General features: G+C 62.6%; 105 protein-coding genes, 1 tRNA gene and 1 pseudogene. 89 read left to right on the top strand and 18 right to left on the bottom strand.

Features of this window, described 5'->3' with window-relative positions; genetic code table 11:
• The first annotated feature begins 107 nt into the window (after nucleotides 1-107).
• From rpsJ to dsbD, 32 genes are all read left to right on the top strand, one after another.
• Entirely contained in the window at nucleotides 108-419 is a 312-nt protein-coding gene (gene rpsJ / locus C404_RS56855; protein WP_004634473.1) for a 30S ribosomal protein S10, read from the top strand.
• 286 nt (nucleotides 420-705) lie between these two features.
• Nucleotides 706-1,359 carry a 50S ribosomal protein L3 gene (gene rplC, locus C404_RS56850; RefSeq protein ID WP_021197585.1) on the top strand — a complete coding sequence of 218 codons (654 nt, stop codon included), beginning with the start codon at nucleotides 706-708 and terminating at the stop codon, nucleotides 1,357-1,359.
• A gap of 11 nt (nucleotides 1,360-1,370) precedes the next feature.
• A complete protein-coding gene (gene rplD, locus C404_RS56845) occupies nucleotides 1,371-1,991 on the top strand; it encodes a 50S ribosomal protein L4 (RefSeq protein WP_021197584.1) in 621 nt (206 codons plus the stop codon).
• Nucleotides 1,988-2,302 carry a 50S ribosomal protein L23 gene (gene rplW, locus C404_RS56840; RefSeq protein ID WP_021197583.1) on the top strand — a complete coding sequence of 105 codons (315 nt, stop codon included), beginning with the start codon at nucleotides 1,988-1,990 and terminating at the stop codon, nucleotides 2,300-2,302. The genes rplD and rplW overlap by 4 nt, the downstream gene beginning before the upstream one ends.
• Nucleotides 2,303-2,304: 2 nt before the next feature.
• The gene (gene rplB, locus C404_RS56835; protein ID WP_021197582.1) at nucleotides 2,305-3,135 is read left to right on the top strand and encodes a 50S ribosomal protein L2; all 831 of its coding nucleotides are present in this window, start codon (nucleotides 2,305-2,307) and stop codon (nucleotides 3,133-3,135) included.
• Between the two features lie 21 nt (nucleotides 3,136-3,156).
• Nucleotides 3,157-3,432 (top strand): 30S ribosomal protein S19, encoded by a 276-nt coding sequence (gene rpsS / locus C404_RS56830; RefSeq protein WP_021197581.1) that lies wholly within the window; start codon nucleotides 3,157-3,159, stop codon nucleotides 3,430-3,432.
• Between the two features lie 9 nt (nucleotides 3,433-3,441).
• Nucleotides 3,442-3,771, top strand: a complete 330-nt coding sequence (rplV, locus tag C404_RS56825; RefSeq protein WP_004634479.1) for a 50S ribosomal protein L22 — start codon at nucleotides 3,442-3,444, stop codon at nucleotides 3,769-3,771.
• Between the two features lie 9 nt (nucleotides 3,772-3,780).
• Entirely contained in the window at nucleotides 3,781-4,578 is a 798-nt protein-coding gene (gene rpsC, locus C404_RS56820) for a 30S ribosomal protein S3 (protein ID WP_021197580.1), read from the top strand.
• 2 nt (nucleotides 4,579-4,580) lie between these two features.
• A complete protein-coding gene (gene rplP / locus C404_RS56815) occupies nucleotides 4,581-4,997 on the top strand; it encodes a 50S ribosomal protein L16 (RefSeq protein ID WP_003264123.1) in 417 nt (138 codons plus the stop codon).
• Nucleotides 4,998-5,009: 12 nt separating this feature from the next.
• On the top strand, nucleotides 5,010-5,204 hold the full coding sequence (rpmC, locus tag C404_RS56810; protein WP_004634481.1) for a 50S ribosomal protein L29: 195 nt from the start codon (nucleotides 5,010-5,012) through the stop codon (nucleotides 5,202-5,204).
• Complete coding sequence (gene rpsQ / locus C404_RS56805) at nucleotides 5,201-5,470, top strand: 30S ribosomal protein S17 (protein ID WP_021197579.1); 270 nt, start codon at nucleotides 5,201-5,203, stop codon at nucleotides 5,468-5,470. The genes rpmC and rpsQ overlap by 4 nt, the downstream gene beginning before the upstream one ends.
• Before the next feature lie 268 nt (nucleotides 5,471-5,738).
• On the top strand, nucleotides 5,739-6,107 hold the full coding sequence (gene rplN / locus C404_RS56800) for a 50S ribosomal protein L14 (RefSeq protein WP_003264129.1): 369 nt from the start codon (nucleotides 5,739-5,741) through the stop codon (nucleotides 6,105-6,107).
• A gap of 11 nt (nucleotides 6,108-6,118) precedes the next feature.
• Nucleotides 6,119-6,427 carry a 50S ribosomal protein L24 gene (gene rplX, locus C404_RS56795; RefSeq protein WP_021197578.1) on the top strand — a complete coding sequence of 103 codons (309 nt, stop codon included), beginning with the start codon at nucleotides 6,119-6,121 and terminating at the stop codon, nucleotides 6,425-6,427.
• A gap of 26 nt (nucleotides 6,428-6,453) precedes the next feature.
• Nucleotides 6,454-6,996, top strand: coding sequence for a 50S ribosomal protein L5 (gene rplE / locus C404_RS56790; protein WP_009241894.1), 543 nt, complete (start codon nucleotides 6,454-6,456; stop codon nucleotides 6,994-6,996).
• A gap of 9 nt (nucleotides 6,997-7,005) precedes the next feature.
• Nucleotides 7,006-7,311, top strand: a complete 306-nt coding sequence (rpsN, locus tag C404_RS56785) for a 30S ribosomal protein S14 (protein ID WP_004634486.1) — start codon at nucleotides 7,006-7,008, stop codon at nucleotides 7,309-7,311.
• Between the two features lie 27 nt (nucleotides 7,312-7,338).
• Nucleotides 7,339-7,734 (top strand): 30S ribosomal protein S8, encoded by a 396-nt coding sequence (gene rpsH, locus C404_RS56780; RefSeq protein ID WP_004634489.1) that lies wholly within the window; start codon nucleotides 7,339-7,341, stop codon nucleotides 7,732-7,734.
• A gap of 12 nt (nucleotides 7,735-7,746) precedes the next feature.
• Complete coding sequence (gene rplF, locus C404_RS56775; protein WP_021197576.1) at nucleotides 7,747-8,280, top strand: 50S ribosomal protein L6; 534 nt, start codon at nucleotides 7,747-7,749, stop codon at nucleotides 8,278-8,280.
• 11 nt (nucleotides 8,281-8,291) lie between these two features.
• Nucleotides 8,292-8,648: a 50S ribosomal protein L18 gene (gene rplR, locus C404_RS56770; RefSeq protein WP_021197575.1), complete on the top strand. Its 357-nt coding sequence runs from the start codon at nucleotides 8,292-8,294 to the stop codon at nucleotides 8,646-8,648.
• A 21-nt stretch (nucleotides 8,649-8,669) separates the two neighbouring features.
• Nucleotides 8,670-9,188 (top strand): 30S ribosomal protein S5, encoded by a 519-nt coding sequence (gene rpsE / locus C404_RS56765; RefSeq protein ID WP_013211230.1) that lies wholly within the window; start codon nucleotides 8,670-8,672, stop codon nucleotides 9,186-9,188.
• A 22-nt stretch (nucleotides 9,189-9,210) separates the two neighbouring features.
• The gene (gene rpmD / locus C404_RS56760; protein WP_003264137.1) at nucleotides 9,211-9,393 is read left to right on the top strand and encodes a 50S ribosomal protein L30; all 183 of its coding nucleotides are present in this window, start codon (nucleotides 9,211-9,213) and stop codon (nucleotides 9,391-9,393) included.
• A gap of 18 nt (nucleotides 9,394-9,411) precedes the next feature.
• Nucleotides 9,412-9,843 carry a 50S ribosomal protein L15 gene (rplO, locus tag C404_RS56755; RefSeq protein WP_021197574.1) on the top strand — a complete coding sequence of 144 codons (432 nt, stop codon included), beginning with the start codon at nucleotides 9,412-9,414 and terminating at the stop codon, nucleotides 9,841-9,843.
• Nucleotides 9,844-9,899: 56 nt separating this feature from the next.
• Nucleotides 9,900-11,222 (top strand): preprotein translocase subunit SecY, encoded by a 1,323-nt coding sequence (secY, locus tag C404_RS56750; RefSeq protein ID WP_021197573.1) that lies wholly within the window; start codon nucleotides 9,900-9,902, stop codon nucleotides 11,220-11,222.
• Nucleotides 11,223-11,250: 28 nt separating this feature from the next.
• Nucleotides 11,251-11,469, top strand: a complete 219-nt coding sequence (infA, locus tag C404_RS56745; protein WP_003264140.1) for a translation initiation factor IF-1 — start codon at nucleotides 11,251-11,253, stop codon at nucleotides 11,467-11,469.
• A 30-nt stretch (nucleotides 11,470-11,499) separates the two neighbouring features.
• Complete coding sequence (gene rpmJ, locus C404_RS56740) at nucleotides 11,500-11,616, top strand: 50S ribosomal protein L36 (protein WP_003264141.1); 117 nt, start codon at nucleotides 11,500-11,502, stop codon at nucleotides 11,614-11,616.
• Nucleotides 11,617-11,637: 21 nt separating this feature from the next.
• Nucleotides 11,638-12,003, top strand: coding sequence for a 30S ribosomal protein S13 (rpsM, locus tag C404_RS56735; protein ID WP_021197572.1), 366 nt, complete (start codon nucleotides 11,638-11,640; stop codon nucleotides 12,001-12,003).
• A 24-nt stretch (nucleotides 12,004-12,027) separates the two neighbouring features.
• The gene (rpsK, locus tag C404_RS56730; protein WP_021197571.1) at nucleotides 12,028-12,429 is read left to right on the top strand and encodes a 30S ribosomal protein S11; all 402 of its coding nucleotides are present in this window, start codon (nucleotides 12,028-12,030) and stop codon (nucleotides 12,427-12,429) included.
• A gap of 202 nt (nucleotides 12,430-12,631) precedes the next feature.
• Entirely contained in the window at nucleotides 12,632-13,255 is a 624-nt protein-coding gene (gene rpsD, locus C404_RS56725) for a 30S ribosomal protein S4 (RefSeq protein WP_021197570.1), read from the top strand.
• Complete coding sequence (locus tag C404_RS56720; protein WP_021197569.1) at nucleotides 13,255-13,464, top strand: hypothetical protein; 210 nt, start codon at nucleotides 13,255-13,257, stop codon at nucleotides 13,462-13,464. The genes rpsD and C404_RS56720 overlap by 1 nt, the downstream gene beginning before the upstream one ends.
• Before the next feature lie 32 nt (nucleotides 13,465-13,496).
• Entirely contained in the window at nucleotides 13,497-14,477 is a 981-nt protein-coding gene (locus C404_RS56715) for a DNA-directed RNA polymerase subunit alpha (protein ID WP_004634508.1), read from the top strand.
• 141 nt (nucleotides 14,478-14,618) lie between these two features.
• Nucleotides 14,619-15,014, top strand: coding sequence for a 50S ribosomal protein L17 (rplQ, locus tag C404_RS56710; RefSeq protein WP_031330213.1), 396 nt, complete (start codon nucleotides 14,619-14,621; stop codon nucleotides 15,012-15,014).
• A 166-nt stretch (nucleotides 15,015-15,180) separates the two neighbouring features.
• Nucleotides 15,181-15,519: a divalent-cation tolerance protein CutA gene (cutA, locus tag C404_RS56705; RefSeq protein ID WP_021197567.1), complete on the top strand. Its 339-nt coding sequence runs from the start codon at nucleotides 15,181-15,183 to the stop codon at nucleotides 15,517-15,519.
• Nucleotides 15,520-15,537: 18 nt separating this feature from the next.
• Nucleotides 15,538-17,394, top strand: a complete 1,857-nt coding sequence (gene dsbD, locus C404_RS56700) for a protein-disulfide reductase DsbD (protein WP_031330211.1) — start codon at nucleotides 15,538-15,540, stop codon at nucleotides 17,392-17,394.
• On the opposite strand, the gene hemB is transcribed toward dsbD, so the two are convergent.
• Nucleotides 17,395-18,390 carry a porphobilinogen synthase gene (gene hemB, locus C404_RS56695; protein ID WP_021197565.1) on the bottom strand — a complete coding sequence of 332 codons (996 nt, stop codon included), beginning with the start codon at nucleotides 18,388-18,390 and terminating at the stop codon, nucleotides 17,395-17,397. It abuts the gene before it with no gap.
• Between the two features lie 150 nt (nucleotides 18,391-18,540).
• Nucleotides 18,541-19,254 (bottom strand): ribosome biogenesis GTP-binding protein YihA/YsxC, encoded by a 714-nt coding sequence (gene yihA, locus C404_RS56690; RefSeq protein ID WP_021197564.1) that lies wholly within the window; start codon nucleotides 19,252-19,254, stop codon nucleotides 18,541-18,543.
• A 256-nt stretch (nucleotides 19,255-19,510) separates the two neighbouring features.
• Here yihA and C404_RS56685 point away from each other — a divergent pair, with 256 nt between their 5' ends.
• The 8 genes from C404_RS56685 (at nucleotide 19,511) to msrQ (ending at nucleotide 27,483) form a co-directional block, all read left to right on the top strand.
• Nucleotides 19,511-20,170, top strand: coding sequence for a c-type cytochrome (locus C404_RS56685; protein WP_021197563.1), 660 nt, complete (start codon nucleotides 19,511-19,513; stop codon nucleotides 20,168-20,170).
• 111 nt (nucleotides 20,171-20,281) lie between these two features.
• Complete coding sequence (locus tag C404_RS56680; RefSeq protein ID WP_021197562.1) at nucleotides 20,282-22,501, top strand: cytochrome c biogenesis protein ResB; 2,220 nt, start codon at nucleotides 20,282-20,284, stop codon at nucleotides 22,499-22,501.
• 7 nt (nucleotides 22,502-22,508) lie between these two features.
• A complete protein-coding gene (gene ccsB / locus C404_RS56675; RefSeq protein WP_031330209.1) occupies nucleotides 22,509-23,717 on the top strand; it encodes a c-type cytochrome biogenesis protein CcsB in 1,209 nt (402 codons plus the stop codon).
• Between the two features lie 113 nt (nucleotides 23,718-23,830).
• Nucleotides 23,831-24,256 (top strand): COG4315 family predicted lipoprotein, encoded by a 426-nt coding sequence (locus tag C404_RS56670; RefSeq protein ID WP_021197560.1) that lies wholly within the window; start codon nucleotides 23,831-23,833, stop codon nucleotides 24,254-24,256.
• A gap of 27 nt (nucleotides 24,257-24,283) precedes the next feature.
• Complete coding sequence (locus C404_RS56665) at nucleotides 24,284-24,829, top strand: RNA polymerase sigma factor (protein WP_021197559.1); 546 nt, start codon at nucleotides 24,284-24,286, stop codon at nucleotides 24,827-24,829.
• Nucleotides 24,830-24,837: 8 nt separating this feature from the next.
• Nucleotides 24,838-25,713, top strand: coding sequence for an anti-sigma factor family protein (locus C404_RS56660; protein WP_021197558.1), 876 nt, complete (start codon nucleotides 24,838-24,840; stop codon nucleotides 25,711-25,713).
• 98 nt (nucleotides 25,714-25,811) lie between these two features.
• Nucleotides 25,812-26,816, top strand: coding sequence for a protein-methionine-sulfoxide reductase catalytic subunit MsrP (gene msrP, locus C404_RS56655; RefSeq protein WP_021197557.1), 1,005 nt, complete (start codon nucleotides 25,812-25,814; stop codon nucleotides 26,814-26,816).
• Between the two features lie 7 nt (nucleotides 26,817-26,823).
• Nucleotides 26,824-27,483 (top strand): protein-methionine-sulfoxide reductase heme-binding subunit MsrQ, encoded by a 660-nt coding sequence (gene msrQ / locus C404_RS56650; RefSeq protein ID WP_021197556.1) that lies wholly within the window; start codon nucleotides 26,824-26,826, stop codon nucleotides 27,481-27,483.
• Nucleotides 27,484-27,548: 65 nt separating this feature from the next.
• Here msrQ and lysA read toward each other — a convergent pair whose 3' ends face one another.
• Both lysA and lptM read right to left on the bottom strand, forming a co-directional pair.
• The gene (gene lysA / locus C404_RS56645; protein ID WP_021197555.1) at nucleotides 27,549-28,808 is read right to left on the bottom strand and encodes a diaminopimelate decarboxylase; all 1,260 of its coding nucleotides are present in this window, start codon (nucleotides 28,806-28,808) and stop codon (nucleotides 27,549-27,551) included.
• A gap of 67 nt (nucleotides 28,809-28,875) precedes the next feature.
• Nucleotides 28,876-29,106, bottom strand: a complete 231-nt coding sequence (gene lptM / locus C404_RS56640) for an LPS translocon maturation chaperone LptM (RefSeq protein ID WP_021197554.1) — start codon at nucleotides 29,104-29,106, stop codon at nucleotides 28,876-28,878.
• 127 nt (nucleotides 29,107-29,233) lie between these two features.
• Between lptM and cyaY the strand changes: the two genes are divergently transcribed.
• Complete coding sequence (gene cyaY, locus C404_RS56635) at nucleotides 29,234-29,575, top strand: iron donor protein CyaY (protein WP_031330207.1); 342 nt, start codon at nucleotides 29,234-29,236, stop codon at nucleotides 29,573-29,575.
• Nucleotides 29,576-29,644: 69 nt separating this feature from the next.
• On the opposite strand, the gene C404_RS56630 is transcribed toward cyaY, so the two are convergent.
• Nucleotides 29,645-32,068 carry a penicillin-binding protein 1A gene (locus C404_RS56630; RefSeq protein WP_031330206.1) on the bottom strand — a complete coding sequence of 808 codons (2,424 nt, stop codon included), beginning with the start codon at nucleotides 32,066-32,068 and terminating at the stop codon, nucleotides 29,645-29,647.
• Nucleotides 32,069-32,520: 452 nt separating this feature from the next.
• On the opposite strand from C404_RS56630, the gene pilM reads away from it, so the two are divergent.
• From pilM to C404_RS56585, 9 genes are all read left to right on the top strand, one after another.
• The gene (gene pilM / locus C404_RS56625; RefSeq protein ID WP_031330205.1) at nucleotides 32,521-33,591 is read left to right on the top strand and encodes a type IV pilus biogenesis protein PilM; all 1,071 of its coding nucleotides are present in this window, start codon (nucleotides 32,521-32,523) and stop codon (nucleotides 33,589-33,591) included.
• Between the two features lie 10 nt (nucleotides 33,592-33,601).
• Nucleotides 33,602-34,240, top strand: a complete 639-nt coding sequence (locus C404_RS56620; RefSeq protein ID WP_021197550.1) for a PilN domain-containing protein — start codon at nucleotides 33,602-33,604, stop codon at nucleotides 34,238-34,240.
• A 2-nt stretch (nucleotides 34,241-34,242) separates the two neighbouring features.
• Nucleotides 34,243-34,902 (top strand): type 4a pilus biogenesis protein PilO, encoded by a 660-nt coding sequence (locus C404_RS56615; protein WP_021197549.1) that lies wholly within the window; start codon nucleotides 34,243-34,245, stop codon nucleotides 34,900-34,902.
• Complete coding sequence (locus C404_RS56610) at nucleotides 34,899-35,444, top strand: pilus assembly protein PilP (RefSeq protein ID WP_031330204.1); 546 nt, start codon at nucleotides 34,899-34,901, stop codon at nucleotides 35,442-35,444. Before C404_RS56615 ends, C404_RS56610 begins: the two co-directional genes overlap by 4 nt.
• 2 nt (nucleotides 35,445-35,446) lie before the next feature.
• Nucleotides 35,447-37,588 (top strand): temperature dependent type IV pilus secretin PilQ, encoded by a 2,142-nt coding sequence (gene pilQ, locus C404_RS56605; RefSeq protein WP_275044732.1) that lies wholly within the window; start codon nucleotides 35,447-35,449, stop codon nucleotides 37,586-37,588.
• A gap of 140 nt (nucleotides 37,589-37,728) precedes the next feature.
• Complete coding sequence (locus C404_RS56600; protein ID WP_192840354.1) at nucleotides 37,729-38,301, top strand: shikimate kinase; 573 nt, start codon at nucleotides 37,729-37,731, stop codon at nucleotides 38,299-38,301.
• Complete coding sequence (aroB, locus tag C404_RS56595) at nucleotides 38,298-39,404, top strand: 3-dehydroquinate synthase (RefSeq protein WP_021197545.1); 1,107 nt, start codon at nucleotides 38,298-38,300, stop codon at nucleotides 39,402-39,404. The genes C404_RS56600 and aroB overlap by 4 nt, the downstream gene beginning before the upstream one ends.
• Nucleotides 39,405-39,423: 19 nt before the next feature.
• Nucleotides 39,424-40,590, top strand: coding sequence for a deoxyguanosinetriphosphate triphosphohydrolase (locus C404_RS56590; protein ID WP_021197544.1), 1,167 nt, complete (start codon nucleotides 39,424-39,426; stop codon nucleotides 40,588-40,590).
• A gap of 80 nt (nucleotides 40,591-40,670) precedes the next feature.
• Nucleotides 40,671-41,396 (top strand): carbonic anhydrase, encoded by a 726-nt coding sequence (locus C404_RS56585; protein WP_052027488.1) that lies wholly within the window; start codon nucleotides 40,671-40,673, stop codon nucleotides 41,394-41,396.
• A 150-nt stretch (nucleotides 41,397-41,546) separates the two neighbouring features.
• Here the strand turns inward: C404_RS56585 and C404_RS56580 are convergent, their stop codons facing one another.
• Nucleotides 41,547-42,221 (bottom strand): OmpW/AlkL family protein, encoded by a 675-nt coding sequence (locus tag C404_RS56580; protein WP_021197542.1) that lies wholly within the window; start codon nucleotides 42,219-42,221, stop codon nucleotides 41,547-41,549.
• 273 nt (nucleotides 42,222-42,494) lie between these two features.
• On the opposite strand from C404_RS56580, the gene C404_RS56575 reads away from it, so the two are divergent.
• The 28 genes from C404_RS56575 to tatC all read left to right on the top strand — a co-directional run bounded on the left by C404_RS56575 (nucleotide 42,495) and on the right by tatC (nucleotide 68,682).
• Entirely contained in the window at nucleotides 42,495-43,220 is a 726-nt protein-coding gene (locus C404_RS56575; protein WP_021197541.1) for a transposase, read from the top strand.
• Nucleotides 43,221-43,489: 269 nt separating this feature from the next.
• Nucleotides 43,490-48,202: a glutamate synthase-related protein gene (locus C404_RS56570; RefSeq protein ID WP_021197540.1), complete on the top strand. Its 4,713-nt coding sequence runs from the start codon at nucleotides 43,490-43,492 to the stop codon at nucleotides 48,200-48,202.
• Between the two features lie 136 nt (nucleotides 48,203-48,338).
• A complete protein-coding gene (locus C404_RS56565) occupies nucleotides 48,339-49,802 on the top strand; it encodes a glutamate synthase subunit beta (RefSeq protein ID WP_021197539.1) in 1,464 nt (487 codons plus the stop codon).
• A gap of 177 nt (nucleotides 49,803-49,979) precedes the next feature.
• On the top strand, nucleotides 49,980-51,011 hold the full coding sequence (locus C404_RS56560) for a tripartite tricarboxylate transporter substrate-binding protein (RefSeq protein ID WP_021197538.1): 1,032 nt from the start codon (nucleotides 49,980-49,982) through the stop codon (nucleotides 51,009-51,011).
• Nucleotides 51,012-51,267: 256 nt separating this feature from the next.
• On the top strand, nucleotides 51,268-52,101 hold the full coding sequence (locus C404_RS56555) for an ABC transporter ATP-binding protein (RefSeq protein WP_021197537.1): 834 nt from the start codon (nucleotides 51,268-51,270) through the stop codon (nucleotides 52,099-52,101).
• A complete protein-coding gene (gene mlaE / locus C404_RS56550) occupies nucleotides 52,098-52,865 on the top strand; it encodes a lipid asymmetry maintenance ABC transporter permease subunit MlaE (protein ID WP_021197536.1) in 768 nt (255 codons plus the stop codon). The genes C404_RS56555 and mlaE overlap by 4 nt, the downstream gene beginning before the upstream one ends.
• A 28-nt stretch (nucleotides 52,866-52,893) precedes the next feature.
• Nucleotides 52,894-53,415, top strand: a complete 522-nt coding sequence (gene mlaD / locus C404_RS56545) for an outer membrane lipid asymmetry maintenance protein MlaD (protein WP_021197535.1) — start codon at nucleotides 52,894-52,896, stop codon at nucleotides 53,413-53,415.
• A 3-nt stretch (nucleotides 53,416-53,418) separates the two neighbouring features.
• The gene (locus C404_RS56540; RefSeq protein WP_031330201.1) at nucleotides 53,419-54,234 is read left to right on the top strand and encodes an MlaA family lipoprotein; all 816 of its coding nucleotides are present in this window, start codon (nucleotides 53,419-53,421) and stop codon (nucleotides 54,232-54,234) included.
• A 153-nt stretch (nucleotides 54,235-54,387) separates the two neighbouring features.
• Nucleotides 54,388-55,023, top strand: a complete 636-nt coding sequence (locus C404_RS56535) for an MlaC/ttg2D family ABC transporter substrate-binding protein (protein ID WP_021197533.1) — start codon at nucleotides 54,388-54,390, stop codon at nucleotides 55,021-55,023.
• 64 nt (nucleotides 55,024-55,087) lie between these two features.
• Nucleotides 55,088-55,399: an STAS domain-containing protein gene (locus tag C404_RS56530; protein ID WP_021197532.1), complete on the top strand. Its 312-nt coding sequence runs from the start codon at nucleotides 55,088-55,090 to the stop codon at nucleotides 55,397-55,399.
• Nucleotides 55,400-55,652: 253 nt separating this feature from the next.
• Entirely contained in the window at nucleotides 55,653-56,609 is a 957-nt protein-coding gene (locus C404_RS56525) for an ABC transporter ATP-binding protein (RefSeq protein ID WP_021197531.1), read from the top strand.
• Nucleotides 56,606-57,394: an ABC transporter permease gene (locus tag C404_RS56520; protein WP_021197530.1), complete on the top strand. Its 789-nt coding sequence runs from the start codon at nucleotides 56,606-56,608 to the stop codon at nucleotides 57,392-57,394. Before C404_RS56525 ends, C404_RS56520 begins: the two co-directional genes overlap by 4 nt.
• Nucleotides 57,395-57,452: 58 nt before the next feature.
• A complete protein-coding gene (locus C404_RS56515; RefSeq protein WP_021197529.1) occupies nucleotides 57,453-57,689 on the top strand; it encodes a BolA family protein in 237 nt (78 codons plus the stop codon).
• Between the two features lie 110 nt (nucleotides 57,690-57,799).
• Entirely contained in the window at nucleotides 57,800-59,065 is a 1,266-nt protein-coding gene (gene murA, locus C404_RS56510; RefSeq protein ID WP_021197528.1) for a UDP-N-acetylglucosamine 1-carboxyvinyltransferase, read from the top strand.
• A gap of 7 nt (nucleotides 59,066-59,072) precedes the next feature.
• Nucleotides 59,073-59,762: an ATP phosphoribosyltransferase gene (hisG, locus tag C404_RS56505; protein WP_021197527.1), complete on the top strand. Its 690-nt coding sequence runs from the start codon at nucleotides 59,073-59,075 to the stop codon at nucleotides 59,760-59,762.
• Entirely contained in the window at nucleotides 59,759-61,087 is a 1,329-nt protein-coding gene (gene hisD, locus C404_RS56500) for a histidinol dehydrogenase (RefSeq protein WP_021197526.1), read from the top strand. The genes hisG and hisD overlap by 4 nt, the downstream gene beginning before the upstream one ends.
• Before the next feature lie 23 nt (nucleotides 61,088-61,110).
• Nucleotides 61,111-62,235 (top strand): histidinol-phosphate transaminase, encoded by a 1,125-nt coding sequence (gene hisC, locus C404_RS56495; protein WP_021197525.1) that lies wholly within the window; start codon nucleotides 61,111-61,113, stop codon nucleotides 62,233-62,235.
• Nucleotides 62,232-62,822, top strand: coding sequence for an imidazoleglycerol-phosphate dehydratase HisB (hisB, locus tag C404_RS56490; protein ID WP_021197524.1), 591 nt, complete (start codon nucleotides 62,232-62,234; stop codon nucleotides 62,820-62,822). Before hisC ends, hisB begins: the two co-directional genes overlap by 4 nt.
• 55 nt (nucleotides 62,823-62,877) lie before the next feature.
• Nucleotides 62,878-63,501 carry a MarC family protein gene (locus tag C404_RS56485; RefSeq protein ID WP_021197523.1) on the top strand — a complete coding sequence of 208 codons (624 nt, stop codon included), beginning with the start codon at nucleotides 62,878-62,880 and terminating at the stop codon, nucleotides 63,499-63,501.
• Complete coding sequence (hisH, locus tag C404_RS56480; protein WP_021197522.1) at nucleotides 63,498-64,151, top strand: imidazole glycerol phosphate synthase subunit HisH; 654 nt, start codon at nucleotides 63,498-63,500, stop codon at nucleotides 64,149-64,151. Before C404_RS56485 ends, hisH begins: the two co-directional genes overlap by 4 nt.
• A gap of 66 nt (nucleotides 64,152-64,217) precedes the next feature.
• A complete protein-coding gene (hisA, locus tag C404_RS56475; RefSeq protein WP_004634607.1) occupies nucleotides 64,218-64,961 on the top strand; it encodes a 1-(5-phosphoribosyl)-5-[(5-phosphoribosylamino)methylideneamino]imidazole-4-carboxamide isomerase in 744 nt (247 codons plus the stop codon).
• Between the two features lie 36 nt (nucleotides 64,962-64,997).
• Nucleotides 64,998-65,774: an imidazole glycerol phosphate synthase subunit HisF gene (gene hisF, locus C404_RS56470; protein ID WP_021197521.1), complete on the top strand. Its 777-nt coding sequence runs from the start codon at nucleotides 64,998-65,000 to the stop codon at nucleotides 65,772-65,774.
• The gene (hisI, locus tag C404_RS56465) at nucleotides 65,771-66,193 is read left to right on the top strand and encodes a phosphoribosyl-AMP cyclohydrolase (protein ID WP_021197520.1); all 423 of its coding nucleotides are present in this window, start codon (nucleotides 65,771-65,773) and stop codon (nucleotides 66,191-66,193) included. The genes hisF and hisI overlap by 4 nt, the downstream gene beginning before the upstream one ends.
• A complete protein-coding gene (locus C404_RS56460) occupies nucleotides 66,186-66,560 on the top strand; it encodes a phosphoribosyl-ATP diphosphatase (RefSeq protein WP_021197519.1) in 375 nt (124 codons plus the stop codon). The genes hisI and C404_RS56460 overlap by 8 nt, the downstream gene beginning before the upstream one ends.
• Before the next feature lie 29 nt (nucleotides 66,561-66,589).
• Nucleotides 66,590-66,964 carry a DUF4870 family protein gene (locus C404_RS56455; RefSeq protein WP_031330198.1) on the top strand — a complete coding sequence of 125 codons (375 nt, stop codon included), beginning with the start codon at nucleotides 66,590-66,592 and terminating at the stop codon, nucleotides 66,962-66,964.
• Nucleotides 66,965-67,038: 74 nt separating this feature from the next.
• On the top strand, nucleotides 67,039-67,290 hold the full coding sequence (gene tatA, locus C404_RS56450; RefSeq protein WP_021197517.1) for a Sec-independent protein translocase subunit TatA: 252 nt from the start codon (nucleotides 67,039-67,041) through the stop codon (nucleotides 67,288-67,290).
• Nucleotides 67,291-67,310: 20 nt separating this feature from the next.
• The gene (gene tatB, locus C404_RS56445) at nucleotides 67,311-67,829 is read left to right on the top strand and encodes a Sec-independent protein translocase protein TatB (protein WP_021197516.1); all 519 of its coding nucleotides are present in this window, start codon (nucleotides 67,311-67,313) and stop codon (nucleotides 67,827-67,829) included.
• A 52-nt stretch (nucleotides 67,830-67,881) separates the two neighbouring features.
• Entirely contained in the window at nucleotides 67,882-68,682 is an 801-nt protein-coding gene (gene tatC / locus C404_RS56440) for a twin-arginine translocase subunit TatC (RefSeq protein WP_021197515.1), read from the top strand.
• A gap of 70 nt (nucleotides 68,683-68,752) precedes the next feature.
• Here the strand turns inward: tatC and C404_RS56435 are convergent, their stop codons facing one another.
• The 5 genes from C404_RS56435 to C404_RS56415 all read right to left on the bottom strand — a co-directional run bounded on the left by C404_RS56435 (nucleotide 68,753) and on the right by C404_RS56415 (nucleotide 75,186).
• Nucleotides 68,753-69,829 (bottom strand): ABC transporter ATP-binding protein, encoded by a 1,077-nt coding sequence (locus tag C404_RS56435; RefSeq protein ID WP_021197514.1) that lies wholly within the window; start codon nucleotides 69,827-69,829, stop codon nucleotides 68,753-68,755.
• Complete coding sequence (locus tag C404_RS56430; protein ID WP_021197513.1) at nucleotides 69,822-71,633, bottom strand: ABC transporter permease; 1,812 nt, start codon at nucleotides 71,631-71,633, stop codon at nucleotides 69,822-69,824. Before C404_RS56430 ends, C404_RS56435 begins: the two co-directional genes overlap by 8 nt.
• Nucleotides 71,634-71,721: 88 nt before the next feature.
• Nucleotides 71,722-72,828, bottom strand: coding sequence for an ABC transporter substrate-binding protein (locus tag C404_RS56425; RefSeq protein WP_021197512.1), 1,107 nt, complete (start codon nucleotides 72,826-72,828; stop codon nucleotides 71,722-71,724).
• 124 nt (nucleotides 72,829-72,952) lie between these two features.
• The gene (locus tag C404_RS56420) at nucleotides 72,953-74,485 is read right to left on the bottom strand and encodes a sensor histidine kinase (protein ID WP_021197511.1); all 1,533 of its coding nucleotides are present in this window, start codon (nucleotides 74,483-74,485) and stop codon (nucleotides 72,953-72,955) included.
• Complete coding sequence (locus C404_RS56415; protein ID WP_021197510.1) at nucleotides 74,482-75,186, bottom strand: response regulator; 705 nt, start codon at nucleotides 75,184-75,186, stop codon at nucleotides 74,482-74,484. The genes C404_RS56420 and C404_RS56415 overlap by 4 nt, the downstream gene beginning before the upstream one ends.
• Nucleotides 75,187-75,293: 107 nt before the next feature.
• Between C404_RS56415 and C404_RS56410 the strand changes: the two genes are divergently transcribed.
• The gene (locus tag C404_RS56410) at nucleotides 75,294-76,436 is read left to right on the top strand and encodes an ABC transporter substrate-binding protein (protein WP_021197509.1); all 1,143 of its coding nucleotides are present in this window, start codon (nucleotides 75,294-75,296) and stop codon (nucleotides 76,434-76,436) included.
• Nucleotides 76,437-76,772: 336 nt separating this feature from the next.
• Nucleotides 76,773-77,879, top strand: a complete 1,107-nt coding sequence (locus C404_RS56405) for a porin (protein ID WP_021197508.1) — start codon at nucleotides 76,773-76,775, stop codon at nucleotides 77,877-77,879.
• A 467-nt stretch (nucleotides 77,880-78,346) separates the two neighbouring features.
• On the opposite strand, the gene C404_RS56400 is transcribed toward C404_RS56405, so the two are convergent.
• Nucleotides 78,347-79,558, bottom strand: a complete 1,212-nt coding sequence (locus tag C404_RS56400) for a Do family serine endopeptidase (protein ID WP_021197507.1) — start codon at nucleotides 79,556-79,558, stop codon at nucleotides 78,347-78,349.
• 19 nt (nucleotides 79,559-79,577) lie between these two features.
• On the opposite strand from C404_RS56400, the gene C404_RS56395 reads away from it, so the two are divergent.
• Nucleotides 79,578-80,324 (top strand): Nif3-like dinuclear metal center hexameric protein, encoded by a 747-nt coding sequence (locus tag C404_RS56395; RefSeq protein ID WP_021197506.1) that lies wholly within the window; start codon nucleotides 79,578-79,580, stop codon nucleotides 80,322-80,324.
• A 15-nt stretch (nucleotides 80,325-80,339) separates the two neighbouring features.
• On the opposite strand, the gene mscL is transcribed toward C404_RS56395, so the two are convergent.
• The gene (mscL, locus tag C404_RS56390) at nucleotides 80,340-80,771 is read right to left on the bottom strand and encodes a large conductance mechanosensitive channel protein MscL (RefSeq protein ID WP_021197505.1); all 432 of its coding nucleotides are present in this window, start codon (nucleotides 80,769-80,771) and stop codon (nucleotides 80,340-80,342) included.
• Nucleotides 80,752-80,880 (bottom strand): annotated as a pseudogene (locus C404_RS61050) (hypothetical protein); the annotation flags it as partial. The gene mscL and the pseudogene C404_RS61050, both read right to left, overlap by 20 nt.
• Nucleotides 80,881-81,016: 136 nt before the next feature.
• Between C404_RS61050 and petA the strand changes: the two are divergent.
• The 7 genes from petA to C404_RS56360 all read left to right on the top strand — a co-directional run bounded on the left by petA (nucleotide 81,017) and on the right by C404_RS56360 (nucleotide 87,398).
• Nucleotides 81,017-81,625 (top strand): ubiquinol-cytochrome c reductase iron-sulfur subunit, encoded by a 609-nt coding sequence (gene petA / locus C404_RS0130545; protein WP_031330196.1) that lies wholly within the window; start codon nucleotides 81,017-81,019, stop codon nucleotides 81,623-81,625.
• Nucleotides 81,625-83,028: a cytochrome b gene (locus C404_RS56385; RefSeq protein WP_031330195.1), complete on the top strand. Its 1,404-nt coding sequence runs from the start codon at nucleotides 81,625-81,627 to the stop codon at nucleotides 83,026-83,028. Before petA ends, C404_RS56385 begins: the two co-directional genes overlap by 1 nt.
• A 37-nt stretch (nucleotides 83,029-83,065) precedes the next feature.
• Nucleotides 83,066-83,809 (top strand): cytochrome c1, encoded by a 744-nt coding sequence (locus tag C404_RS56380; RefSeq protein ID WP_021197502.1) that lies wholly within the window; start codon nucleotides 83,066-83,068, stop codon nucleotides 83,807-83,809.
• 149 nt (nucleotides 83,810-83,958) lie between these two features.
• A complete protein-coding gene (locus tag C404_RS56375) occupies nucleotides 83,959-84,570 on the top strand; it encodes a glutathione S-transferase N-terminal domain-containing protein (protein WP_004634649.1) in 612 nt (203 codons plus the stop codon).
• 60 nt (nucleotides 84,571-84,630) lie between these two features.
• The gene (locus C404_RS56370) at nucleotides 84,631-85,125 is read left to right on the top strand and encodes a ClpXP protease specificity-enhancing factor (RefSeq protein WP_031330192.1); all 495 of its coding nucleotides are present in this window, start codon (nucleotides 84,631-84,633) and stop codon (nucleotides 85,123-85,125) included.
• Between the two features lie 29 nt (nucleotides 85,126-85,154).
• A tRNA-Thr gene (locus C404_RS56365) sits at nucleotides 85,155-85,230 on the top strand.
• A 1,124-nt stretch (nucleotides 85,231-86,354) separates the two neighbouring features.
• Nucleotides 86,355-87,398 carry a tyrosine-type recombinase/integrase gene (locus tag C404_RS56360; RefSeq protein WP_021197499.1) on the top strand — a complete coding sequence of 348 codons (1,044 nt, stop codon included), beginning with the start codon at nucleotides 86,355-86,357 and terminating at the stop codon, nucleotides 87,396-87,398.
• Here the strand turns inward: C404_RS56360 and C404_RS56355 are convergent.
• The gene (locus C404_RS56355; RefSeq protein ID WP_021197498.1) at nucleotides 87,386-88,117 is read right to left on the bottom strand and encodes a nucleotide-binding protein; all 732 of its coding nucleotides are present in this window, start codon (nucleotides 88,115-88,117) and stop codon (nucleotides 87,386-87,388) included. The genes C404_RS56360 and C404_RS56355 overlap by 13 nt on opposite strands.
• Nucleotides 88,118-88,967: 850 nt before the next feature.
• On the opposite strand from C404_RS56355, the gene C404_RS0130535 reads away from it, so the two are divergent.
• Entirely contained in the window at nucleotides 88,968-89,321 is a 354-nt protein-coding gene (locus C404_RS0130535) for a plasmid mobilization protein (protein WP_021197497.1), read from the top strand.
• Between the two features lie 1,067 nt (nucleotides 89,322-90,388).
• On the opposite strand, the gene C404_RS56340 is transcribed toward C404_RS0130535, so the two are convergent.
• From C404_RS56340 to C404_RS56330, 3 genes are read right to left on the bottom strand one after another with little or no spacing between them, the layout of a single operon-like run.
• Entirely contained in the window at nucleotides 90,389-91,111 is a 723-nt protein-coding gene (locus tag C404_RS56340; RefSeq protein ID WP_037012755.1) for a 3'-5' exoribonuclease, read from the bottom strand.
• Between the two features lie 59 nt (nucleotides 91,112-91,170).
• Nucleotides 91,171-91,410 (bottom strand): hypothetical protein, encoded by a 240-nt coding sequence (locus tag C404_RS56335; RefSeq protein WP_021197493.1) that lies wholly within the window; start codon nucleotides 91,408-91,410, stop codon nucleotides 91,171-91,173.
• Nucleotides 91,407-91,637: a hypothetical protein gene (locus C404_RS56330; protein WP_021197492.1), complete on the bottom strand. Its 231-nt coding sequence runs from the start codon at nucleotides 91,635-91,637 to the stop codon at nucleotides 91,407-91,409. The genes C404_RS56335 and C404_RS56330 overlap by 4 nt, the downstream gene beginning before the upstream one ends.
• Nucleotides 91,638-92,255: the final 618 nt, after the last annotated feature.

Below are 92,255 nucleotides of genomic sequence, written 5' to 3'. Positions count from 1 at the left end.
AAGGCGGATCGATGCGCTGTTCCTCGTAAGGGGCGCGGCGCATCGCCTGTTGCATCGCTCTTTCAATCTCCCGGCGGCTTGGCCGCCATGCTCTTTAAGGAAACATCATGCAGAACCAGAAGATCCGTATCCGCCTGAAGGCCTTCGACTATCGCCTGATCGACCAGTCGGCCGCTGAAATCGTCGAAACCGCCAAGCGCACTGGCGCGATCGTCAAGGGCCCGGTGCCCCTGCCGACCCGCATCCAGCGTTTCGACGTTCTGCGTTCGCCGCACGTCAACAAGACCAGCCGCGACCAGTTCGAAATCCGCACGCACCAGCGCCTGATGGACATCGTCGATCCGACGGACAAGACCGTCGACGCGCTGATGAAGCTGGACCTGCCGGCTGGCGTGGACGTTGAGATCAAGCTGCAGTAAGCAAGACAACGCTGCCGGATCACTTCGGCAACGGGCAAACGGCGAGCCAAGTGCTCGCCGTTTTGCTTTTTGGTGACGGATGTTGTGCCTCACGCCACGCCTGGGCATGTATTCGGCAATCGTGCTTGCGGATTGTCCGCAACCGGGATATAGTGTAGGGCTACCCCTTTAGTCAAGGGGAGTGGGCTGGCCATTTGGCCGCGCGCTGTCTCTTTAGGCGCAGTCCAGTTCAAGATTCGTAGTATCAATCAGCCCCGGCCAATCGCAGCTGGGAATGGAGCAAACCATGAGCCTTGGCCTTGTAGGTCGCAAGGTTGGCATGACCCGTATTTTCACGGACGACGGCGATTCGATTCCCGTTACCGTGCTCGAGGTCGGCGACAACCGCGTGACGCAAATCAAGACGGACGAGACCGACGGTTATACCGCCGTTCAAGTCACCTTCGGCACCCGACGCGCCAGCCGCGTCACCAAGCCGCTGGCGGGTCATCTCGCCAAAGCCGGCGTGGAAGCGGGTGAAGTTATCAAAGAATTCCGAGTGGATGCCGCTCGTGCCGCTGAATTCCAGCCTGGCGCGAACATCAGCGTCGACCTGTTCGAAGTCGGTCAGAAGATCGACGTTCAAGGTGTGACGATTGGTAAGGGCTACGCCGGTACCATCAAGCGTTACAACTTCTCGTCGGGCCGCGCCACGCACGGTAACTCGCGCTCGCACAACGTGCCGGGCTCGATCGGTATGGCGCAGGATCCGGGCCGCGTGTTCCCGGGTAAGCGCATGACCGGTCACATGGGTGACGTCACCCGTACCGTTCAGAACCTGGAAATCGCCAAGATCGATGCAGAGCGCAAGCTGCTGCTGGTCAAGGGCGCGATCCCGGGCGCCAAGGGCGGTCAAGTCATCGTCACGCCGGCCGTGAAGGCCCGCGCTAAGAAGGCATAAGGAGCAAACGCATGGAACTGAAGCTGCTCCAGGACAACGGTCAACTCGGCGCTGGCGTTGCTGCCTCGCCGGAAGTGTTCGGCCGTGACTATAACGAAGCCCTCGTTCACCAGATCGTCGTCGCTTACCAGGCCAACGCTCGCAGCGGTAACCGTAAGCAGAAGGATCGTGAAGAGGTCAAGCACACGACCAAGAAGCCGTGGCGCCAAAAGGGTACGGGCCGCGCCCGTGCAGGTATGAGCTCCTCCCCGCTGTGGCGCGGGGGTGGTCGTATCTTCCCGAACAGCCCGGAAGAAAACTTCTCGCAGAAGGTCAACAAGAAGATGTACCGCGCCGGCATGCGCTCGATTTATTCGCAGCTTGCCCGTGAAGGTCGCATCAACGTCGTTGACAGTCTGTCCGTCGAAGCTCCGAAGACCAAGCTGCTGGCCGACAAGCTCGGCGCCATGGGCCTGGACTCGGTGCTCGTGATTACCGATAACCTGGACGAAAACCTCTTCCTGGCATCGCGCAACCTGGCGCACGTGCTCGTGGTTGAGCCGCGTCACGCTGACCCCCTGTCGCTCGTGCACTACAAGAAGGTGCTCGTGACGAAGGGTGCCGTCGCGCAGATCGAGGAGTTGCTGAAATGACGCAAGTTGCCAAGAACGACCATCGCCTGATGCAGGTGCTGCTGGCGCCTGTGGTGTCTGAAAAGGCAACCCTGGTGGCCGAGAAGAACGAACAGGTTGTGTTCGAAGTGGCTCCCGACGCCAACAAGATCGAGGTGAAGGCTGCCGTCGAACTGCTGTTCAAGGTGGAAGTCGCTGCCGTCCAGATCCTGAACCGCAAGGGCAAGCAAAAGCGCTTCGGTCGCTTCATGGGTCGTCGTAACCACGTGAAGATGGCCTATGTCTCGCTGAAGCCGGGCCAGGAAATCAATTTTGAAGCGGAGGCCAAGTAATCATGGCACTCGTCAAGACCAAGCCGACATCGCCGGGCCGCCGCTCGATGGTGAAGGTCGTCAACCCCGACCTTCATAAGGGTGCGCCGCACGCTCCGCTGCTGGAAAAGCAATTCCAGAAGTCGGGTCGTAACAACAACGGCCACATCACCACCCGTCACAAGGGCGGTGGTCACAAGCATCACTATCGCATCGTCGACTTCAAGCGTAACGACAAGGACGGTATCCCGGCCAAGATCGAACGCCTGGAATACGATCCGAACCGTAGCGCCAACATCGCGCTCGTGCTGTTCGCCGACGGTGAGCGCCGCTACATCATCGCCCCGAAGGGCGCTGTGGTTGGCCAAGCCATCGCCAACGGCTCGGAAGCGCCGATCAAGGCCGGTAACAACCTGCCGATCCGCAACATCCCGGTCGGTACGACGATTCACTGCGTGGAAATCCTGCCGGGCAAGGGCGCTCAAGTTGCCCGTTCGGCCGGTACGTCCGCCGTGCTGCTGGCTCGCGAGGGCATCTACGCTCAAGTGCGTCTGCGCTCGGGTGAAGTCCGCCGCGTGCACATCGAGTGCCGCGCGACCATCGGTGAAGTCGGCAACGAAGAACACAGCCTGCGCCAGATCGGCAAGGCCGGTGCAACCCGTTGGCGCGGTATTCGCCCGACCGTTCGCGGTGTGGTGATGAACCCGGTCGATCACCCGCACGGTGGTGGTGAAGGTAAGACTGCTGCTGGCCGTGATCCGGTGTCCCCGTGGGGTACGCCGACCAAGGGCTACCGCACCCGTCGTAACAAGCGCACGGACAGCATGATCGTCCAACGCCGTCACAAGCGTTAATCGGTAGGTAGGAGCTAAGAAATGACTCGTTCCGTAAAGAAAGGTCCGTTCATCGACGCCCACCTGCTGAAGAAGGTGGAAGTGGCGGTGCAGACGAAGGACAAGAAGCCCATCAAGACGTGGTCGCGTCGTTCGACCATTCTGCCGGACTTCATCGGCCTGACGATCGCCGTTCACAACGGCCGTCAGCACGTGCCCGTGTATGTCACGGAAAACATGGTTGGCCACAAGCTCGGCGAATTTGCGCTCACGCGTACGTTCAAGGGCCACGCTGCCGACAAGAAAGCGAAGCGATAAGGGGCAATCATGGAAGTTAAAGCGATTCATCGCGGCGCCCGTATCTCCGCACAGAAGACGCGCCTGGTTGCTGACCAGATCCGCGGCCTGTCGATCGAGCGCGCGCTCAACGTGCTGACGTTCAGCCCGAAGAAGGCGGCTGGCATCGTGAAGAAGGTGGTTGAGTCCGCCATCGCGAACGCCGAGCACAACGAAGGCGCCGATATCGATGAGCTGAAGGTCAAGTCGATCTACATCGACAAGGCAACGTCGCTCAAGCGCTTCACCGCGCGCGCGAAGGGCCGTGGCAACCGCATCGAGAAACAAACCTGTCACATCACTGTGACATTGGGCAACTAAGGGGTCACGATGGGACAGAAGATTCATCCGACTGGCTTCCGTCTGGCTGTCAGCCGTAACTGGGCTTCGCGTTGGTACGCCAACAACACCCAGTTTGCGGGCATGCTCAAGGAAGACATCGAAGTTCGCGAGTTTCTGAAGAAGAAACTGAAGAACGCTTCGGTGGGCCGCGTGGTCATCGAGCGTCCGGCCAAGAATGCACGTATCACCATTTACAGCTCGCGTCCGGGCGTGGTGATTGGCAAGAAGGGCGAGGACATCGAGCTGCTGAAGGCAGAACTGCAGCGTCGCATGGGCGTGCCCGTGCACGTGAACATCGAAGAAATCCGCAAGCCGGAAGTCGATGCGCAGCTGATCGCCGATTCGATCACGCAGCAGCTCGAGCGCCGCATCATGTTCCGTCGCGCCATGAAGCGCGCGATGCAGAACGCAATGCGTCTGGGTGCCCAAGGCATCAAGATCATGAGCTCGGGCCGTCTGAACGGCATCGAAATCGCCCGTACCGAGTGGTACCGCGAAGGCCGTGTGCCCCTGCACACGCTGCGCGCCGATATCGACTACGGCTTCTCGGAAGCAGAAACCACCTACGGCATCATCGGTGTCAAGGTGTGGGTGTACAAGGGTGACCACCTCGGTCGCAACGACGCACCCGTCGTGGAAGAGCCGAAAGAAGACGAGCGTCGCCGCCGCCCGGGTCGCCCGGAAGGTCGTCGCCGTGAGGGCGATCGCCCGGCCGGTCAGCGCCGCGGTGCTGGTGCAGGTGCTCCCCGCCGTAGCGGTGGCGCCGACGCCAAGACTGGAGAATAAATATGCTGCAACCTAAGCGCAGGAAGTACCGCAAGGAGCAGAAGGGCCGTAACACCGGTATCGCCACGCGCGGTAACGCCGTGTCGTTCGGCGAATTCGGCCTGAAGGCGATGGGCCGTGGCCGTCTGACCGCACGTCAGATTGAGTCGGCCCGTCGTGCGATGACCCGTCACATCAAGCGTGGCGGCCGCATTTGGATCCGGATTTTCCCGGACAAGCCGATCTCGAAGAAGCCTGCTGAAGTCCGTATGGGTAACGGTAAGGGCAACCCGGAATACTACGTGGCTGAAATTCAGCCGGGCAAGATGCTGTACGAAATGGACGGCGTCGGCGAAGAACTGGCACGCGAGGCGTTCCGCCTGGCCGCTGCCAAGCTGCCGATCGCGACCAGCTTCGTGGTGCGTCAGGTCGGAACGTAAGGAGCACACACCATGAAAGCATCCGAACTGCGCGACAAAGATGTCGCAGGGCTGAACCAGGAGCTCTCCGAGCTGCTGAAGGCTCAATTTGGCCTGCGCATGCAAAAGGCGACGCAACAGCTGCAGAACACCAGCCAGCTGAAGAAGGTGCGTCGTGACATCGCGCGTGTCCGCACCGTGCTGGGCCAGAAGGGGAACCAGAAATGACTGAAGCAGCAACGTCCCTGAAGCGCACGCTCGTCGGTCGCGTTGTCAGCAACAAGATGGACAAGACCGTGACGGTCCTGGTCGAAAACCGCGTCAAGCATCCGCTGTACGGCAAGTACGTGGTGCGCTCGAAGAAGTACCATGCGCACGACGAAGCCAACCAGTACAACGAAGGCGACAAGGTTGAGATCACGGAATCGCGTCCGATCTCGCGCACCAAGTCGTGGGTGGTGTCGCGCCTGCTTGAAGCCGCACGCGTGATCTAAAACAACAGCTAAGCAGTTTGCTGTTGCAAGACCGAGATTATGTGATATAGTCTCGGTCTTTCCCTTTGAGAGGGTTGCTGGCGATTCGGCTGGTGGCTCTGGCAAAGAGAAGAATGAATGGGTCTGGTGGCACTCGCTGCCAGGCAGCTACCGACTTCAAGTTGATCAACCCAATCGCGGTTGGCGCAATGCCAGCAGCCGGCGGGACCAAGACTGATCGCTTCTACGTATTGTGCGTAAAGGCGAATTAAGTTGGGACGAGAACACCATGATTCAGACAGAAAGCCGGCTCGAAGTGGCCGATAACACGGGTGCGCGTGAAGTCATGTGCATCAAGGTGCTGGGCGGTTCGAAGCGCCGCTACGCCAGCGTCGGCGACATCATCAAGGTCAGCGTCAAGGATGCTGCCCCGCGTGGTCGCGTGAAGAAGGGCGATATCTACAACGCCGTGGTGGTGCGTACCGCCAAGGGCGTGCGCCGTCCTGACGGCTCGCTCATCAAGTTCGACGGCAATGCCGCCGTGCTGCTGAACACCAAGCTTGAGCCGATCGGCACCCGCATTTTCGGGCCGGTCACTCGCGAACTCCGTACCGAGCGCTTCATGAAGATCGTGTCGCTCGCGCCGGAAGTGCTGTAATCGGAGGCCGCATGAACAAGATTCGCAAGGGCGATCGCGTCATCGTCCGCACCGGTAAAGACAAGGGTAAGCAAGGTACCGTGCTGTCGGTGCTGGCTGAGCACGTGACGGTGGAAGGCGTGAACGTTGCCAAGAAGCACGTGCGCCCGAACCCGATGCTGGGTACCACGGGTGGTGTGGTCGACAAGGTCATGCCCATCCATATTTCGAACGTTGCGCTCGTGGATGCCAATGGCAAGCCGTCGCGCGTCGGCATCAAGGTTGAAGGCGGCGTGAAGACGCGTGTCCTGAAGACCACCGGTGCTGGCGTCGGCGCTTGATTCTGGGCAATAGAGAGGAGTTGAGCATGACTGCACGTCTGCAAGAGTTTTACAAAGAGAAGGTTGTGCCCGAGCTGATCAAGCAGTTCGGCTACAAGTCCGTGATGGAAGTGCCGCGCATCACCAAGATCACCCTAAACATGGGTCTTGGCGAAGCCATCAATGACAAGAAGGTCATTGAGCACGCCACCGGCGACCTGATCAAGATTGCTGGCCAGAAGCCCATCGTGACGAAGGCCCGCAAGGCTATCGCCGGCTTCAAGATTCGCCAGGGTTACCCGATCGGCACGATGGTCACGCTGCGTGGCCAACGCATGTACGAATTCCTCGACCGCTTCATCACCGTGTCGCTGCCGCGTGTGCGCGACTTCCGCGGTGTGTCGGGCAAGGCATTCGACGGTCGTGGCAACTACAACATCGGTGTGAAAGAGCAGATCATTTTCCCCGAAATCGAGTACGACAAGATCGACGCACTCCGTGGTCTGAACATCAGCATCACGACGACTGCGAAGAACGACGAGGAAGCAAAGGCGCTCCTCAATGCGTTCAAGTTCCCGTTCCGTAATTAAGGGGTTACCGTGGCTAAATTGTCTCTGATCGAACGCGAGAAGAAGCGTGCCAAGCTCGTGGCCAAGTACGCTGAGAAGCGCGCCGCTCTCGAAGCCATCGTGGCAGACCAAAGCAAGTCGGAAGAAGAGCGTTACGAAGCACGCCTGAAGCTGCAAGCACTGCCGCGCAACGCGAATCCGACTCGTCAGCGCAACCGCTGCTCGATCACCGGTCGTCCCCGCGGTACGTTCCGCAAGTTTGGCCTGGCGCGTAACAAGCTCCGTGAGATCGCCTTCAAGGGCGAAATCCCGGGTCTGACGAAAGCCAGCTGGTAATCACGCACAGGCTACAGGAGAAACACTATGAGCATGAGCGATCCGATCGCCGATATGCTGACGCGTATCCGCAACGCGCAAGCGGTGGAAAAAGCGTCGGTGGTCATGCCGTCGTCGAAGCTGAAGGTGGCAATCGCCAAAGTCCTGAAGGACGAAGGCTACATCGACGAATTCGCCGTGACCGAGCAGGGTGGCAAGTCCACGCTGACGATTGGTCTGAAGTACTACGCCGGCCGTCCGGTCATCGAGCGCCTGGAGCGCGTCTCGAAGCCTGGTCTGCGTGTGTACAAGGGCCGTAATGAAATCCCGCAAGTGATGAACGGCCTGGGCGTCGCCATCATCTCGACCCCGCAGGGTCTGATGACGGACCGCCGTGCGCGCGCAACCGGTGTCGGTGGCGAAGTCATTTGCTACGTCGCCTAAGGGAGGGGAACCATGTCTCGCGTAGGTAAGGCTCCCATCGCGCTGCCCAAGGGCGCCGAAGTTAATTTCGCTGGTGGTCTGCTGACCGTCAAGGGCCCGCTGGGCACGCTGACGCAGCCGATTCACTCGCTGGTCAAGGTCAACACCGACAACGGCACGATCACGTTCGAGCCGGCAGATGAGTCGCGTGAAGCCAATGCGTTGCAAGGCACGATGCGCGCCCTGACGGCCAACATGGTCAAGGGCGTGACGACGGGCTTCGAGCGCAAGCTGAACCTGGTCGGCGTGGGTTACCGTGCTTCGCTTCAAGGCACTGCCCTGAAGCTGCAACTCGGTTTCTCGCACGACGTGATCCATGAGATGCCGGAAGGCGTGAAGGCGGAAACGCCGACGCAGACCGAAATCATCATCAAGGGTTCGGACAAGCAGAAAGTTGGTCAGGTCGCCGCTGAAGTGCGTGGCTATCGTCCGCCTGAGCCCTACAAGGGCAAGGGTGTGCGCTACGCAGACGAGCGTGTGATCCTGAAGGAAACCAAGAAGAAGTAAGGGTGCACATCATGAACAAAAATGACTCGCGTTTGCGCCGTGCACGTCAGACCCGCCTGAAAATTGCGGAGCTGAACGTCGCTCGCCTGGCTGTGCACCGTACTAACCTGCACATCTACGCGCAGGTCTTCTCGGAAGACGGCACGAAGGTTCTGGCTGCGGCCTCGACGGCAGAAGCCGAAGTTCGCAAGGAGCTGAACGGCAACGGTGGTAACACCGCGGCCGCCACTCTGGTGGGTAAGCGTATTGCTGAGAAGGCGAAGGCTGCTGGCATCGAAGCCGTGGCGTTCGATCGCTCGGGTTTCCGTTATCACGGTCGCGTGAAGGCACTGGCTGACGCGGCACGCGAAGCTGGCCTGAAGTTCTAAGCCGGCATAGAGGATATCGTCATGGCAAAAATTCAACCTAAGGTCCAAGGGGACGAACGCGACGACGGTCTTCGCGAGAAGATGATCGCGGTCAACCGCGTGACCAAGGTGGTCAAGGGCGGCCGGATTCTCGGTTTCGCTGCTCTGACCGTGGTCGGCGACGGCGACGGCCGTATCGGCATGGGCAAGGGCAAGGCGAAGGAAGTGCCCGTGGCCGTGCAGAAGGCAATGGACGAAGCCCGTCGCAAGATGGTCAAGGTCCCGCTGAAAAACGGTACGCTGCAGCACGAAGTGGTTGGCAAGCATGGCGCCGCTAAGGTGCAAATGATGCCCGCGAAGGACGGTACCGGCGTGATCGCCGGCGGCCCGATGCGCGCCATCTTCGAAGTGATGGGCGTGACGAACATCGTGACCAAGTCGCACGGTTCGACCAATCCTTACAACATGGTGCGCGCAACGCTGGACGGCCTGCGCAAGATGAGCACCCCGGCTGAAATTGCTGCCAAGCGTGGCAAGTCGGTCGAAGAAATCCTCGGCTAAGCCGAAGGGATAGGTGAACGATATGTCGCAGAAAACCGTGAAAGTCCAACTCGTGCGTAGCCTGATCGGTACGCGCGAAGACCACCGCGCCACGGTGCGTGGTCTGGGCCTGCGCCGCATGAACTCGGTGTCCGAATTGCAGGACACGCCGGCAGTGCGCGGCATGATCAACAAGGTGTCCTACCTGGTCAAGGTCATCGGCTAAGGCAAGACGGAGAAGAACATGCAACTGAATAACCTGAAGCCGGCAGCCGGCTCCAAGCATGCCAAGCGCCGCGTTGGTCGCGGTATTGGCTCGGGCCTGGGCAAGACGGCTGGTCGTGGTCACAAGGGTCAGAAGTCGCGTTCGGGTGGTTTCCACAAGGTCGGCTTCGAAGGCGGCCAGATGCCCCTGTATCGTCGTCTGCCCAAGCGTGGTTTCACCTCGCTGACCAAGGAATTCACCGCTGAAGTGCGTCTGGGCGACCTGGCGGGCCTGCCGATCGAAGAAATCGATCTGCTGTCCCTCAAGCAAGCCGGCCTCGTTGGCGAGATGGTCAAGAGCGCCAAGGTGATCCTGTCGGGCGAGATCGACAAGAAAGTGGTTCTGAAGGGCCTGGGTGCAACGGCTGGGGCGAAAGCCGCAATCGAAGCGGCTGGTGGCTCGCTGGCCTAATGCCTGCTGTTTCACACTGACGGAGCATCCGTTTGGCCACGGCGAAACCTAATGTGATGGCCCAAGCTAAGAACACGGCCAAGTACGGCGACCTTCGCCGTCGGCTGGTGTTCTTGGTCCTGGCACTGCTGGTGTATCGGATCGGCGCGCACATTCCTGTGCCTGGCATCGATCCGGATCAACTGGCGCAGCTTTTCCAACGGCAGTCGGGCGGCATCCTCGGGATGTTCAACCTGTTCTCCGGTGGCGCGCTGTCGCGGTTCACGGTGTTTGCGCTGGGGATCATGCCGTACATTTCGGCGTCGATCATCATGCAGCTGCTAACGATCGTGCTGCCGCAGCTGGAATCGCTCAAGAAGGAAGGCCAAGCCGGCCAGCGCAAGATTACGCAGTACACGCGCTACGGTACGGTCCTCCTGGCGACGTTCCAGGCGCTTGGGATTGCGGTGGCACTCGAAGCACAGCCGGGTCTGGTTCTGGATCCGGGTCTGATGTTCCGAGCGACCGCAGTGATCACGCTGGTGACGGGCACGATGTTCCTGATGTGGCTGGGTGAGCAGATTACCGAGCGCGGTCTGGGCAACGGGATCTCGATCATCATCTTTGGCGGGATTGCAGCGGGTCTGCCCAATGCCATCGGCGGGCTGTTTGAGCTGGTGCGCACGGGATCAATGGGGATTTTCTCCGCGATTCTGGTGGTGGCGATCATTGGCGCGGTGACTTTCGTGGTGGTGTTCATTGAACGCGGCCAACGCAAGATCCTCGTCAACTACGCCAAGCGGCAGGTCGGTAACAAGATTTATGGCGGTCAGTCGTCGCATTTGCCGCTGAAGTTGAATATGGCTGGGGTGATTCCGCCGATCTTTGCATCGTCGATCATTCTGTTCCCGGCCACGATCGCGGGCTGGTTTACAGCCGGCAACTCGACGAATCCGGTCACCCGATTCGTCAAGGACCTGGCAGCAACGCTGTCCCCAGGTCAGCCGGTGTACATCCTGCTGTATGCGGCTGCGATCATCTTCTTCTGTTTCTTCTACACGGCGCTGGTCTATAACAGCCGCGAAGTGGCAGATAACCTGAAGAAGAGTGGGGCGTTCATTCCGGGCATCCGCCCGGGCGAGCAAACCACGCGATATATCGACAAGATTCTGGTGCGTCTGACCCTGGCGGGTGCGATCTACATCACGCTGGTGTGTCTGTTGCCGGAGTTCTTGGTGCTGCGCTGGAATGTGCCGTTCTACTTTGGTGGCACGTCACTGTTGATCATCGTGGTGGTCACGATGGACTTCATGGCGCAAGTGCAGTCCTACGTGATGTCTCAGCAGTACGAGTCTTTGATGAAGAAGGCGAATTTCAAGGGCAACCTGACGCTCCGATAAAAGAGCGGTCGCACGAAGCTAAAGAGACATGGCTAAAGACGACGTGATTCAGATGCAGGGTGAGGTGCTGGAAAACCTTCCCAACGCAACGTTTCGCGTCAAGCTAGAGAACGGCCACGTAGTGTTAGGCCATATTTCCGGCAAGATGCGGATGCATTACATCCGTATCCTGCCCGGGGACAAGGTGACGGTCGAATTGACCCCGTATGATCTGTCCCGCGCGCGCATCGTATTCCGGGCGAAGTGAGCGGACTGGAATTGAAGGAAGAGGAAAATCATGAAAGTGCTGGCTTCTGTTAAGCGCATTTGCCGCAACTGCAAAATCATCAAGCGCAAGGGCGTGGTGCGTGTGATCTGCTCGTCGGACCCGCGTCATAAGCAGCGCCAAGGCTAATTTCGCAAAGAGGATTGACGAATGGCACGTATCGCAGGGGTCAACATCCCCAACCACAAACATACCGTGATTGGCCTGACGGCGATCTACGGTATCGGCCGCTCGCGCGCTCAGAACATTTGCGAGGCTACTGGCATCCCGACCGACAAGAAGGTCAAGGACCTGACGGATTCGGACCAGGAAGCGCTGCGTAAGGAAATCGAGAAGTTCCTCGTCGAAGGCGATCTGCGCCGTGAAACGACGATGAACATCAAGCGCCTGATGGATCTGGGCTGCTACCGTGGCGTGCGCCATCGCAAGGGCCTGCCGATGCGTGGTCAACGTACCCGCACCAACGCCCGTACCCGTAAGGGTCCGCGCAAGGCCGGCGTCGCGCTCAAGAAGTAATCCGTCGGGTAAAGGATAGGAACTATGGCAAAAGCAGCGAATACCGCCGCCCAGCGCGCGCGTAAGAAGGTTCGCAAGAACGTCGCCGACGGCATCGCGCACGTTCACGCGTCGTTCAACAACACGATCATCACGATCACCGACCGTCAGGGCAACGCTCTGTCGTGGGCGACGTCGGGTGGCCAGGGCTTCAAGGGCTCCCGTAAGTCGACGCCGTTCGCGGCTCAGGTCGCTGCTGAAAGTGCTGGCCGCGTGGCGCAGGACCAAGGCATCAAGAACCTGGAAGTGCGCATCAAGGGCCCGGGCCCGGGCCGTGAGTCGGCTGTGCGTGCACTGAACAACCTGGGTATCAAGATCGCCGTGATCGAAGACGTGACGCCGGTGCCGCACAACGGCTGCCGTCCGCCGAAGCGTCGTCGTATCTAAGTGATTCGATCGGCCGCGCCAGTTGCTGGCGAGGTCGGTCTGCGGGTGCTATACTTGCCCGCTTGCCTGTCTTCCGGATTTTTCTGGAAGGCGGGTTTCGTCTTTTCATAAGCCCACCGTTCGCCTCGTTCCGATTGTGGAAGCGCTGGCGGACCATTCGCAGAGTTCAAGCTGCGGATGACTGATAACAAAGGAACGCAACGTGGCACGCTATACCGGCCCCAAGGCGAAACTGTCTCGCCGCGAAGGTACTGACCTTTTCCTGAAGAGCGCACGCCGCTCGCTCGCCGACAAGTGCAAGCTGGACAGCAAGCCTGGCCAGCACGGTCGCACTTCCGGTGCTCGCACCTCCGACTACGGCAACCAACTGCGCGAAAAGCAGAAGGTCAAGCGCATCTACGGCGTGCTGGAGCGTCAATTCCGCCGCTACTTCGCTGAAGCCGATCGCCGCAAGGGCAACACGGGTGAAACCCTGCTGCAACTGCTGGAATCGCGCCTGGACAACGTCGTCTACCGCATGGGCTTCGGCTCGACCCGCGCTGAAGCGCGTCAGCTGGTGTCGCACAAGGCGATCCTGGTGAACGGCGTGGCACTGAACGTGCCGTCGGCCCAGATCAAGTCGGGCGACGTGGTTGCCATCCGCGAAAAGTCGAAGAAGCAAGTGCGTATCGCTGAATCGCTGACGTTGGCTGAGCAAAGCGGTTTCCCGACCTGGGTTGCCGTGGATGCCAAGAAGATGGAAGGCACCTTCAAGCAAGTCCCGGATCGTGCAGATATCGCCGGTGACATCAACGAAAGCCTGATCGTCGAATTGTATTCGCGTTAATGACGACGCCCGTGCCGAAAGGTGCGGGCTTCTTGCGCTTTTTGGGGACGCTCATCGTCAACAAAATTGTGTTCGTGCGCCTGCCGTATCTTGGCGCCGTCCCAATCTGGTTCGTTACGTGCCGCAACGCGATTGCGGCACGCGCGTCTTCCGTCGCGGTGGACGCGACGGAATCTTTCCAGTCCAATCCGTCAGCCTTATCGGTGTAACGAGCCGAGGGTATTGAAACAGGACAACCTACATGCAAACAGCACTCCTCAAGCCCAAAATTATTGCGGTTGAGCCGCTTGGCGATCATCACGCGAAGGTCGTCATGGAACCGTTCGAGCGCGGCTACGGCCACACGCTCGGTAACGCGCTGCGCCGCGTGCTGCTGTCGTCGATGGTCGGCTACGCTCCGACCGAAGTCACGATCGCTGGGGTCGTCCACGAGTATTCCACCATCGACGGCGTGCAGGAAGACGTCGTCAACCTGCTGCTGAACCTGAAGGGCGTGGTGTTCAAGCTGCACAACCGTGATGAAGTTACGGTGTCGCTGCGCAAGGAAGGCGAAGGTGTGGTGACCGCTGCCGATATCGAGCTGCCGCACGATGTCGAGATCATCAACCCGGGTCACGTCATCGCCAACCTGTCGGCTGGTGGCAAGCTGGATCTGCAATTGAAGGTCGAGCAAGGCCGCGGCTATGTGCCGGGTAACGTGCGTAAGTTTGGCGATGAGTCGAGCAAGGTCATCGGCCGTATCGTGCTGGACGCCTCGTTCGCACCGGTGCGCCGCGTGTCGTACGCCGTTGAGTCCGCTCGTGTGGAGCAGCGTACCGATCTCGACAAGCTGGTGATGAACATCGAAACCAACGGTGTGATCTCGCCGGAAGAAGCGATCCGCCAGTCGGCTCGCATCCTGGTGGACCAACTGTCGGTGTTCGCTGCCCTGGAAGGCACGGAAAGCGCCGCTGAGGCCGCCGCCGCCCGCGCACCGCAGATCGATCCGATCCTGCTGCGCCCGGTCGACGACCTGGAGCTGACGGTGCGTTCGGCCAACTGCCTGAAGGCCGAAAACATCTACTACATCGGCGACCTGATCCAGCGTACCGAGAACGAGTTGCTGAAGACCCCGAACCTGGGTCGCAAGTCGCTCAACGAGATCAAGGAAGTCCTCGCTTCGCGTGGCCTGACGCTCGGCATGAAGCTCGAGAACTGGCCGCCCGCAGGTCTCGAAAAGTAATTGCAAGTTGTCGGCCGGTGCGTGTGCATCGGCCGGTTTTCCCGCCGTTGCTGTCTGAGCGGCCCATTGTTAAAGCTACCGGCCCGCGCCTCGCAAGGGGTGATAGAAGAGCTGGTCAAACACTCTTAAGAAGGAATCATCATGCGTCACCGTCATGGTTTGCGGAAACTGAACCGCACCTCGTCGCACCGTCTCGCGATGCTGCGCAACATGTCCAACTCGCTGCTGCAGCACGAGCTGATCAAGACCACCCTGCCGAAGGCCAAGGAACTGCGCAAGGTTGTCGAGCCGCTGATCACGCTGGCCAAGAAGGACACCGTTGCTAACCGCCGTCTGGCTTTCGCCCGCCTGCGCGACCGTGACATGGTCACCAAGCTGTTCACGGAACTGGGCCCGCGTTTCGCGACCCGTCCGGGCGGCTACACCCGTATCCTGAAGTTCGGCTTCCGTCAGGGCGACAATGCGCCGATGGCATTGGTCGAGCTGCTGGACCGTCCGGAAGTTGCTGAGGCTGTGGACGCCGAAGCCGCTGAGTAAGATCAGCTGAGGTTTGCCGGTGCGGCACGTCGTCGCGCCGGATGCGCCGAAAGTGCGCCAAATGTCCCTTTCAAGCGCGCATTACAATGAAGCCAGGATCGCATCCTGGCTTTTTTGTTGTCTGCGCTCGGCTATTTGGCCATGGGAGCGCATCTGTGGAGTTTCCATGTCTGCCGGAACCGATGTGCTGCTGGTGCTGACCAATCTGCCGGATGCCGACAGCGCCGACCGTGTGACCAAAGTCGTGCTCGAATCTCGGCTGGCCGCGTGCGTCAATCGCTTGCCTGCCTGCGCGTCGGCATACTGGTGGAATGGCGCGATCGAACAGGCGACCGAGATTCCGCTGTTGATCAAGACCACACGTGCGACGTATCCCGCGCTCGAGGCGGTGCTGCGCAAGGCACATCCTTACGAGGTGCCCGAGATCATCGCCGTGCCCGTAACTGTGGGCCTGCCGGCGTATCTTGCCTGGGTGGCCGGCGAGACGCGACCACCTTCTGTTTGAAGTTAGATTGCCGTTGATATGACCTTCTCTTCGTCCCCGCCAATGCGCCGTGTGCTGCAGTTGCTGATGCTGCTGGTCGCCGTGCTGATGCTGCGCGTACCGGTGCACGCTGCTGACGATTTCCTGCCGCCCGAGCAGGCGTTCCGCTTCTCAGCCAAGCAACTCGATGGGCAGACGGTCGAGGTCAAGTTCGCCATTGCCGACGGTTATTACATGTACCGCGAGCGCTTGGCCGTGGCGGCGGACTCCGCAACAGTCACATTCGCGCCGCTTGAACTGCCTGCGGGCAAGATCAAGCACGACGAGAACTTCAACAAGGAGGTCGAGACCTACCGCCATGAGCTCGTCTTCCACGTCAAGGCGCAAGACGCATCGGCGCCGTTCACGTTGGTCGTCACCTCACAAGGCTGTGCGGACCAGGGCCTGTGCTATCCACCGATGAAGAGCCGATTCCAGGTGGAGCCGGCTTCTGTGTCGAGTGCGCCGACGGCCCCAGGCGCCGCAGTAGTCAGCGGGGCCGAGTCCTCTTCCGACGACAAGCTCGGCCGCATCGCCAGCACGCTGGGCAGTGGCAACCTCGGGGCAATTGCCTTGCTGTTCTTCGGCTTTGGTCTGCTGCTGACATTCACACCGTGCGTGCTGCCCATGTTGCCGATCATCTCGGCCATCGTGGTGGGCGAGCATGCCACGCGCATGCGTGCTGCGGTGGTGTCCGTGGCATATGTGCTAGGGATGGCGACGGTCTACACGGCGCTTGGCGTGGCGGCGGGCTTGGCGGGGCAGGGTCTTCAGGCTGCGCTGCAGAACCCTTGGGTGCTGGGGGCGTTTGCGTTGTTGATTGCGTTGCTGTCGCTGTCGATGTTTGGCCTGTACGAGTTGCAGTTGCCGGCGTCGTGGCATCACCGGTTGACGCAGGCGTCCAACAAGCTGAGCGGCGGTCAGATTGCGGGCGCCGCCGTCATGGGGGCACTGTCGGCGCTGATCGTTTCACCGTGCGTGACGGCACCCTTGGCGGGGGCGCTCGCTTACATTGCACAAACCGGCAATGCGGCAACAGGTGGTACAGCGCTGTTTGCCCTGTCCATGGGGATGGGTGTGCCGCTGATTCTGGTGGGCGTGGGCGCCGGCAATCTGCTGCCGCGCTCGGGGCATTGGCTGACCGTCACCAAGGCGATTTTCGGTTTCATTCTGCTGGCTGTGGCCCTGTACATCGTGCAGCCGGTGCTGCCAGCGTGGGCCGCGATGGTGGCCTGGGGCGCGCTGCTGATCGGTGCGGCCGTGTTTCTGCGGACGTTCGATTCGCTGCCAGACAGTGCGAATAACGTGCAGCGTCTGGGCAAGGTGGTGGGTGTCGTACTGGCGCTGGCGGGCGCGGCGCAACTGGTGGGCGTGGCCGCAGGTGGGCGTGATCCGCTGCAACCGTTGGCCGGCGTGCTGCGCGCGTCGACCGGTGCATCCACGCAAGCCGAGGCGCATGGCCTGACCTTCAAGCGCGTGAAGAGCACGGACGAACTCGACGCCGAGGTACGCAACGCCAGTGCGTCGGGTCGCGCGGTGATGCTCGACTTCTACGCCGACTGGTGCGTGAGCTGCAAGGAAATGGAGCGCCTGACCTTCACTGATGCGCGGGTGCGTACGGCGCTCGCCGATGTGGTGCTGCTGCAGGCCGATGTGACGGCCAACAGCGCGGATGATCAGGCGCTGCTCAAGCGTTTCGGCCTGTTCGGCCCACCCGGTACGATCTTCTTTGATACACAGGGCCGTGAGGTGCAGGCCCGCGTGGTCGGCTTTGAACGTGCCGACACCTTCCTCGCCAGTCTGCGCCGCGCTCTCGGTGCAAGCGGCGCAGCACAGACGGCGAAAACTTCTACCTGATCAACCGCGCAGCAAGCGGGCGGCGTCCAGTGCGAAGTACGTCAGGATGCCGTTCGCGCCGGCGCGCTTGAACGCCAGCAGCGATTCCAGCACGACCTTGTCGTGATCCAGCCAGCCGTTCTGTGCGGCGGCCTTCAGCATCGCGTATTCCCCGCTGACTTGGTACACGTAGGTCGGGAAGCGGAATTCATCCTTCACGCGGCGCACGATGTCGAGGTACGGCATGCCGGGCTTGACCATCACCATGTCGGCGCCCTCGGCGATGTCGAGCGCCACTTCGCGCAGCGCCTCGTCCGAATTGGCCGGATCCATCTGGTAGGTCATCTTGTTGCCCTTGCCCAGGTTGGCCGCCGAACCCACCGCATCGCGGAACGGGCCGTAGAACGCTGAAGCGTACTTGGCCGCGTAGGCCATGATGCGCGTGTAGATGTGGTCGTCGTGCTCCAGTGCCAGGCGGATGGCGCCGATGCGGCCGTCCATCATGTCGGACGGCGCGACGATGTCCACGCCAGCCGCAGCTTGTACCAAGGCCTGCGCGGTGAGGATCTCCACCGTCTCTTCGTTCAGCACATAGCCGTTGGCATCGAGCACGCCGTCCTGGCCGTGGCTCGTATATGGGTCGAGCGCCACGTCGGTCAGGATACCCAGCTCGGGGAAGCGCGCCTTGAGCGCCTTCACCGCACGTGGGATCAAGCCTTCGGGGTTGGTCGCCTCGATGCCGTCCGGCGTCTTGATCGACGGCTCGATCACGGGGAACAGTGCGAGCACCGGAATGCCCAGTTGCACGCACTGTTCGGCCACGCCCAGCAGCACATCAACCGACACACGTTCGACGCCCGGCATCGACGGCACGGCCTGCCGTACGTTGGTGCCTTCGAGGATGAAGACAGGGTAGATCAGATCGTCGGGGGTGAGGCGCGATTCGCGCATCATGCGGCGGGAGAAATCGTCGCGGCGCATGCGGCGCGGGCGATGGTCGGGGAAGCTTGCAGTCATGTCAGCGGACTCTAAGAACACACTGTGAAGTTTGAAAACTTTCGTGGCGATTATCCATCCTATGCACGGACAATGCGCCCGCGACGCTGGTGCAGCGTCCCCCGCGGCTCCTCCCTGACGCGGGTTCCCATCGATGGCTCGATGGGGTCGTTACCCCCGTTGCGCTTTTGGCGACGGGGTTTTTTTTGCCTGTTCGGCGGAGGGTGCAGATTGGGGGGCGGGCTCCAGGGCTTCGGGCAGACACAGCCAGCCTGCGACAATTCGCTGCGCCTCTTCGATGCCACGGCGCTTCAGGCTGGAGAACAGTTGCACCGTGAGTGACACGTCACCTTCGATCTGCGCGCGGTAATCGGCCAGCACCTTGCGTGCCGCCATCAGCGCGCGCGACGCATCGTTGTTGGTCAGCTTGTCGGCCTTCGTGAGCAGCACGTGGATCGGCTTGCCCGTCGGCAGGAACCACTCGACCATCTGGCAATCGAGGTCGGTAAAGGGGCGGCGCGCGTCCATCATGATGACCAGGCCGGCCAGTTGCTGGCGCGCCTTGACGTAGTCGCCCAGCAGATGGACCCAGTGCGATTTGGTTTCGCCCGGCGCTTCGGCATAGCCGTAGCCGGGCAAGTCGACCAGGAAGCCGAGCGGGTCTTCCGCCTTGGCCGGCATCACGGAGAAATAGTTGATGTGCTGTGTGCGACCGGGCGTCTTACTGGAGAACGCCAACCGCTTCTGGTTGCACAGGATGTTGATTGCGGTGGATTTGCCTGCGTTGGAGCGGCCCGCAAACGCGACTTCCGGCACGGCGGTTGCCGGTAAATCACGCAAATGATTGACGGTGATGAAGAAACGGGCTTGATGCAGGAGCGACATGCGCGGCAGTACCTGTAGACTGCAGTTCAGAACTGCGTGGTTGCTGCGCCGCGAGGTCGCATTGCAGAGGCGTTATTGTACAATACGCCGGTTTACGGACGTCCCCACCAGATCCGTCGCAGGACCGCCCCGAGGCCCGGGCCGGTCCGTTTTCATGCACGGTTCCGGTACGAGGAGAAGGGGATGCCCGGCGCCGCAGGGTCCGGCATTGGGCGGCGCACGCAGCATTCGAAAACAATCTAAACAAGGTGTGCGAATGAACCGCATCGCGAACGTTCTTGCTGTCGCAGCGCTGTCCCTGGCATCGGCCCTTTCCGTGGCCCACGCTGAAGAACAAAAGATTGCCAAAGCCGATGCTGCGCGCGGCGAAACGCTCTTCAACGCCGGCGTCCCCGCCAATGGCGTGCCGGCCTGTACGAGCTGCCACGGTGCCGGTGGCAACAGCGCCATGAACGTCAACCCGAAGCTGGCGGGTCAGCACGCCGAGTACATCGAGAAGCAACTCAAGGATTTCAAGGCCAAGACCGATCGTAACCACGCGGTCATGTCGCTGTATGCGGGCGCGCTGTCCGATCAGGACATGAAGGACATCGGCGCGTACCTGGGCAAGCAGGCGGCCTGGAAGCCGGGCTCGGCCAAGAGCAAGGACACCATCGAGCTGGGCCAGAAGCTGTATCGCGGCGGTGACGCCAAGCGTGGCATCGCGGCCTGTGCAGGCTGCCACGGCCCGACCGGTGCCGGTATTCCGGCGCAGTATCCGCGTATCGCAGGTCAGTTCTCTGAATACACCGAGGCGCAACTGGTGGCGTTCCAGAACGGCACGCGCAAGAACAGCGTGCAGATGCATGACCTGGCCAACCGCATGACGACTGAGCAGATCAAGGCGGTGGCCGACTACATCGCCGGCCTGCGCTAATCTGCCGCACCTGACCGTCTGGCAGGCGGTCGCACAATCAACAAGAAGAACAGGGTGGCAATGCGCCTGGCATCGCCGCCCTGTTTTCGTTTCTGAACAGGCTTTCTTCGCATGTCTTCGGTCTCCACTTCCGGCGTCCAGATCCGCTCCCGCCGCCGTGCACTGCGCGAGACGGTCGAGCTGCTGTCGTCGATGCGCTTTGCGATCAGCCTGCTGACGGTCATCGCCATCGCCAGCGTGATCGGCACGGTGCTCAAGCAGAACGAGCCGTACCCGAACTACGTCAACCAGTTCGGGCCGTTCTGGGCGGAGGTGTTCCGCTCGCTGACGCTGCCCACGGTGTACAGCGCGTGGTGGTTCCTGCTGATCCTGGCGTTTCTGGTGGTGTCGACCTCGCTGTGCATCGTGCGCAATGCGCCCAAGATGCTGGCCGACATGCGTACTTGGCGCGAGAACGTGCGCGAGGGCAGTTTGCGCGCGTTCCATCACAAGGACGAATTCGACACGCCGGCCGATACGGCCACCGTTACAGCGCGCCTGGCGGCACTGGCGCAGAACCGGGGCTTTCGCATCAAGGCATTCTCGCGCGACGGCGGGGCCACGCTCATCACGGCCAAGGCCGGCGCGGGTAACAAGATCGGCTACATCCTGGCGCATTCGGCCATCGTCATCATCTGCATTGGCGGGCTGCTCGACGGCGACATGATGATCCGCGCGCAGATGTGGTTTGGCGGCAAGTCGCCCATCAAGGGCAACGCGGTCATCAGCGAGATCGGGCCGGAGCACCGGCTCTCGGTGTCCAACCCGGGCTTCCGGGGCAATGCGTTTGTGCCGGAGGGCTCGACCGTTAGCACGGCGATCCTGAACATCGCCGATGGCGCGTTGATCCAGGACCTGCCGTTCATGATCACGCTCAAGAAGTTCACCGTTGAGCATTATTCGACCGGCATGCCCAAGCTGTTTGCCAGCGATATCGTCGTGACTGACCGCCGCACCGGCAAGCAGGTCGATGCGCGTGTCGAGGTGAACAAGCCGTTCGTGTATGACGGCGTGGCGATCTACCAGTCGAGCTTTGAAGACGGCGGCTCCAAGCTCAAGCTGACCGGCTTCCCGATGGCGGGGGGCGACGCCAAGACGTTCACGCTGTCCGGCGTGGTTGGTCAAGACACCAAGCTGACCGGCCACGGTGCTGACTACACAGTCGAGTTCACCGATTTCCGCCTGATGAACATCGAGACGGTGACGGACGCCTCCGGCAAGCCCGACGCACGGGGCGTGGGCAAGAAGGGCGGCAGTAAGGGGGACGATGCGAGCGGCCTGCGCGCCGAGCTGGGCAACGTCACCAAGATGACGCACGACCGTGACCTGCGCAACGTCGGCCCCTCGGTGCAGTACAAGCTGCGCGATGCAAACGGCCAGGCGCGCGAGTTCAGCAACTACATGCTGCCGGTCACGCTGGACGGGCAATCGGTGTTCCTGGCCGGCATGCGCACGCAGCCGGACGAGCCGTTCCGCTATCTGCGCATTCCGGCGGATGCGCAAGGCACGGTGAACGACTGGATGCGCCTGCGCGCCGCGCTGCAAAACCCGACGATGCGTGCAGAGGCGGCGCGTCGCTTTGCGCTGCTCTCCATGCCCGGCGAGGATCGCGCCGCACTGCGCAGCCAGTTGACCGACAGCGCCCGTCGCGCGCTCGACCTGTTTGCCGGTGCCGCTGCTGACCTGAAAGATGCCCCTGCCGAAGCGCAAGGTGGTTTTACAGCGATCGCCACCTTCCTGCAAAAGTCAGTGCCCGAAGGCGAGCGCGAGAAGGCGGCCGACGTGCTGATGAAGATCATCAACAGCGCGATGTGGGAGCTGTGGCAACTGGCCCGTGCGCAGGATGGCCTGCCCGCGCCTACTGTCGATGCGACGAGCAGCCAGTGGCTGCAGACCGCCATCAACTCGCTGTCTGATCGTGTTTTCTATGGTGCACCCGTGTATCTGCAGCTTGCCGACTTCCAGCAGGTGCAGGCCAGCGTGTTCCAGCTCACGCGTGCGCCGGGTAAGAACATCGTGTATCTTGGGGCGTTGCTGCTGGTGCTGGGCGTGTTCTCGATGTTCTACGTAAGGGAGCGCCGCTGGTGGCTGTGGGTCAAGCCGCAATCCGGCCAGACCAACGAACGCACCTCCGGCGCACATGTGCTGACCGCCATGTCGACCATGCGCCGCACGCTCGACTTCGACCGCGAGTTCGAGCGCCTCAAGCAAGATGTCCGCGCCGTGACGGGCGCCCCCGCTATCCCCGGTTCTGCCAGTGCAGCGGACACCGACCCCAAACCAAAGAAGTGAGCAGGTGATGGAAGCGACCAATCCTCCCCAAACGTCTGCGGCGTCCACTGCGTCCGTCATGAGCGCTGATCTGGGTGCGCTCCAGCGCCCGTCGTATTTCCGCCGGCTGGGCTGGTTCGACTGGCTGTTTGCCGCGGTACTGGCTGCCGGCGCTGGTTATGCGTTCTCGCGCTACGGCGCCTACATGGATGGCTACGAGCGCGGCATTCTCGTCGCGGCTGTCCCCGCCTTCGCATGGCTGGGCTGGACGTGGAAGCCGGTGCGCGTGCTGATGATCGGCATTGCCGTGCTGTCGCTGTTCGGTATCTCGCAGTACAGCGGTGCGAACGGCCCCGAGCTCGCCCGCGCCGAGCACGCCTTCTTCCTGAAGTACTTCCTCGCCAGCCAGTCGGCCATCCTGTGGATGAGCGCGCTGATCTTCCTGTCTACGCTTTTCTTCTGGGCGGGCCTGGCGCTGCGCTGGGAAGCGGGCAGCTCGATCGGCAGCAAGCTGTGCTGGGCCGCTGTGGTGTTGGGGCTGACCGGCATGCTGGTGCGCTGGTACGAGTCCTACCTGGTGGGGGCGGATATTGGCCACATCCCCATCTCGAACCTCTACGAAGTCTTCATCCTCTTCACGCTGATCACGTCGCTGTTCTATCTGTACTACGAGCAGCGCTACAAGACGCGCGCGCTGGGTCCTTTCGTGATGCTGGTGGTGTCGGCGGCGGTGGGCTTCCTGCTGTGGTACACGGTGTCGCGCGGCGCGCAGGAGATCCAGCCGCTGGTACCGGCTCTGCAAAGCTGGTGGATGAAGATTCACGTGCCGGCCAACTTCATTGGCTACGGCACGTTTGCGTTGGCTGCCATGGTGGGCGCGGCCTACCTGCTCAAGGAGCACGGCGTTCTGGCGGATCGCCTGCCGTCACTCGAGGTGTTGGATGACGTGATGTACAAGGCCATCACCGTCGGCTTTGCGTTCTTCACCATCGCCACGATTCTGGGCGCGCTGTGGGCGGCGGACGCCTGGGGCGGCTACTGGAGCTGGGACCCGAAGGAGACCTGGGCGCTGATCGTCTGGCTGAACTACGCCGCCTGGCTGCATATGCGCCTGATGAAGGGCCTGCGCGGGCGCATGGCGGCGTGGTGGGCGCTGATTGGCCTGCTGGTGACGACCTTCGCCTTCCTCGGCGTGAACATGTTCCTGTCGGGCTTGCACAGCTACGGCGAACTCTAAGTCACAAAAAATCCTCAGCGGACTGGAATAAAGACGCGCCTAGCGTGTTTACTGCTCTGTGAGGGCGCCTCATTTTTCCCCTTCCGGCGCCCCTCCCACCCAAGGAGAACAAGATGAGCCAGTCCGCAGCTTCCCCCCTGTTGTTTAACGCACGCCTGGCATTTGCCGGGGCCGTGGCGCTTGCCGCGTTCGGCTTGGCCGGTTGCAGCAGCATGGGCATGGGGATGTCCACGCCGATGGCCGTGAAGGTGACCAACGGCACGCTCACCGACGCACACGGCATGACGCTGTACACGTTCGATCGTGATGCCGCGGCCGGCAAGAGCGCCTGCAATGGCAAGTGCGCCGACAACTGGCCGGCGCTGGCCGCCAATGATGCCGATCAACCCTCCGGCGACTACACCATCATCACCCGCGACGACGGCAAGAAGCAGTGGGCCTACCACGGCAAGCCGCTGTACCTCTGGAGCAAGGACAAGATGCCTGGCGACCAGACTGGCGACGGCTTCATGAACGTCTGGCACGTGGCCAAGCCGTAAGCACCGCCGCCCGACTGCCCGCGCTTCATGACCGACCTTGCCGGCCGCCTGATCGCGCTGACGCCGCGCTTGCGCCGTCACGCCCGCGGCCTGGTGGGTGATGCCACCCGCGCCGACGATCTCGTGCAGGACACGCTGGAACGCGCCTGGCGCTACCGCTGGCGTTTCCAGTTGCGCCCGAGGTTCGGTGCCGCGAGCGGCGAGAGCGACGGGCTGTTCGCGTGGCTGCTGACCATCATGCACCGCCTGCACCTAAACGCCGTGCGCCGGCCGGATCGGATTGAGTTGACCGACACGCTGCCCGACATCCCTGTCGACCAAGACCCCGGTCTGCGCCGTGATCTGCTGCGCGCGCTGGCCTCGCTGCCGGAAGACCAACGCGCCGTGCTGCTACTCGTTGGGCTGGAGCAACTCGCCTACAAGGAGGCCGCCGACGTGCTCGGCGTGCCGCTGGGCACGGTGATGTCGCGCCTGTCGCGGGCGCGCGAGCGGATGCGTGTGGCGCTGGAAGGGACGTCCACCGCGCCGGGCGCTTCCGGTGATGGCAGCACTGCGCTGCACCGAGTGAAGTGAGGCCGACCATGTCTGCCGATGTTTCCCACACCGCCATCCACATCGACGAGCTCCACGCTTACGCCGACGGCCGCCTGGCTGCTGCGCACCGTGCCGCCGTGGAGGCGTACCTTGCCGCGCACCCCGGTGCCGCCGCCGAGGTGGCCGGTTGGCGCAAGACCGATGCGCAGCTCCATCGCGCGCTTGATCCGCTACTCAACGAAACGGTGCCGCCGCGGCGCATTCCGGCCGCCATTCTGGCCGCTGCGCAGCAACCACCGCGCGCGCGCGGCTTCGGCACGATGCGCGGCTGGAGTGTGCTGGCGCTGGGCGTGGCGTGTCTGGCGATTGGTACCGGCGCGGGCTGGCTAGGCCGAGGTGCGTTTGAGCCGGCCGTGCCGATGCAACGCTTTGCCAACGATGCACTCGTATCGCACGTCGTCTTTGCGCCTGAGTCGAAGCATATGGTGGAGGTGCCGGCCAACGAAGAGGCTCATCTCGTCACATGGCTGTCGCGGCGGCTGGATGCGCAACTGCGCATCCCTGACCTGACGCCGCTCGGCTACCGGCTCATCGGCGGGCGCCAGACCGTATCGGCGGATATGCCCACGGCCATGCTGATGTACGAAGGGCCGGACGGCACGCGCATCTCCGTGCAGTTGCGGCGCATGCCGAACAACCGCGATACCGGCTTCCGCCTGGAAACACTGACGCCAGGCAACCGCGTACTGCAGGCGATTCACCCGGCGGTGGATCACCCGCAGCCGATGGCGTTCTACTGGGCGGATCACGGGCTGGGGTTTGCGGTGTCTGGGCCGCTGGCGCGGGCGCAGTTGCTGGAAGTGGCGCAGGCGGTCTTTCGTCAGTACAGCGAGTTCACCGGGGCGCCGCAGGGAAAGGAATAGCGCCACAGAAATTTTTCGCCTTGCGCTGTCAGGTCGGCGGCGCTGGCACGACCAAGGACCATGGGAGCCAGACTCCCGCACAACGAGGACCACTGATCATGCTGATCAAGACCGACCGCTGGCTGCACGGTGAAGACATCCCCGCCAGCGAGATCACCCCGCAGCACATCTTCGAGCAGCGCCGCCGCTTCCTGGCCGCGGCCGCCATGGGCGCGGCCGGCGCGACGCTGGCGCCGTGGGCATCGCGCGAGGCCCTGGCGGCCAATAGCGCCAACCCTCCGCTGGCCAAGCTGGCCGCCAAGTCCAACCCTGCGTACACGACCGTCGAGAAAGCCACGCCGTACGATCAGGTCACGACGTACAACAACTTCTACGAGTTCGGCACCGACAAGTCCGACCCGGCGCGTTATGCCGGCACGCTGCGCCCGCACCCCTGGCAGGTCAGCGTGGAAGGGCTGGTGAAGACGCCCAAGACCTATGACCTGGACGACCTGATGAAGCTCGCCCCGATGGAAGAGCGCGTCTACCGCCTGCGCTGCGTCGAGGGCTGGTCGATGGTGATTCCGTGGGTGGGTTTTCCGCTGGCCGAACTGATCAAGCGCGTGGAGCCGCAGGGTAGCGCCAAGTACATCCAGTTCATCTCGCTGGCCGACAAGCGCCAGATGCCCGGCGTCAGCAGCCCGGTGCTGGAGTGGCCGTACAGCGAGGGCCTGCGCCTGGACGAGGCGATGCACCCGCTGGCGCTGCTGACCTTTGGCCTCTACGGTCAGGTGCTGCCGAACCAGAACGGCGCGCCGGTGCGCGTGGTGGTGCCGTGGAAGTACGGCTTCAAGAGCGCCAAGTCGATCGTCAAGATCCGCTTTGTCGACAAGCAGCCGCCGACCAGCTGGAACATCGCCGCATCCAACGAATACGGCTTCTACTCCAACGTGAACCCGACCGTGGATCACCCGCGCTGGAGCCAGGCCACCGAGCGCCGCATCGGCGAGGACAAGGGCGGCTTCGGCGGCCTGTTCGCACCCAAGCGCAAGACGCTGATGTTCAACGGCTACGACCAAGTCGCCCCGCTCTACGCGGGCATGGACCTGCGCAAGAACTTCTGAGGACGACATGAAACTGCTGCCGCCCATGCTCTCGCCCAAGCAACTGCGTGTGATGAAGATCGCCGTGTGGCTGGCGGCGCTCGTGCCGTTCCTGCGCATCGTCTTCCTGGGTGCGACTGATCAGTTCGGGGCGAACCCGCTGGAGTTCGTCACGCGCTCGACCGGTACGTGGACGCTGGTGCTGCTGTGCTGCACGCTCGCTATCACGCCGCTGCGTCGGATCACCGGCATGAACTGGCTGATCCGCATCCGCCGCATGCTGGGCCTGTACACGTTCTTTTACGGCACCATCCACTTCCTGATCTGGCTGCTGGTGGATCGCGGGCTCGATCCAGCGTCGATGTTGAAGGACATCGTCAAGCGTCCGTTCATCACGGTGGGTTTTGCGGCCTTTGTGCTGATGATTCCGTTGGCGGCGACGTCCACCAACGCGATGGTCAAGCGTCTGGGCGGCAAGCGCTGGCAGTGGCTGCATCGATTGGTGTACGTGACAGGCGTGCTGGGCATCCTGCACTACTGGTGGCACAAGTCCGGCAAGCACGACTTTGCGGAGGTGTCGATCTACGCAGCGGTGATGGCGGTGCTGCTGGGATTGCGTGTGTGGTGGGCATGGCGTGGCGCGCGGCAAGGTGCGATGGCGGCCGGTGCAATGCCGGTGCGTGATTGACCGGCGCGGATCGCCAAAGAAAAAGCCTCGCAACTGCGAGGCTTTTTCTTTGCGGTGATGCCGCCTTATGCCGGGAACAGATGCTCGCCGCGGATCTGGTCTTCAAAGCGCTCGCGCTCGCGCGCCAAGTGCACCTTGTCGCCATCCACGATGACTTCCGCCGCACGATTGCGCGTGTTGTAGTTCGAGCTCATCGTGAAGCCATACGCGCCGGCCGACAGGATTGCCAGCAAGTCGCCTGCCTGCACCGCCAGCGAACGATCGCGGCCGAGCCAGTCGCCCGATTCGCACACCGGGCCGACCACGTCGTAGACGACCGGTGCGCTTTCGCCTTCGCGCACCGCAACGATGTGGTGATACGCCTCGTACATGGCCGGGCGGGCTAGGTCATTCATGGCCGCATCGACGATGCAGAAGTTCTTGCTGGCCCCCGGCTTGAGGTATTCGACGCGCGTGAGTAGCAGGCCAGCGTTGCCCACCAGCGAGCGGCCCGGCTCGAACAGCACGGTGCGATCGCCAAAGCCGCGTTGCTCCACACGGTCCAGCAGCGTGCGTGCGAAGGCGGTGATGTCCGGCGGCGTCTCGTCGGTGTAGGTGATGCCCAGGCCGCCGCCCACGTCGATGTGCGACAGGCGGATGCCTTCGGCATCGAGCTTGCTCACCACGTCGAGCACCTTGTCCAGCGCATCCAGGTACGGCGACACCTCGGTGATCTGCGAGCCGATATGGCAATCGATGCCGACCACATGCAGGTTGGGCATGGCGGCAGCGGCGCGGTAAGTCGGCAGCACTTCGTCAAAGGCCACGCCGAACTTGTTGCCCTTCAGGCCGGTCGAGATGTACGGGTGCGTCTTGGCATCCACGTCCGGGTTGATGCGCAGCGACACAGGCGCAGTCTTGCCCATCGATGCAGCCACATCATTCAGGCGATGCAGCTCCGGGATCGACTCCACGTTGAAGCACGCCACGCCGACTTCCAGCGCGAAGCGCATATCATCCGCGTTCTTGCCCACGCCCGAGAACACCACCTTCGAGGCCGACACGCCGGTGGCGAGTACGCGCTTGAGTTCGCCGGCCGAGACGATGTCAAAACCGGCGCCCAACTGCGCGAAGATTTGCAGGAGCGCAAGGTTCGAATTGGCCTTGACGGCGTAGTGCACATGCGCGTTGCGACCCTCGCACGCGGCAGCGTAGGCGCGATAGTTGGCTGTGAGCGCAGCGCGCGAATACACGTAGGTGGGCGTGCCGAATTGCGCGGCAATCGCGTCGAGCGCGACACCTTCGATCATCAGGGCGCCGTCCTGGCGGATCAGGGACTCGGACATGAGTGAGGGGGCAATCAGGGCGCCGTCTTGCGTAGGGCAGGCAGCGCCGGTTGAAAAGAGAAACAGATCAGCGGTTGGCGGGCACCGCGCTGGCGGCGTCTGTCGCAGGTTTGGCGCCAGGCACCGGCGGCTGCGGCACGGCGTTCGGTCCGGCGATGCCAGGGTCGGTTGTCTGGGGTGCAGTCGGTGCCTGGGGCACCTTGGGCATGTACAGCGGCCCGCGAATCCCGCAGCCGGATAGACCTGCGGCCGTCAGGGTCAGGCCGACAGTGGCTACAATGGCGGCGATTCGTGTCATCGGATGGTGGTGCGGAAAAGAGCCCCAAGGGTGCAACCTTGCAGGCAATCAGAGTCACATGGGGCGAGGCGCCAAGCGGTCGAAAAAGGCCGCGATGCCGCGCCCGCGCAAGATTTTGGAGTGTAGCATGCCCCCCCTGACCGAATCGGAGTTCCTGGCGCTGGCCGACGCGGAGCTTTCCCGCATCGAAAGCATCGTTGAGATTGCCGCTGACGAAGCTGACGCCGACATCGAAGTCAGCCGTGTTGGCAACGTGCTGACGCTGGAATTCGACGATGGCTCCAAGATCATCATCAACAGCCAGGCGCCGATGCAGGAACTGTGGGTGGCCGCACGTGCCGGCGGATTCCACTTCCGCCACACCGACAGCCGCTGGACAGACACCCGCAGCGGCGAAGAACTGTACGTTGCCCTGTCGCGCTATGTCAGCCAGCAGTGCGAAGTGGATGTGACGCTGGCGGCCAACTGACCGCCACGCGCATCCACCGTGCAAAAGAGAAGCCGCCCCGAAGGGCGGCTTTTTCGTTGGCGATGAAGCTCAGTTACCGCGGAACATGTCGAGAATCTTCTGCTTCTCCTGTTCCGGCGTCGGCGCCAGGCTGCCGCCCGGTTGCGGCTGGTCGCCGCCTGGTGCCGAGGCAGGGCCAGCGGCGCCCGGCATTGCATCGCCCAGACCCACCGAGGCAATGCCCTGACCGTTGGCGTATTCCTCGTAGGCCCAGTCGCCGGCCATTTGCACCACACCTTCGGGCGGCTGGCGATCTGTCTCGGGCTGACCCTTGAGGGCATAGCTCATGTAGTTGATCCAGATCGGCAAGGCCAGGCCGCCGCCGGTTTCGCGGTCACCCAGGCTGCGCGGGTTGTCGTAGCCCATCCAGGCCACGCCGACCAGCTTGGGCGTATAGCCGCAGAACCACGCGTCGAACGAGTCGTTGGTGGTACCGGTCTTGCCGGCCATGTCGTTGCGGCCCAGCTTGGCCTTGGCCTGATAGCCCGTGCCGTTCGACACCACACTGCGCAGCAGCGAGTCCATGATGAAGTCGTTGCGTGGATCGATCACGCGCACGGCGTCCTTGGCGGCTGTCATCGGGTGCGTTTGCTGGATGACCGTGCCGCGTGCATCGACCACGCGATCAATGATGTACGGGTTGACGCGGTAGCCGCCGTTGGCGAACACCGAATACGCGCCGGCCATTTGCAGGATCGTCACCGAGCCCGCGCCCAGCGCCATCGGCAGGTAGGCGGGGTGCTTGTCCGCCTCGAAACCGAAGCGCGTGATGTATTGCTGCGCGTACTGCGTACCAATGGTGCGCAGGATCCGCACGGACACGAGGTTCTTCGACTTCTGCAGCGCGCGGCGCATCGTCATCGGGCCGTCGTAGCCGCCGCCGTAGTTCTTCGGCTCCCACACCTGGCCGCCGGTGTCGCCGGTCGGGATCGACAGCGGCGCATCGTTGATCACCGTGGACGGTGAGAAGCCCTTGTCCACCGCCGCCGAGTAGATGAACGGCTTGAAGCTCGAACCCGGCTGGCGCCACGCCTGCGTGACGTGGTTGAACTTGCTGCGGTTGAAGTCAAAACCGCCGACCATCGAATAGATCGCGCCCGTCTGCGGGTCCAGCGAGACAAAGCCCGAGGCCACCTCCGGCAACTGCGTGACCGACCACTTCTGCGTCTTCGTGTCTTGAGTCACGCGGATGACCGCGCCTGCACGCAGCTTGATCTTTGGCTGCGCATTGGCCGACAGCGCAGCCTGTGCGAATTTCAGGCCATCGCCCGCCAGATCGATCGTTTCGCCCGACAGCATCGTCGCGCGCACCAGCTTCGGCGCCACACTCACCACCACGGCCGATTGCAGATCGTCGCTGCTCGGGTGCTCGAGCAGGGCATCGTCGATGGCCTGTTCGCGGTCATCCGCGTCGGCCGGCAGGTCAATGAAGGCCTCGGGGCCGCGGTAGCCGTGACGGCGCTCGTAGTCGAGGACGCCGCGGCGCACCGATTGATACGCCACGTCCTGATCGCCCTTGCGCAGCGTCGTATAGACGTTCAGGCCGCGTGTGTAGGTCTCTTCGCGGTACTGCGCATACATGAGCTGGCGCACCATTTCCGCCACATACTCGGCATGCACGTCGAATTCATGACCTTCGCTGCGCACCGGCAGTTGCTCGTTGATGGCCTGGGTGTACTGCTCCGGCGTGATGTAGTGCAGGTCGCGCATGCGCTGCAGGATGTATTCCTGGCGCACCTTGGCGCGCTTCGGGTTCACCACCGGGTTGTACGCCGACGGCGCTTTGGGCAGGCCGGCCAGCATGGCGGCCTCGGCCAGGGTGATGTCCTTGATGTTCTTGCCAAAATAGATCTGCTCGGCGCTGGCAAAGCCGTACGCGCGCTGGCCGAGGTAGATCTGGTTCATATAGAGCTCGAGGATCTGGTCCTTGCTCAGGCTGGCTTCAATCTTGTACGAGAGCAGCATCTCGTAGATCTTGCGCGTGAACGTCTTCTCGCTCGAGAGGAAGAAGTTGCGCGCCACCTGCATGGTGATAGTCGACGCGCCCTGCGACAGGCCGCCGTGCAGGTTGGCCAAGCCAGCGCGCAGTACGCCAACGAAGTCCACGCCGCCGTGCTCGTAGAAGCGATCGTCCTCGATGGCGAGCACCGCGCGTTTCATCACGTCGGGGATCTGCGCGATCGGCACGAAGCTGCGGCGTTCCTCGCCGAACTCGCCGATCAGGACGTTGTCCGCGGTGTAGACGCGCAGCGGAATCTTCGGCCGGTAATCGGTGATGACGTCGAGCGACGGCAGGTTTGGCGCGGCCACCAGCAGGGCATAACCCACCAGCAGCGCCCCGACGACCCCCATGGCAACGAACAGGCCGAACATCCAGAGGAGCAGACGCGCCCACAGCGGGCGGCGGGCTTTGGGCGGCTTGGGCGAAGCTGGGGTGGTTTGGGCAGTAGCCATTACAGGTGGGCACCGGGGGTGTCAGTCAGCGTGGCGGGGATTATATCTTCGGGACCCATGGGGGCCGCCCGATGAGGGGGTAACAGCGCGTAACGGCTGTCACGACTGCAGCGTGTGCTGCACTCGGGTGGCGTATCCGGCACCGCGTGCGCGCGGATTGTGCGCCTGCGTTAGCCTGATTCAAGGCGGAGAAGAATCCGCCGTTAGAAGTAGACGAAGCGGAAAGCAAGTCAGACGAAAGGGGTATCCCTCGATCGTGGGGTTTTGACAACGCTTTACGAATCGGCACCTGCGAAATGCACTGCGGTCCGCCGGAGCGTTTGCCTGTTCTAAAGGATTTTGTGAGAATCCAGCAGCAAATCCATGCAGGCTATGGCGCACGTTGGACGTGGAGCGGGCGCCAGGGTTCAAAAATATATAAACGGTGGGGTGTCTCTGTGCGACGGGGTTTGTTGTCCGGCCTGCTGCGCCGCAATATCGTCGGGATTGATATCGGGTCTTCCAGCGTCAAAGTGGTGGAGCTATCCGCCAATGGCAAGCAGGGGGATTTCCGTCTCGAGAAATGCGCTAGCGAGCTCATTGAACGCAGTGCCGTCGCGGACGGCAATCTGGTCAATATCGACGCGGTGGGCAGCGCACTCAAGCGCGCCATCGCCAAGGCAGGCATCCGCAGCAAGGATGCGGTGCTGGCCATTCCTTCCAGCCTGACGGAATCACAAACCGTCAGCCTGCCCGACAACCTGACCGAAGACGAGCTCTTCGTGCAGGTCGAGAGCGAGGCCAACCGGCTGTTTCCGCCCTCGCAGAACGTCAATTTCGACTATGTCGTGATCGGCCCGTCCGAAACCGAGGGCGGGGTCGGTGTGCGCGTGACGGCAACGGTGTCCGAGCGTGTGACCGAGCGCGTGACCGCTGCCGAGATGGCCGGCCTCAAGCCGATCGTCATGGATGTGGAAGAAAACGCCATCCAGCGCGCCATGACCCACATGCTGGCGGTCAAGCATGACGCCACCGAAACCGAGATGCGCGACATGCCCGTGGTGGCGATGTTTCATCTGGGCGGCGCCCGCTCGCACGCACTGTTCTATCAAGGTTGGAAGGAACTGTACGAGCAACCGCTTTCTGGCTCGGGTGACCAACTCACACAGAGCATCTCGCGCTTGTTCTCGCTCGACCTGCTCAAGGCCGAGGTAAAGAAACGCAAGAACACGCTGCCCGACGAATACCGCAGCCAACTGCTCAAGCCGTCGCTGGAGACGCTGGCGATGGAAATCAGCCAGGCCATCCAGAACTTCATGTCGACCTCGAGCGTTGGCCGGGTCGATGAGATCGTGCTCTCGGGCGGCCATGCATCCCTGCTGGGCGTGCAGACCGCCATTCAGCAGCAGACGCAGATCAACACGACGCTGGCCAACCCGTTTGCCAACATGGGTGCGGCCAAGAACGTCAACGCGCGCTATCTGCAACGCGATCTGCCGGCGTACATCGTCAGCGCGGGCCTGGCCCTGCGCGGGCTGCAATAAGGAGCGGGCGATGGCCAATGAAAGCGCGAATGCCGTGAATGCGCTCCCGAGCGTCAACCTGCTGCCGTATCACGCCGAGCGGCGTGCGGACAAGCGCAAGAAAGTCTTCATGAGCCTAGGCGGCGCGGCCGTCGCGGGCGCCGTGGTGGTGTTTCTGGGCGGCATGGTGATCGATCACCAGACCGAAGAGGCGCAGCGCATCAACGATGTTCTCACGCAGAAGAACGCGGAGATGGACAAGCAGATCGTTGAGGTGAACACGCTCAAGAAAGACATTGAAGACCTGCTGCAGCGTCAGCAGGCTGTCGAGAGCCTGCAGAACGAACGCAACCGCCCGGTGCAGTTGCTCGAGGAGCTGGTGCGCCAAGTGCCGGAAGGTGTCTACCTGACCTCGCTCAAGCAGGATGGTGACAAGTTCACGATTTCCGGCGTGGCGCAGTCCAACGAACGCGTGTCGGATCTGCTGCGCAACCTGGGCGCGGTGCCCTGGCTTGACCGTGCTGAACTGGGGGAGTCCGTCGCCACCACGATGACGAACAACCTGAAGGAGCAGCGTCGTCTGTTCAATTTCACCGTCCGTTTCCAGTGGAAGGCTGAGGTGGCAACGCCCGCCAAGCCAGGAGCGGCCGGCGCAGGGGCAGGGAAATAATCATGGCGCTCTCGACCGAAATTTCGCTGGAAGACCTGGTCAGCCAGTTCCGTGGACTGAACCTGAACGAGCCTGAAACGTGGCCGATCGCGCCGCGCATCCTGTTCATGATCCTGGCCGCTGTGCTCGTGATCGTGCTGGGCTGGCAGTTCTACTGGAGTGGCAAGTTCGACGAGCGCGATGCCAAGCGCACCGAGCAAGAGCAACTGAAGTCCGCCTACCAGAGCAAGCTTGCCCAGGTGATTAACCTCGAGGCGCTGCGCAAGCAGAAGGCCGAGGTGGAGCAGCGTGTCGCCAAGCTCGAACTGCAACTGCCCAACAAGACCGAGATGGATGCGCTGCTGGCCGACGTCAACCACGCCGGTATTGCGCGTGGGCTGACGTTCGATCTGTTCCGCCCGTCCGCCGCTGTGGTTAAACCGTACTACGCCGAGATCCCCGTCGCCGTGAAGGTGAATGGCCGCTACCACGACATGGCACTGTTTGCTGCCGATGTGGCTGCACTGTCGCGGATCGTCACGCTGCAGAACGTGTCACTGACCGGCAACAAGGATGGCAGCATGGTGATGGAAGCGCGCGCAGAAGCGTATCGCGCGCTCGATCCGGACGAGCAGGCTGCTCAGCGCAAGGCCAACGCAGCCGCCAAGGGAGGCGCCAAATGATGGGCCAGACCATGAGCCGCCGCCGGATGCCGCACCTCGCGCGTATCGCCCCGCTGTGCCTGGTTGTTGTGCTGGGTGCCTGCGGCGCGAACGCCGATGACGAATTGCAGCAGTGGATGCAGCAGGCGCGCAACAACGTCAGCACCAAGCTGGCACCCCTGCCGGAACCCAAACCTTACGCGCCGCGTGAATACACGACCACCAAGCAGACTGACCCGTTCAGCGTGCAGAAGGTGGCGGAACTTTCGCGCGCGCAAAACGAATCGCCAGAACCGAATCGCCGTCGCGAGCCGCTGGAAGACTATCCGCTGGAAGCCTTCAAGCTGCTCGGGACGATGAAGCGCAATGGCGAAACGGAAGGCGTCGTGTCTGTCGGGGACAAGACGCAACACGTGCATGTGGGGCAGTACATCGGACAAAACTATGGTCGTATCGTCCGCATCGGCGATCAGGAACTCACCCTGCGTGAGCTGGTGCGCGAAGGCACGACCGAATGGAAAGAAAAAATGACTACCCTGAAAGTTCAGGAGGGCGCGCAATGACGATGCGTCTTGTGAAGGGCGGCCTGGCGCAGGCAGCTCGAGTGGCCCGGGGGGGCGCAGCTGCATGGCTTTCGCTATGCATGTTCATGGTGGCGGGGCAGGCGCTCGCGCAGCAGGCCGCCAACTCCGGCAATGTCATCGAAAAGGTGGAACAGGCCACGGCCGGTGAGTCCACCGTCGTGACGGTCACCCTGAAGGACGCACCCGCACAGAAGCCGGTGGAGTTCAGCACGCAGCAGCCTGCGCGCATCGCCATCGACTTCTTTGGCGCCGGTTTCGCCCAGGGGCGTGCCAACTATCAATATGGCGGCAAGCTGCTGCGCTCGGCCAACGTTGTGCAGATCGGCGACCGCACGCGTGTCGTGCTCGACCTGGCGCGCCAGACGCAATACAAGTCGGAAGTGCGTGGTAACCAGTACGTGCTGACGCTGGAAGCGGCGCCGGTGGCGGCTGCAGTGGCTGCGCCGACTTTCTCCGCCCCGACACCCGTAGCGGGCGCTGTGCGCCCGGCCGTGCGCAACGTTGATTTCCGTCGTGGTGAGGATCTCGCTGGCCGTGTGGTGGTGGACCTGTCGACCGCCAACTCTGCGATCAACATTGCCCAGCAAGGTCAGAACCTTGTGGTCGACTTTGTTGGCGCGACACTGCCGCAATCACTGCGTCGTCGCTATGACGTGAGCGATTTCGGTACGCCGGTGCAGGCTATGCGCGCCACCGATACCGGTACCGGTGCCCGCTTGGTGATTGAGCCGCGTGGCAACTGGCAATACAGCTCGTACCAGACCGATACGCAGTTCGTGGTGGAAGTGCGCCCGACCAAGGAAGATCCGAACAAGCTGATCTCCGGCCCCGGCTACCGCGGTGAGCGCCTGTCGCTGAACTTCCAGAACATTGACGTGCGCTCGCTGCTGCAGGTCTTTGCGGACTTCACCAACCTGAACATCGTCACCAGCGACAGCGTGACGGGCACGCTGTCCCTGCGTCTGAAAGACGTGCCGTGGGACCAGGCGCTGCAGATCGTGCTGGACTCCAAGGGCCTGGCCTCGCGTCGCAATGGCAACGTGCTGTGGGTTGCGCCGCGTGGTGAGCTGGCGACGAAGGAAAAGGCCGAGTTGGAGTCGCAGCAGCAAGTGACTGAACTGGAGCCGCTGCGCAGCCAAGTGTTCCGCCTGAACTATCAGCGTGCGGATGATGTGCGCAACATGCTGCTGGGTACGGGGGCAGGGGCTGCCGGCGGTGCGGCAGGCGGTACTGCGTCTCGGATTCTCTCCAAGCGCGGCTCGCTGACTTCGGATGCGCGCACCAACCAGCTGTTTGTGTCGGACATTCCGAGCAAGCTGGAAGAGGTCCAGGCGTTCCTGCTGAAGATCGACATCCCGGTTCGCCAGGTGATGATCGAGGCGCGCATCGTTGAGGCTGATGACACCTTCAGTCGCAACCTAGGTGCCAAGCTGGGTTTTGCTTCCAAGACCAATGGTGCAGGCTACGGCAACACCTATACCAACGTGGTGTCGCCGGTGACGCAGGGCGCCACGTGGGATAACAGCCCGGCCATCAGCTTCCCGGCCAACGGCATCAACGGCGTGAACGCTGCCAGCGTGGCAGTGAGCCTGTTCAACGCCGGCGCCGGTCGATTCCTGGCGCTGGAGCTGTCTGCGCTGGAAGCCGATGGTCGCGGCAAGATCGTTTCCAGCCCGCGCGTTGTGACTGCAGACAACATCAAGGCGCTGATCGAGCAGGGCACCGAAATCCCGTATCAGCAGGCAACGTCTTCTGGTGCAACCTCTGTTTCGTTTAAGAAGGCCAACTTGAAGTTGGAGGTGACGCCGAAGATCACGCCGGATGGCAACATCTTCTTGGACGTGGATGTGAACAAAGATAGCGTCGGCATCCAGACCACCAACGGCTTCGCCATTGACACCAAGCACGTGCAGACGCAGGTGCTGGTGGAGAACGGCGGCACGGTCGTGATCGGCGGGATCTTCACGCAGAACGAGCGGACCGATATCAACAAGGTGCCGCTGCTGGGCGACATCCCGGTGTTGGGTAACCTGTTCAAGAGCACGAGCAAGATCAACAATCGCACCGAGTTGCTGGTTTTCCTGACGCCCCGCGTGGTGACGGACCAGCTGTCGCTGAAGTAGTCAGCAGCTCGGCGTCGCGAGCCGCAAAGCCCGGCCTCCTCACGGAGCGCCGGGCTTTTTTGTGTTCTGCAACTGGGTTTGTGCTGGATGATGGGCAAATGCCACTACAATCAGGCTCAAATTCCTGATTTCACGCGATTTTGTCAGTTTCCAACGTTTTTTTCGTCGGCCTGATGGGCGCCGGTAAGACGACGGTCGGCCGTGCGGTGGCGCGCCGGCTCGATCTGCCGTTTTTCGACTCCGACCACGAGATCGAAACGCGTTGTGGCGTACGTGTTCCCATCATCTTCGAGCATGAAGGCGAGGTGGGCTTTCGTGATCGCGAGACCCATGTGATCGACGAGTTGACTGCGCGCAGCGGCGTGGTCGTCGCGACGGGCGGTGGTGCCGTGCTGCGGCCCGAGAATCGCGCCTTCCTGCGCGAGCGTGGCACCGTCATCTACCTGCGCGCCAATCCGCACGACTTGTATCTGCGCACGCGGCACGACAAGAACCGGCCGCTGCTGCAGACAGAAAACCCGCGCGCCAGGCTTGAAGAACTGCACGCGATTCGCGATCCGCTGTACCGCGAGGTGGCACACTTTGTCATCGAGACCGGCAAGCCCACCGTCGCCCAGCTTGTTAATATGGTGCTGATGCAACTTGAGGTGGCCGGCATCGTGGCGCCGCCAGCGGATTCCTCCACCTCCTCGCAAGTCTCCCCTCAGTCATGATTACCGTCGATGTCGACCTCGGCGATCGCGCCTATCCGATCCATATCGGCTCGGGGCTGATCTCCCAGGCAGCGCTGTTTGCCCCCCATATTCGCGGCACGCGTGCCGTGATCGTCACCAACGAGACCGTTGCACCGCTGTATGCCGCCAAGGTTGAAGCGGCGGTCCGCTCGCTCGGCAAGGCTGTCGATACGGTTGTGCTGCCCGATGGCGAGTCGTTCAAGAAGTGGGAGACGCTCAACCGCATTTTTGATGCGCTGCTGACGGCGGGCGCCGACCGCAAGACCACACTCATTGCCTTGGGCGGTGGCGTGATTGGTGATATGACCGGCTTTGCCGCCGCTTGCTATATGCGCGGCGTGCCGTTCATCCAGGTGCCGACGACGCTGCTGTCGCAGGTGGACTCCTCCGTGGGTGGCAAGACGGGGATCAACCACCCGCTTGGCAAGAACATGATCGGCGCATTTCACCAGCCGCAGGCGGTGCTGGCCGACATCGACACGCTGCGCACGCTGCCTGCACGTGAACTGGCCGCCGGCATGGCCGAAGTCATCAAGCACGGCGCGATTGCCGATGCCGATTACTTTGCCTGGATCGAGCAGAACATCACCGGCCTCAACAGCTGCGACACCGGCCTGATGGCCGAAGCCGTGCGCGGCTCGGTACGCATCAAGGCATCTGTGGTGGCGCAGGACGAGCGCGAAACCGGCCTGCGTGCCACGCTCAATTTCGGCCACACCTTCGGGCACGCCATCGAGGCCGGCCTGGGTTACGGCGAGTGGCTGCATGGCGAGGCCGTCGGCTGCGGCATGGTGATGGCGGCCGACCTGTCGCATCGCCTGGGCTTTATCGATATCGACACGCGCAACCGCATCACTGCGCTCACGCGGGCGGCCAACCTGCCGACCGTGGCGCCGGATCTGGGCATCGATCGTTTCATCGAGTTGATGCGCGTCGACAAGAAAGCCGAAGCCGGCGAGATCAAGTTTGTGCTGCTACGCAAGCTGGGCCAGGCGTTCGTGACCACCGTGCCCGACAGCGACTTGCGCGCTACCCTGCAGCATGCTGTGCTGCACCCACCCACCGAGGCGCCCGTCGCCTGACGCCAGAAGAGATGGCCCGATGAACGATCGACTCGATTTGCCGCCCGCGCCGTTCGATCTCGAGGGCCATCTCGCTCCCTACGCCGCGCATGCGGCGCAGACGCGCGGTCGTATCCACGTGGAGCCGCCATCCACCTCGCGCACCGAGTTCCAGCGCGACCGCGATCGCATCATCCACAGCACCGCCTTTCGCCGGCTCGAGTACAAGACGCAGGTCTTCGTGAACCACGAGGGCGACCTGTTCCGCACGCGTCTGACGCACAGCCTCGAAGTCGCGCAGATCGCCCGTTCGATTGCCCGTAGCCTGCGGTTGAACGAAGACCTGGTCGAGGCGATTTCTCTGGCGCACGACCTGGGCCACACGCCGTTTGGGCACGCGGGGCAGGATGCGCTCAACGATTGCATGAAGCCGTACGGCGGCTTCGAGCACAACCTGCAGAGCCTGTTGGTGGTAGATCGGCTGGAGGAGCGCTACGGTGGCTTTGACGGCTTGAACCTCACGTTCGAGACGCGTGAGGGCATCCTCAAACATTGCTCACGCAACAACGCCGCTACGCTGGGCGATCTGGGGCGGCGTTTTCTCGAAGGGCAGCAGCCTTCGCTGGAGGCGCAGTTGGCCAACCTCGCGGATGAGGTCGCGTACAACAACCACGATATCGATGATGGCCTGCGCTCCGGCCTGATCACTCTGGAGCAACTGGAAGACGTGCCGCTATGGGCGATCCAACGCCGCGAAGCGGAGGCGGCGTTTCCGAATGCGGGTGGCCGGCGCCTGATCAACGAGACGATTCGCCGGATCATCAATGCGCTGATCGTCGATCTGATTGCCTCGACGCGCGCGGGTATCGCCGGGGTTGCGCCGCAAAATATCGATGACGTGCGTGCGGCGCCAGCACTCGTGGCGTTCTCTGAACCGATGCGTGAAGAGGCGCGCGTGCTCAAGCGCTTCCTGTTCGACAACCTCTACCGCCACTATCTCGTGATGCGCATGGCCGCCAAGGCACGTCGCATCATCGATGACCTGTTTGGCGCGTTCCTCGATGATCCGCGTCTGCTGCCGCCGCAGTATCAGGCCAAAGCCCACCCCGAGGAGCAGCCGCGCTGGATCGCGCATTACATCGCCGGCATGACGGATCGGTATGCCATCAAAGAGCATCGACGCATCTTTGCGGTCGATGCCGCCTGAACCCGATATCGGACAATTCTGACTGACGGGGCTTTAGACGGTGCCTACGATGACAGCCAATTTGTCATCCAGCTTATCCTATGCGCCGCCTTCTTTTGCCGTTGCTGATCGCCTCGGCGTTCAACGCTCATGCCGCCAGCCCGGCGGATCATTTCGATTACCAGCACCAGGCCGAATGGCATGCGGTGCACGATGCATTTCAGTCGCCCATCGACATCCATACCGCTGATGCGGTGACCGTGGATGAAGATGAGCCCGATGCCGTGCAACCGCACTACGGTACGCTTGCCGGCATGGTTGTCGATACGGGGCACGCCCTGCAGGTGAACGTGCCCGGTGGTGATGCGAAGATTCGCGGGCGTCGCTTCATGTTGCGCCAGTTCCACTTCCACGCGCACAGCGAGCACACCATCGACGGCAAGTCGTTTCCGGCCGAGGTGCACCTCGTGCATGTGGCCAAGGATGGTCGTATGGCGGTGATCGGCGTGATGCTGGAAGAGGGCGCTGCCAACCCCGCGCTCGGCGCTGTTCTTAAGGCTGCGCGCAAGGGCGAGGCGCACGAAGTGCCTGCTGTCGCCCCGGCTGATCTGCTGCCCAAGAGCGACGCCTACTATCACTACCTCGGCTCGCTCACCACGCCGCCGCTGACCGAGAACGTCGAGTGGTATGTGCTGAAGCAACCGATTACGGCGTCGCGTGCACAGCTTGACGCGCTACGCGGCTTCTATGCCGATAACTTCCGTACGCCTCAGCCGCTTGACGGTCGCTTCGTGACGCAGTTCGATCCGGCACCGCTCAAAAAGTAATCGCCCAAAAAAAATGCCCGGCCGCCCCAACGCATGCCGGGCCGAACGCGCCAACCACCGTCGACGAGCGCCCCCGCCGTCGACGACCCCTGCGGCACGTCGGAAAAGTCGATCAGAAGAAGGTCTGTTCGCTGATCGTCTCCCTCAAAGTTAAAAGCGGTAGCCCAGGCCGATACCCAGCAGCCACGGGTCGACCTTGACCTTGCTGATGGTCTGGCCGGCCATCTTCACGTCGGCGCTGATCCAGGTCTTCTTCAGGTCCATGTTGAAGTAGATGCGATCGGTCAGGCGGTAATCGAAGCCGACCTGCAGCGCGGGACCGAAGCTGTTCTTGCTCAAGTCCAGTTGGCCGACGCCCGGCACCTGCAGGTTCACGTTCGAGATGCGTGTGTAGTTGATACCGGCGCCCACGTACGGCTTGAAACGCGATTCCGGCGTGAAGTGGTATTGCAGCGTCAGGATCGGCGGCAGGTGGCGGAAGTCGCCAATCTTGGTCGGGCCGCCCAGCGCGCTCTTCATGACCGTCACGTCCTGTTGTTGCGGATAGGTCAGGATCAGCTCGGCCGCGATATGCGGCGTAAAGAAGTACGAGACGTCCAGCTCGGGGAACGCCTTGTTGTTGATCTGGATGGCGTCGGCCGGAATGGCCAGCGCGTTCACCGGGTCGGATTTATTGGCGGCCGTCAGGTTGACGGCGCGCAGGCGCACCATCCAGTTGCCAGTGGCCGGCGGCAGGTCGGTGCTCTGCGCAAACGCGGTTGGGCTGAAGATGCCAGCAAGGGCACCGGTGATTGCCGCAGCTGTGGCGAGGCGTGCAAAAGCCATGAAACGCTCCCTCTCGATATCGTCTTGTGAATGTGACGGGAGCCAGTCTCGCGGCAATGCGGGCCGGTCGATTTGCGCGGGATCAATTCGAGGCGCGGGCCGAAGCTCTCGCGCTTCGCGGTTTGATATCGGGCAAATCCGGCCGCGAATGTGGGCGATTCTCGTTGCGCTCGGGCGACAGCCGAAACGCAACCGTTTGCCCTGTAAAAAATTGGGGACAGATTCGGCGCTATCACGCTAGGATGTGCGCTTTCTCTGCCCGCTTTTTCCGTCATGGCACGCCTGCCTCGCCTTAGCCCGATCGATGTTCCCGTGCACGTGTTGCAGCGCGGCAACAATCGCCAGGCCGTTTTTCGCACGGACGAGGACTATGCGTTCTACCTCGACACGCTGCGCATGGCTGCGCGCGAGCACGATTTCGCCATCCACGCTTTCTCACTGATGCCCAATCACGTACACCTGGTGGGCACGCCCAAGGTGGCGGATAGCCTGTCGCGCACGCTGCAAGCCGTGGGGCGACGCTATACGCGCTACTTCAATGGCGCGGCCGACCGCAGCGGCACGCTGTGGGAGGGGCGCTTCCGCTCGACCGTGCTGGACCCGGCCGAGTGGGTGCTGCCAATGCTGCTGTACGTGGAGTCCAATGCAGTACGAGGTGGTCTCGTCACCACGCCGGACGACGACCGGTGGAGCACGTATCGCCACCACGTTGGTATCCAGTCGATTCCGTGGGTGAGTGACCACTATTGCTATTGGCGTCTTGGCAACACACCTTTCGAGCGCCAGTCACGCTATCGGACGCTCTGGCACGAGGGGCTCGGCTCCGATCAACTCGCGCAGATCCGCCAGCACGTGCATAGCGGCTGGCCGCTGGGCGGCGAGGCTTTCCTGACCACCCTGGCGCGTTCAGGTGGTCGCCGTGTCGCGCCGCTGCCCAAAGGCCGTCCGCCGCGTAAAACCGCAGAGGTGGGAGCAGAGGACGCCGCCCCCGTGGAATAGCCGGGCGCCAAGGTGATCGGTGCAGGGCGCACCAATCCGCACCAAATTAATCTGTCCCCATTTATTAACCCGCACCGATGGTGTGCATTTATTAATTTACTCCGACCCCATTTAAAAACTTTTGCCTGTTACGAATCGCTCTTTTATATTCGATCCACCCCGCATTCATGGTGCGGCGCGCCATTGTTATCTGTCTACGCCCTGCACCCATGTGAGGGCCAAGGTGTGGACTCCTCGGCGCGCAGTACCCACAACATCGGAAGATCGCCGTGGAACAACATTCTTTCCCTACCCAGCCGTCGGCCCAGGGTCTGTACGACCCGACCAATGAACACGACGCTTGCGGCGTCGGCTTCGTCGCTCACATCAAGGGCAAGAAGAGCCACGAGATCGTCCAGCAAGGCTTGCGTATCCTGCACAACCTCGACCACCGGGGCGCCGTCGGCGCCGACCCGCTGATGGGCGACGGCGCGGGCATCTTGCTACAGATTCCTGATCAGTTCTTCCGCGAAGAGATGGCCAAGCAGGGCATCAACCTGCCGCCGGCGGGCGAGTACGGTGTTGGCATGATCTTCCTGCCGAAGGAACACGCTTCGCGCCTGGCCTGTGAGCAGGAACTGGAGCGCACCGTGCGCCTGGAAGGCCAGGTTGTACTGGGCTGGCGCGATGTGCCGGTCGACAAGACCATGCCGATGTCGCCCACGGTGCAGAAGACCGAGCCGGTGATCCGCCAGATCTTCATCGGGCGCGGCCGCGACATCATGACCACCGACGCGCTGGAGCGGAAGCTGTACGTGATCCGCAAGACCGCCAGCCACGCCATTCAGGCGCTCAAGCTCAAGCACGGCAAGGAATACTTCGTGCCGTCGATGTCGGCCCGCACGATCGTCTACAAGGGCCTGCTGCTGTGCGAACAGGTCGGCCGCTACTACCAAGATCTGGCAGACCCCCGCACGGTGTCGGCGCTGGCGCTGGTGCACCAGCGTTTCTCGACCAACACGTTCCCGGCATGGGAGCTGGCGCACCCGTACCGCATGGTCGCGCACAACGGCGAAATCAACACCGTCAAGGGCAACGTCAACTGGATCAACGCCCGCACGGGCGGTATCTCGTCCCCGGTGCTGGGCGATGACCTGCCGAAGCTCTGGCCGCTGATCTATCCGGGCCAATCGGATACGGCATCGTTCGACAACTGCCTCGAACTGCTGACGATGGCCGGCTACCCGCTGGCCCAGGCGATGATGATGATGATTCCGGAAGCGTGGGAACAACACACGCTGATGGACGACAACCGTCGCGCCTTCTACGAATACCACGCCGCGATGATGGAGCCGTGGGACGGCCCCGCCGCCATCTGCTTCACCGACGGCCGCCAGATCGGCGCCACGCTCGACCGTAACGGCCTGCGTCCGGCGCGCTACTACGTGACCGACGACGACATGGTTGTGATGGCCTCGGAAGCCGGCGTGCTGCCGATCCCCGAGTCGCGCATCGTCAAGAAGTGGCGCCTGCAGCCGGGCAAGATGTTCCTGATCGACATGGAGCAGGGCCGCATCATCGACGACAAGGAACTCAAGGACAACCTGGCCAACGCCAAGCCGTACAAGAGCTGGATCGACGCTGTGCGCATCAAGCTCGACGAGCTCGAAGCCAAGCCGGAAGACGTGGCTGCGGAAACCAAGCCGGCCGCGAAGCTGCTGGATCGCCAGCAGTCGTTCGGCTACACGCAGGAAGACGTCAAGTTCCTGATGGCGCCGATGGCCGCCAACGGTGAAGAAGCCGCCGGCTCCATGGGCAACGACAGCCCGCTGGCTGTGCTCTCCAGCAAGAACAAGACGCTCTACAACTACTTCAAGCAGCTGTTCGCGCAGGTCACGAACCCGCCGATCGACCCGATCCGCGAAAACGTGGTGATGTCGCTCGTCTCGTTCATCGGGCCGAAGCCGAACCTGCTTGAGCTGAACAACATCAACCCGCCGATGCGTCTTGAAGTGAGCCAGCCTGTGCTGGACTTCAAGGACATGGCGAAGATCCGCAACATCGAGCACTACACCGGCGGCAAGTTCATGGCTTACGAGCTGAACATCTGCTACCCGGTGGCGTGGGGCAAGGAAGGCATCGAAGCACGCCTGGCCTCGCTGTGCGCCGAGGCCGTCGATGCGGTCAAGTCGGGCTACAACATCCTGATCGTGTCGGACCGCGCCGTGGACGAAAAGCAGGCTGCTATTCCGGCGCTGCTGGCCACGTCCGCCATCCACCATCACCTGGTGGAGAAGGGCCTGCGCACGAGCACGGGTCTGGTCGTCGAAACGGGTTCGGCCCGCGAAGTGCACCACTTCGCCCTGCTGGCTGGCTACGGCGCCGAAGCCGTGCACCCGTACCTGGCGATGGAAACGCTGGCCGAGCTGGCCCCGGGCCTGGGCGTGACGGCCGAGAAGGCGGTCTACAACTTCACCAAGGCGATCGGCAAGGGTCTGCACAAGGTGATGTCGAAGATGGGCATCTCGACGTACATGTCGTACACCGGCGCGCAGATCTTCGAAGCGATCGGCCTGTCGCGTGAACTGGTGGACAAGTACTTCCACGGCACCGCATCGAACGTGGGCGGCATCGGTATTTTCGAAGTGGCGGAGGAAGCGCTGCGCCTGCACCGCGACGCCTTTGGCGATGCGCCGGTGCTGGCCAGCATGCTCGATGCCGGCGGCGAATACGCCTACCGCGTCCGCGGCGAAGAGCACATGTGGACCCCGGATTCGATTGCCAAGCTGCAGCACGCCACGCGCGCGAATTCGTACCAGACGTACAAGGAATACGCCAACCTGATCAACGACCAGAGCAAGCGCCACATGACGCTGCGCGGCCTGTTCGAGTTTAAGGTGGACCCGGCGCGCGCCATTCCGCTGGAAGAAGTGGAATCGGCCAAGGAAATCGTCAAGCGCTTCGCGACCGGCGCCATGTCGCTGGGCTCGATCAGCACGGAAGCGCACACCACGCTGGCTGTGGCGATGAACCGCATCGGCGGCAAGTCGAACACGGGTGAAGGCGGTGAAGACGAGCGCCGTTATCGCAACGAACTGCGCGGCATTCCCATCAAGCAGGGCACCAAGCTGTCGGACGTGATCGGCCGCGAAGTGGTCGAGCGCGATCTGGAGCTGCAAGAGGGCGATTCGCTGCGCTCGAAGATCAAGCAAGTGGCTTCGGGTCGCTTCGGTGTCACCGCTGAGTACCTGGCTTCGGCTGATCAGATCCAGATCAAGATGGCCCAGGGCGCCAAGCCTGGTGAAGGCGGTCAGCTGCCCGGCCACAAGGTGACGGATTACATCGGTAAGCTGCGTTACGCGGTGCCGGGCGTGGGCCTGATCTCGCCGCCGCCGCACCACGACATCTACTCGATTGAAGATCTGGCGCAGCTCATCCACGACCTGAAGAACGTGAACCCGCGTTCGGACGTGTCGGTCAAGCTGGTGTCGGAAGTGGGCGTGGGCACGGTGGCCGCAGGTGTCGCCAAGGCCAAGGCCGATCACGTGGTGATCGCCGGTCACGATGGTGGCACGGGTGCTTCGCCGTGGTCGTCGATCAAGCACGCTGGTACGCCGTGGGAACTGGGCCTGGCCGAGACGCAGCAGACGCTGATGCTCAACGGCCTGCGCAACCGCATCCGCGTGCAGGCTGATGGCCAGATGAAGACCGGCCGCGACGTCGTGATCGGCGCGCTGCTGGGCGCGGACGAATTCGGCTTCGCCACCGCACCCCTGGTGGTTGAGGGCTGCATCATGATGCGCAAGTGCCACCTGAACACCTGCCCGGTGGGCGTGGCAACGCAGGATCCGGTGCTGCGCAAGAAGTTCTCGGGCAAGCCTGAGCACGTGGTGAACTACTTCTTCTTCGTGGCTGAGGAAGTGCGCGAGATCATGGCGCAACTGGGCATCCGCTCGTTCAACGAACTGATCGGCCGCGCAGACCTGCTCGACACCAAGGCCGGCATCGAACACTGGAAGGCACGCGGTCTGGACTTCGCGCGCATCTTCTACCAGCCGGCCAAGAAGGAAGGCGAGCCGTGCTACCAGGTCGACGTGCAAGACCACGGCCTGGATCGTGCGCTGGATCACCAGCTCATCGAGAAGGCCAAGGCAGCGCTGGAGAAGGGCGAGCGCGTCTCGTTCATCCAGCCGGTGCGCAACGTCAACCGTACCGTGGGCGCGATGCTCTCGGGCGAAGTGGCCAAGCGCTACGGCCACGAGGGTCTGCCGGATGACTCGATCCACGTGCAGATGCAGGGCACGGCGGGTCAGTCGTTCGCAGCGTTCCTCGCGCACGGCATCACGCTGGACCTGGTGGGCGACGGCAACGACTACGTGGGCAAGGGCCTGTCGGGCGGCCGCGTGATCGTGCGCCCGCCGCATGAGTTCCGCGGTGAGCCGACCAACAACATCATCGTCGGCAACACCGTGCTGTATGGCGCGCTGGCCGGCGAGGCGTTCTTCAACGGCGTGGCCGGCGAGCGCTTCGCGGTGCGTAACTCCGGCGCCACCACCGTGGTGGAAGGCACCGGCGACCACGGTTGCGAATACATGACCGGCGGCACCGTCGTCGTGCTGGGCGCGACCGGCCGTAACTTTGCGGCAGGTATGTCGGGCGGCGTGGCTTACGTCTATGACGAAGACGGCCTGTTCGACAAGCGCTGCAACACCGCGCAGGTCGCGCTGGAATCCGTGCTGTCGGCGGCGGACCAGGAGAAGGCGCATACGCAGTCGACCTGGCACAAGGTGGGCGGCGAGCGCGTGCTCGACGAGCAACTGCTCAAGGCGCTGGTGGAAAAGCACTTCCGCTACACCGGCTCCGAGCGCGCCAAGGAACTGCTGGCCGACTGGAGCAATGCACGTCGCCGCTTCGTCAAGGTCTTCCCGACCGAGTACAAGCGCGCACTGACTGAGATGTACGAGCGCGAACAGGAAGCCGCCCGCGAGCAGATCGCGGCCTGATTCCAAGCGACTTGGCGAATGGTTGGTCTTCGTGACCAGCCATTCGCCACCACCGAATACAACGCAACCTCACAAGACAGGCTCGACCGCCTGAACAGCACGGCTGTGCCGGCAAGGTCGAGACAGGAAGGACACCATGGGCAAGGCGACCGGTTTTCTCGAATTTCCCCGCCAGAACGAGGGATACGAAGCGCCCGAAGCGCGCGTGAAGCACTACAAGGAATTCGTGTTCGCACTGGCGGACAACGAAGCCAAGATCCAGGGCGCACGCTGCATGGACTGCGGCATTCCGTTCTGCAACAACGGCTGCCCGGTCAACAACATCATCCCGGACTTCAATGACTTGGTGTATCGCCAGGACTGGAAGACCGCGATCGAGGTGCTGCACTCGACCAACAACTTCCCCGAGTTCACGGGCCGCATCTGCCCGGCACCGTGCGAAGCGGCTTGCACGCTGGGCATCAATGAACTGCCGGTCGGCATCAAGTCGATCGAGCACGCCATCATCGACAAGGCCTGGGAAGAAGGCTGGGTCGCACCACAAGTGCCCAAGCACAAGACCGGCAAGACCGTGGCCGTGGTCGGCTCGGGCCCTGCGGGCATGGCCGCTGCGCAACAACTGGCACGCGCGGGTCATGACGTGACGCTGTTCGAAAAGAACGACCGCATCGGCGGCCTGCTGCGTTACGGCATCCCCGACTTCAAGCTGGAGAAGGCGCAGATCGACCGCCGCATGCAGCAGATGGAAGCCGAAGGCGTGACGTTCCGCACCGGCGTGATGGTGGGCAACGCGACGCTGCCCGCCGGCATCGTCAACGACGCTCGCGAAACCATCGCTGCGGACGACATCCTCAAGCAGTTCGACGCCGTCGTGCTGACGGGCGGTTCGGAAGTGCCGCGCGATCTGCCGGTGCCGGGCCGCGATTTGGATGGCGTGCACTACGCGCTCGAATTCCTGATCCCGCAGAACAAGGAAGTGGCCGGCGATGCGCCGAACCCGATCCGCGCGGATGGCAAGCACGTCATCGTGATCGGTGGCGGCGACACGGGTTCGGACTGCGTGGGCACGTCCAACCGCCATGGCGCTGCATCGGTCACGCAGTTCGAACTGCTGCCGCGTCCGCCCGAAGAAGAGAACAAGCCGCTGGTGTGGCCGTACTGGCCGATCAAGATGCGCACGTCGTCGTCGCACGACGAAGGTTGCGAGCGCGACTGGTCGGTCGCCACCAAGGAACTCATTGGTGAGAACGGCCGCGTGACCGGCCTCAAGGCGGTTCGCCTGGAGTGGAAGGACGGCAAGATGAGCGAAGTCGAAGGCAGCGAGTTCACGCTCAAGGCCGACCTCGTGCTGCTGGCAATGGGCTTTACCAACCCGGTCGGCGGCGTGCTGGATGCGTTTGGCGTGACCAAGGATGCGCGCAACAACGCACGTGCTTCCACCGAAGGCGACAACGCCTACGCCACCAACGTGCCGAAGGTGTTTGCCGCCGGTGACGTGCGCCGCGGCCAGTCGCTGGTCGTGTGGGCCATCCGCGAAGGCCGTCAGGCTGCTCGCTCGGTGGACGCGTTTCTCATGGGCCATACGGAACTGCCGCGCTGACCACGCGGTTGACCGTTTGACTCAGGGCCCGCTTCGGCGGGCCTTTTTCTTTGCGGCGCGCGAGTTGCGTTGTGACAGGGCCGTTATGCCTCATGGTTTACATCGACATGGTTTACCGGGGTTCAGCGCGGCAGGGCGGATTTCTAGAATGAAATGCCCCCCGACCTCCAAGCCACGATGCGAGCCTGCGACAGCAACTTGCGCGCAGATGTGCCCGATACGCCCGACCCGCGGCGACGCCGGGCTATTGGCTGGCTGGGTGCGCTACCGGCAGCGCTGGCATTGCCGGCGCGCGCGGAACTGCTGGGCTATCCCTCGCATCCGCTGCGATTGGTCGTGCCGGCCGCCGAGGGCAGCGTGTTCGACGCGGTCGCCCGGGCGCTGGCCACGCAATTGCAGCAGCAGATCGGTCGCCTGGCCGACGTGGACGATCGCCCGGCCGCCAACGGCATGGCCGCCGGTGATCTGGTCGCACGTGCGCCGTCCGATGGTCATACGCTGCTGCTCCAGCAAACCACCTTTGTCATTCAGCCGGCGCTGGAGCCCGCGCCATACGATCCGCTGCGCGACTTCCAGCCGGTGGCCATGGTGGCCACGCTACCGTTGTTCCTGGCAGTCGATGCGCGATTGCCCATCACTTCCGTCACGGAGCTGATTGCCCAGGCGCATGGGGAGTCTGTTTCCGTCAACTGCGGTTCGGACGTCATCGGCACCTGGTCCCACCTCGTCGCCGAGCAGTTTGTGCGTGACTACGCCTTCCACGCACCGCACGTCGCTGTCCGCGGCGAAGCGGGACTCGTGCAGCAGGTGCTGGCGGGGCGCATGGCAGCGTGTTTCGCCTGCTATCCAAGCCTGTCGACGGGGGTGTCCAACGGTCAGTTGCGGCTGTTGGGCGTGACGGGATTGGCGCGTTCGACGTTCGCGCCCACCACGCCGACCTTGCGCGAGACAGGGCTCGCCGGGTTCGACTACAGCGCGTGGGTTGGGGCGTTCATGCCGGCACGCACGCCCAAGCCGCTGTCGATGCGCGCAGCTGCCGAATTCCGTCGTGCACTCACTTCAAGCGATGTTCTCGCCACATTGCGAGCGGGGGGCTTCGAGCCGGAATGGAACACGCCCGATACCCTCGCCCAGGCCGCGCGCCGCGATGCCAGCCACTGGCAGGGGCTGATCCGCCAAGTGGATTTGCGCGTCGATACCGGTGAGTGACACATAGGGGGCGCCGCGCCTTGCGCACTACTTTCAGCGGGCGGCAAGACCACGTGCCAACAGCGCGGCGCTCAAGCCACACAAACTGTAGGTAAGCATGGAGTGACTGACGGGCTGCACGGGTTTCCACCTATAATGGCGGGCCGTATCGAGCCGGTACGGCTAGCGAACATAACAAGATGTGGCCCGCCCCAAGCGTCACCCAGGGCCGCAAATCGACCGCAAACGAGCCGAGCCCTCAGCACCGAACTCCACCGTGTCCACCCAGCCTACCAACGCCGTCGTCGAGCTTGACCAGGTCGATTTCGCCTACCAGCCAGGCGCGCGGAGCATCTTGTCCGGCCTGTGCATGCGCGTGCCCAAAGGCAGCGTGGTGGCCGTCATGGGCGGTTCGGGCTGTGGCAAGACAACGATCCTGCGGCTGATCGGCGGGCAGGTTGGGGCGGCAGCCGGCACTGTGCGCGTGCACGGCCAGGACATCGGCGCCATGGACAAACCGGCGTTGTACGCCGCCCGCCGCCAGATGGGCATGCTGTTCCAATTCGGCGCGCTGTTTACCGATATGTCCGTGTTCGACAATGTGGCATTTCCGCTGCGCGAACACACTGAACTGCCTGAACTCCTCATCCGCGATCTCGTGCTGATGAAGCTCAACGCCGTCGGCCTGCGCGGTGCGCGCGACCTGATGCCGTCGCAGATTTCCGGTGGTATGGCGCGGCGCGTGGCGCTGGCGCGCGCGATTGCGCTGGACCCATCCCTCATCCTCTATGACGAGCCGTTCGCCGGGCTGGACCCGATCTCCCTGGGCCTGACCGCCTCGCTCATCCGCAAGCTGAACGACGCGCTGGGCGCGACCAGCATCATCGTCTCGCACGATGTGCAGGAGACGTTCCACATCGCCGACTACGTCTATTTCATTGCCAACGGTGGCATTGCGGCCGAGGGCACGCCGGCCGAGTTGACGGCGTCGACGGACCCGTTCGTGCGCCAATTCGTGCACGGCGAGGCGGACGGTCCCGTGCCGTTCCACTATCCGGGCGTGCCGCTGGCCGAGGACTTCGGCCTGGGCAAGAACGGAGGCGGGCGATGATTTCCTCCATCGGCTTTCTCGTCCGCGGGCTGATCAGCCGCTTGGGCTATGCGACGCGTACGCTGTTCGCGCTGTTCGCCGCCTCGGGCGACGTACTGCGCCGCCCGCGTCTGGTGATCGAGCAACTGCGCTTCATCGGCAACGATTCGTTCATCATCATTGCCGTGTCCGGGCTGTTTGTTGGCTTCGTGCTGGGCTTGCAGGGCTACTACACGCTCAATCGCTATGGTTCCGAGCAGGCGCTGGGCTTGCTGGTGGCGCTGTCGCTGGTGCGCGAGCTGGGTCCGGTGGTGACGGCGCTGCTGTTTGCCGGCCGCGCTGGTACGTCGCTCACCGCTGAAATCGGCCTGATGAAGGCCGGCGAGCAACTGATCGCCATGGAAATGATGGCCGTCGACCCGCTGGCCCGCGTGCTGGCGCCGCGCTTCTGGGCGGGTTTGATCGCCATGCCGCTGCTGGCGGCGATCTTCAGCGCGGTGGGTATTCTGGGCGGATACTTTGTGGGTGTAGGCCTGATCGGCGTGGACCCTGGTGCATTCTGGTCGCAGATGCAGGCTGGCGTGGATGTGATGAGCGACGTCGTCAACGGCGTCATCAAGAGTGTGGTGTTCGGCGTGGCCGTGACCTTTATCGCGCTCTATCAGGGCTACGAGGCCAAGGCGACGCCCGAGGGCGTGTCGCGCGCGACGACCCGTACCGTGGTGATCGCGTCGCTGGCCGTGCTGGCGCTGGACTTTGTGCTGACGGCGCTGATGTTCAGCTGACCCGTCAGACATTCAACGAGAAAGAATCATGCGTAAGAGCCTCCTCGATTTCTGGGTCGGACTGTTCGTGCTGGTGGGCATCGTGGCGCTGCTGTTCCTGGCGCTCAAGGCTGGCAACATGAGCGCGTTCTCCTTTGCCAAGACCTACCAGGTGAAGGCTGCCTTCGACAACATCGGTGGCCTGAAGGTGCGTGCGCCGGTCAAGAGCGCGGGCGTGGTGGTCGGCCGGGTGTCGCAGATCCTGTTTGACGACAAGACCTACCAAGCCAGCGTCGTGCTCGACATGGATCAGCGCTACCAATTTCCGAAGGACAGCTCGGCCAAGATCCTGACCTCGGGCCTGCTGGGCGAGCAGTACATCGGCATCGAGCCGGGTGGCGATGAGGCCATGCTGGCCAGCGGCAGCAAGATCACGATGACGCAGTCGGCGGTGGTGCTGGAGAACCTGATCAGCCAGTTCCTGTACAGCAAGGCCGCAGATGCCGGTGCCGGCAGCAACGGCAGTAGCGCTGGCGGAGCCAAGCCGGCCGAGGGCAGTGGGAGCAAATAAACCATGAAAACAAGAACGTCCATCCACACATTGCGCGGTTTGGCGCTGGCCCTGGCAGCTGGTGTCTCACTGTTGGCGGGCTGCGCCACGGGCCCGAACGCCAATCCGGCCGATCCGATCGAGCCGTTCAACCGCGAAGTCTTCCGCATCAACGAAGACCTCGACAAGGGCGTGCTCAAGCCCATCGCGCAAACGTATGTTGACGTGGTGCCGTCGCCGGCGCGCACGGCGGTGTCGAACTTCTTCTCCAATGCGGGTGATGTCTACTCGGCCGTCAACAACCTGCTGCAGTTGAAGGGCACTGCCGCGCTGGAAGACACGATGCGCGTGGCGATCAACACCGTGCTGGGCCTGGGCGGCTTGATCGACATTGCGTCGGACGCCGGCCTGCCCAAGCACAAGGAAGACTTCGGCCAGACGCTGGGCGTGTGGGGTGTGCCGGCTGGCCCGTATGTGGTGTGGCCGCTGTTGGGGCCGAGCACCGTACGTGACACGGCGGGCTTCCTGGTCGACTGGCAGTTGGATCCGCTGACGTATTGGCACAACGACACCATCACGTATTCGCTGGCTGCGGTGCGCGTGGTTGATGCGCGAGCGAACTTGCTCTCAGCTGGCAATGTGCTTGATGCCGCCGCCCTCGACAAGTACACGTTCCTGCGCGATGCCTACCTGCAGCGCCGCCGTTATCTGATCTACGACGGCAACCTGCCGGAAGATCAAGACAAAACGAAATCGTCGGACAAGTCGTCCGATTCCGGCGATGCAACCGTCTCACCGTATCACCGCTTCACGCCCAACTGGCCGGTGTTCCGCCGCTGATCGCCACACGTAACAGCGTCGCCTCAAAGGTGACAAGGCGTAAAACTGACCGCCTTCGGGCGAACTCCCGACCGGGCGGTCTGTTCTAATCGCCAACAAGATTGTGGCCAGCGTGCTGCAAGCGACCCATAAATCACACTAGAAGGACGCGCTATGTTGAAGAAACTCCTCCGCTCCCTGTTCACTGGCCTGGCGCTGACGGCTGCTGTGGCAACCGCCCCCGTACACGCTCAAGAGGCTGACGCGCAAACCACCGTCAAGACTGCGGTGGACGACGTGCTGACCACCATCAAGGGCGACCCGGACCTGCGCGGCGGCAACATGGCCAAGGTCTTCCAACTGGTCGACCAGAAGATCGTGCCGCGCGCTGACTTCAAGCGCACCACGCAGATCGCCATGGGCCGTTTCTGGAACCAGGCATCGCCCGAGCAGCAGCAACAGATTCAGGACGGCTTCAAGACGCTGCTGATCCGCACCTACGCTGGCGCACTGTCCAACGTGAAGAACCAGACCGTCACGTACAAGCCGTTCCGTGCTGACCCGGCCGACACTGACGTGGTGGTGCGCTCGACCGTCAACAACAACGGCGAGCCGGTGGCCCTGGACTACCGCATGGAAAAGACGGCCAACGGCTGGAAGGTCTACGACATCAACATCAGCGGCCTGTGGCTGTCGGAAACATACAAGAACCAGTTTGCCGACGTGATCAGCAAGAAGGGCGGCGTGGCTGGCCTGGTGCAATTCCTGGATGAGCGCAATGCACAGCTCGCCAAGGGCCCGGCAAAGTAAGCCGGACTCCGGTAGAATCGAAGCAGCGGTCAATTCGGCCGCTGTTTCTTTTTCTGACTCGACCATGTTGACCTTGTCCGGCCCGCTGACTCAGCTCGAAGCGCCGCGCGTTCTGCGCGAGGGCGAGGCGCAGCTCGGCCAGGTGCGCGAGGCGGGCACTCCCACGCTGCGTGTCGATTGCGCTGGGCTGTCGCAGGTCGATTCTTCCGCGCTGGCGGTGCTGCTGTCGTGGCAGCGCACGGCGCAGTCCGCCGGTATCGCCTTTGATATCGCAGGCGCCCCGGAGGCGCTGTCCAATCTCGCCGCGCTTTACGGCGTCGAATCTCTGCTGGCCACCGTGCCGGCGTCTGCTGAACACCACCACGCACGACATTGAGGCGGCGTCCGGTGCGGGGCAGTATCTTCCCCAACACCGCGATGCCGCGCCCCGGCCAGGGCGCCGCGCGCGCCGCTTCTGGCATTTCGTGCAGCTTCGGTGCCGCGCTGTAAGCCGCGCCGTCGTCTGTTGGTGCAGTTCCCCTATAATTCTGGGTTTGTCGCTCTGCCGCCGTTCTGTGCGGCGTCCGGGGCCGCGGTGATCATGTGGATCAGCGGGCACGAGATGCGCAGAGTAGTTCACTTTGTCGGCCATGAAAGCCATCGAAATCGCTGACGTCCGCAAGCGCTACAAGTCGTTGCAAGCGCTCAAGGGCGTGAGCCTGTCTGTCGAGCAGGGCGAGTTTTTTGGCCTGCTGGGCCCCAACGGCGCGGGCAAGACCACGCTGATCTCCATTCTCGCGGGCCTGAATCGTGCCGATTCCGGTAGCGTGCGTGTGCTCGGTCACGATGTCGTGTCCGACTACCGCACGGCGCGCCGCAAGCTAGGCGTGGTGCCGCAGGAACTGGTGTTCGATCCGTTCTTCACGGTGCGCGAAACGCTGCGCCTACAGTCGGGCTATTTCGGCCTGACCAACAATGACGATTGGATCGACGAGGTCATGGCCAACCTGGACCTGACCAACAAGGCCGATGCCAACATGCGCGCGCTGTCGGGCGGCATGAAGCGCCGCGTGCTGGTCGCGCAGGCGTTGGTACACCGCCCGCCGGTGATCGTGCTGGATGAGCCGACCGCCGGTGTGGACGTCGAATTGCGCCAGACGCTGTGGAAATTCATTTCGCGCCTGAACCGCGAGGGCCACACTGTCGTGCTGACCACGCACTACCTGGAAGAAGCTGAATCCCTGTGCGACCGCATCGCCATGCTCAAGTTTGGCGAGGTGGTGGCGCTCGATCGCACGGCCAACCTGCTGTCGCAATTTGCCGGGCTGCAACTGGTGCTGAGCTTCGCGAACGGCACGTTGCCCGCGTCGCTCGAAGGTCTGCGTCAACCCGGCAACCACGGCGAGCGCAGTGTGCGCCTGCGTCTGTCGGGCTACGGCGAGGTCGAGCAGATTCTCTCGACCTGCCGTCAGGCCGGGTGCGAGATCGACGACATGGAAATCGCCAAGGCTGACCTGGAAGACGTGTTCGTGCAGATCATGCGCCGCGAAGGCGGCATTCCCGCCGTACCGCAAACACCCGAGACCGCACTGGAGCCTGCAGCATGAGCGCCATTCCCGAGAGCCTGCCGGGCCGCTGGGTCGGTTTCCGTACGCTGCTGTACAAGGAGGTGCTGCGCTTCTGGAAGGTGAGCTTCCAGACCGTGGCTGCGCCGGTGCTGACCGCGCTGTTGTACCTGCTGATCTTCGGCCACGTGCTGGAAGACCGCGTGAAGGTGTTCGATCAACTCAGCTACACCGCTTTCCTGGTGCCCGGTCTCGTGATGATGAGCGTGCTGCAGAACGCGTTTGCCAACAGCTCGTCGTCGCTCATTCAGTCGAAGATCACCGGCAACTTGGTGTTCATCATGCTGCCGCCGCTGTCGCACTGGGAGATGTTCGGTGCCTACGTATGCGCCTCCGTCATCCGCGGTCTGGCAGTGGGGACGGGCGTGCTAATCGTGACGACCTTGTTCGCACATCTGCACTTCGCACAGCCGCTGTGGATTATCGTTTTTGCCGTGCTGGGCGCCGCCGTGCTCGGTACGCTGGGGTTGATCGCGGGTATCTGGGCGGAGAAGTTCGACCAACTCGCCGCGTTCCAAAACTTTCTGATCGTGCCGGCCACCTTCCTGGCGGGCGTGTTCTATTCGATCCATTCACTGCCGCCGTTCTGGCAGGCAGTGTCCCACGCCAACCCGTTCTTCTACATGATCGACGGCTTCCGCTACGGCTTCTTCGGCGTGTCCGATGTGCCGGTGGCGACGAGCCTCGGCGTGATGCTGATCGCGCTGGTCGTGGTGGGGGGGATTGCCCTGCAGATGCTGCGCACGGGCTACAAGCTGCGCCATTGATGCGTCAATAAAACAACCAAGACGCACCACCCTAACGTTTTGCAGGAGAGGGACGGCCATGTTGCCCACACCCGAACAAGTCAAGCAGTACATCGAAACCGGCCTGCCGTGCCAGCACCTCGAAGTCGAGGGCGACGGCCAGCATTTTTTTGCCACCATCGTCAGCGCGCAGTTTGAAGGCAAGCGGTTGATCCAGCGTCACCAGCTCGTCTATGCCGCACTGGGTGATCGCATGCGCGCGGAGATCCACGCGCTGTCCATGAAGACGCTCACCCCGGCGGAGTGGCAATCCTGATGGCCGAGCTTGATCCCGCTGTTGTTACCGCTGAAGTTTCCGCTGAATCCGATTCCGACCTGGCTCTCGCTGAGCGCCCCACCCAACGTGATCGACGAGACGTCTCGCTCATGGACAAACTGCTGATTGAAGGCAACGGCCCGCTGTCGGGCGAAATCCGCGTGTCTGGCGCCAAGAACGCCGCGCTGCCCATCATGTGTGCCGCGCTGCTGACGCCCGAGGCGCTGGCGCTGAACAACGTGCCCAACCTGCAGGATGTGCGCACGATGCTCAAGCTGCTGCGTCAGATGGGCGTGGAAGGTGCGTTGGATGGCCACAACCTCACGCTGGACGCCGCGAACATCCACTCGCCGGAAGCGCCGTATGACCTGGTGAAAACCATGCGCGCGTCGATCCTGGTGCTGGGCCCGCTGCTCGCGCGCTTCGGCCACGCACGTGTGTCGCTGCCGGGCGGCTGTGGCATCGGCGCGCGTCCGGTCGATCAACACATCAAGGGCCTGCAGCTGATGGGCGCCGAGATTGTCATCGAGCACGGCTACATCGAAGCGAAGCTCGCCGATGGCGCCAAGCGCCTGCACGGCGCACGCATCGTCACCGATATGGTGACGGTGACGGGCACCGAAAACCTGCTGATGGCCGCCGCACTGGCTGACGGCGAAACCGTGCTGGAAAACGCCGCACGCGAGCCGGAAGTGACCGACCTCGCCAACCTGCTCGTGAAGATGGGCGCGCGCATCGAGGGCATCGGTACCGACCGTCTGGTGATTCAGGGCGTGGAAGCGCTGCACGGCGCCGAGCACACGGTGATTGCCGATCGCATTGAAGCCGGTACGTTCCTGTGCGCAGTGGCTGCAGCCGGCGGCGACGTGACGCTGCGCGGCGTGCCACCGGGCATCCTGGATGCCGTGCTCGATAAGCTGCGCGAAGCTGGCGTGACGCTCACCACGGGCGACGACTGGATCCGCGTGCAGATGACGGGTCGCCCGAAGGCCGTGAGCTTCCGCACGTCCGAATACCCGGCCTTCCCGACCGACATGCAGGCGCAGTTCATGATGCTCAACGCCGTTGCCGAGGGCTCTGCCACGGTGACGGAAACGATCTTCGAAAACCGCTTCATGCACGTGCAGGAACTCAACCGCCTGGGCGCCAACATCGTCATCGACGGCAAGACGGCCGTGGTGACGGGCGTTGAGCAACTGTCGGGCGCGACTGTCATGGCGACGGACCTGCGTGCTTCGGCCAGCCTCGTCATTGCCGGCCTGATTGCGCAGGGTGAGACGCTGGTCGATCGCATCTATCACCTCGACCGCGGCTATGACCGCATCGAAGACAAGCTCTCCGCTGTCGGCGCGAAGATCCGCCGCATCCAAGGTTAAGTCAGCCATGAACGCAATCCAGTCCGCTCCCGATCAGCTCACGCTGGCGCTGTCCAAAGGGCGCATCTTTGAAGAGACGCTGCCGCTCCTGAAGGCCGCCGGCATCGAGGTGACGGAAGACCCGGAAACCTCGCGCAAGCTGATCCTGCCGACGTCGGATCCGGCGCTGCGCGTGATCATCGTGCGTGCTTCCGACGTGCCGACTTATGTGCAATACGGCGCGGCGGACTTTGGCGTGGCCGGTCGCGACGTGCTGATGGAGCACGGCATGGCGGGCCTGTATGCGCCCATCGACCTGAACATCGCCCGCTGCCGCATGTCGGTCGCGGTGCCCAAGGGCTTCGATTACGCCAACGCGGTGCGCCAGGGCGCGCGCCTGTCGGTGGCGACGAAGTATCTGAACACCGCGCGCGAGCACTTCGCCAAGAAGGGTGTGCACGTCGACCTGATTAAGCTGTACGGCTCGATGGAACTGGGCCCGCTGGTGGGCCTAGCTGACGCCATCGTCGATCTGGTCAGCACCGGCGGCACGCTGCGCGCGAACAACCTCGTCGAGGTGGAGGAGATCGTGCAGATCTCGTCCCGACTGGTCGTCAACCAGGCTGCGCTGAAGTTGAAGCGCGAGCGCTTGGCGCCGATCCTCGACGCTTTTGAGCGCGCCTCCGCCAAGGACGCGCTTGTTGGGGAAACCGCATGAGCTTGAGTATCCGTAAGCTGGATTCGGCCGACGCCGGATTCGCGGCGCAACTGCGCCAGGTGCTTGCTTTCGAGGCGAGTGAAGACGAAGCCATCGACCGCGCCGCCGCGCAGATCCTGGCCGACGTGAAAGCGCGTGGCGACGCCGCCGTGCTGGAAGCCACGCGCCGCTTCGACCGCATCGAAGCCGACAGCGTGGCCGCGCTGGAGCTGTCGCCCGCCACGCTGCAAGCCGCGCTGGATGGCCTGGAGCCCAAGCGCCGCGCCGCGCTGGAAGCGGCCGCCGCCCGCGTGCGTGCCTACCACGAAAAGCAGAAGATCGAGTGCGGCACGCACAGCTGGGAATACGCAGAAGCCGACGGCACGGTGCTCGGCCAGAAGGTCACGCCGCTCGATCGCGTCGGCATTTACGTGCCTGGCGGCAAGGCGGCGTATCCGTCGTCGGTGCTGATGAACGCGATTCCGGCACGCGTGGCCGGCGTCAAGGAAATCATCATGGTCGTGCCCACGCCGGGTGGCGTGCGCAACGAGCTGGTGCTGGCTGCGGCCTGCATCGCCGGGGTGGACCGCGTGTTCACCATCGGCGGCGCGCAGGCTGTGGGTGCGCTGGCCTATGGCACCGAGACCGTCCCGCCGGTCGACAAGATCGTTGGCCCGGGCAATGCGTATGTGGCCGCTGCCAAGCGCCGCGTGTTCGGCACGGTCGGCATCGACATGATTGCCGGTCCGTCGGAAATCCTCGTGATCTGCGATGGCACGACCGACCCGGACTGGGTGGCGATGGACCTGTTCTCGCAAGCCGAGCACGACGAGCTGGCCCAATCGATTCTGCTGTGCCCGAACGCCGAGTTCATCGCGCAGGTGGAGGCCAGCATCAACCGCCAGCTTGAAGAGATGCCGCGCCGGAGCGTAATCGCCGAATCGCTATCGGGCCGTGGCGCGCTGGTCAAGGTACGCGACATGGAAGAGGCGTGCGAGATCGCCAACGACATCGCCCCCGAGCACCTGGAGATTTCCGCCGAGAACCCGCGTCAGTGGGCCGAGCGCATCCGCCATGCCGGCGCGATCTTCCTCGGCAAGTACACCAGCGAATCGCTGGGCGACTACTGCGCAGGCCCGAACCACGTGCTGCCGACCTCGCGCACGGCGCGTTTCTCGTCGCCGCTGGGCGTATACGACTTCATCAAGCGCTCGAGCCTGATCGAGGTGAGCGAAGCCGGCGCGCAGATGCTGGGCGAGATTGCCGCCGAGCTGGCCTACGGCGAAGGTCTGCAGGCGCATGCACGCAGCGCTGAATACCGCCTGCAACGCACCGCCTCTGAATAAACACGACTCCGCATCCCACAAGCATGAACGTCTCCGCGCCAGTCCAGCCCTCTCTTGATGACCTGCTCGCTCGCATCGTGCGCGACGACGTGCGTGCCATGGGCGCGTACCACGTGCCCGACGCCACCGGCATGGTCAAGCTGGACGCGATGGAGAACCCGTACCCGCTCCCGGCGATGCTGCGCGATGCGCTGGGCAAGCGCCTGGCCGATGTCGCACTTAACCGCTACCCGGTGCCAACCGCCGACGCGCTCAAGGCGCAGCTCAAACGCGTGATGCACGTGCCGGCCGGCGCCGAAGTGCTGCTGGGCAATGGCTCGGACGAGATCATCAGCCTGATCGCCATTGCCGCATCCAAGTCGGGTGCGACGGTCATGGCGCCCGTGCCGGGCTTCGTGATGTACGCGATGTCATCGCAGTTGCTGGGACTGAAGTTCGTTGGCGTGCCGCTCAAGGCGGACCTCACGCTCGACCGCGAAGCGATGCTGGCCGCCATGGCCGAGCACCAGCCCGCCGTCATCTACCTGGCCTATCCGAACAACCCGACCGGCAACCTGTTCGATGCCGCCGACATGGATGCCATCGTCCGCGCCGCACGCGGGCCGGTGTGCCAGAGCCTGGTGGTGGTCGACGAGGCCTACCAGCCGTTCGCGCAGCACAGCTGGATGCCGCGCCTGCCGGAGTTCGACCACCTGCTCGTGATGCGCACTGTCTCCAAGCTGGGCCTGGCCGGTATCCGCCTGGGCTACGTGGCCGGCCACCCCAAGTGGATCGCCGAGCTGGACAAGGTGCGCCCGCCGTACAACATCAATGTGCTGACCGAGGCCACCGCCCAGTTCGTGCTCGATCACGTGGATGTACTGGATGCCCAGGCAGCGACTCTGCGCGCCGAGCGCACCAAGCTGATTGACGCGCTGGCGGCGCTGCCGGGTGTTGAAGTCTTCCCGAGTGCCGCCAACTTCATCCTATTGCGCGTACCCGATGCAGCGGGAATGTTCGATCGCCTGCTAAAACGGCGGGTTCTTATCAAAAACGTCAGTAAAATGCACCCGTTGCTGGCCAACTGTCTGCGCGTGACGGTCAGCAATCCCGAAGAAAACGCGCAATTTCTCGATGCCTTTGCCGCATCGATGCAGGAAGCCCCATGAGCCGCCGTGCCGAGGTTACTCGCAACACCTCTGAAACGCAGATCCGCGTCGCCCTTGATTTGGACGGCACGGGCAAGCAGACGCTGAACACCGGCGTCCCGTTCCTCGACCACATGCTCGACCAGATCGCCCGTCACGGCATGGTCGACCTAGAAGTCACGGCCACCGGCGACACCCATATCGACGATCACCACACCGTGGAAGACGTCGGCATCACGCTCGGCCAAGCCGTCGCCAAAGCAGTTGGTGATAAGAAGGGCATCGTGCGCTACGGCCACAGCTACGTGCCGCTGGACGAAGCCCTGTCGCGCGTGGTGATCGACTTCTCCGGCCGTCCGGGCCTGGAGTTCCACGTGCCGTTCACGCGGGCGCGCGTCGGCAGCTTTGACGTGGACCTGTCCATCGAATTCTTCCGTGGGTTCGTCAACCATGCCGGCGTGACGCTGCATATCGACAACCTGCGCGGCATCAACGCGCATCACCAGATCGAAACCGTGTTCAAGGCCTTTGGCCGCGCGCTGCGCATGGCCGTTGAACTGGACCCGCGCGCTGCCGGCACCATTCCGTCGACCAAGGGCACGCTCTGATCCTACGCGTCGGCCTGGCCGCGCCTACCCGACTCCAAAAACGGCCACCGGTCCCATGGATCTGACCAAGAGCTTTTTCTCGCTGCTCGCGCTGATCAACCCGATCGGGGCGATCCCGTTCTTCATCAGCCTGACCGAAAGTCAGACGGATGCGGAAAAGCGCCGCACCATCAAGGTCGCATCGATTTCGGTGGCGATCGTGATTGGCCTGTCCGCGTTGCTGGGCGAGCAGATCATCGGCTTTTTCGGGTTTTCGGTCGGCTCGCTGCAGGTGGGCGGCGGGATCATCATGATCATGATCGCGCTGAACATGCTGAACGCGCAGACCAGCCGCACCAAGGCCACGCCCGAAGAAGAGGATGAGGCCGGTGCCAAGGCCAGCATTGCGGTCGTGCCGCTGGCGATTCCCCTGCTGACGGGCCCTGGCTCGATCAGCACGGTGATCGTCTATGCGGGCAAGACCCGCCACTGGTGGGAGTTGTTTTTGCTGGCTGGCGTGGGCGTGGCGATCGCGCTGGTGGTATGGATCGTGCTCCGTGCCGCCGAGCCCATCGCCCGGGTCATCGGTCGCACCGGTATCAACGTCGGTACGCGGTTGATGGGTTTGATCCTGGCGGCGCTGGCCGTGGAATTCATTGTCGACGGGCTGAAAACCCTGTTGCCTGTTCTCAAATCATGACTACGATTGCAATTGTCGATTACGGCATGGGCAACCTGCGCTCGGTAGCGCAGGCCCTGCGTACGGTGGCTCCGGAAGCCGATGTGCGCATCAGTGCGCAAGCCGACGAGATTCGCGCGGCCGACCGCGTGGTGCTGCCGGGGCAGGGCGCCATGCCCGACTGCATGGCTGCTTTTGACCAATCGGGCTTGCGCGAAGCCGTGCTCGAGGCGTCTCGCACCAAGCCGATGCTCGGTGTGTGCGTGGGGGAGCAAATGCTGCTCGAGCGCAGCACCGAGGCGCGTCCGGGCCAGGAGTACACCCAAGGGTTGGGCCTGATCGGCGGCGAAGTGATTCGTTTTGATCTGGACGGCCAGTTGCAACCGGACGGTTCGCGGTACAAAGTGCCCCAGATGGGCTGGAACCGCGTGCGTCAGAGTCGCCCCCACGCGCTGTGGGCCGGCGTGCCGGACGACAGCTACTTTTATTTCGTGCACAGCTACTATGCACGACCCGCGCGGGCTGAAGAATCGGTCGGGGAGACCGAGTACGGGGTGCTGTTTACCTGTGCCATCGCCCGGGATAATATTTTTGCCACACAGTTTCACCCGGAAAAAAGTGCGCAGGCCGGTTTGCAGATTTACCGCAACTTCGTGCACTGGAACCCCTGAATCTGGCGTCACCGTCACAAGCAACCCTGTTTTCCCCTTTACCCCCTCAACTTTGTCGTCACGCTTATGTTGCTCATCCCGGCCATCGACCTGAAGGACGGTCAATGTGTGCGCCTCAAACAAGGCGATATGGATCAAGCCACCGTGTTCTCGGAAGACCCCGCTGCCATGGCGCGGCATTGGGTCGAGCAGGGCGCACGCCGCTTGCACCTCGTCGACCTGAATGGCGCTTTCGCGGGCAAGCCGCGTAACGAGGCGGCCGTCAAGGCCATCCTCGCTGAGGTGGGTGACGAGATTCCCGTGCAACTCGGCGGCGGCATCCGCGATCTGGGCACCATCGAGCGCTGGCTCGACGACGGCCTGTCGTACGTGATCATCGGTACGGCGGCGGTCAAGGACCCGGGCTTTCTGCGGGACGCATGCACGGCATTTGGCGGCCACATCATCGTCGGGCTCGATGCCAAGGACGGCAAGGTGGCGACTGACGGCTGGAGCAAGCTCTCGGGCCACGAAGTCGTGGACCTCGCCAAGAAGTACGAGGACTACGGCGTCGAGGGCATCATCTACACCGACATCGGCCGCGACGGCATGCTGCAGGGCATCAACATCGATGCCACCGTCAAGCTGGCACAGTCGGTGAAGATTCCGGTCATCGCCAGCGGCGGCTTGTCGAACCTGAAGGACATCGACCACCTCTGCGCGGTCGAAGAGCATGGCGTGGAAGGCGTGATCTGCGGCCGCGCCATCTATTCGGGCGACCTGAACTTCAAGGAAGCGCAAGCTCTCGCGGACAAACTCGGCGCAGCCTAAGCTGCGCTCAACGGGTGCCTCGGCACCCGACTCATCATGCTAGCCAAACGAATCATCCCCTGCCTGGACGTGACCAACGGCCGGGTGGTCAAGGGCGTCAACTTCGTCGAGTTGCGCGACGCGGGCGACCCCGTTGAAATCGCCCGTCGCTACGACGAGCAGGGCGCCGACGAAATCACCTTCCTCGACATCACCGCCACGTCCGATGGACGCGACCTGATGCTGAACATCATCGAGGCGGTGGCGTCGCAGGTCTTCATTCCGTTGACCGTCGGCGGTGGCGTGCGCGCGCTGGAAGACGTGCGCCGGCTGCTCAATGCCGGTGCGGACAAGATCAGCATGAACTCGTCCGCCGTGTCGAACCCGCAGCTCGTGTCCGACGCCAGCGCGCGCCATGGCGCGCAGTGCATCGTCGTGGCCATCGACGCCAAGAAGGTGTCGGCTGAGGGCGAAGCCCCGCGCTGGGAGGTCTTCACGCACGGTGGCCGCAAGGGCACGGGCCTGGACGCCGTGGCGTGGGCGCGCGAGATGGCACAGCGCGGTGCGGGCGAGATCCTGCTCACCAGCATGGACCGCGACGGCACCAAGGCTGGCTTCGACCTTGAACTCACGCGTGCGGTGTCTGATGCCGTGCCAGTGCCTGTGATCGCCTCCGGCGGCGTCGGTAACCTGCAGCATCTGGCAGACGGCATCCAGCAAGGTCACGCCGATGCGGTGCTGGCCGCCAGCATCTTCCACTACGGTGAATACACCGTCGGCCAGGCCAAGCAATTCATGGCTGAAAAAGGCATTCCAGTACGGATCGGACTATGAGTAAGAAGTGGCTGAATAAGGTCCACTGGGACGACAACGGCCTCGTGCCTGTGATCGTGCAGGAGCAGGGCAGCAACGACGTGCTGATGTTCGCCTTCATGAACCGCGAGGCGCTGCAGAAGACCGTGGAGACCGGCGAGGCCGTGTTCTGGTCGCGTTCGCGCAAGCGCCTGTGGCACAAGGGCGAGGAGTCCGGCCACATCCAGAAGGTGCACGAGATCCGCCTGGACTGCGACGAAGACGTGGTCTTGCTCCGCGTCACCCAAGTTGGCGGCATTGCCTGCCACACTGGCCGCCACGCGTGCTTCTTTCAGAAGTTCGAAGGCAGTGCGGAAGACGGTGACTGGCTCACCGTTGAACCCGTGCTCAAAGACCCCGACGACATCTATGCCGGCAAGCCCGGCCACAACCATGAGTGACACTCTGCGCCGTCTGGGCGAGGTGCTTGAATCCCGCAAGCTCGCCAATGGCGGTGACCCGGACAAGAGCTACATCGCGCGCCTGTTCAACAAGGGCGATGACGCCATCCTCAAGAAGATCGGGGAAGAGGCCACCGAGACGGTCATGGCCGCCAAGGACGCCCGCGCCGCCGGCATGACCGACGAGGCACGCAGCAAGGTGGTCTACGAAGTGGCCGACCTGTGGTTCCACACCATGGTGCTATTGTCGCAGTTCGACCTCACGCCGGATGATGTGGTTAACGAACTGGCACGCCGCGAAGGACTCTCGGGGTTGGAAGAGAAGGCGTTGCGCAAGTCGCAGGCTCGCGACGCTGCAGGTGACTGATCGGTGACGCATCGTCGCAGGGAGGCAGCGTGGACAACTACGGATCAGCGGTGACAGTGACGACAGACGAAGAACGTCTGGCCGGGCTGCGGCGGCTGACGCATATCCTGTATGCGCTCTACGCCATTTTTTGGCTGACCGGCGGCATCACTGCATTGATTGCCATCATCGTCGGGTATGTTAAGCGCGACGATGTGCGCGGCACGCTGTACGAGTCGCACTTTCGTTGGCAGATCCGTTCGTTCTGGTGGTGCGTACTATGGGCTGCGATCGGCGTGATGCTCATTCCGCTGGCCTTTATCGGCTTTGCGGTGCTGTGGGTTCTGGGCATCTGGATGCTGTATCGTATTGTGAAGGGCTGGCTGTACCTCAACGACAGCAAGCCGATGTACGCCAATCAGTAAAATCTATCAATGGCGCCGCCACCGTTGCGGCAGTCATGGCGCCAGTCGCAGTCATATTTACGTGGGAGTAGGACATGGGTTCCTTTAGCATTTGGCACTGGCTGATCGTGCTGGTGATCGTCATGATGGTGTTCGGCACGAAGAAGCTGCGTAACATCGGTTCAGACCTCGGTGGTGCCGTGAAGGGCTTCAAGGACGGCATGAAGGAAGGCGCCGCGGACGACAAGCCGGCTGCCCCGCAACAGACCGCTGGCCAGCCGCCGCGCGAACTGCACGACTCGACGACGATCGACGTCGAGGCGCGCGAAAAGTCCAAGCAAGGCTGAGCACTGTCGCTCGCTGACTGATGATCGATCTCGGCATTTCCAAGCTGGCGCTGATTGGCATGGTGGCGCTTGTCGTCATCGGGCCGGAGCGCCTGCCCAAAGTGGCGCGCACGGCCGGTGCGTTGCTCGGTCGCGCGCAGCGTTACATCGCCGATGTGAAGGCCGAGGTGAGCCGGGAGATCGAGCTCGAAGAGCTGCGCAAGATGCGCACCGATTTCGAGCAGGCCGCGCGCAATGTCGAGCAGACCATCCACCAGGAGGTCAGCAAGCACACGTCGGAAATCAACGAACGCCTGAACGAGGCGCTCGGCGATCCGGCGTTGCGCGAGACCGCCACCTCCGCCCCTGACTGGCGCCCGGCGCCGGGCAAGTCGCGCAATGGCCGCAACAGCTGGCGCAACAAGCAGCTGTCGATGCCCAAGTGGTATCGCCAGAAGCAGGGCGTGCGCATGTGGGCGCAATCGGGCGCCGCGCGCGTCAAGCGCCACCGTCCGCCTATCGTTGCCGCGCAGTCGCGTGGGCGTTCCTTCTTCGAATGATTCTCCGAGCACCCACCGCCGGGTGCTCTGACCGCATCCCCCTCCAGCCGACATGAGTGCTGCTCCGCTCGATCCGCAATCGCCCGAGGACGGCGCGCAGGAAACCTTCATCTCGCACCTGGTCGAGTTGCGCGAGCGCATCGTCAAGGCCGGTGCGGGTGTGCTGCTGATCTTCCTGGGCCTCGTCTACTGGGCACCGGACATCTTCAACCTGTTCTCGCGGCCGCTGATTCAGGCACTCCCCAAGAACGGCCACATGATCGTGACCGACGTCACCGGCTCGTTCTTCGTGCCGATGAAGGTGACGCTGCTGGCGGCCTTTCTGATCGCGCTGCCGTGGGTGCTGTACCAGATCTGGCGTTTCGTGGCGCCGGGGCTGTACTCGCACGAGAAGCGCATGATCATGCCGCTGGTGGTCAGCACCTACATCCTGTTCCTGTGCGGCGTGGCGTTTGCGTACTTCCTCGTCTTCCCGACCGTGTTCAAGGTCATGGCGCACTACAACGCGCCATTGGGTGCGGAAATGTCGACCGATATCGACAAGTACCTCAGCTTTGCGATGACCACGTTCCTGGCCTTCGGCATCACCTTCGAGGTACCGGTGGTGGTGATGGTGCTGGTGCGCTTTGGCATCGTCAGCCTGGACAAACTGCGTCAAGCACGCCCGTACGTGGTGGTGGGCGCGTTCGTGATTGCGGCGGTTGTGACGCCGCCCGATGTGATGTCGCAACTGCTGCTAGCCGTGCCGCTGTGGCTGCTGTATGAGCTGGGGCTGATTCTGGCAGCGGTCTTTCTGCGGAAAACGGTGGCGCCGGAAGAGGACCCGGAGCACTTGCCGGTGGTGAAGGACTGACGGGCCGATTCAACAATCGCCCAAAGAAAAAGGCAGCCTCGGCTGCCTTTTTCGTTTCTGCGATGCCTGCTTACGCGGCGTACAGCCAGAACTGCTCGCGCGGGAACGTCAGCGCATATTGGCCCTCGCTTGGCGCGCTGCTGGCGTAGGCGCGCAGACCCGTGCCAGCATCGCCCGTTGCGCGGAACAGGCATTCCCAGCGGTCGCCCAGATACATGCGCGTCGCCAGCGGCAAGCGGATGGTGTTGTCGGCGTTATCCACACCTACGCGCACTTGTTCCAGGCGGATCACCCCGTGCGCTGATGCGCCGGGCTTCAGATCCCCGCGCGCCACACCCCACAGCGACCAACCGCCTGCCTCGTCCACCAGACGGGCCATGCCATCACGCACTTCGGCGATCTTGCCGTTGACACGGTTGTTGCTGCCCATGAATTCGGCAGTGAAGAGGGTTTGCGGCGCGCCGTACATCTCTTCGGGCGTGCCTTGCTGCTCGATCACACCGTTGTTGAGCAGCAGGATGCGATCGGACATGGCCATCGCTTCGCTTTGGTCGTGGGTGACCATCAACGCAGACAGGCCCAGGCGCACGATCAGCTCGCGCAGGAAGGCGCGGGCTTCTTCACGCAGCTTGGCGTCGAGGTTGGAGAGCGGCTCGTCGAGCAGGATCACAGGCGGGTTGTAGACCAGCGCACGGGCAATCGCCACGCGCTGCTGCTGGCCGCCGGAGAGCTGGCTCGGGAAGCGCTCGCCCAGATGGCCGAGGCCCAGTTGCTGCAGCACGGCCTGCACGCGTTCCTTGATCTGCGCGGATGGCGTCTTGCGCAGCTTGAGCGGGTAGGCGACGTTCTCGGCCACGGTCTTGTGCGGCCACAGCGCGTACGACTGGAACACCAGGCCCAGGTTGCGCCCTTCGGCCGGCACGTCGAGCTTCTTGGCGCCGTCGAACATGACGCGATCGCCGATCTGGACGGTGCCTTGGCTGGCCTGTTCGAGGCCGGCGACGGCGCGCAGCAGCGTGGTCTTGCCCGAACCGGACGGACCCAGCAGCGAGACGACCTCGCCCTTCTGCAACTGCATCGAGACACCCTTGAGCACCGGGTTGTTGCCGTATTGCAGGTGCAGGTCGTTGACAGTGAGTTCAATCATGGAGCTTTACCCCGAAACGCAGTGCGATGCCGAGGCCCACGGCCACCAGCACGATATTGACGAAGGACAGCGCGGCGACGATATCGATGGCGCCGCCTGCCCACAGGGAAACCAGCATCGAGCCGATCGTCTCGGTACCCGGCGAGAGCAGGTACACACCGGTCGAGTACTCGCGCTCGAAAATCAGGAAGATCAGCAGCCAGGCGCCGAGCAGGCCGTAGCGCGTGAGCGGCACGGTCACATCGCGCGTGGTACGGGCTCGGGTGGCGCCCACCGAGCGCGCCGCCTCTTCCAGCTCAGGGCCGACCTGCAGCAGTGCCGCTGAGATCAGGCGCAAGCCGTAGGCCATCCACACCACCGTATAGGCGATCCACACACTGAAGATCGTGCTACGCAGGTCGCGCAGGCTCGGCACGACGTGCTCGATGATCCAGTTGGCACCCGGCAGGCCGCTGTCGGTCAGGCCGGTCTCGATCCAGTTCGGCACGAACAGGAACACCCACAGGAATGCCAGACCGGCCAGCAGCCCTGGAATGGCGCGGGGCACCAGCACGCTGTAGTCGAGGAAGCGCGTCCAGCCGTCCGGCTTGCGGTGCATGGCCAGGCCGATGCAGGTGTAGCAAGCCACGGCGATCGCGCCGCCGATCACGCCGATCAGCACCGTGTTGACCATTGCGCGCAGGAACTGCGGCTGCTCGAAGATCTGCTGGAACGCCGTGGTCGAGAACGCTTCCACCAGTGACACACCTTCACCCCAGTTCGACACGAAGGCGCGCAGTGCGATACCCGAGAGCGGCACCACCACCGTCACGAAGAACCAGAACACCACGATTGCCCACGCGGGCCAGCGCCACTTGCCCAGCGGCAGCGGGCGGCTGCGCGTGACCTTGCCCTTGACGGTGACAAAGCGGTTGGCCGACTTCAGCATGTAGCGCTGCAGCAGCACCAGCGGGAAGGTCACCATCACCAGACAGACCGCCACGGCAGCCATCAGGTGATAGGCCGGCGTGCCGAGCTTGTTGGTCAGCTTGTACAGGTACGTGGCCAGCACGAGGTGGCCTTCCGGATCGCCCAACACGAGCACCAGGCCGAACACCTCGAAGCCCAGGAACGTTACCAGCACGGCTGCATACAGCAGGGCGGGGCGCACCATCGGCAGGCTCACGTTGAGCGCCACCGACAGCGGCGATGCACCCGCGATACGCGCGGCTTCTTCCACGTCCGAGCCGAGGCTGCGCAGCGCCGACGAGACATACAAGTACACGTGCGGCACGTGCGTCAGGCCGGCGATGATGATGATGCTGGTGAACGAATACACGTTCCACGGCGCACCACCAAATAGGTGCTTGAACCACACCGTGTAGAAGCCCACGGGGCCAGCCGAGACCACGTAGCCGAACGCCAGCACCATCGGCGAGACAAACACCGGGATCATCAGCAGCGGCTCGAGGACGCGGCGGCCGGGCAGGTCCGAACGCACCATCAGGAACGCCAGGATGCCGCCCAGCGGCACCGAGATCGCGGCCAGGCCAAATGCCAGCGCAGCCGACTTCTCAAAGGCGTGCCAGAAATCCGAATCCGTAAAGATGAAGCGATACGCATCGAGCCCCGCCAGCGCGTCGGGCATGAAGAACGGCGCGGACAGGAAGCTCTGGTAGAAGATCAGCGCCAGCGGCGTGAAAATCGCCAGCGCGGTAAGCAGGATGACCACGCCGCGCGGCAAAGCCTGTCCCACACGCGTCCAGGGCGAGCGCTTGAGGGAGACTTCCGAAGCGGCGGCACGGTCTTGCGCTAGAGAACGCATGGTGCCTCCAAGATGGGCTGGCGCCAGAGTCGGATGGCGCCAGCAGGTCGGTCAGATGAGGGGAGTCGTGATTTCGCGGGTCAGCAGATCAACGACCGGCGGCAGTGCGCCATTGCTTGATGAAGTCCAGGCGCTTCTTCGGTTCCAGGAATGTCAGGATCGATTCGTCCACCGGAATCGGCTTGATCGTGTTGCCGAGCATCTTCTTCAGGCCGGCGGCAGTCGCTTCGCCCGTCACGTCGTCACGCAGCGAGTGCAGATCCGACTTGTTGGCGAGGATGTCCTGGCCGCGTTTGGACAGGATGTAGTCCAGCCACAGCTTGGCGGCGTTCGGGTTCTTCGCCTTCTTGGCAATCATCGCCACGCGCGAAACCACCAGCGTGTAGTCCTTCGGATAGACGATGCCGATCGACGGGTCCTTCTTCGCGCGCGCAATCGCGTACGAGCCGAGGATGTTGTACGCCACCAGGTTTTCGCCCGAGGCCACGCGTTCCATCATCGTGCCGGTGGACGACTGCAGCACGAGGTTCGGACCGACCGCCTTGATGAAGTCGAAGTACTGCGGCGAATCCAGGTTGTCCTGCGCGGCCATCATGAAGCCCACGGCGGACTTCTCGATGTCGTACGTCGTGACCTTGTTCTTGAAACGCTCGCCCTGGCTGCCAACCAGCTTGGCGAGGTCGGCGTGCGTTTGCGGGACTTCGCTGTCCTTGATCAGGCGCTTGTTGTACAGAAACACAGCCGGCTCGTACGTGGTGCCGTAGGCCAGGCCCTTGTAGACGGCCCACGTCGGCAGGTGCGGCACTTCGGGCGAGTCGTACTTCAGCGCGTAGGTCTGCGCGAGCTTGAGCTGCGAGTCCATCGACGAGTTCCACATCATGTCAGCCGAGGCGCCGCCGGCGGCCTGCTCGCTGATGAAGCGGTTGTACAGCTCGCTGCTGTTCATGTCGTTGTATTCGACCTTCACGCCGGGGTAGAGCGACTCGAAGTCCTTGATCAGCGGGTCGGCCGCCTTGGTATCAGTCGTGGCGTAGACCACGACTTTGCCTTCCTTCTTGGCGGCGGCGATGGTGTCGGCGTAGCTGGCGGGATAGCCGGCCGGGACTTGCGCGAGTGCAGCGGTGCTGAGGGTCAGAGCGGCAGCTGCAATCGAAGCGAGAGCGGCGTGCGCGGGCACAAAGCGGCCACGAAGCATGGGTTTGTCTCCTGTTTGCTTAGGTGTCGTGGGGCTGGCTACTTATGGCGATGTGCGTGTAGCTCGGACGGATGGCCCCAGGTGCGGCGCAGTATAGAAGTCGCGCGCTTTCGTCACGCTTTCATTAAAGCTGCTGCGTTGCAACATGCTCAGGAAGCGCCGCTGATGTTGTGAGCGGCACGCGAATCCGCGCAGACAGGCCCACGCCGCCATGCCCGTTCGGCTCGCCATCGGCCAGTTCGATTTGCCCGCCGCTGCGCGCCGCATACGCTCGCGCGATCGCCAATCCTAGGCCTGAGCCCTCTGCGGCATAGCGCGCATCCTTCGGCGCGCTTTTGGGCGCATTTTTCAACTTCGCCGCACGACCGCCGCCTTCATGCGCACGGCGGAATCGCTGAAACGCGTGCGCGCGCTCGTCGGCGCTCATGCCGGGGCCGGTGTCATCCACGCAGACGAGCGCGGTGTCGCCGTCGGCAATTGCCCGCACGGTGATGCGTCCACCGGCGGGGGTGTAGCGGATCGCGTTGTGTACCAAGTTGGACAGCGCTTCACGCAGGAAGGCAGGGTAGCCCGTGACGGACAGGGTTGCTGCAAGGCCAGCATCGTCCCAACCCAGGTCCTGCTGTTTCTCGCGCGCCAGCGGCAAGGCATCGACCACCACGTCGCGTGCTAGCTCGCCCAGGTCGAACGTCTCGGCCGGTGCATCCTGCCCCGCGTGGCGCGCGCGGGCGAGCGCGAGCAACTGCGAGGTCAGCCGATTAGTCGACTGCAACCGCGCGATGATGGCTGTCAGGCTTTCTCGCACGCGCGCCGGGTCAGTTTCGCGCAGCGCGTATTCGGCCTGCGTGAGCAGCACGGCCAGCGGCGTGCGCATCTGATGCGATGCATCGGCGAGGAACTGGCTCTGTGCCTCCGCCAGTTCTGCGTAGCGCTGGATGTGGTGGTTGATCGCTTGCACCAGCGGGCGCACCTCGGCGGGGACGTCCGCGGCATCGAGCGGCCGCAAGTCGTCAGAAGCGCGGACTGCGATGCTGCGCGCAAGACGGTTCAGCGGGCGCAGCGCCACGGTCACGCCCAGCCACAGCAGCGCCGCGCTCACTACCACCAGCGCCGCATCGCGCAGCAGGGTGCCGCGCCAGACGGCCTGCTGCAGCACACGCCGTGTCTCGATGGTTTCGGCCACCTGGATCACGATGCGTGCCGGCAGCCCCGGCTGATACAGCGGCTTGGCAACGGCCACCACACGCACCGGCTCACCGTGATACAGCGCGTCGTAGAAAAACTCGGTGTCGTTCTCCAGGCGCGTGGTGGGCAGCGGCAGGTCGTCATACCCGGTGAGCGCGGCCTCGGGGGCTTTGCCCGGTGCCGGCTCGAAGGCGACGCGGTAGTAGACGCTGCTCTGCGCGGTCGACTCGAACATCGACAAGGCAACATACGGCACGTTGACCTGCACCTGGCCGCGCTCGATCGTCACGCCGTTCTCGATGGCGCGCACCGAGCCGAGCAGGGCACGGTCGTACGCGCGGTCGGTGGCGCTGCGCAGCGCCTGGTACGCGCTCACGATGTCGATCGCCAGCACGCCGATCAACCCGGGCAGCAGCAGCCACAGCAGCGTGAGTTTCAGACTGCGCGGCAGCAGGGCAAGCCGTTGCGTCATGAGGCGGTGTTGTCGCCGACGGTGCTGGCGTGGCTCGCGCCGGCTTCGAGCATGTAGCCCAGCCCCCGCACGGTGACGATCTGCACGCCCGTGCCGGCCAGCTTCTTGCGCAGGCGGTGCACGACGACCTCCACCGCGTCGGGGCTCGAATCGCTGTCGAGGTTGAACACCTTGTCAAACAGATGCACCTTGGCGATCGGCTGGCCGGTCTTGTGCAGCAGCGCCGACAGCGCAGCGTGCTCGCGCGGCGTGAGCGATAGCGGCTCGCCTGACAGCAGGAACGCCTTGCGCCCCGTGTCGAACTCCAGCGGCCCGCAACGCAGGCGCGGGAAGGCGCGGCCGCGGCTGCGGCGGATCAGCGCCATCAGCCGTGCTTCCAGCTCGGCCAGCGCGAACGGTTTGGTGAGAAAGTCATCCGCACCCGCGTTCAGGCCGCGCACGCGTTCATCCAGCGCACCCTGCGCTGTGAGGATCAACACCGGCGTGCGGTCATCCCGCGCGCGCATGTCGGCCAGTACGGCAAAGCCGTCCTTGCGCGGCAGGCGCAGGTCCAGCACCACCGCGTCAAATTCTCCGGAGCCGAGGAAGGCTTCCGCAATCACGCCATCGGCTGCGCGCTCGATCACGAAGCCGCTTTGCGCCAGCGCGCGTGCCAGCCATGCCGCCAATTCGTCCTCATCCTCCACCAGCAAGATCCGCATCGGGTGTCTCTCAATATCGTTCTGTGTGCTTTTTCATGATAATGCGTGCGCCCGCATCTCGATTACACCGTTAAATCACACCAACTCATGGATGCGGACTGACCTGCATGTCGTCCATCCCAAATTCCCGTCGCCGCTGGCTGTGCCAGGCCACCGCGCTGTTGGCCGCGGGGGGGGCCGTTTCGCTTGAGGGTCATGCGCAATGGCTGGCGGGCTCCGCGCCCGAACTGCCGTCGTACTACCCGCGCGACTACGGCGCGATGATCGACGCCGCCCGACGCGAAGGCCGCGTCACGGTCTACTCGACGACGGACTTTGCTGCCGCCCACCCGCTCATCCGCGCATTCGAGGCGCGCTACCCCGGCATTACCGTCGACTACCGCGAGCAGAACAGCGACGACATCTACCGACGCTTCCTCGCGGAACTTGCCTCCAAGTCGCCCGGCGCCGACGTCGTGTGGAGCTCGGCGATGCCCGAGCAGTTCAAGCTCGTCAACGATGGCCACGCGCTGTCGTATGCATCACCCGAGCGACCCTACCTGCCGTCGTGGGCCATCTGGAAGAACGAGGCCTATGGCACGAGCTACGAACCCGTCGTCTTCGTCTACAACGCGCGCCAGTTGTCTGCCGGCTTGGTGCCGTCCACGCACGCCGATTTTGCCCGCATCCTCAACAGCCATCGCGATCTGCTGCGCGGGCGTGTCGCCGCGTACGATATTGAGCACTCGGGCTCCGCCTTCCTGTTTGCGGCGGAAGATGCGCGCACATCGCCGGTGTTCTGGGATGTTGCCAAGGCATTGGGTGGCGTCAACGTCAACCTGTACATCACCACGGCCGCCATGCTCGAGCGCGTCGCCTCCGGCGAAAGCCTGCTCGCCTACGACGTGATCGGCTCGTACGCCGCGCGCTACGCCGATCGAAATCCCGCGCTCGCCATCAAGATGCCGGCCGACTACACGCTGGTCGCCACCCGCGTCGCCTTCATTGCTCGCCGCGCTTCCCGGCCGAACGCCGCGCGCCTGTGGCTCGATTTCATGCTCTCGCGTGACGGCCAGAGTGTGATGGCCGACCGCGCATTCCTTTTCTCGCTGCGTCAGGACGTCGAGACCGGGTTGACCGCCAAGCGCCTGCTTGCCGAACTGGGCAATACGCATCGGCCCATTCCGGTTGGCCCGGGTTTACTCGCCCATCAAGATCAGCTGCGCCGTGCCGATTTCCTGAAAAGATGGCGCGCCGCGCTCGGTCGCTGAGTGAAAGAGATCTAAGGGACTCTTTTTGGGTGAGCGTGGTGAGAAGGCGACAATTTCTGTCGGCACCCGGGTGACAAAAATGGCACGCCGCCAGCCCCCGACAATTGGCCGCCAACCCCCGCGCCATCGCGCCAAAAGCCCGTCTCGGCCCCTGTCCGAGGGGGGCTCCCGCGTGTTGCCCATGAGCAACAACTTGGCCGCAAATCGTGCTCCAGAGCCAGAAAGGGTTTCCGGAATCTGTCAACGCTGGCCCATAATGCGGTCAGACGTGAGGTATCTACGTCGTCCATAAGGACAGTCAAGATTTCCCAATCAGTTGACAAGGAAAGTGTCGATATGAAGATGAAACTGTTTGCAGCTGCTGTTGCAGCTCTGGCCGCCGGTGGCGCCTATGCACAATCCTCCGTGACCCTGTACGGTGTGGTCGACGCTGGTCTGACCTACGCAAACAAGGTGCCGGGCGCAACCGCTGGTTCGAGCGGCTCGCGTATTGGCCTGGATTCGGGCGGCCTGTCGGGCTCGCGTTGGGGCCTGCGTGGCGTTGAAGACCTGGGCGGTGGCCTGAAGGGTATCTTCAACCTGGAAAGCGGCTTCAACATTGACACCGGCACGTCGGGTCAAGGTGGCCGTCTGTTCGGTCGTAACGCTTACGTTGGTCTGCAAGGCCAGTGGGGTCAACTGACCCTGGGTCGTCAGCAAAACCTGCTGTACGACTTCTCGCTGATCTATGACCCGATGGCAATCGCCACGCGTTACTCGCTGGCTTCGCAAGACGCCTTCTTCTCGGGTCGTGCTGACAACGCCGTCAAGTACATCGGCACGTTCGGTGGCCTGAACGTCTCGGCTCTGTACTCGTTCAACAACAACGGCAACGAAGTTGCTGGCAGCAGCAAGACCGGCCGTGAGTGGAGCCTGGGTGCTAACTACGCTGGCGGCCCGCTGGGCATCGGCGCAGTGTATGACTCGACCAACTCGACGGTTGTTGGCAGCGACAACAAGGAACAACGCGCCACGATCGCTGGCACGTACGCCTTCGGTCCGGCCAAGCTGTACGCTGGCTACCGTTGGTACAAGGCTAACTACGCAACCGTTGCTGGCAATGGCAACCTGCGTTCGAACCTGTACTGGGCAGGCCTGGGCTACCAAGCTACGCCGGCTCTGACGCTGACGGGTACGGCTTACTACCAACAGTTCAAGAACAGCGGCACGGGCAACCCGTGGCTGTTCGTGGTCGGCACCGACTACGCTCTGTCGAAGCGCACCGACGCTTACTTCAACCTGGCCTATGCTAAGAACAGCGGCGGTTCGGGTCTGGGCGTGATCGGCCTGAACGACGCTAGCTACGCTGGTACGACGCTGACGAACGGCAGCCAAGTGTTCTCGGGCCCGAACAACAGCAACAACCAGTTCGGCGCTACCGTCGGCCTGCGTCACAAGTTCTAATTTGACGCGCTCGTAAGGGCGCATCGAATTAAACGGTTAAACGCCGATCCCGAAAGGGGTCGGCGTTTTTCTTTGTGCGAGTGATTTGTATGCGATGAATGGTTGAGAGTGGGGTGGAGGTGAGCGTGTTGGTTGCTTTGTTTTCAACAGCCGCAACGCGGGCTCACTCGCGAAACCATGTGGATTGGATGGTGAGCGCAAAGCGTTGTCTTGCCAGTGTGGGTGTGACTTGACTGGGTCTGGACCTGCGCTTGAGTTGCCGCGGCGCACGTGCGATCGCGTGACGCCTTGGGTGAAGAGGGTAGATGCCTGTACCTTGATTCGACCGGCATTCCAGAGAGGGGGGGGCTTGGTCATGCCGGGTGAAGACTTTCCACTTTCCCGGCTGCTCGGCACCCCATGGTCGGTACCAATAAAAAACGGCGGCACATTGGCCGCCGTTTGTGTGTCTTCACTACGTACGCTACTTACTGCTCTTCTTCGTCCTGAGAGGGCATCGGCACGTTGCGTCGCGTTGGCGCCGGGCGCTTGCCGACGACAATCGTGAGTTCGACTGCCTTGCCCTTGCGCGACACGGCCACCTTGGCTTCCGCGCCAGGCTTGAGCTGGGCAATGCTGTTCAGCAGCGCGGTCGTGTCGGCAATCGGTTGGCCATTCACGCTGGTGAGGATGTCGCCGGGGCGCAGGCCTGCTCGATCCGCCGGTCCCCCTTGGACTACCGCAGCGATCAGCGCGCCGTCCTTGCGAGACAGGCCAAACGACTCCGCAATCTCCGGCGTCACGTCTTGTGGTTCAACGCCGATCCAGCCACGCACCACGCTGCCGGTCGAGATGATCGACTCCATCACCTGCTTGGCCAGCGACACAGGAATCGCGAAGCCAATCCCAAGCGAGCCTCCCGAGCGCGAATAGATGGCCGTGTTGATGCCGAGCAGGTTGCCGTCGGCATCCACCAATGCGCCGCCTGAGTTACCAGGGTTGATCGCCGCGTCGGTCTGGATGAAGTTCTCGAACGTGTTGATGCCTAGGTGGCTGCGGCCCAGCGCCGAGACGATGCCCATTGTCACCGTCTGGCCCACACCGAACGGATTGCCAATGGCGAGCACCACGTCGCCAACGCGCACGTTTTCCAGGCGGCCCAGCGTGATGGCCGGCAGGTCGGGCAGATTGATTTTGAGGACCGCCAGGTCGGTCTCCGGGTCGGAGCCAACCACCTTGGCGTTAGCCTTGCGGCCATCGGTGAGCGCCACTTCGATTTCGTCGGCGCCATCCACCACATGGTGGTTCGTTAGAATGTAGCCTTCCGAGCTGACAATGACGCCCGAGCCCAGGCTGGCTGTCGGCTCCTGGCGTTGCTCGGGGGCGCGGTCGCCAAAGAAGAAGCGGAACCACGGGTCTGTGCTGGCCTGTGGGTTGTTGTTGCGCTTCGGAGCGTTCTTGCTGCTGAAGATGTTGACCACCGCCGGCATTGCCACCTTGGCGGCTTCCGCGTAGGAGTTGCTGGAGGTGCCACCGTGACCGATCGGCGCGACTTCTTTCAGTGCGACGATGGGCGAGCCGGACTGCACAGCCATCTTGCCCCGCTGGAGCCACTCGGGCTTGAGGGTGGCAATCACAAACCAGACGGCCAGGACGACCGTGACGGCTTGTGCAAAAAACAGCCAAAAGCGGCGCAACATAGGGCGAAATTGAGTCGAAATGGATCGAAAAGAACTTGAATTGTACTTGAACGACCTGTTGCAAGCGGCCCGTTTTCGGGACTATTGCCCGAATGGTCTGCAAGTGCAGGGTCGCGAAGACGTCACCCATATTGTGACGGGGGTCACCGCCAGTTTGGCTTTGATTGAGGCGGCTGTCGATGCGCGTGCCGATGCCATCCTCGTGCATCACGGCTATTTCTGGAAGGGCGAGGACGCCCGCATCGTAGGTCAGAAGCACGCGCGTCTGAAGCAGCTTCTTGCGAACAACCTGAATCTCTTCGCCTACCACTTGCCGCTGGATGCGCATCCTGAGTTCGGCAACAACGCACAACTGGGCGCATTGCTTGGTATCGAGCCCAAGGGTCGCTTTGGCGACGATGAGCTGGGTTGGATTGGCACGTTGCCCCAGGCGACTACGCTGGGTGTGTTTGCCGAGTTGGTCGCGGCCCGGCTGAACCGAGTGCCGCTGGTGCTCGGCGAAGCTGACCGGCCGGTGCGTAACGTCGGTTGGTGCACGGGCGGCGCGCAGGGCTGGTTTGAAGCGGCGGTCGCGGCGGGAGTGGACGTCTATCTGAGCGGCGAGGCATCCGAGCAGACCACGCATCTGGCGCGCGAATCCGGTGTGGCCTACATCGGAGCGGGCCACCATGCCACCGAGCGCGGTGGCGTTCAGGCGCTCGGCAACCACCTCGCCGAGCGCTTTGGCGTGCGTCACACCTTCATCGATATTCCGAATCCGGTGTGAGGCGGTGCGTGCTGATTAACCCTTGGCCTTGAGGCTGTCGCGGATCTCGCGCAGCAGCACAGTGTCTTCCGGCGTTGCTGGGGCGGCTTCGGGCGCCTTGTTGGCCTCGGTCATGCGCGTGATGGCACGCACCATCAGAAACACGATAAACGCCAGGATCAGGAAGTTGACCGCCACAGTGATGAAGTTGCCGTAGGCGAAGACAGGTACGCCGGCCTTCTTCAGATCGGCCAGCGTCTGCGGCACGCCTGCAGGGGCGTCGGCCAACTGGATATACAGATTCGAGAAATCGAGCTTGCCGACGATGCGGCCGATCAGCGGCATGATCAGGTCGTTGACCAGCGAGTCGACAATTTTGCCGAACGCCGCACCGATGATCACACCGACTGCCAAGTCGATGACGTTGCCGCGCATCGCGAATTTTTTGAAGTCTTGCACAAGTGCCATCGGTTTTCTCCGGATTGTTTGATTCGACACAAACGGTCAAGCTGTGGATCGGTTGACCTGAATTGTTGAAAGCGAGTTTATAGGAGACACTCCGAAACCGCGCTGGCACTGGGCTGGCGGGCGATCGGTAGGTCAACTATATCCGCAAGCAGCGTGCCCCGCGACGGGTATCGTCGGCTTCGTACGCTCGGGTATAATTTTTGGTTGACGCGAACCTATCTTGATTTCTCACCCTGGGGTCTTGAATGAGTGACCAGCAAAACGTCGATAAAGGGCGCCGCAATCTGTTGATTGCGACGTCCGTCGCTGGTGGTGTGGGAGGGGTTGCAGTAGCGGCCCCTTTCGTTTGCACATTCGCACCATCTGAAAAAGCCCGTGCAGCGGGCGCGCCCGTAGAGGCGGACGTGAGTGACCTGGCGCCTGGCCAGATGAAGGTGGTGGAATGGCGCGGCAAGCCGGTCTGGCTGCTCAAGCGCACGCCCGAAATGCTGGAATCGCTCAAGAAAACCGACGCTGAAGTCGCCGACCCCAAGTCCGACGTGCCCTTCACCATGAAGACGCCGGACTACTGCAAGAACGAAACCCGCTCCCGCGCCGAACATAAAGACCTGCTGGTCGTGGTCGGCATCTGCTCTCACCTGGGTTGCTCTCCGTCCGGTCCGTTTCCCGCAGGCGCCAACGTGCAGCTTGCCGGCGACCCCGGCTTCGTCTGCCCCTGTCATGGCTCCACGTTCGACTTGGCAGGCCGCGTGTTCAAGAACAAGCCGGCCCCGCAGAACCTGGACGTTCCGCCGTTCATGTTCCTGTCGGACACGAAGCTGGTGATCGGTAAAGACGAGAAAGGGGAGGCTTGATCATGGCCGAGAAGAAGGTGGAGACAACCGGGCTGCTGGGCTGGATCGATGCACGCTTCCCGGCATCCGAGCTGTGGAAGGCGCATCTGTCGGAGTACTACGCGCCGAAGAATTTCAACTTCTGGTATTTCTTTGGCTCACTGGCGCTGCTGGTGCTGGTGATCCAGATCCTTACCGGCATCTTCCTGGTGATGAACTACAAGCCGGACGGCACGCTCAACGCCGCCGGCATCCCCGTCGCCTACGCGAGCGTGGAGTTCATCATGCGCGAGGTGCCGTGGGGCTGGCTGGTGCGCTACATGCACTCGACCGGCGCGTCGGCGTTCTTCGTCGTGGTCTACATGCACATGTTCCGCGGCATGCTGTACGGCTCGTACCGCAAGCCGCGCGAACTGGTGTGGATCTTCGGCTGCCTGATCTTCCTGTGCCTGATGGCCGAAGCCTTCATGGGCTATCTGCTGCCGTGGGGCCAGATGTCGTACTGGGGCGCGCAGGTGATCGTGAACCTGTTCTCCGCCATTCCGCTGATCGGCCCGGACCTGTCGCTGTGGATTCGCGGTGACTACGTGGTGTCGGACGCCACGCTGAACCGCTTCTTCTCGTTCCACGTGATTGCCGTGCCGCTGGTGCTGCTGGGCTTGGTGGTGGCGCACATCATCGCGCTGCACGAAGTGGGCTCGAACAACCCGGACGGTGTCGAGATCAAGGCCAAGAAGGACGAGCGCGGCATTCCGCTCGACGGCATTCCGTTCCACCCGTACTACTCGGTGCACGACATCGTGGGCGTGGCGGTGTTCCTGTTCATCTTCAGCGCGATCGTGTTCTTCGCGCCGGAAATGGGCGGCTACTTCCTGGAAGCCAACAACTTCATCCCGGCAGACTCGCTGAAGACGCCGCCGCACATTGCGCCGGTGTGGTATTTCACGCCGTTCTACTCGATGCTGCGTGCGACCACGTCGGACTTCCTGCCGGTCCTGTGGGGCTTCCTGGCGATCATGCTGGGCCTGCTGTTCGTGCGCTCGAAGAGCATGAAGGTCAAGGGCGTGGCGGTGGCGGTGGCCGTGATTCTGGCGCTGGGCTTTGCCTTCATCGACGCCAAGTTCTGGGGCGTGGTGGTGATGGGCGGCTCGGTGGTGATCTTCTTCTTTCTGCCGTGGCTGGATCAATCGCCGGTCAAGTCGATCCGCTATCGTCCGGGCTTCCACAAGACGCTGCTGATCCTCTTTGTGATCGCCTTTGCGGTGCTGGGCTACCTGGGTATCCAGCCGCCGAGCCCGATCGGTTCGATCATCTCGCAGATCGGCACCATTCTGTACTTCGCGTTCTTCCTCGCGATGCCGATCTGGAGCCGGATCGGGACGTTCAAGCCAGTGCCTGAGCGCGTCACGTTCACGCCGCACTGATAGAACCCGCGCACAAGGACCCATGAAGGACACAAGAATGAAAAAGCTGCTTGCGATTTTCGCCTTGGCCGGTCTCGTGTTTGCCGCGCCTGTGATGGCCAATGAGGGCGGCGTGCCGCTCGATTCGGCGCCCAACCAATCCAGTGACACGTCAGCGCTGCAGCGTGGCGCCAAGCTGTTCGTCAACTACTGCCTGAACTGCCACGGCGCAAGCGCGATGCGCTACAACCGCCTGCGCGATATCGGCCTCTCCGAAGAGCAGATCCAGAAGAACCTGCTGTTCACGTCGGACAAGGTTGGCGATCTGATGCATATCGCCATGTCGCGCGACGACGCCAAGAAGTGGTTTGGTGCCGTGCCGCCGGACCTGTCGGTGATCGCGCGCGCGCGCGGCAGCGATTGGCTCTACACCTACCTACGCACGTTCTACCGTGACGACACGCGTCCGACCGGCTGGAACAACCTGGTGTTCGACAAGGTCGGCATGCCGCATGTGCTGTGGGAGCTGCAGGGCCAGCAGGTGCCGAAATACGCCGAGGTGAAGTCTGAACACGGCGAGGTCGAGAAGAAGCTCGTCGGCTTTGAATTGGCGGTGCCGGGCAAGATGAGCAAGGTCGAATACGACCAGGCAGCGGCCGATCTCGTCACGTATCTGGACTGGATGGCCGAGCCTGCCGGCAACCTGCGCAAGCGCCTGGGCGTGTGGGTTCTGTTGTTCATTGGCGTGTTCTTTGTGCTGGCCTGGCGCCTGAATGCGGCCTATTGGAAGGACATCAAGTAAAATCCGTGTTTTCCGGGCAAGGGCTAGGCCGGTGAAGAACTGGTCCTAGCCCTTGCCTTTTGGCTTTTTGTGCCGTGGCGGTAAGGTTTACCGCCACGGTTGTACCGTCATCGGGCCGCCCCCGGCCCATGCGTCAAGGAACTACAACCATGATGGTCTTGTACTCGGGCACCACTTGCCCGTTCTCGCAGCGTTGCCGCCTCGTCCTGTTCGAAAAGGGCATGGATTTCGAGATTCGCGACGTCGATCTCTTCAACAAGCCGGAAGACATCGCGGTGATGAACCCGTACGGCCAGGTACCCATCCTGGTCGAGCGTGACCTCATCCTGTACGAGTCGAACATCATCAACGAGTACATCGACGAGCGCTTCCCGCACCCGCAACTGATGCCGGCTGACCCGGTGCAGCGCGCCCGTGCTCGCCTGTTCCTGTTCAACTTTGAAAAGGAACTCTTCACGCACGTGTCGGTGCTGGAGAACGAAAAGGGCAAGGCTGCCGAGAAGAATCACGAGAAGGCGCGTGCCGCCATCCGTGACCGCCTCACGCAGCTCGCTCCGATCTTCCTGAAGAACAAGTACATGCTGGGCGAAGAGTTCTCGATGCTCGACGTGGCGATCGCGCCGCTGTTGTGGCGCCTGGATCACTACGGCATCGAAGTCTCGAAGAACGCCGCACCGCTGATGAAATACGCCGAGCGTATCTTCAGCCGTCCGGCGTATATTGAAGCGCTGACCCCGTCGGAAAAGGTCATGCGCCGCTGATTGCCGCCGGGTTATGGGCCATGCACCAGCATGGCCGCACCCGCGGTTACTGATTTCATCATGTCGGAAACCTCCACCAAGCCCTATCTGATCCGGGCCATTTACGAATGGTGCACGGACAACGGCTTCACGCCGTACATTGCTGTCTTCGTCGATAACAGTACCAACGTGCCGCGCGAGTTCGTCAAGAATGACGAGATCGTGCTGAACGTGAGCTTTGACGCGACCAGTCAGCTCGACATGGGCAACGAGTGGATTACGTTTAGCGCGCGCTTCTCAGGCGTGTCGCGCAAGATCGAAGTGCCGGTCGAGAACGTGCTCGCCGTCTACGCGCGCGAGAATGGGCAGGGCATGGCCTTCCCGGTTGAGCGCAGTACGCCGACCACGCAAGCCGCCACCGAACGCGAGAACAATCCGCCGCCCAAGTTGGCTGCAGTGGACTCCGAATCGGCGCCTGCACCGGTTGCCGCAGAGGTGGATGGCGGCCCGGAAGACGAGCCGCCGCCGAATGTGCCACGAATTGGTGGCAAACCTGCACTGAAGGTCGTCAAGTAACGCGTGTTAGGTTAGAATCGCGTTTCTTTGCCGGCTTAGCTCATCTGGTAGAGCAGTTGATTTGTAATCATCAGGTGGCGGGTTCGAGTCCTGCAGCCGGCACCAATAAAATCAAGGGGTTACACGATTTTCGTGTAGCCCCTTGTGCTTTCTCGGCGTCAAAAAGTACAGTTTCGGTACACTAATGGGTGGCGGATGAGTCGTTCGCCACAGCCGTTATGGACATTCAAGCTGATACCCACTTGTGACGACGAGCATCTCCAAAAGCGCATCGCTTCCCCCGCCGAAACTAAGCTCACGCGTATGGGCCTACCTCACTGAACATGTATTCGAAGGGGCCGCCCTTGTTGTTACCGTAACCGCAGGGCTTAGCTACGCAGTCGGTCGATCTTATTTGGATGGTTGGGCGGAGGTGGCTGGCGTGCCCGGCATGATGCTTCGGTCGGACTTGTACGACACGATTCTCGCGGGGGCGCAGCTCGATGGAGTTTGGCGCACGGCAGCTTTTGTCGTCGTGCTCGCCACCCTGTATCTGTGGGCAAACGTCGTTGTCCCAGAGTGGTGGGCTGGTCGGCTTTCGAACGTTAAGCGTCGCCGCCAGTGGCAAGACGGATTCGATCAGTTGGGGTTGCGACGACGTTTCGCGTCTGCCGCGCGCTTAGCGAGCAAAGGCGTGCCACCGGAACAGCGCGCGGCTGTCATTGAGCGTTCTAGATGGCGAATTCTCGGCCACCGTGGTTCGCATCGTATGGCACGGAGGGCACCTTCGAAAGGAGCCAACAAGCCGCTACGTCCTATCACGCTCACGCTAGTGCTTACGGTGTCGATCACGCTCGTCGCTGCCGGCATCTACCTCCTGTTGCAGATCCTGTTGCTTAGTCCCGCCAAAAGGGACGGTGCGCGAGCCTTCGTCAAGACGTATGCGGCCGTCACGGGCCACATACCCTACCAATACGTCTCTTCAAACGTCTCAAAGGCAACTCTGCAAACGTGGGCCTGCGAAGGTCGAACGATGCTGTCCCAATATCGGACAGTAGCTCTGACAGATCCTGATGTCCCAGGGTCGCCTAGAGAGCCGTTCTATTTGCTGCAAGGCTTTGGCAGTACGTTCGTATTGCTCAGCGAAAAAGGGTCCGCAATTAGATCGTTCGGCGACGCTCCCTTCAACTTGCCTGAGTCATCGGCTCGTCCGTTGTCGGCGTTGGCCAAAGCCTGCAACTAGGATTGATATGGCGACGATCGTCAAAACTCCCTCCGGTACGTGGAAGGCCGTAATTCGCAAGATTGGCTGGCCGACCACCGCAAAGACGTTCCGTACGAAGCGCGATGCCGAGGATTGGGCGCGTCGGACCGAAGATGAGATGGTGCGAGGTGTCTACCTGTCACGTGCGCCCTCCGAAAAGCTCACGGTCTCGGCTGCCCTGAAGCGCTACATGGAAGAGGTGTCGGTCACCAAGAAGCCGACTACACAGCGCAGCGAGCTCTTCACCTCGCAGCATTTAGGCGCATTCTTCGGGAAGTACTCAATGGCGGCCGTCAGCGCAGAGCTCGTCGCCAAGTACCGCGATGAGCGACTTGCTGCAGGCAAATCGAACAATACCGTGCGCATCGAGCTGGCGATGCTCGGGCATTTGTTTCGGATCGCGATCCAGGAGTGGGGGATTGGCCTCACCTTCAACCCAGTCGCCAATATCCGAAAACCGAGCCCGGGTGCTGGTCGGGATCGGCGTCTGAACTCGGAGGAGCAGCAGCGGTTGTTTGACGCCGTTGCAGCTCACAGTAATCCGATGCTGAACTGGATCGTGCGGCTTGCTGTTGAGACAGGCATGCGGTCGTCTGAGATCACGGGGCTGCGGCGCTCGCAGGTCGATGTGGATCGACGAGTTGTCATCTTGAAGGACACAAAAAACGGCTCGGGGCGTGTCGTCCCGCTAACGCGGGGGGCAGCCGAAATCCTGCGTTCAGCGCTCGACAACCCTATACGGCCGACCGACACCGACTTGGTGTTCTTCGGGGAGCCGGGGCGAGACGGGATGCGCAAGCCCTACGTGTTTCAGAAATTGTGGTCTAGCATCGTGCGGGACCTAGGCTTTGACGACCTGCATTTCCACGATCTACGGCACGAAGCCGTTAGTCGGCTCGTCGAGGCGGGCTTGAGCGATCAAGAGGTTGCCTCGATCAGCGGGCACAAGTCGATGCAAATGCTGAAGCGCTACACCCACCTCCGCGCGGAGGACCTAGTTGAGAAGCTGGACAAGATTCAAAGGCGGTGAAGGTCCCTGAAGTTGGTACCCAATCGAATCCTGTCCGCCTGAGCTAGCTTCGCCTCAAACATTGCCAGTGCTGAAGCATTCACATCAACCAAGGTCAAATGGGCCGATGTCATGGCTGAAATCGCGGTAACCATCGCATCGTCATGGCTGTGGTCCTCGATCCTCACGCGCCCCGCAATCCTGTCAGCGCGTTCGGCCTCCCTATACGGCTTAGTTGATTCGATCGTGTGACCGTTGTATTCGACGGGACCCCAGAACTCGTTTTCCCAGACAACGATCTTCGCATTACCGCTAGTCTTGCCAACCAGCTCGCAAAAACCGTTGTAGGTGTCCGTCTTCGCTTGGCCACCTGTCATCACTGTGTGAATAAAAACCTTCTTTCCGGCATCTTCGAAGATCTTGTAGATGTCGTTATTGGCGAGATACTTGGTCAGTGGAAGAAACGTCGCCGCGCCATTGTCGATAACGAAATCTGCTTCGCTGCTGAGAACCGCTTCCATCAAAGGGTCAAATCCCGTTTGCAGTACCGTTCCATTCTTAGCAATGTCGATGTGAGTAACATCAAGGCTCTTGTATTGCGTAAAGGTCGCGTTCACCGGGTCGGTGTCAGCACAAAGGACATTTGCCCCTATGCTTTTGAGGTATTGCGCAACAAGCACGGCGGTAAGTGACTTTCCTACGCCGCCTTTGCCTTGCAGGATCATGTGCACGTTATTCATGTCAGTCTTTCTCAATTTCTACGGGTTTAGGTATTGGGCTAAATGAGTCTGCGCCCCTGGCGCCTTCGATTCGCTTCAATGGATTGCTAGGTGGTTTATTTAGGCTTGGTATTGAAGTGCTGGCGGTTGGTTTGCTCGGTGGCTTGGATTGCAATTCCAATTCGGCTTGTCGCCTGGCTTTCTGGGCTCGGATGAATTTTGATAGGCCTTGAATAGTCACCGAAATATCGTTGCATGCGAGCCATTCGCAAATCTGGGAAAGCGTGTATTTCTTGGCGCGCGCAGATTCAATCTCTGGCCAAAAATCAATGAGCTTAGATCCTTTCCCTGCCGGGGCCGTGGATCGAAAAAATTCGTCTAGTGGGTACTTTCGTTCGCTTGCCATGAACCGAATTCAACTGCGTTCCGTGGTCTGCGTAAAGTCCCCGATCTTTTGCAAAGCGGACTTAACTGTTAATGATTAACAGTTAAGTCGACTTCGGCTTGTGTAAGTCGTTGATTAATTTGACATCAAAAAAGATGTAACAATTTGTACGAAATCTTTTGCAGGCCAAGGTAATGCAGTTGGCGGTCGCAAAATTTCATCCGCTTTCGCGGTGTCTGCCTCGCAAGAAAACCAGATTCGGCGGGGTTTCATCGTGAATAAACTAGATTCAACCTGAGTGAACCGGTTTTGCTGCGCTTTCGCCGGAATTGGGGAATGGTGAAGGGCAGGATGCCAGTTGTGTGCCTCACGGCACGCAACTGATCCTTAATTGCTAGGTCGCTTCGCGCCCGTCGCAGTTACTCAGGGCTTTGCCCCGAGACCCCAATACCCACTAGACTGCAGGTCATGAACTGGAGGGTGCAGATGGGCAAACTGTTCACGCTCAAAGACGAAGTGGAGAAGCGCTCCAAGCGCATCGTGATTCGAGTGACCATGGACGAGGAGGCGAAGATAAAAAGAGCTGCTGCCGTGCGGCAGATGGACGTCTCTGAGTTCGCGCGTCGTGCGGCTCTGGGCCGCAAAGCGGATGTGGACCACCAAACTGAAGCAGTGCTCGCACTGAGTGCGATCACCCGTGAGGTGCGGGCACTGCACGCGGCAATGGTCAAGCACGGTGTCACGCCGCCCGAGGCGGACCTGCTGCCGGTGATCCTGGAAGCTCGGCAGGCGATCCTTAGGGTCAGCGAGGCTAGGCAGGCACAACAGGCGAAGCCATAAATTCCCAATCCAGGTTTGCCATGCGCGAATACAAACGCCGGACTGTCCAAGAGGTGGCCGCGTGTACCTGCGATCGTTGCAAGCGCCGCCTGACTCCCGACGAACCTGGTGAGTGGCAGGAGCGCCTATCGTTTGACCAGAGCTGCGGCTTTGATTCGGTGTTTGGCGATGGCAGTACGATTAGCCTCGATTTGTGCCAACACTGTGTGCAGCAGGTCTTGGGCGAATGGTTGCGCATCACCCCAACTTCAACCGCTGGACCTGCGCTCTGTCCTGGAGTGATGGAGAAGTTCGCCCAATTTGGGGCCGACTTCATGGCAGCGGGCCGTGGCGAGCACGAACAAGCAGAGCGAGCAGGCGGCCAGCGCCGGAAGCGGCAAGGACGGGGGAAGTGACTCCCAAATTGGCTCACGTATGAGCCCATGGAGGGCCCACAGGACTGCGTGTAACTTGCCATCGCTTGATCAGGCCCGGCAGAGCGGGACGGTTTGGCAAACAATAGTTGGCGAGATGGCGTTAGGGAAATGACTCCCAAATTGGCTCACGTATGAGCCCGTGGAGGGCCCACAGGATTGCGTGTAACTTGCCATCGCTTGACCAGGCTCGGCAGAGCGGGACGGTTTGGCAAACAATAGTTGGCAAGATGGCGTTAGGGAAATGACTCCCAAATCGGCTCACGTATGAGCCCATAGAAGGGCCCACAGGACTGCGTGTAACTTGCCATCGCTCGATCAGGCCCGGCAGAGTGCGACGGTTTGGCAAACAATAGTGGGCAAGGTGGCGTTAGGGAAATGACTCCCAAATCGGCTCACGTATCCGAGGGTAATGACATGGCAGACCAAGAAAAGCAGGCGCGCTGCGACCAGCACCCGGAGTTCGTGGAGCTAACCCACGAGGGGCGGTGGCGATGTGGGTGGGCGGTTCTACCGCAGCTTGAGGCGCTGCGTCGACTGGTGACAGAGGAGGCCCGCCTTGAGGCCTTTCGGCGTGAGCAGGCTGCCATCGAAGCGGCGCTACTGCGCCAAAAGCTCGGCGAGCCTCTTTTCCTTTAGAGCCTGGTGCAGCCGTCAGCGAAAAGCGAAGGCGTTGGCGCGCGCATCGTGCAGTGCGTGATGCCGGCCACCGTGCTCACGGAAGTACGCTTCTAGCCGTTCCATATCCAGCCGGCCACCGACGTGCTCGCACTTCCAGCCAGGGGGGATTTCGGCATCGAGCAGGTCGAGCACCAGATCGAAGTCGCCTTGATAGTCGAAGCACAACACCCGCTTGGGCTTTGCCGGCACGGCGAGCAGCCACGCCATTAGCTCGGCGCGCAACTGCGCGGCCGGCATCGAGCGGCCGGGAAACTGGCCGAGCTGCGGCAGCACAGCCGCCCGCACGAACTCGCTGCACGCGGACAGCTCGAAGTCCGTACGCTCGCCGTAGAACTCGCGGCCGTCTTCACCCACGATAGCCACGCTGATGAGCTGGCAATCGATAAAGTCTGTGAACTCGGTATCGACAAAATAGCGAGTCTTCCACGGGCTGCACGGGCCTTTGGCGGCGTGCATGCCACGCGCGGACTGGATGATGTCGAGCCGGACCTGTTCGGGCAGCAGGATCGCCATGGGAGAGGTTTGGCGCAGTTGCTGGCCACGGTCGGACTCTTCCAGGGCCAGCTTCCAATCGCGCTCGGCAATGATGCGCTTCCATTCATCGCGCAGCGGCTTGGAGCGGATGGAGGCCACCGTATCCCAACGCTCCAGGATCTCCAGTGCCCAAGCCTCTAGCGAGGGATCGGCGCGAACCATCCGCACCGCCTCTTGATGCATGAGCAAGCTTTGAAGATCTTGCATATTCACCGAGTTTTTCACCGTTCGGAGAGCCCTGTTGGTCCGGGGCGGTTGTACCACTGGTCGCGGACCCAGGTATCCCAATCGTGTGCATGCGGGGTGATGCACGTCTCGCCTTGGACCGCGATGAACGCGCTGCCTATCATCGCCTCAGCAAATTGCTGTCGCCATGGCTCAGGCACGTCGTCCATGCGCACGTACAAACGGCCCTTGGACTTCCGGATCGGCACCGCTGCAATCAGCTCATCGCGGGTCATGCCTCGTCCTCCCCAAGCGACTGCTCGATGTGCTTAGCGTCGCGCACGTTGACCGGCCCAAGGGTGCGAATCTGCATCAGGCCGGCCGAGCCGAGCCGGTATAGGTGATACATGCGGGTCGACGGCTCGTAAAGCGTCAAGCACTGCAGCCTGCGCTCACGGCGCAGAGGCGGCCCGAACAGTTCATACAACGACCGAGCCGTGTCATCGTCACGGGGGGTGTCCATTGCTTTCTCCAAGCCGGGAGCGACCGAGAACGGGCTTTATGCCCAATTGTGCACGCGAATTAGGCGTGCTAGTTCACGAAGCTGTGAGTTTCTCTCGTCCGGCAGGAGTCGCGTCACCGTCTCGTTGTCGCGGTTCTGCTCGGCGAGCTGGTGAAGCTCGGCGAGCGATAGCTCGGGAAAGCGCTCACGGATTGGCTTCGACATTGAGTCCCCGTCACTCCGTACCCTCGCGGCGCGATGGGCCAGCTCGGCGTGGGGGCTGGTCGCTGGCAGCCACCCTCGCGCGGGAGGCCTCTTTTTCGGCGAGGTCTTCCTGGAATCAGGTTTCGGCCTCCAGCTCTCGATGCAAGGCGGCGACGGTGATACCAAACGCATCAGCCCGGTGGCCAGGTCCCGCTGCCTCGGCTACGCCAGATGCTCCCTAACGCTTAGAGCATTTGGCGTAGATGGAACTCGAGCCGCCTGCGTGCGTGTGTGGCTCTCGCGAGAGAGTCTGCCGCTGGGCGGCTGGTCGAACCGGACGGCCAGGGCATCACACCCCGACGGTAGCTAAATTTCACCTAGGGTGCGTTGGATTGACCTTGGTTTGCCTTGATTTTCCAGTTTGAATCGCCCCGG

The sequence above is a fragment of the Ralstonia sp. AU12-08 genome, from assembly GCF_000442475.1.
In the GTDB taxonomy this organism is placed as follows: domain Bacteria; phylum Pseudomonadota; class Gammaproteobacteria; order Burkholderiales; family Burkholderiaceae; genus Ralstonia; species Ralstonia insidiosa.
This window is presented reverse-complemented; position numbering and strand designations above follow the sequence as displayed.

What these genes read in the sequence shown, in the direction of transcription:
- rpsJ (WP_004634473.1), top strand. Translation starts at nt 108, where the DNA reads ATGCAGAACCAGAAGATCCGTATCCGCCTGAAGGCCTTCGACTATCGC.
- rplC (WP_021197585.1), top strand. Translation starts at nt 706, where the DNA reads ATGAGCCTTGGCCTTGTAGGTCGCAAGGTTGGCATGACCCGTATTTTC.
- rplD (WP_021197584.1), top strand. Translation starts at nt 1,371, where the DNA reads ATGGAACTGAAGCTGCTCCAGGACAACGGTCAACTCGGCGCTGGCGTT.
- rplW (WP_021197583.1), top strand. Translation starts at nt 1,988, where the DNA reads ATGACGCAAGTTGCCAAGAACGACCATCGCCTGATGCAGGTGCTGCTG.
- rplB (WP_021197582.1), top strand. Translation starts at nt 2,305, where the DNA reads ATGGCACTCGTCAAGACCAAGCCGACATCGCCGGGCCGCCGCTCGATG.
- rpsS (WP_021197581.1), top strand. Translation starts at nt 3,157, where the DNA reads ATGACTCGTTCCGTAAAGAAAGGTCCGTTCATCGACGCCCACCTGCTG.
- rplV (WP_004634479.1), top strand. Translation starts at nt 3,442, where the DNA reads ATGGAAGTTAAAGCGATTCATCGCGGCGCCCGTATCTCCGCACAGAAG.
- rpsC (WP_021197580.1), top strand. Translation starts at nt 3,781, where the DNA reads ATGGGACAGAAGATTCATCCGACTGGCTTCCGTCTGGCTGTCAGCCGT.
- rplP (WP_003264123.1), top strand. Translation starts at nt 4,581, where the DNA reads ATGCTGCAACCTAAGCGCAGGAAGTACCGCAAGGAGCAGAAGGGCCGT.
- rpmC (WP_004634481.1), top strand. Translation starts at nt 5,010, where the DNA reads ATGAAAGCATCCGAACTGCGCGACAAAGATGTCGCAGGGCTGAACCAG.
- rpsQ (WP_021197579.1), top strand. Translation starts at nt 5,201, where the DNA reads ATGACTGAAGCAGCAACGTCCCTGAAGCGCACGCTCGTCGGTCGCGTT.
- rplN (WP_003264129.1), top strand. Translation starts at nt 5,739, where the DNA reads ATGATTCAGACAGAAAGCCGGCTCGAAGTGGCCGATAACACGGGTGCG.
- rplX (WP_021197578.1), top strand. Translation starts at nt 6,119, where the DNA reads ATGAACAAGATTCGCAAGGGCGATCGCGTCATCGTCCGCACCGGTAAA.
- rplE (WP_009241894.1), top strand. Translation starts at nt 6,454, where the DNA reads ATGACTGCACGTCTGCAAGAGTTTTACAAAGAGAAGGTTGTGCCCGAG.
- rpsH (WP_004634489.1), top strand. Translation starts at nt 7,339, where the DNA reads ATGAGCATGAGCGATCCGATCGCCGATATGCTGACGCGTATCCGCAAC.
- rplF (WP_021197576.1), top strand. Translation starts at nt 7,747, where the DNA reads ATGTCTCGCGTAGGTAAGGCTCCCATCGCGCTGCCCAAGGGCGCCGAA.
- rplR (WP_021197575.1), top strand. Translation starts at nt 8,292, where the DNA reads ATGAACAAAAATGACTCGCGTTTGCGCCGTGCACGTCAGACCCGCCTG.
- rpsE (WP_013211230.1), top strand. Translation starts at nt 8,670, where the DNA reads ATGGCAAAAATTCAACCTAAGGTCCAAGGGGACGAACGCGACGACGGT.
- rpmD (WP_003264137.1), top strand. Translation starts at nt 9,211, where the DNA reads ATGTCGCAGAAAACCGTGAAAGTCCAACTCGTGCGTAGCCTGATCGGT.
- rplO (WP_021197574.1), top strand. Translation starts at nt 9,412, where the DNA reads ATGCAACTGAATAACCTGAAGCCGGCAGCCGGCTCCAAGCATGCCAAG.
- secY (WP_021197573.1), top strand. Translation starts at nt 9,900, where the DNA reads ATGGCCCAAGCTAAGAACACGGCCAAGTACGGCGACCTTCGCCGTCGG.
- infA (WP_003264140.1), top strand. Translation starts at nt 11,251, where the DNA reads ATGGCTAAAGACGACGTGATTCAGATGCAGGGTGAGGTGCTGGAAAAC.
- rpmJ (WP_003264141.1), top strand. Translation starts at nt 11,500, where the DNA reads ATGAAAGTGCTGGCTTCTGTTAAGCGCATTTGCCGCAACTGCAAAATC.
- rpsM (WP_021197572.1), top strand. Translation starts at nt 11,638, where the DNA reads ATGGCACGTATCGCAGGGGTCAACATCCCCAACCACAAACATACCGTG.
- rpsK (WP_021197571.1), top strand. Translation starts at nt 12,028, where the DNA reads ATGGCAAAAGCAGCGAATACCGCCGCCCAGCGCGCGCGTAAGAAGGTT.
- C404_RS56720 (WP_021197569.1), top strand. Translation starts at nt 13,255, where the DNA reads ATGACGACGCCCGTGCCGAAAGGTGCGGGCTTCTTGCGCTTTTTGGGG.
- C404_RS56715 (WP_004634508.1), top strand. Translation starts at nt 13,497, where the DNA reads ATGCAAACAGCACTCCTCAAGCCCAAAATTATTGCGGTTGAGCCGCTT.
- rplQ (WP_031330213.1), top strand. Translation starts at nt 14,619, where the DNA reads ATGCGTCACCGTCATGGTTTGCGGAAACTGAACCGCACCTCGTCGCAC.
- cutA (WP_021197567.1), top strand. Translation starts at nt 15,181, where the DNA reads ATGTCTGCCGGAACCGATGTGCTGCTGGTGCTGACCAATCTGCCGGAT.
- dsbD (WP_031330211.1), top strand. Translation starts at nt 15,538, where the DNA reads ATGACCTTCTCTTCGTCCCCGCCAATGCGCCGTGTGCTGCAGTTGCTG.
- hemB (WP_021197565.1), bottom strand. Translation starts at nt 18,390, where the DNA reads ATGACTGCAAGCTTCCCCGACCATCGCCCGCGCCGCATGCGCCGCGAC.
- yihA (WP_021197564.1), bottom strand. Translation starts at nt 19,254, where the DNA reads ATGTCGCTCCTGCATCAAGCCCGTTTCTTCATCACCGTCAATCATTTG.
- C404_RS56685 (WP_021197563.1), top strand. Translation starts at nt 19,511, where the DNA reads ATGAACCGCATCGCGAACGTTCTTGCTGTCGCAGCGCTGTCCCTGGCA.
- C404_RS56680 (WP_021197562.1), top strand. Translation starts at nt 20,282, where the DNA reads ATGTCTTCGGTCTCCACTTCCGGCGTCCAGATCCGCTCCCGCCGCCGT.
- ccsB (WP_031330209.1), top strand. Translation starts at nt 22,509, where the DNA reads ATGGAAGCGACCAATCCTCCCCAAACGTCTGCGGCGTCCACTGCGTCC.
- C404_RS56670 (WP_021197560.1), top strand. Translation starts at nt 23,831, where the DNA reads ATGAGCCAGTCCGCAGCTTCCCCCCTGTTGTTTAACGCACGCCTGGCA.
- C404_RS56665 (WP_021197559.1), top strand. Translation starts at nt 24,284, where the DNA reads ATGACCGACCTTGCCGGCCGCCTGATCGCGCTGACGCCGCGCTTGCGC.
- C404_RS56660 (WP_021197558.1), top strand. Translation starts at nt 24,838, where the DNA reads ATGTCTGCCGATGTTTCCCACACCGCCATCCACATCGACGAGCTCCAC.
- msrP (WP_021197557.1), top strand. Translation starts at nt 25,812, where the DNA reads ATGCTGATCAAGACCGACCGCTGGCTGCACGGTGAAGACATCCCCGCC.
- msrQ (WP_021197556.1), top strand. Translation starts at nt 26,824, where the DNA reads ATGAAACTGCTGCCGCCCATGCTCTCGCCCAAGCAACTGCGTGTGATG.
- lysA (WP_021197555.1), bottom strand. Translation starts at nt 28,808, where the DNA reads ATGTCCGAGTCCCTGATCCGCCAGGACGGCGCCCTGATGATCGAAGGT.
- lptM (WP_021197554.1), bottom strand. Translation starts at nt 29,106, where the DNA reads ATGACACGAATCGCCGCCATTGTAGCCACTGTCGGCCTGACCCTGACG.
- cyaY (WP_031330207.1), top strand. Translation starts at nt 29,234, where the DNA reads ATGCCCCCCCTGACCGAATCGGAGTTCCTGGCGCTGGCCGACGCGGAG.
- C404_RS56630 (WP_031330206.1), bottom strand. Translation starts at nt 32,068, where the DNA reads ATGGCTACTGCCCAAACCACCCCAGCTTCGCCCAAGCCGCCCAAAGCC.
- C404_RS56620 (WP_021197550.1), top strand. Translation starts at nt 33,602, where the DNA reads ATGGCCAATGAAAGCGCGAATGCCGTGAATGCGCTCCCGAGCGTCAAC.
- C404_RS56615 (WP_021197549.1), top strand. Translation starts at nt 34,243, where the DNA reads ATGGCGCTCTCGACCGAAATTTCGCTGGAAGACCTGGTCAGCCAGTTC.
- C404_RS56610 (WP_031330204.1), top strand. Translation starts at nt 34,899, where the DNA reads ATGATGGGCCAGACCATGAGCCGCCGCCGGATGCCGCACCTCGCGCGT.
- pilQ (WP_275044732.1), top strand. Translation starts at nt 35,447, where the DNA reads ATGCGTCTTGTGAAGGGCGGCCTGGCGCAGGCAGCTCGAGTGGCCCGG.
- aroB (WP_021197545.1), top strand. Translation starts at nt 38,298, where the DNA reads ATGATTACCGTCGATGTCGACCTCGGCGATCGCGCCTATCCGATCCAT.
- C404_RS56590 (WP_021197544.1), top strand. Translation starts at nt 39,424, where the DNA reads ATGAACGATCGACTCGATTTGCCGCCCGCGCCGTTCGATCTCGAGGGC.
- C404_RS56585 (WP_052027488.1), top strand. Translation starts at nt 40,671, where the DNA reads ATGCGCCGCCTTCTTTTGCCGTTGCTGATCGCCTCGGCGTTCAACGCT.
- C404_RS56580 (WP_021197542.1), bottom strand. Translation starts at nt 42,221, where the DNA reads ATGGCTTTTGCACGCCTCGCCACAGCTGCGGCAATCACCGGTGCCCTT.
- C404_RS56575 (WP_021197541.1), top strand. Translation starts at nt 42,495, where the DNA reads ATGGCACGCCTGCCTCGCCTTAGCCCGATCGATGTTCCCGTGCACGTG.
- C404_RS56565 (WP_021197539.1), top strand. Translation starts at nt 48,339, where the DNA reads ATGGGCAAGGCGACCGGTTTTCTCGAATTTCCCCGCCAGAACGAGGGA.
- C404_RS56560 (WP_021197538.1), top strand. Translation starts at nt 49,980, where the DNA reads ATGCGAGCCTGCGACAGCAACTTGCGCGCAGATGTGCCCGATACGCCC.
- mlaE (WP_021197536.1), top strand. Translation starts at nt 52,098, where the DNA reads ATGATTTCCTCCATCGGCTTTCTCGTCCGCGGGCTGATCAGCCGCTTG.
- mlaD (WP_021197535.1), top strand. Translation starts at nt 52,894, where the DNA reads ATGCGTAAGAGCCTCCTCGATTTCTGGGTCGGACTGTTCGTGCTGGTG.
- C404_RS56540 (WP_031330201.1), top strand. Translation starts at nt 53,419, where the DNA reads ATGAAAACAAGAACGTCCATCCACACATTGCGCGGTTTGGCGCTGGCC.
- C404_RS56535 (WP_021197533.1), top strand. Translation starts at nt 54,388, where the DNA reads ATGTTGAAGAAACTCCTCCGCTCCCTGTTCACTGGCCTGGCGCTGACG.
- C404_RS56530 (WP_021197532.1), top strand. Translation starts at nt 55,088, where the DNA reads ATGTTGACCTTGTCCGGCCCGCTGACTCAGCTCGAAGCGCCGCGCGTT.
- C404_RS56525 (WP_021197531.1), top strand. Translation starts at nt 55,653, where the DNA reads ATGAAAGCCATCGAAATCGCTGACGTCCGCAAGCGCTACAAGTCGTTG.
- C404_RS56520 (WP_021197530.1), top strand. Translation starts at nt 56,606, where the DNA reads ATGAGCGCCATTCCCGAGAGCCTGCCGGGCCGCTGGGTCGGTTTCCGT.
- C404_RS56515 (WP_021197529.1), top strand. Translation starts at nt 57,453, where the DNA reads ATGTTGCCCACACCCGAACAAGTCAAGCAGTACATCGAAACCGGCCTG.
- murA (WP_021197528.1), top strand. Translation starts at nt 57,800, where the DNA reads ATGGACAAACTGCTGATTGAAGGCAACGGCCCGCTGTCGGGCGAAATC.
- hisG (WP_021197527.1), top strand. Translation starts at nt 59,073, where the DNA reads ATGAACGCAATCCAGTCCGCTCCCGATCAGCTCACGCTGGCGCTGTCC.
- hisD (WP_021197526.1), top strand. Translation starts at nt 59,759, where the DNA reads ATGAGCTTGAGTATCCGTAAGCTGGATTCGGCCGACGCCGGATTCGCG.
- hisC (WP_021197525.1), top strand. Translation starts at nt 61,111, where the DNA reads ATGAACGTCTCCGCGCCAGTCCAGCCCTCTCTTGATGACCTGCTCGCT.
- hisB (WP_021197524.1), top strand. Translation starts at nt 62,232, where the DNA reads ATGAGCCGCCGTGCCGAGGTTACTCGCAACACCTCTGAAACGCAGATC.
- C404_RS56485 (WP_021197523.1), top strand. Translation starts at nt 62,878, where the DNA reads ATGGATCTGACCAAGAGCTTTTTCTCGCTGCTCGCGCTGATCAACCCG.
- hisH (WP_021197522.1), top strand. Translation starts at nt 63,498, where the DNA reads ATGACTACGATTGCAATTGTCGATTACGGCATGGGCAACCTGCGCTCG.
- hisA (WP_004634607.1), top strand. Translation starts at nt 64,218, where the DNA reads ATGTTGCTCATCCCGGCCATCGACCTGAAGGACGGTCAATGTGTGCGC.
- hisF (WP_021197521.1), top strand. Translation starts at nt 64,998, where the DNA reads ATGCTAGCCAAACGAATCATCCCCTGCCTGGACGTGACCAACGGCCGG.
- hisI (WP_021197520.1), top strand. Translation starts at nt 65,771, where the DNA reads ATGAGTAAGAAGTGGCTGAATAAGGTCCACTGGGACGACAACGGCCTC.
- C404_RS56460 (WP_021197519.1), top strand. Translation starts at nt 66,186, where the DNA reads ATGAGTGACACTCTGCGCCGTCTGGGCGAGGTGCTTGAATCCCGCAAG.
- tatA (WP_021197517.1), top strand. Translation starts at nt 67,039, where the DNA reads ATGGGTTCCTTTAGCATTTGGCACTGGCTGATCGTGCTGGTGATCGTC.
- tatB (WP_021197516.1), top strand. Translation starts at nt 67,311, where the DNA reads ATGATCGATCTCGGCATTTCCAAGCTGGCGCTGATTGGCATGGTGGCG.
- tatC (WP_021197515.1), top strand. Translation starts at nt 67,882, where the DNA reads ATGAGTGCTGCTCCGCTCGATCCGCAATCGCCCGAGGACGGCGCGCAG.
- C404_RS56435 (WP_021197514.1), bottom strand. Translation starts at nt 69,829, where the DNA reads ATGATTGAACTCACTGTCAACGACCTGCACCTGCAATACGGCAACAAC.
- C404_RS56430 (WP_021197513.1), bottom strand. Translation starts at nt 71,633, where the DNA reads ATGCGTTCTCTAGCGCAAGACCGTGCCGCCGCTTCGGAAGTCTCCCTC.
- C404_RS56425 (WP_021197512.1), bottom strand. Translation starts at nt 72,828, where the DNA reads ATGCTTCGTGGCCGCTTTGTGCCCGCGCACGCCGCTCTCGCTTCGATT.
- C404_RS56420 (WP_021197511.1), bottom strand. Translation starts at nt 74,485, where the DNA reads ATGACGCAACGGCTTGCCCTGCTGCCGCGCAGTCTGAAACTCACGCTG.
- C404_RS56415 (WP_021197510.1), bottom strand. Translation starts at nt 75,186, where the DNA reads ATGCGGATCTTGCTGGTGGAGGATGAGGACGAATTGGCGGCATGGCTG.
- C404_RS56410 (WP_021197509.1), top strand. Translation starts at nt 75,294, where the DNA reads ATGTCGTCCATCCCAAATTCCCGTCGCCGCTGGCTGTGCCAGGCCACC.
- C404_RS56405 (WP_021197508.1), top strand. Translation starts at nt 76,773, where the DNA reads ATGAAGATGAAACTGTTTGCAGCTGCTGTTGCAGCTCTGGCCGCCGGT.
- C404_RS56400 (WP_021197507.1), bottom strand. Translation starts at nt 79,558, where the DNA reads ATGTTGCGCCGCTTTTGGCTGTTTTTTGCACAAGCCGTCACGGTCGTC.
- C404_RS56395 (WP_021197506.1), top strand. Translation starts at nt 79,578, where the DNA reads ATGGATCGAAAAGAACTTGAATTGTACTTGAACGACCTGTTGCAAGCG.
- mscL (WP_021197505.1), bottom strand. Translation starts at nt 80,771, where the DNA reads ATGGCACTTGTGCAAGACTTCAAAAAATTCGCGATGCGCGGCAACGTC.
- petA (WP_031330196.1), top strand. Translation starts at nt 81,017, where the DNA reads ATGAGTGACCAGCAAAACGTCGATAAAGGGCGCCGCAATCTGTTGATT.
- C404_RS56380 (WP_021197502.1), top strand. Translation starts at nt 83,066, where the DNA reads ATGAAAAAGCTGCTTGCGATTTTCGCCTTGGCCGGTCTCGTGTTTGCC.
- C404_RS56375 (WP_004634649.1), top strand. Translation starts at nt 83,959, where the DNA reads ATGATGGTCTTGTACTCGGGCACCACTTGCCCGTTCTCGCAGCGTTGC.
- C404_RS56370 (WP_031330192.1), top strand. Translation starts at nt 84,631, where the DNA reads ATGTCGGAAACCTCCACCAAGCCCTATCTGATCCGGGCCATTTACGAA.
- C404_RS56360 (WP_021197499.1), top strand. Translation starts at nt 86,355, where the DNA reads ATGGCGACGATCGTCAAAACTCCCTCCGGTACGTGGAAGGCCGTAATT.
- C404_RS56355 (WP_021197498.1), bottom strand. Translation starts at nt 88,117, where the DNA reads ATGAATAACGTGCACATGATCCTGCAAGGCAAAGGCGGCGTAGGAAAG.
- C404_RS0130535 (WP_021197497.1), top strand. Translation starts at nt 88,968, where the DNA reads ATGGGCAAACTGTTCACGCTCAAAGACGAAGTGGAGAAGCGCTCCAAG.
- C404_RS56340 (WP_037012755.1), bottom strand. Translation starts at nt 91,111, where the DNA reads ATGGTTCGCGCCGATCCCTCGCTAGAGGCTTGGGCACTGGAGATCCTG.
- C404_RS56335 (WP_021197493.1), bottom strand. Translation starts at nt 91,410, where the DNA reads ATGACCCGCGATGAGCTGATTGCAGCGGTGCCGATCCGGAAGTCCAAG.
- C404_RS56330 (WP_021197492.1), bottom strand. Translation starts at nt 91,637, where the DNA reads ATGGACACCCCCCGTGACGATGACACGGCTCGGTCGTTGTATGAACTG.